We start from the raw sequence: 115,343 nt of genomic DNA, 5'->3' as shown, positions 1-115,343 counted from the left end.
TAAAAACATTTTGCGGTAAAATTTGTAATTTATTTTCATTCAATGTAAGTTTTTTCAATTTAGTATTATTTTGAAATACTTCAGGATCTAAATGCTCTAATTTGTTATCATACATACTTAAACGTTCTAAATTAGTTAGATTTGAAAAAATCGTTTTCGGCAATAATTTTATTTTATTCATATCCAAGCTTAATTTTTTAATATTGCTATTATAAATAAATAACTCATTATCTAAAGATTCAATCTTATTTGATAAAAGAGAAAGATAATTTAAATTTATCAATGTTGAAAAAATTTCTTTTGGTAATTCAGATATCTGATTCCCTTCTAAGCTTAATTCTTTCAAATTTATATTATTACTAAAAATATCAGCATCAAGTAAAGTAAATTTATTTTGAGATAGATAAAGCTTTTCCAAGTCTCTTAAATTTTTAAAAGTATTTTTAGGTAAAAAGTATAATTTATTGCCAGAAATATAAAGTTCTTTTAATTTAGAATTATTTTTAAAAATATCTTCGCCTAAATTCTCTAATTCATTCCTATCTAAAATAAGTTCTTGAAGCTCTTGTAAATTAGAAAAAATATTGGTTGGTAATTTATTTAACTTATTATCTGCAAGACTAATACCTCTCAATATTTTATTAGTAGAAAATATAGAATTATCTAAATTTTCAAGATTGTTTGAATAAAGATCTAACCATTCAAGTTGTTTTAATTGCAAAAAAGCATTTACTGGAATGTTATTTATTAAATTATCCCCAAGAAATAATCCTTGAATTGATTTTAATGAAGTAATAGGACTTATATCTTTTATTTTAGAATCAAGATTTTCTCCATCTAAATTTAATAAACGTATTAATTTAACATTACTCGTATTACAGTCACTATCTATTTTTCTAGCTGTTTTTGTTGCTTCTAAACCTGTGTTTAATGAACACCATTTTTTATATGAATAGTTCATTAAAAAACTGACTTTTTTAATGAGTACATCTCCCATTTTAACATTAAAAGAGCAATAGGTTGCAGCATCTATAGAATTTGGCAATTGAGAGATAAAAGCATAGCCCTGCTTTATTGAAAATAAAACTTCATTACATTTAGTATCTTGAGTAGTAGTTGCATCTAATACTATTGTGGGAAAAGCATTTTGTATTCTAGGAATTTGTATTTTATAATCTGAAAGCTTAGAAGTTTCTTCATCTATACCACCTGTTGTTATTTCACCATTAATTTTTGCAACCTTAGCACTCAAATTACCATTCCCATTTTTATTCTCAATAATGTAAATTATTTCATTGTCATCCGCAAAACTTTTTTTGGAAATAGGCTGTTTTGTAGGTTTAGGTTCAATATACATTTCAAAATCATTTTGATTGTTTGCATAGACAGAAATGGAATACAAAAAGGGTATAAGTAAATTAATGTTTAATAATTTTTTTAGCATTTTAACTCCTATTAAAATAATTAGAAAATGTGGTTCTCTGAAATAGTTATCCTTGTTTGCTTTAGTACAAACTATATTTCTTAAATACTAATACTAAATTATAAATGTCAAAAAAATATTTAAATTTATTTATATTAAATATTTAACTTTGCTTAAATTGAACTCAAAATAAAAATAAAAACTTGCAAACAAAAATAAATATATTGAAATTACTAAATATTTTAAAATTATACCTCTTAAAAAAAATTTATAATTTTATAATAAAATGTTCTTTAACATCACTAAAAATTTTTAAAATCTGTTATTTTTGAATATTTTTTAGATATTTAATTTAGAATTATTCATTTTATATTTTCATTTAATAAAGAAATATTAACATAATTTTTAAATTAAATAGAATTTATTTGAAAACAATTTAATAATTATTAATTTATAAAATTCTATCTTAAAATATAACTTTTAATCCTTTTTGAAATTGAGAGCCTTTATATTTTAATAGATAATTTTAAATTTACTTACATATTTATAGAAGACATAATTTAAAGAAAAATATTACTTAATTTTATACTTAAAAAGAAGTTAGTTACAAAAAAATAAAAAAATATGATTTACTTTTAACTAAATAGTACAAATTTAATAAAAACATGCTATTAAGAAAAATAGCTTCAGTATTATTCAATTAAATATGAGGCAAAACAAAAATATATTGAATTAAAAAAATTACTGCTTTATAAGAGGCTTAATCCATTATTGGATTATGTTTTTCAAATTCATATTTTCTTGTTCATAAATTTGAAAACTATTGTACTCCAGGAGAAAATAATGTACAGTTTTATTCCAATAAAAGAAGTTTCAAGAAAAAAAATATTTCACCAATTTTGTGAAAAGATAAGTCCATTAATTAACTACAACAACTTTACTATTGCCATACATGATCAATTTTCCAATAAAGGAGAAATATTAACAAATAATACAAAATGGGATGACTATTTAGAAAAAAATCATCTTCTTAAATTTGATACTTTTTCTTCATGCATTTTGAAAACAAAAAATTCAATAATTATACACGATTTACTAGATGATTTAAACAATTATGGTTTTAATTCTACTATGCAAATGAAACATTCTCTGGGAAAGGGATTTTCATTTAGATTTAAAATGGATAAAAAAATTTTTACATGCAGCTTCCATTCAAGTAAAAAAAATAACTTAAATTTTATTGAATCAGCAAAAAATCATTTAAATTTTATTAACTGCAATAAAAATATGTTAAAAAATATTTGCAAAATATTTTTCTATATTTACTTTAATTCAAATAAAAATATGTTGGAATTTGAAATTATGATAAACAAAAATAATACTGAAATTAATACCAAAGAATTAGCTGATAGAATTCTTCGCATTAGAAAATTTTTAAACTTATCAAGACCTGATTTAGAAAAAAAATACAATATTCCAGAAATTTCTTTAAAAAGTTGGGAAAATGGAATTAGAACAATTAAAGAAACAAATCTTGATATGCTTATAAATATTTATCAAAAATATAATAATGACATCAGTCCAATATGGATTCGTTATGGTATTGGCGAAATGCTTGCTACAAATAATTCTAATGATAAATTTAGTAAAATTACTAATTCATTAAGGCTAGAGCACAATCTTGACAAAGAAATAAATTCAATAGAATTCGACTCAAATGATGAATCTATAGTTCAAGAACTATTGTCTTATATTGATAATAACAAAAATATTGTTTTAGTAAAAATTTCAGGACAGAACATGAAGCCTATTTATAATTGTGGTGATTATGTTGGAGGAAAAATAATACGAGATAGTAATTTATTTAAAAATTATGCGAATACTGATGTAATTGTAAAAACTATTGATGATAAATTATTTGTTCGAAGATTGTCATTACCAATTAATTTTGAAAAAAGTATTTACAATTTGCATGCTGTTAATTTAGAAAATGAAATAGAGCCATGTATTCATAATGTACAGGTCGATTTCATTGCGCCTATAGAGTTCATGCGAAGAAAAATTTAACTAAAGTAAATCGTATGAAATATACTTATTAGATGTAGTTAATAGAATTAGTTTATACTTTCCTAAAGCTTCATTCACATATCTACTAGGTTGCCCATTTTGTGGATAACTTAGTGGCAAGATATTACTTTCTATAAAGTAATCTGCAAAAATTGTGACAGATTTTTTTGGTGAATTTAAAATTTTCTTATTTACTTGGAAATTTGTATTCCTATATCTTTCATTTAGTTCATCAATAAGTAGGTCTTCATCTTCTTCTCTTGACTTATAAAGAAAGTATTCTTTTATATTTTCATCTGCCTTAATTTTTATATTACCCAAATAGTTATAAGTCCCATTATTCCCAACAGCTTTTAATTTATTATCTAATTCAGTTGACTTTATTTCTAAATTATAAACCATTGTATTGCGAACAATAACATTTATTTTTGGTATTTTCTTTTGACTTTCTGAGCTTAAATTTATATTAATGAATAATTCCTCATTATTTTTAGCAGTTATTCTGAAACTATCTATTTCTTGAAAAAATTTTGATATACTTTTGTTATCTTTAAATTCTGTTTTATACTCAATATTTTTTATTTTATCTTTCAATGTAATTTTGCTCAAAGACAAATCACATTCATCATAATTTTTAATAATTAAATTACTTAATGCTGTATATTCGCCCATTCCCAATTTCCAACTTCTTTCAGAAGAATAGGGATTGCAGCTAGGTGAACTGGTTCCTTCAATTAATAAATTGTATTCATTTCTATTTGACACTTGGTTTTGAAACGATAGGGATACATTAGTAGAATTTGAATTTTTATTTGTATCTTTTTTATTTACTTTTCCACAACTGACAATAATTTGTAGAAAAATAAAAACTACCATTTTATTGATACAGATTTTCATTTTATTCTCTTTTATAATGGATTTCTTTTTTTTCTTTATTAAATATACATTAGATATAATGTGCTAAAAATAGCACATTATATTATTTACTTACTGTTAGATTGAAAACTTGGTAACTATAAACTTCTTTAGCATTGATAGTTTTCTTTTCTCTTAAAATAATTTTTGCTGATAAATTATTTAAGTTTACATTAGTCCAATTAGCCGGAATTTTAGCTTTATCATGCACGGTGCTCCCTGAAATTACAAATGAATTATGTATAGAAGAACTTATTTCCCATGAATTAGGAAATTTGAATTTACTAGCTATTTCTTCAAATGTATTTGTTGACTCAGAGCCTGGTATAATAGCAATATCCAATCTTTCAAATACAACATTTTCTTGATTTTTAAATACAAGATTTCCTTGTAAACTAATTGCAGAATCATCTTTATCAACATAAGCTTTAAAATTAGTATTTTCTATTTTAAAATTTGGCCCTTTAAGCATATTTATATTTAAATTATTTTGCTCTACAACAAAGACATCTTTAATACTTGCTAAAGTTGAAACACCACCATCTTTAACGCTTGTGATGTGTATAGATAATGTTGGTTTTGCTGAAAAGTCAGCAGGTGTAATTTTTGCAAAAGTATATAATTTGTCAACATTCCCTTGTCCAGCAGCAAAAACTGCTGCAGTAGTTCCAAAATCTTGGTTTGCAACAAGTCCCGTAGTATTAACATCATTATAACGGGTTAAAGTATTATTTTGAAATAGGCTAAAACCTGTTACATATATACGACAATTTGTATCACCTTTTTTTACGATAAGATTTGATGTAGATAAATTCTGTGATATTTGCCACGTATCGCTTGCAGTTTTATCTCTACAGTTTGAATACTTTCCATAAACAACCAGTTTATTAATCATTTCTTGAGTAATTGTAGCACTAGTTGAAACTTGCATATCAGCTATAAAACTTTTGTCATTATCTTCGGATTGTTTAACAGACTCAGTTTTGCCACAACCTACTATTGAAAAAGCTGATAGTACTAATAATGATAATTTATTTTTCATAATGTTCTCCTTCTAAAAAAATTCTTAACTACATTTTATGAATTACATAAAAAGATACAAAATTGCAATTTTTTTTAATATGTATCTTTTTGTGCAATTAGAATTTTTAACTTTTTGTTTATATTAGAAATTTTTAGTAGAAATAGATGTTTAGATTTTTTAGCCAAAAAAATTATTTTAATGGAAAATAAATCTATGGTTTAAATATCATTTTTACTAGTCCAATCTCAAAATTATTCATTTCATTTTGAGATAGAATTGAAGTTTCATTCTTAGAATAATATTCTAAATAATACTTATTGTTCAATCTACTGATTGAAAGAACTTCTTTCAGTTTTGTCTTTTTATGTCGCACAATGTAATCTGCTGCCGCAAATGAAATTTGAGTTGAATAAATTTTTTCTGCAATAATAATATCGTTTAATTGGTATTTCCCATTAAAAGTACTTTCATTATCTATATGATAAACTTCTATATTACTTAATTCCAAAATATTTTCTAAAACTTCTGAAAAAATATAATTTTGTTTACTAGACTTCATAAAATGCTCAAAATTAAAATCAGAAATATCAATCCCAGAAATTTTCCCTAGAAAATTTAATGTGACAGAATTTAGATTTGAAAATTCCAAAAGAAAAGATATTTTAGATTGTACTTCTTTTGGCAAATTGTAAAAAAATTTTTCATTTTCATATATTGCCTTAAGATCTACAAATTTATAATATAGTTTATTTTGCATGAATGATTCATTATTGTATGAAAGTGCTGACATAAAAATCCTTAATAATTTTAGAAATAAATTAACTACATTTTAAATATATTTATCTAATTCTAAAATTTAATAATTAGTTCAAAATTTTGTTATTTTTATTTAATGATATTTCTTAGTCTATTATTTTGTCTAGAGCGGAGTTCATTTAAATTTGTTATTGCACCTTCATCAACATCTATAGAGTTTATATTCGTTAAATTATCAAAAATATTTGCAGGAAGATTCGTGAGACTATTTAGATGAAGATGTAATGTATATAATTTTACATTATTCCTAAAAATTTCACTATCTATACTTCTTAAAGCCATCCGCCTAATGTCTAAAGTAGATAAATTCACTAGTGTTGAAAATATTCCCTTTGGTAGCAAATAGACTTTATTGTCATCAATGTCTAAGTAAGTTAAATTTGTATTGTACTGAAATACATTTTCCTCAAATTTTGTTATTTTATTTTCCCATAAAACAAGAGATTCTAAGTTTTTTAGTTTTGAAAAAATTCCAGTTGGTAAGTTTTCAATTAAATTGGCTCTAAGATTAAGTTTTTTTAATTTTACCAGTCCTGAAAGTGCACTAATATCTTTAATTTGACCACTTGTTTTTTCAAATACTGTTAAATTTTTTACTGTGTTTGCATCACAGGTACTACTCACTAATCTAGCTGTTTTCGAGGCTTCAGTTCCGGTACTTAAATTGCACCATTTTTTATAAGAGTAATTCAATAAAAAACTTATTTTTTTAATAGTTCTACCATCTGCATTTATATTAAAAGAGCAAAAAATTGCTGTATCTAGTATATTTGGTAATCTTGAGATATAGGCGTAAGAACTTCCAAATGAAAATTGAATTTCACTGCATTTTGAATTTTGTTGAATAGCCTGATCCAAATTAACTGCCAAATTGCTATTCGATGGAGTTGATAGTTTAATTCGATAATCAATTAATTTATCAGCTTCCTCATCCACTCCACCAGTGGTATCAACGCCCTTTATTTTTGCTATCTTGGCCTTTAAATGCCCAGTGCCTTCATCAATAATATAAACAACTTCATTATCTTGAGCATAATTTTTATTTGAAAAATGCGGTGGCGATAATTTTGGAATAAATTCAAGTTCAAAGTCATTCGGTTGAGCATATGATGAAAATGAAATTAAAAATAAGAAAGATAAATTAGCTTTTACAATTTTTTCAAACATTTTAGCTCCTTAATTTTAGGGAAAGTTGTTATGAGTTTTTTCTAAAATAGATTTTTAGTCTATTATAATAAGTAGCAAGATGATAAATAAACTTACTTATTTTTATTTTTATTATATTTTTAAAATTATATAAAAATTTTATAATAAATTTTTATTATTGCTTTTTTTTCATACACTTTAAAAATTAAAACATTTCCTAATTTAAGTGCAAAACTATAAAAAACAACAGGTTACATATGCACTATATTTTAGCAAGTATTGCAGTATAAAAATTTACATGTTGCTAAGTAACAATACTATAAAAAGAGTAAAATAAATATTTTCATATTTTTTTAGGATGTTTAAAATATCTCATAGTAAATAGAGTATATAATATAGATTAGTACAAATCAAAAATTAGTTTCTGTGCAATCAAAAAAATTATCGTTCTTCAACTTTTTTTAAATCACGGGTATTTTTTTGAACTGCTATAGCCGCAAATAACGAAAGCAAGTATGCCATAATATAAAAACCCTTTTCACTTAAAGTCAACTGCGCATTAAATAAACCAACTCCAAGCAATAGAATTGAGATAGAAAATGAAATCCAACAAGTTGCCAAATAGACTTGACTAGAAGGGTATCCTTCCATTTTATCGCGCACAGATTTTTGTAAAGAAACAGCTGAGAATAAACCAAACATTAATATAACAAAAAAATAACCTTTTTCATTAAACTGGATAGTTGCATTTGTTAAGCCAATCATATAGCTACCAAAGCCTACTATTAAGCATCCCCAAGATGCAATTGTAAATGAATTCGTTGATACTTCTTTCTTTTCCATGATACCTCCACATGAATGAAGAATAAAAATCTATACTGCAAATTTAAAAAACTACAAAATTATTATTAAAGCATATTTTTTAGATAATCACTCATTAAAAAATATTTTTTTAGTTACTTTTCATCATTAAAAATACGAGATATTTAGGAACGTGTTTAAATAATAATTATTTTTTAAACAATAAACTCTTAAAGGATTAAAATGATTAATAAAAAGTACGTTTCAAGTTTATTACTTCTTTTCATTGCAAGCTGCGGCTCAAAGGGAAGCAGTAATATGAAAAACAATACTGTAAATAAAAAAAGCCATTCAGCAACCATTGCTAATCATATTCGCTATAAAATTTGGGAAGTTGAAAGTGAAAAAAATAAAAACCCTACTTTTTATTTTTTTAACATCTCTGATTTAAAAACATGCGTTGTAAGCATAAAAGATATTAATATTGTTGAAAAGAAATTTCATAAGTATAAATTTATTGATGAATCTAAAATTCAAGTAAGCTTTTTGAATTATAAAACTCTTATTAACATTGATATGTATCCAAATTTATCCATTGAATTTCTTGACAGCAAACAAAAGTATTACTTAAATGAAATAAAAGATAAAAATTATTCTTCTGAAATAGAAAAAAAATGTGGATTTAATGCATAAATATATTGAGTATGTAAAATGTTTTTTTAGATCAATTTATAATAATTTTATTCCTTTAATTTTTACTTTTTTTCTAAGAATTGGATTAAATAAAATAAATATTATTCTAAAATTCAGAAATACTACTTCTAAATTTTAAAGGAAATTTAGTAAGCTAAAAGTAAAGCTTTTTTATCTTCTTCGCTTAGTTTGTAATTTTTCGTTAACAAACTGCCATCTTTTTTCGACAAAACTGGTTTTTTTGTGTCTTTTGCACAATCATAACTACCATAATGCATTATTGATTGAAAATCGTATTCTCCAAAGCGAGTAGTGTGTTGCTCATTTTTCTTAAAGTTTTTTTTATCATCATCCTCAATATTGGAATCATCTATATTTATAAATTGATCTCTATCAAATCTTGATTGCTCGTGATGAAATCCTAGTGCATGCATCAATTCATGCAAAATAGTACCATGAGTAAGACACGTCTTAGTATTAGAAAAACCAAGAGATAATTCTTGTTTTCCACCTATCATTCCTACATAACTCCAACACCAACCATTTTTTACAATGTGAATGTAATTGGGCTGATTGGCATTTGCATACCCATAACATTTTGGTGGAAAAGAAGAACATCCGTATATTTGGTCTTCACGTGGTTCAAAGCGAATTCTTTCATTAATTGAAGAAATTTCATCCATAGCATGCCGTATTTTTTCTTTATCTTCCATTGTAAATACATCATCAATTATATAGTAAACAATACCACTTGGCCAAAAACTTGTTTGTTCAACTGGAGCTGATTTCTGAATTATGTTTCTTTCCTCTGAATAATATGCATTTCCACTAAAACAAATAATAAAAAAATTAAGTAAGATAAAATATTTAAATATATTCTTCACTAAATACCTCTTTAAAATTAAACAATAATATTAAATTTTATGAAAAAATCTTGCTCAACAAAATATAATTAATGCAAGTAAAATTTCTCTATTTTAAATTATAATAAATTGCAATTAATAAAAGATAAATATTTTATAGATATTTTTAATTCAAAATTATTTTTTTAGGATAGATAAATTTCTAACTATAAGAAATTAAATTTATTAATAAAAATTAAATAAAATTAATCAATAAATTTAAATTATTAGATAATACGTTAGAAATATTCTATTTTTTTTCTACTTTATAAGAAGATACGTAAGAAAAAAATAATTTTTTAGGAACTTGAAATATTTTTATTATAGGATATTAAATAATTTTTTGGAGTAATTATGCATACTTTTTACAAATTTTATATACCTATCCTTTGCTTATTTTTTTGTCCATACACATTATTTTTAAAAAGAAATAAACTAGCCTCTTTAAAAATAAATGAAAAAATAACTGTTATTAATAGTAATGAAAAGTCAAATTCATTAAAATCAAGTAATAATATATTATCTTAGCTTCTAAATTTATTTAATGTAAATAAATTTCAATATTTTTTAGATAATGAGGTCTTTAATTATAATAAAATAGATATTTCAAAAAATGAAATAATCATAGAAATTTTTTTATGAATTAATAAAATTGTAAAATAGGAATTTACGATATAGATTAATAAAGATGTAATAGGAATTATAGTATTTCCTTATTAACTTAATATTTTTTGGGAAGCATATTTTATTTTAGAGGACATTATTAAGTGATTATTAAATATTTAAATTTTGAAGTTAATAAAAAAAATTTTTTATTTTTCTTTTTACCTATTTTTTTTCTAATAATTTTTGCAATAATTATTAAAATTGATATTTTCACAACACTTCATTTAGCTATCACTTTAATGACAACACTATTAATATTTTATCTTTGCTTTTCATTTTTCAATAATTTTGATAAATTTACTGAATCTCATGCTCCAGAAGTTCTTACGACTATTGGTATAGCAGGTTGCTTTATTGGTCTAATTTTTGGTTTCTTTCCAATTGCAAAAATGTCTATACTTGAAAAAGAAAATGCAGATCTTTTTTCTAAAATACCTTCAATCATAACTAGTGTTACTCTTTCCTTTATTTCATCGGCTGTAGGCGTAATTGCAGCATTAGTTATTAAATTTAAGCACAAGAGTATTTCTGAAAAAGAGAAATTAGCAGAAAATAAAAACAACATGAGTGTATTAATAAATGAATTTAAAAATTTAAATGAAAATTTAACTCAAAATAGTAATATTGCTATTGTAGATGAATTAAAATTACTTAGAAATGAAGTTAATCTTTGCTTTTCTAAGCAAAATATTTCCGTTGAACAAAAAATGAATGAAGTTATTAAAAACTTATCTAATTTTTCAGATCAATTAGTTAAAAGCAGTTCAAGTACAATTATTGATGCTCTTAATAAAGTTGTAAAAGATTTTAATACAAATATAACTAGTCAATTTGGAGAAAATTTTAAAGAACTTAATTATGCAGTAAAAGATTTAGTTAGTTGGCAAAATCAATACAAAGATGAACTAGCTATAATGCGTATCTCACAAACACAAATGACTGAAGATATGCAATTGGCATCAAAATATTTTTCTGAAATAGCTACAAATACAAAAATATTGAGCAATATTTCAAACGAATTTAATTCTATGATAGAAAATTTACAGCAAAATTTTCATTCTGCTATGCAAGCTCATAAAAACTTATCAGATGCTATCATACCTATCAGTAATATTGTGCCTGAATTTTCTAAAAAAACGAATGATTTAATATCTAATCTTGACTTAAATATGCAACGAATTTTTTCTACCATAGAGTCGCATGAAAAAACATTAGTTTTAGGTTTACAAAATACGCACAATGAAATGAAGGAAATTCTTACTGAGACGGTAAAAATAAATCAAAAAGAATTATCTTCACATGTGAAACAAATTACAGAAGATATGGCTAATAAAGTAAAAATATTAGATACTGCATTAGAGACAGAACTAAACAAATCTCTTGAAACCCTAGGACGTTTAATGGCATCTTTATCTGAAAAATTCGTTAGTGACTACTCTACTATTAATTCATCTATAACTGATAATTTTAAAAATATTTTACACGCTATCGAAGAAATCAAACCTGAAAATATCAATAGGGTGAATTAATAATGCTATCTGAAAATTCTGAATCTAAACAATCCCATTGGATTCCTTTAAGCGATATGATGACTGGTTTAATGTGTGTGTTTCTCCTTTTATCATTAATTTGTATCATTGAGCTACAATCAAGAGCTAAAGTTGCCATTCAATTAGCCCAAGATTTTCAAGGTGCAAGAACTGATTTGGCAAGTGATTTTAGTAAAAATTTTGCAAATGAATCATCAAAATATGGTGCTATTTATCTAGGAAATACAGATTTTAGATTTCCTGGAAATTCTTTTCATACAGGCAGTCATGAACTGAATGAATCATTCAAAAAATATTTAACTGATTTTTTCCCAAAGTATCTTTCAATATTACTAAAAGAACCTTATAAAAAATATATTTTAGAAATACGAATTGAAGGACATACTTCACCCTATTGGTCAGATGCAAAAAGTGATTTAGATGCTTATATTAAAAATATGGCTTTGTCACAAGCTAGAGCAAGGTCTACACTTGAATTTATTTTATCAATTAATTCTCCTATTATTCAAAATAAAAATAATTTTAAATGGCTTAAAGAGAAACTAACTGCAAATGGACTTTCATCATCAAGACCTATCAAAAAAGAAAGTAACAATGAGATTGATTTTTTAGCTTCGCAAAGAGTAGAATTCAAAACTAACTTACTACCAGATCCTAAAATTGCTTGTGAATTAGAAAGCTTTACAAAAAATCAAGCAAAAAATTGTTTGGAAAAAATAAAATGAGACTTATTGATTTTCACCAATTTCCTCCGTTGCAAAATCTTATTAATAAATTGAACATTTCTGTTCAAGAAGATTTTAAATTTAATTTAAAAAAAAATACGCCAATACAAATTAATTTTTTTAAAAGTAATTTAGAAGATAATATTTTACAAATTGAGAATTTTGACTTAGTTATAAAAAATAATGATAATACTTTAATATATGCAAATAATAAAAGAGTAGTTTTATACATTAGAGAGTATATTAAAAAAGAAAACTATAAGTATCCAAAATATCATATTACAGAATGTGATACTGTTAAAAATTTTCGTCAAAAAAACAAATCAAACCGATTTGTTATTCATACAAGAGAAGATGAAATGTTTCATATAAATGAAATTGAAAACGGGGAGGTGAAAGCTACATTAGTAAATTTGAAAGTATGTACTTATTGCTTAAAGAATATTAATTGGAATGACGGAGAATTTACACTAAAAAAGTTCTATGAAAAATTTCCGAAAGATCTTGTTAAAAGTAAACCTAAATATACATCCGATATGGCTCCTTTGAACTACTACACCTCAAATTGGTCTGAAATAAGCTTTAAGACCAAAAAATCTAAAAATTTTAAGTGTGAAGAATGTAATATTTATTTGGGAGAAAAAGAACATTTAAGTTTTTTGCATGTGCATCATATAAATGGAGAAAGGAATGATAATAGTAAAAGTAATTTACAAACACTCTGCTATGAATGCCATTCCAACAAACCTAGCCATGAACACATGAAAAAAGAAATTATGTATGAAAACTTTCTAAAGTTAAAAAAAAAGTTCAACTAGAAAAATATTACTTTAGCGATAATCTCTTTGCGCTGGCTTACAGTATTCAAACTCTAATTGCTCTGTAATTCTTTCAGGTACTTTATTCTCACCATTTGTTACCCAACAAGCAATATGGCAAAATTCTTTATCATTTCTTTGTGGATCGCCATTTTCTGTTTGAAACTCTTCACGAAAATGAGAACCACATGATTCCTCTCTGGCTAAAGCATCGCGGCACATTAATTCTGCAAGTTCAAAATAGTCTGCTATTCTATTTGCTTTTTCTAACTCTTGATTCAATGTGTTTGCAGTTGCTGGTAATTTTAAATCATTCCAGAAGGCTGCTTTAATTTTTGGAATTTCTTCTAATGCATGCTGTAATTTTTCTTTAGTTCTTGCCATTGAACATGCATTCCACATTAGTTTTCCTAATTGTTCGTGAAAATTATCGGCGAGGGTATTTCCTTTAATTTGCAAAAGTTTTTCTATCCTTTGAGTATTTTCATTAACATAACTACTAACATCAACTTCATTCTGTTTCATAGGTTCAATATTTGTACTGGCTAAGTAATTTCCCAAAGTGACAGGCAAAATAAAGTAACCATCAACTAAGCCTTGCAACAAAGCGTTGGCACCTAAGCGATTCGCTCCATGTTCACTAAAATTTGCTTCGCCTAAGACAAACAAACCAGGAATATTCGACATTAAATTATAATCTACCCATAAACCACCCATAGTATAATGAATAGCAGGATAAATTTTCATAGGTACTTTATAGGGATCATCACCTACAATTTTTTCATACATTTGAAACAAGTTACCATATTTATCTTCTAAAGATTTTTTGCCTTGAGTATGAATTTTATCTTTAAAGTCTAAATAAACAGCTAGTCCTGACTGCCCTATTCCAAAACCATCATCACAAATTCTTTTTACAGCACGAGAAGCGACATCTCTAGGTACTAAGTTTCCAAAATTTGGGTAAATACGTTCTAAAAAATAATCTCTGTCGGTTTCTGCAATTTCTATGGGAGAACGCTTATCATTTGCTAGGCGAGGAACCCATATTCTTCCATCGTTCCTTAATGATTCTGACATCAACGTTAATTTAGATTGTTCGCTACCAGCAATCGGAATGCAAGTTGGATGAATTTGCGTAAAACAAGGGTTTGCAAAACCAGCTCCTCTTTTATACGCACGCCAAATTGCACTTGCATTCGAAGGTTTGGCGTTGGTTGATAAATAAAATAAGTTTGCATAACCACCTGTTGCAAGAACAACAGCATCTGCACAATAACTTTCAATTTCACCTGTTACTAAATCACGCACCACAATACCACGTGCTTTATTATTAACGACTATAAGATCAAGCATTTCTTTGCGATAATGTACTCTTAAATTTTTCTCTGCAACTTGCCGCATCATTCCCTGATAAGCACCAAGTAACAATTGTTGTCCTGTTTGGCCTTTTGCATAAAAGGTGCGTTGTACTTGCGTTCCACCAAAGGAACGATTGTCTAACATTCCTCCATATTCCCTGGCAAAAGGAACTCCAGATGCAACACAATGATCAATTACTTTTCCTGACAATTGCGCAAGCCTATAAACCCCAGCTTCCCGCGCACGATAATCACCACCTTTGACTGTGTCATAAAAAAAGCGATAAACGGAGTCACCATCATTTTTATAATTTTTACTTGCATTAATACCACCCTGTGCGGCAATTGAATGTGCGCGCCTAGGAGAATCTTGTAGACAAAATGCTGTTACTTTATATCCTGCTTCAGCCAAAGATGAGGCTGCAGATGCACCTCCCAATCCAGTACCAACGACAAGTATTGAAAACTTTTTGCGATTGGCAGGATTAACCAATTTGCTTTCAAAAACCTGTTTGTTCCATTTGTCTTCTAAATGTCCATTTGGTACATTATTTTTTAACATCACAAATTCCTATATAATAACAATTTAGTCATTAGCTTAACTATGATTACCATTAAGAAAATGAAACATCATTTTCTTAATTATTATTTATATAATATAATTAAATAAAGCAAACTTGAGAATTATTTTCATTTAAATTCGCAAATCAGTCTAATACTCTATTTTACCTTATATTTATTACTCCTAAAAAATGTTTTGTTACTTAATAATTTTATAATTTATAGATATTTAATTTTTTTACAAAATGTTTGAATTTTATTTTATTATATATTATTTAAAATTAATTTAATTTATTAGATAAATTTTAGTTTATCTAATAGTTTATAACTTGTACGTAAATGAGACCTCCCAATGCCAGAAATTAAAATACCTTCTATTATTAAAATCTTATCATTAACTCTGTCTGCTTTATCAATTGTCAGTTGTGGGAAGAAAACTAAGCCTGAAAATAAATCAAGTGAAAATATAAATTTTTCACTTCAATCTAATTTTAACTCAACAGATTCAAAAATAACTAATGTTAAACTAAAAATTTCACTACAATGCGAAATTTCTAAACTTAAAAAAGAATTAGATATTACAAGCGGTTCTTCTCATCTAGAACTACCAAGTTATGATAATTGTAGTATAAATATAGATAAATTCAATATAAATGAAACTATATACTCTATTGATAATAAACATACAGATAAACAAATATTAGTAGATACAGGTATTAAAAATCAACCCAATATCACGTTGCAGAATGCAAAATATCTCTACCAAAATTTAAAGGACTCAGCGTTTTTAATCATTTCGCAAACTGATAAAAATTTAAGTATTTATATTTCGGAGTTTAAGGGAAGTAACTTAAATGAATATCCATCAGTTTTAACAAATTTAGAAAGTATTAAAATTGACCAGAGCCATCATAAAAAAGAATTAAATTTAAAAGATTTTCTTTCAAAAAATCTTGCTTGGCGCTCAATCAATTCGGCACAAGAGGCTGATTATCGATATGCGGTAGATAAATCTAACACTGAATTTAAAAATAATTGTAAAGTTCATGTCAACAAAAACAATAATTTTAGATTACAAGCACCTTACCGTATTCATAATTTAGAAAAAGTATTTACTGAAAGTGAAATAAATTGCTCTGAATTTCCTTATTTTCTAGATTTTAATACTTTAATAAAAATGAATATAGGTAAAATTAAAATAGATGAAAATACTTTAATAAAATATAACGAATACTTAAATAAAGAAGTTTTTCTAGTTTTTAAAAAACAAGAAGTAGATAGTCTTGTTCCTAATTTTGGATTGATTAAAATAAAAACAAAAGAGCAAATAGACAAAGAAATTAACAACAGTGATTTACAACAACTTCAAGCAATCAATCGTAGTTATGCATTTTTAAATAAAACACCTGAAAATCTAACCCTAGTTGAAAATCAATATAATCATCAAACAAAAATTTTGGAATTCATAAAAAATAGTTACGAAGGAGCAAAAGATTCTAAAATTCATGAGTTTACAAGTGCATTGATTGAAAAATTTGAAGTTCAGTTAACCATACTAAAAAATAAAATGGATGAATTTAAAAACAATTAATTATTTATATTTAATAGCTTGAAAAGGAATTTAATATGAGAAGAAACTCGCTTATTCAAACCAATGCAATAAAGCTAACATGCTTAACGTTGCCATTAATTTTAGTTAGCTGCGGCGTTGCCAAAAAAGAAGAAAAAAATAAATTTACTAAAGGTGAGTTTAAATCTATTTCTTTTAGCTCTAGCAACAGTATTTCCGGAACAGAACAAAAAGGTTTTGATTTTTCTTTTAAAATGAATTGTGACAATGTTAATTATAACCATTCTTTTGAAGTAAAAAATGCCAAAAAAGGGAAAATTGATATTCCTTATAATACTTCTTGCCGCTTAAGCCTTGAAAAATTTAAAATTGGTGAAGATGAATTTACCAAAGATGCTACCTATAATGCGAGTGAAACACAACTTACTTCAAGTAGTTCAAATAAATCTTCAGTCAGCATAACTGCAAGTGAAAAACACTTTTTATACCTACATGCAAAATCTTCTGCCTTTCTTAAAATTGTGAATAACAATAATAATTTAAGCTTTTATATTTCCGAATTTAAAAATGACAATATTTCTGCCCAAACTTCTGTCTTAACGAGCAATGAAAGTATTAAAATTGCTGATATTCAAGTTTCGCAAAAATTGGATATTTCGACCTTAACAACTAATAATTTTAGAAGTGCAAAGAATGAAAATACAGCAGATTACTACTACTATATTGATTTTGAAAATCCTCTTTTTGATAGTCATTGTAAAATTCATATCAATGAAAAAGGGAGCGGAAATTTAATTTTAGGAGAAAGTGTTAATATTGAACAGTTAGAAAAATCTTTTGAAAAAAGTACTCAAAATTGTAAAGGTTTTAAAGAATTTAATGACATAAAAACTCTTGGAAAAAAAGATATTGAAAAAATCCCATACAATCCCCATCTTAATAAAGAAGTATTTTTAGTATTTAAAAAACAAGACCAACTAAAACCTAGCATCGTCCAATTTAATGTTCTTAAAATAAAATCAAAAGAACAATTAGATAATGAAAGTAATATACATTTATATAATACCTTAAGCAAAATTGATAATATTACTGAAAGTAATTTAGAAGAAATTAAAAGTAAATTATCGTTTCGTAATGCTCAATTAGCGTACATGAAAAACTCCTATGCCGGAGCTAAAGATTCTCCTGTACACAAAGATACTCCAGAGTTAATTAAAAAATTTGAAGAAAAACTAAATGAAGTAAAGAAAAAAATAGAAGCTTTTGAAAAACCAACTTCTAGCAATCCTTAAAAACTAAAGAACACAAAATAGTAATTGCAATTTTATTTTGCAATTACTTAGAAAAGTAACAAATTAATTTTATTCAATACTTTTGAAAGGAATTTAATATGAGAAGAAACTCGCACATTCAAACCAGTGCAATAAAATTAACATGCTTAGCTTTGCCATTAATCTTAGTTAGCTGTGGAGTTGGCAAAAAAGATGAAAAAAATAAATTTGCTAAAGGTGAATTTAAATCTATTTCTTTTAGCTCTAGCAATAGTATTTCAGGAACAGAACAAAAAGGTTATGATTTTTCTTTTAAAATGAATTGTGATAATGTTAATTATAACCATTCTTTTGAAGTAAAAAATGCCAAAAAAGGCAATATCGATATTCCTTATAATACTTCTTGCCGCTTAAGCCTTGAAAAATTTAAAATTGGTGAAGATGAATTTACCAAAGATGCTACCTATAATGCGAGTGAAACACAACTTACTTCAAGTAGTTCAAATAAATCTTCAGTCAGCATAACTGCAAGTGAAAAACACTTTTTATACCTACATGCAAAATCTTCTGCCTTTCTTAAAATTGTGAATAACAATAATAATTTAAGCTTTTATATTTCCGAATTTAAAAATGACAATATTTCTGCCCAAACTTCTGTCTTAACGAGCAATGAAAGTATTAAAATTGCTGATATTCAGGTTTCGCAAAAATTAGATATTTCTAAATTTAATCATACGAGTTGGAGAGCAACTGTAGACGAGAGAATGGCTGAATATTGGTATGCAGTTGATAAATCTAATCTTCTCTTTAAAGATCATTGTAAAATACATATCAATGAAAAAGGAACCGAAAAATTAATATTAGGTAAAACAACTACTATTAAAGACTTGGAAAAAATATTTACTGAAAATGGGCTAAATTGCAAAGATTTTCCGAAATTTATTGATTTTAATGAAGCAAATGAAGCAAAAAAATCAAATGAAAAATTCTTAATTAAGTTTTCAAATATAAAATACAATGAGTATTTATACAAAGAAGTATTTTTAGTCTTCAGAAAACTTGATCAAACACAATCAAATCTTCCTTTGTACAATATTATTAAATTAGGTAACAAAGAAAATATTGATGCAGGTGTAAATCCTGGTCGATATAATACGATGAGTAAATATTTTGATGAAATTAAAGAAATAACAGCTGCAAATGTAGCTGACGTAAAAATAGAATTTAATTCTTGGAAAATGCAATTAGAATATATCAAAAACGCATATGCAGGAGCAAAGGAATCAGCAGAACACAAAAATACTCCAGAGTTAATTAAAAAATTTGAAGAAAAATTGAATGAAGTGAAGAAAAAAATAGAAGCTTTTGAAAAACCAACACCTAGCAATCCTTAAAAACTAAAGAACACAAAATAGCAATTGCAGTATTATTTTGCAATTGCTTAGAAAAGTAACAAATTAATTTTATTCAATACTTTTGAAAGGAATTTAACATGAAAAAACACTCGCTTATTCAAACCAATGCAATAAAACTAACGTGCTTAACGTTGCCATTAATTTTAATTAGCTGTGGTGTTGGCAAAAAAGAAGAAAAAAATAAATTTTCTAAAGGTGAATTTAAATCTATTTCTTTTAGCTCTAGCAACAGTATTTCTGGAACAGAACAAAAAGGATATGATTTTTCTTTTAAAATGAATTGTGACAATGTTAATTATAACCATTCTTTTGAAGTAAAAAATGCCAAAAAAGGAAATATCGATATTCCTTATAATACTTCTTGCCGCTTAAGCCTTGAAAAATTTAAAATTGGTGAAGATGAATTTACCAAAGATGCTACCTATAATGCGAGTGAAACACAACTTACTTCAAGTAGTACAAATAAATCTTCAGTCAGCATTACTGCAAATGAAAAACACTTTTTATATCTACATGCAAAATCTTCTGCCTTTCTTAAAATTGTGAATAACAATAATAGTTTAAGCTTTTATATTTCCGAATTTAAAAATGACAATATTTCTACCCAAACTTCTGTCTTAACGAGCAATGAAAGTATTAAAATTGCTGATATTCAAGTTTCGCAAAAATTGGATATTTCGAGTTTTAAATATACGTATTGGAGATCAACTACACCACAGCCAGATAGCACAAGAGACAGATGGTATGCTTTTGATACAAAAAATATTCTCTTTCAAGAACATTGCAAAATACATATCAATGAAAAAGGAAACGGAAATATAATATTAGGTGAAGTAATAAAAATTCAAGAATTAGAGAAAATATTTACTGAAGATAAACAAAATTGTAACAAATTTAATAATTTTGTTGATCTTACTGAAGCTTATGAACTTTATAAAGCAGGAAAAACTTTAAGTAGTATGTTTCCTGATAAAGTATACAATCATAATCTTTATAAAGAAGTATTTTTAGTTTTTAGAAAACTAGATCAAACAAAAAATAATCTTCCACAATACAATGTAATTAAATTAAAAAATAAGGAAGCTTTGGATATTGATTCATTCAAAGAAGATTATACTAGTATGAAAAATTATTTAGATAAAATACTAGAAATAACAGCTGCAAATTTAGCTGACGTAAAAATAGAATTTAATTCTTGGAAAATGCAATTAGAATATATCAAAAACGCATATGCAGGAGCAAAGGAATCAGCAGAACACAAAAATACTCCAGATTTAATTACAAAATTTGAAGAAAAATTGAATGAAGTGAAGAAAAAAATAGATGCTATTGAAAACCCAACTTCTAGCAATCCTTAAAAATGAAAGAACACAAAATAGCAATTGCTTTATTATTTTGCAATTGCTTAGAAAAGTAACACCATAGAAATTGTTTAAATTTCCCTTCGTTTAAAAAATCATAGAAAATTGGGACGTTAAATATTTTTATATTTCACTTCTATTTTTCCCTAAAAAATATGTAATTAAGAACACTTTTTCAAATTTTTTAGATATTTAAAATTTAAAAATTGGATTGTAAATTTTTTTGATATGTATTAATTAATAAAAAGTTAAATATAATGCTTAAATATCAACTTTAATAAGCATTTACATATTTTATGATTTTGCTTTTCAAGGTTACAATTTTTATCAAAGCAAAGAGAATCCATATGCACCATGCCTTTCAATCAAGTAAAAGCAATATAATTATTTCTTGTATTCTTACGCCTTTTGTCACTTCCAGTTGTGGCGTTGCAAAAAAAGAAGACAAAAATAAATCTGCCCTTACAGAATTCAAAAGTGTTGCCATGTCTTCAAGCATTAGTACGAAAGATCTAAAAGCTAGCAATGCTCCTATGACAATCGAAATGTCCTGCAAAACTTTGGGCTATCACGATACATTTACTGTAGGGGGGACTAAACCTTTTAAAATTGATATCCCTTTAGATACCAACTGCAATATCAAAATTATAAGCTTTGAAATTAATTCTATTGCATACACTTATCAAGGTACCAATTGGCAACTTGATACAGAAGCAAGCAAAAATAAAATTTCCTATAAATCCAAGAACGAACAATTTTTATATAAACACAAAAATGCTTCGGCATTTTTAATGTTGAAGGTTGAAAATAATAAAATTAATATACATGTCTCTGAATTTTTTGGGGCTACAAATGCTGGATATGCGTTTGATAATGAAATTCATAAATTAAAATTTGATAAAATAGAGCATGCAAGCAATATTGATCTTTCCAATGTGGGCAGTAGAATAGGTTGGCGAATTATTCGAGAAGACTATGCCGAGTATTGGTATCTTTTAGATTTTAAAAAAATACCAGATCAATCGTGCAAAGTGTATTTTAATACCAAAGCGCTTATTTCTAATTCCGTTCAAATACATGAAATTGATAAGGCATATCATGATACAGACAGTATTCCTTGCGAGAAATATATAATAGATACTGACAGTGGGACAACAACATTTACCAGTGATTCAAGTAAAATAATAAACGATGAATTAGACAAAGATATTTTTCTTATTTTTAAAGATACAAGCAATGTTAATTTACCAAAATATGGCCTAATTAAAAAAGAAAAAGAAGACAAATTCATTGATTCTATTTCTGAAAATACAAAAAATCAACTTATTACTAAAATTAAAGATTTTAAAGAAATTAATTCTTCTAACCTAAGCGAAGCTGAAAGCATAAAACTAGATTACGAATTAAAATACAAATTTTTAGAAAAAAAAGTTGCAAATACAAAATTTCAAAGTTCTAAGTTTATAGATAATATCAAAACAAATATTAAGAATATTGAAGATAATTTAAAAGATTTAAGTACGAAAATTTCAAATTATAAAAATACAATTCCACAAAGCACAGGAGATTAATTATCAATGCATAATTTAAAATTATTTACGTTAACAACTTTGTCAGCACTTGCCGTTTACAGTTGTGGTGTTTCCAAAAAAGAAGGCAAAGACAATGTAAAAAAACCTATCTATGCCAGCTTTAGTACAAAAGGTATTGAAGTTAAAGGTCAATCTAAAAATGAAGATGTTTCTTTTCCTATTTCATTTAACATAGCATGTGATACATATGACTATAAAGATCCAGATTATAAAGTTATTCCAGGTAGTAATGACAAAAGTAAAATCCAATTTCCAATAGATACCAACTGTAAGGCATTAATAAACAATGTAGAAATAGAAAATGAAGTTTATATCCCTAAAACAGAATATAAAATAACTACAAGCAATAATCCAAAAACAAAGAAACTAGATTTAAGTTTACCACCAGAACAAATAGCATTTATTAGTAAAAGCGGTGATAAATCATTATTTTTCATCGGCAAAAGAGTAGAAGATAAAGTTACATTTTACTATTCAGCCAATGCAGTGGCACTCAAAGCAGAAATTGAACAGGGTAGCATTAGTGATCATGAGTTAGGTATTAATAGTGAAAAAATAATTGATGTAAAAAAAGCAGAGCTAAAAGTTATTTACTCGCAAATAAATGGGAAAGACATTTTTACAATTACAAGGAATGCGAATTTTGACCATTGGGAAAAATGTAAGTTTTTTAAATATAGCATTGTTTCTTCAATGCTTGATTTTAATAAACCAACTGTTGATCAATTAAAAGAAACATACGAGAAAGGTACTGGAGAACCATGCGAAAATGGAATTGCTTGGCTTGATAAACCTAAAAATACAAACAAAAGAAATTGGAATCCGGATGCAGATAAGGACAAAAATTTTAGTACTTACGTATACTTCTTTATCTTTGAAGCCGAAGGAAAAAATATAACTGAATATGATGCCATTAGAATTGGTAACGAAGAAGAAATAAAACTAAAATACAAATTAGAAAATATAAAAGAATCATCCACTACAACCATGGCAGAAATTAAAGAAAAAATTATTGCATTTAAAGAATATGTCAAAATGGATAAAGTCAAAGAAGTGATTAAAAACAGAAATTTAACTGATATAATTGAAAATGGGATAAAAGATATAGAAAAATTAGCTATAGATGATAATAATAAGGATAAAATATCTAAAAAGGTTGATGAACTTCTAAATAAAATAAATGAATAAATTAATTCCCACTCAATTCCCAGTATAAAGCAATTGCATCGGGCTCATAAACAGCTAAACGAATGCTGCTCTGGGAAATAACTAATATATTGTCATTAACAGCAACACTTGGGGCAACTTTAACCGAATAAAAAATATAATCATTCTTTAAATTTGTCTCAATATCAGCAAATTCAAATTTTCTTTCGTAACCTAAACTACGTTTTTCAATCATAAAATGGTACTCTGATTTATCACAAACAAGTGAATTTTGCATCCATTCCATAAGTTGGGCATCAGAAATTCTTGCCGATTTTTTAATTGCAACTTTAAATATATTGGAATTTTGTTTAGGCAGTCTTAGATAGAAAAAGTCATCTTTTTTCGTAAAAAATAATAACCGATATTTCTCTGAAATTTCTTTATTTAATATATCTGTCATGTTTTTAAAAACATCATGAAATATTTCTTTGTAATGCAAAATATCAAATTTTGCGACTTCAACCAATGGCAAACTAGGATTTAAAGTTATTACACTACCCATCATTTTATTTAAGGTTAAATGCATTTGAATAGGTAACACTTGGTCTTTATTTGCGATAGATTCAAGATAATTTAAAGAGTCCTTCAAACATTTCACTTTGGTAAGATTTTCTTGATGTTTTTTAGGGTTTAATTCATAGCGATCATTTTCAATTTCGCGTTTTATCATAGCAAATTTATTTTGAATAAGCTCCATAGCATCTTCAAGTTTTTGCATAATATATTGATCACTTTTAATATTTAAAGATGGAGGTTGAAATTGCCCTAAACCTATTCCTTCTGTGGTCAATTGTAACCTTGCTATTGGCAAATACCCGCATTCGGTAGGAGGTTTATCGTCGATTAAAAGACTTACAATTTTCTCAACTGTATAAATTGAAGTATCGCAATTTATGATTTCTTTTTGCGCAGATTGAAAAGAGGGTTCTGCATTTACGACTAAAAGATAAATAAATTTTCCATCATTTTCAAAGGGATCAATATTTTGTAAATTTATTTCAATTGTTTTTCCAATTGCTGAGCGATGGTAGAAAACGCTACCATCAGACAAAATACAATCTATCTCTTTAATTTTAAAAATTTTTTTCCTTAGTGCATTTTTATCAATTTCAAATGCATGTATTCCGTAATTATCTGGATACAAAAAATTATAAAATATATTTCCTTTTAATTCAGCTACTTTAAACAAATTAAAAACATTATTTTTAGATAATATATCATGATTTTCAATTTTTATGTAATTTGGATTTGAATAGTTTTCAATAGTCATAATAACCTCATATTTTGTTGCTAGTTGCTAAACTAACAACAAATTTACTAATTTAATTTCACAATTTAATCAATGCGGTTTGTTTTTTTTAACTTAATTAAATAAGTTTACTATATTCATTCTGCTCATTACTTTGATAATGTGTTTCGATAGTTGGAGGCAAAGGAAACGCTGCTTGTTGCCTATGAATTTCAAAACAATCAATTAAACTTTGAATAACTTGTAAAAGTCTTTTAAATTCAAACTCAGGATTTCTTAGCCAATCAACAGAGTAAACTTTTTCTAAGTTCCAACCTTCTAGAATTAATATTTTATCACGAACAACAAGCTTATCAGTCAAAATTTGTGCTGAGTGAGAGATACATTCATCACATTCTATCCCTAATAAAACTTCATTTTCAGCGCTAGGATGGTAGACTACCAAATCAATATAGATATTGTTATAGCCATACATTTCTGTCACCTTATAGCCAGCTTGAACTAGTTTTTCTTTCACAAACAAAGTAAACTCCGAAGCTTTCATTTGCTCATTAAGTGCGGTTGATTTAAATGATTTTAAAATATGAAATGCTTTTTCATATTGCAAATTAGATAATGCTTTTAAATATTTCAAAAATCGTCCCCAAATACAAAAATTATAGTTATCACTATACGAGGAGTCATTTGTTTCTATTAAATATAAAGGAAACGGATTAAATAGAACAAATTTTTCACCAGTTAGGGACAATATAGAGCTTAATACTTTCTTAATATTAGTTTCTTTGAAAGGTTGAAGCATTGCTTGATAATCTAATTTTCCATTTTGTAAAATATTACCAGGAACAAAGAGGGCATAATGATACTTTGTTGGTTGAAATTCATGAATAGTAATTATTTTAATTCTTTCACGTAAATTTGTTCTAGAAATTTGTTTTTGAATTGCAAAATATAATTTTTCAAAAAAATGTTCTTTATAAAATAATAATTGCTCTAAAGAAACAGTTATAATTACAAATACAGAAGAGTCTTGATCCAATATTTTTTCACTTAACCAATGCACAACATCATTAATTTCAAAAAAATAATCTTCGTGATATTTTCCTACATGATAATGAACTTCAATATATTCAAAACTTTGGCTACTTAGAATAGGAAGAGGTTTGCAAGCTAAAGCTAAATCACCTGAATAAAAAGCATGATTAAGAAATGACCATAAAGGCTCATGTTTTGTTTCAAAATAAGTTAATAATTTCAAGTTTATTTGTTCTTTTAATAAATGAGAATAAGAAAATTTATTAGTAAAATTTTGTTCTGCAAAAGTTTTTTTATTACCTAAAAAATTATATTCTAACCTAGAATCGTAATCTAGTTTTATTAATTTTTTGCCACGAAAAATTGCTGGGATAAATTTATCCATATTTGTTTGATCTTTAATATCAAGAATCACAAGATCAAACATACAATTTTCATAGGGCAAATATTTCGAGACAGAATTTGCTGACAACAACCAACAAGATTTTAAAGATTTAAATAATTTGCTTTCTTCGGGGTTTAAAATAGAAGTGTCTTTCTTAAGTAAATTATATAACATTTGCTTATATAATTTTTGTTCCTTAATATTTATTGTTTGATAATTATCTTGACTTTCATAGTAATGATACAAATTTGCTTTTACGTATTCATTTGCTTCAAGATATTCAAGAGCAAGATTTTCAAGATATTCTCTTCCATATAACTTCAAAGAAGGATTATATGATAAAATATCATTAAACCATCCAATCACAACAGAAGCGTATACTACTTCTTTCCAAGGTACTTGGTAATTAGACAAGCTTTCAATGATTTCGATATCTAAGTTAACTAACTGGTATTTATCCTGTAAATTATTTATTATATTATTATACTGATGAATAAAATCTATATCATCCATTCTATCAATAAGTACATTAATAAAACTTATTTTCTTCTCAATACTTCCTAAATTTACTTTTTCAACTTGAATAAATTGTGAAAGTTTTTGCCATTCTATCTCAATATTTTCATCACATTCTTTTAATTGCTTACTAATTTCATCTAACTCACGAAAGAATTGAATTTTATTTTTATAACTATAATATGATTCTGTTAGTTCTGAGAAATGTTCTTGTGATATACATTCTTTTGCTAAATTAAAAAGTTCATGCATTTTTTCTAACTCAGCACATATTTTTTGAATTTTTTCAAAGCATATTTCCGAATTAAATGGTTCAGAAAACACATTATATTTTATTTTCTGAATGTAGTCTTCTAATTTGCTACAAAGAGCAAGATAGCTTTTATAGTCTTTAAATATTTTTATATTTTCGTCCCAGTTTGGAAATATTTGTTTTGCTTTTCTTTTTAAAGACCAATATTTTTTATTAAACCAATTAGTATATGGGGATAAATCACTAAAAAATTCTATTATTTCATCTACCGTTGCAATATCTGGCTCTTCTTTTGGTTGATCAAAACTGTTTTTTATCAAAATAATTTCTTCTAAAAGCTCTATTATTTCAGTACTAAATTTTCGCAAATCAATTAAAAAATTTACCTTGTTTTCCCATAACAATCGATAGTCATAAGAAATATCGAAATAATCTTTAAAATTTTCTAGAAAAATAAAATATTGCGGCAGTTGTTCTTCCAAAACATGTTGTTTTAAAAATTGATTATATTTATATTCAATATAAGCCTTAGTTCCTTTTAAATTATTAATATTGCTTTTTATTTCTTGCAATTCATCAAATATTTTTTTATTTTTCAACGTTCTAGTTAATTTAAATCGCCATGGGCTATCTAAATTATTATTAAGGCGATTATAAAAATATTGTATACCGTTAATATCATCTAAAATACTTGCTAATTTACTCCATTCTATATAACCAAATTTTTGATAAACATTATTATCAAAAAGCTCTTTTTTAGCAAAAAAAACTTTGTGTAATATTTCAAAATTAGCTAAACCGCTTTTTAAATGTTTTTCTTGAAGAATTTTAGTCAATTCATTAATTTCAAATTTAGTTTTCTTCAAAAAATTTAATGAATCAAGAAATTTATCTTTATTTATTTCACCTCGAATTTCATTAAACTGTTCAAATATAGTATCATATACGTCATATTTATTATCAATTTCAGCTGAAATTTTAGCAAGCCTATTCTTAAATCCTAAATTTGATAGTTGCAAATATATATCATTTAGTGTTTTATTTGATTCTGAAACAAATAAAACGTATTTCCCTTCCAAAATATAGAAAGCAAGAATATTAATTAAATTTTTTTCTACTTCAAGACCATAAATACTTTCAAGTTTTATAATATCATACATTTCTATTTTTTGTAATATTTGCAAAATATTATATTCAGCTTGATATGGGAGAATATTGGAATTAATGTTATCTAAAAATGAGGTTGCTTGAAAATTTTCTATGTTTTGTTCTAATTTTTCTTCAATGCCATCTGCAATTTTTTTAATAAATCTATTTTCACTAAAACTTCTTATGACATTATTAAAATCTTGATGTATAGGTAAAAAATCTTGTTCAAATACATCTAAATAAATAAAGTCGTAAATTGAAAATTGACTTGATAAATGCTCTTCTTCATATTTCACATCATACTTATATTTTAAAAATTGGATATCAATATTACTCATTCGTAATTTTTCTATCAAATAATGTAAAGCATAATTAGCTGATGTAAATGTTTTTTCCTCATTTATTTTAATATTAAAAGTATAATCTAAATAAAATAACAAGACTTTACTAAAGGTAAACGTTTTTTCTTTAACTACAATGATAAATCTATTTTCATTGTCTTTTTTTAAATAAACAGGAATTTTAAAAATAGGTGCATTTGTATTATTTATAGGGCTTTTCCATTCTAAAAATGGTCCCAATAAAAACAATCCAGGGTTATTATCATTTGATTCAGACAAAAAACTAAGATGGCAAAAATAATTTAATCTTTGATACAGATTTATTTTAGTACTAAAATCTTTATCTTTAATTTTTAAAATAGAACTTAAATCAATAGCTTTAGAGCTTAATAACTGATCAAACTCTTTTGAACTCCAACGAAAAACCTGATTTGCAAAAGGATCACTTGCTGTTTGCACTCCACATAATGTTTCTTCTGAAGATAAATTAACACTTCTCTGTTCATTTGGTTCATAAAAAATTGACCTATTCTTTAAAGTAAAACCTTCTAATTCATCTTTACTTTTTAGAAGCTGTCTTTTCATTTGAATTTGATTCAGCATGTTTTTTATCAAGCCCCTCTAGCATAGTCATTTCGGTGGACAGACTAAGGGATAATTGAACATTTTTTTATGAGATACAATCATTTCAGCTTTATTTATTTTTTCTTTGTAAAAAAAGGTCTACCCTAACTTTATGTTGAGGTAGACCTTCTTTTTCTTATAAAATTATTTAAAAACAGCAGCCTGCACTTGTCCAATATGCTTCTTTCTGAGCAAAAACATTGCTAATCTAGACTGTCCAATGCCACCACCAATTGACAACGGCAATTCACCTTTTAACAATTGTGAATGAAAATATAGTGCAGAACGCTCTTGGCAGTCTAAAAGCTTCAATTGTCTTTGTAAGGTTTCAGCATCCACTCGAATTCCCATTGATGAAAGTTCAAAAGTACTTTGTAGCTCTGGATTCCAAACAAGAATATCCCCGTTTAATCCTTGAAAACCTTTTTCTGTAATGGAACTCCAATCGTCGTAGTCTGGTGCTCTGCCATCATGGGGAATTCCGTTCTTTAATTTCCCACCTATTCCAATTAAAAAAACAGCTCCATACTTGCGACAAATTTCAGTTTCTCTTTCTACAGGAGATAAATGCGGATATAGCTCTAGCAATTCTTCAGTATGAATAAATTTAATAGAATCTGGCAAAATAGGTGTAGTTGCAGAGTATTTTTGGGCAAAAACAATTTCAGTTGTTTTTATAGCTGTATAAATTTTTTCGACAAGTTGTTTTAAGTAACTTAAATTTCTTTGTTCTTTACTTATAACACGTTCCCAATCCCACTGATCAACATAAGCAGAATGAGTTGCATCGATTTTATCACAAGGGCGAATTGCTCGCATATCAGTATATAGTCCCTCCCCAATACTGAAATCATATTTTTTCAGCATGATTCGTTTCCATTTTGCTAATGACTGGACTATTTCAATTGACTTGCTTTGACTATATTCAGGAATTTTAAAAGAAACAGGAATTTCAATTCCATTTAAATCATCGTTTATTCCTGTCCCTGCTTCAACAAAAAGTGGTGCTGACACTTTTTGTAGATTTAATGTTTCAGCAAGCTGATCAGCAAAAAATGTTTTTACAAAGTGTAAATGTTTTTCAACTGTTTTTAATTCAGCAGCTGAAGTTGAAGAAATAGAACTCGCAATTGAGCTAAATGACATAAATCACCTCAAATAAATTAGGGTTTGAAAAATTCAGAAAACAAATTAACAAATAATTTTTCTGAAAAATGTATTAAATTTTTATAAAATTGGAATTAATTATTATTTAGATTGGCGTTATTAGAATTGCAATTATTAGAAGAAGAAACAAGTGTTGATAACATTATTTCTTGAGAAGCAAGGTCAAAAGCTTCTCCTATTTTAGTAATAAATAGACTTTCTAATTTCATTGCAATTCACCTTTTATGAAGGGTTACAGATATTCGTAACCTTGTTAGCTTATTTGATCAATAAAAAACTGTCAACGAGAAAGGTTAGATAGTTCTCATTTTAATTATCTTTTCCTTTAAATTTCATGAGAAAGTTAGTATTACTCGATGTGGGATCTAAATATAGATTCCCTCCATTACGTCTAACAAATTGATATGACTGAGTTAATCCCAAGCCTAAGTTCTTAAAATCTTTTGTAGTATAAAAAGGTTCAAATATACTTACCCTTTTATCTATAGGTATAGGTATACCATTATCCATAATTGAGAGAATAATATCCTCATTTCCTTCTTCATATATTGTAATAATTAAAGTTGGTTCAGATATATTTTCTGTAGCTTCAATAGCATTATGGATAAGATTCACAAGAGCCTTTGAAACTTCTTCTTTCTTAATTGTCACCAACTTTTCATTCTCTGGTATCGATAATTTCACCTTAATTTTTGTTGTTTTTAATTCATTTTCACAAAATTTAAGAGCCATATCTACAACTGCAGATAGCCTACAATCAGTTTTAATTAAATCGTTACTTTGTAAGGATAATCCCTTTAATTTAGCAACTATTTGCGATATTTTTAACCCCTTTTTTTTCATTTCCGTTAAAGTATGTAAAATTTTATCTTTACTATTTAAGTGTACTATTTCACTATTATTAATAACAGAATCTATTCCTAAGAAGATGTAAGCTAAAGGGTTATTAATTTCATGCGCAATAGAACCTGCCATTCTTGCTAAACTTTTAATATTATTTTCAAGAAATTTTTCTTCTTGAATGTATTTTGCTTTTGTTTCATCTATTAATGCTCCAATATATCCTTGAAAATATCCATAATTATCAATTTTCTCTATTGCATTAACATTAAACCATATAAATTGCCCATCATTCTTTTCACTTACTAAATCAATATTTTTAAAAGATTTTCTTTTATTCATAACAGCTCTTAAATGAATTTTTAGTTCATTTGGAGCTTTATTTGAGAACAAATCTTCTAGTTTTTTAAACTTAAAATTTTCGTTAGTATTTCCTAATTTTTCATATATTTTTTTTGAAATATAAACTAAATTTCCAAAATTATCAGTTTCCCAAAAGCAGTCAAAAGTTACATCTAATAAATCATGAAATTTAATATCCTGCAAAATAGCTTTTCTTTCTAGTAACTTTATATCATCAGAGTATTTTCTAAGTTTATTAGCCAAGGCAAAAGAGTAATATATTACTTCAATTACAAAAGATGTATATAAAATAAATTTAAAAATATTTTTTGTATGAAGTTCATAATTTAAATTAATTGCATAAATAAAATAAGCCAGCAAAATAAAAATTAATATTTTTAAATAATTTTTTGCAAAAATATTTTCATATCTAAAGGAAAAAAAAGTAATAAATAAAAAAATTACTGGAAAAAAAATAAATAAATATAAAATTAACATTTTTGATAACTGCAAGTTAAAAATAGACAAAAGAACTAGAAAACAAGGATAAGCCATAAAGTATACTAAAAATTTTGCAATTTTTGGTATATTTTTCTTTAATTTTAATGAACTAATTAAAAACAAGGAAAGCGAAATAAAAAGCAAAACATGGCATAAAATAAAGTTTACAGAATAAAATAATTCACTTTTGTCTAAATAAATTTTTTTTGCTACATCGGAAGTTGTTAAAATGAAAAAAATTAACGAAATTAAATAAACATTATAAAGATAATAATTTTTTCGTTTAAAATAAACAGAAAAAACCACTGAATATACTAAAAAAACAAGTAATATTCCAAAAATTAAAATAGCATAAATCCCGAGTAAGTCGCTACTTATCAAGTCATCGTTTAAAATTAAATTTACAAACAAAGGACTTTCTATCAATCCATAATTTCCTTTCAATTACAAATACTTATTATTTTCGTAACCGTATTCAGTTTCTTTATTATTTTTTTAAAAAGTTTAAATTTTAAGTTAATTTCTCCGAAAAAAATGGGAAAGAACTTTAGGATGATTTAAGGGAGCTCTATGCCTTCTATTCTTATTGTTGATGATGAACCTATAATATGCCAATTTTTATCCTTAAAATACAAAAAAGAAGGATTTGATACTCTGACTGCAAAAAATGGAAAAGAAGCTTTGTCTATCTGTAAACAATCATTACCTGATGTTATTTTAACGGATATGCGCATGCCAGTGAGTACTGGTTATCAACTTCTTGAGGAATTAAAAAATTTAGAAGATTACAAACCAGTTATTGTCTGTATGTCAGCTTATTCTGATCTTTCAGCAGAAGAAGCAAATGACCTTGGAGGCACTGCATTATTTAATAAACCATTTGCCATCGATGATATTGTAGGTGCAACAAAAAAATTTCTTGAAGAAAAAGGTATTAAGTCTGCAAACCCATACTCACAAATAGAATATGTTCACGAACAACAACTTTCTTTATTATCAGAAATTTCACCTGGAATTATCCATAATATAAATAATCATATTGCTTTTATTTCAGGTTCTACTTATCTTCTTAAAAAATATCTTGAAGATGAACTAGCAAATCAACCTAAAAATGTAGCATTGCAAAACGCCTTAAAATATTCTGAAAAAATTGTTTCTCACTCTGAGATGATTACCAAAATAATTAAAAGTATTAAAATGCTCGCATACCCAAATACTAAGAGAATTAGTAAAGAAAAATATAATTTATTTGAACTTCTAGAAAATACAAAATATTTGCTTGAAGACAATCTTAAAATTAATGATATAAAAGTTCAGATTAATTGTGACAAAAATATAATCATTCAGTGCTTACCTGAACTGCTCATACAAGTTTTTATAAATTTAATAAAAAATTCATGCGAATCAATTGCTGAGCAAAATCTTGAAGAGAGATGGATCACAATTGATTGCTGGACAGAAAATAAAGCAGTGCAAATTTCTGTAACTGATAGTGGTAAGAGACTTCCAATTGAAATTCAAGAACAACTTATGAAACCATTTTATACGACAAAAAATAGAGAAAAAGGAATTGGTTTAGGCCTCAGTATCAGTAAAAAACTTCTTGAAATACAATATGGAAGTATTTTATATGATTCATTTAGTGAGAATGCAAAATTTATAGTAATACTTCCCCTAATCGAATAATAAGGAATATTTAAAATAAAAATTTAGTTACTTTGCTTTGCATTTACTCTTCATCTTTCTCCCTTAATTTTTCAAGTACTGAAAAATCTTCAAGAGTTGTAGTGTCACCTTTAATTGAACCTGTTGTAGCAAGTTCCCGTAAAAGTCTGCGCATAATTTTACCACTTCGAGTTTTGGGTAACGCTTCTGTAAAACGAATTTCATCAGGTCTTGCAAGACTGCCAATTTCTTTTGTTATAAAATTTGAAATATCGTCTTTTAAATATTTATTTACCGTAACAGCTTTTTTTAAAGTTACAAACGCAACTATCCCTTGCCCTTTAATTTGATCAGGTCTACCAACTACAGCACATTCTGCAATACATGGATGATGCACTGCAGCACTTTCAATTTCCATAGTCCCAAGCCTATGCCCACTCACGTTGATAACATCATCCACTCGTCCCATGATCCAAAAATAACCATCTTTATCCTGATGCGCACCATCACCAGTAAAGTAATGGCCTTCAATTTCCTTCCAATAAGTATTTTTATAGCGCTCATGATCTCCATATATTGTCCGCGCCATGTAAGGCCATGGTTTTTTAATACAAAGATATCCTCCCTCAGATCCTTTTGATTTTGTCCCGTCTTTTTTAAGAATAACAGGTTCAATACCAAAAAAAGGAAGAGTTGCACTTCCAGGTTTAGTTGGTGTTACTCCTGGCAAAGGTGCAATCATAGCGGCTCCGGTTTCTGTCTGCCACCATGTATCTACAATTGGGCATTTTTTCTTTCCAATAATTTCGTAATACCAGATCCAAGCTTCAGGATTGATAGGTTCTCCTACAGTTCCAAGTAATCTCAAACTAGAAAGATCATGTCTTAAAGGATATTCATTTCCAAGACGAATAAAAGCACGAATTGCTGTTGGAGCTGTATATAAAATTGTTAATTTGTGGTTAGAAATCATTTTCCAAAAGCGATCTGGTTCTGGAAATGTAGGAGCGCCTTCATACATAAAAATAGTTGCACCGTTACTTAGTGGTCCATACACAACATAAGAATGTCCTGTAATCCAACCAACATCAGCTGTACACCAATAGACATCTGAATCTTTAATATCAAAAATATATTTTGCTGTTACCGTAGCACCAAGCAAATATCCAGCAGTGGTATGCAAGAGTCCTTTTGGCTTTCCTGTCGTGCCGCTAGTATACAAAATAAAGGCAGGATGTTCAGAACCAACAGCTACTGGCTCACAATAATTTTGTTGCTTTGCCAATAATTCATGCCACCAAACATCTCGCCCTTTTTTCATATTTACATTTTCGTTTGTTCTTTTCACTACAAGAACATTTTGAATACTTGGGGTGTCCTTTAATATTTCATCGGCCATGTCTTTCATTTTTACTGAATTGCCTTTGCGAAAGCCTCCATCGGCTGTAATCAGTAATTTACAATTTGAATCCTGAATTCTATCGCGCAATGAATTACTACTAAACCCACCAAAAACAACAGTATGTACAAGCCCCAAGCGGACACAAGCAAGCATTGCAATTACTGCTTCAGGAATTAATGGCATATAAATTGCTACTTTATCACCAACTTCAAGGCCTAAACTTTTTAATCCATTAGCGCATTTAGAAACTTCCATTAATAATTGTTGGTAAGTTAACGTTTTGACTTCTCCAGGCTCACCTTCCCAAATAATTGCTGCTTTGTTATTTTTGTTACTAAAAACATGTCTGTCTAAACAATTGTAGGAAATATTTAAAGTACCACCAACAAACCATTCGGCATTACAATCTTTCCATCTATGAATAGCTCGCCACTTTTTAAAAAATACTAAATGTTTCGTAGCCATTCCTTCCCAAAATTTTTGTGGGTTTTTTATGGAGGAATTATACATTCTTTTATATGTTGAAAAATCTTTTAAAATATAATCTTCTGCAAAAGATTTAGATGGTAAAAATTTTCTATTTTCTGTTAACAGTGAATCAATAGAAACCTCACCAATCTCTTTTTGAGCCATTATTCCTCCCGATTTACGGTATTCCAAAATAATCTCAGTCTATCAATTGCCTTTTCAAAATCACTTTCTGAAACTGATAATACAAACCGACAATAACTTGGAATGCCTGTCCATTCAGCACCATTAATAAGTAAACCCGTTAAATTAAATAAAACTTCATGCACATTATCACCGGTTATTGTAACATTTTCTGTCTTATTGTTAAGTTTTAAAGAGGCACTTTTTCCAATAAGTTTTGTAGGTTTTGCGATGATAAATAATCCACCCTTTGAATCGAGTGGTTCCCAGCCATGCACAGATAGAATATGGCTTAATTTTTCAGCTCTCTCTTTTAAAAATGCAGCTTGCTCTTGGAAATGATGGGTAACTTCATCAATCTGATTATTTAAACAATAAAAGATTTTTTTAATGGCATATTTAATTGTTGTTGGAATTGGATTTTGCACACTACGGTCAAATGCACTTTTAGCAAGATTAGAATTAGTAAATGCGTAACCAATTCGCAAACCTCCTGCTGATAATTCTTTAGATAGCCCTCCAAAAAGAACAAATTTTAAATTTGGAGCATAATTTTTAATAATAGAAGAAATATCAAATATGGATTCTTTCTTATTAAATTCTAATTGAGAAAAAATGGTATCCAAAACAACTGTTGCCTGATATTTCTCAGCAACTTTAAAAATTTCTATCACTTCTTGTTTTGAATATTTTGCTCCAGTTGGATTTACGATTGGCATATTTAAAAAAACCCAACAATTCTTTTTTTCTGTTGTTAAAATTTCTTTTAACTTTATAGCTTGGATTTTATATTGATGCTCTATTTTAGTTTTTAAATGTAATACATTTACACCAAAATAAAGAGCTGCAGCCTCAAAATAACCATAATTTCCTGTAGGTATAATAATAGAATTTTTATGTGCGGCGCAGAACTCCGCTATACTTGAGAATAAAGCCGACACACCATTTGCCAGATGGAGTGATGTGTTATCTATCTCCACAAAGCCATAACGATTGGAAAGATTTTCTCTGATATCTAGCTCAGGCGATTGTTCAAAATTTGAAATATTTTGTCGCACAAAACTTTCAAAAATTGCTGCTTTTACAAAATTTGCAGTTGGAAAACAATTTTCACCATAATCTAAACGTACTATTTTTGCATCAATATTATGAAAGGACTCTTTAATTGCTGGATGTTTTGCAATATTTTTATAGTTTTTTGAGAATGAAACGAATTTTTTTTCAAACTCTTTGTCTTCTTCAATTGGTAACCGCAGAGAATTGCTTACCCCTCTTTTATTATTCTTGACATGAAAACTAAGTAAATCAACTAAAATTGTATTATAAAATTCTTGTAATACTACAGACGTCCTACTATAAGTTAATTCTGCAGCATTGCACATACCATTAATAAAGGTTTCATTTTCACAAATTGAAAATGTAACTTCTAAATCTGTATAAATTCTATTATGAATTAAGGCACAAATTAATGTTACATGTTTAGGTAATTCTCTATCAAATAAGTATTCAAATATTCCGTTACCTTTAGGATAGCTAGAAAGATCACATCCATTACTAAAATCCACAACTAATCTTGTGCCGTATTTTTCACTTGTTTCTATTAAGCGTTTAAAAGAATCTTGATTTTTTAGTTCAAAATCACTTAGTGAACAAACAACTAACTCAGGATGAATTGTTTCTATTAGTTTACATACAAGTTCACATTGTTTTGGAGACTCTATGACAAAGATTTCTTCTTCAGAATTATGATAATCATTTTGAATCCATTCTTGCGGCAGCTCTTTAGCAATTTCTTTATCTATAATTGCTTTTTTAATTGCATAATTTGAAAAAATATTTCGTACAAATGCAATTCTAGAAGGTGCTATAAGAATACTTTTTGCTGTAATTGGAATTCTCCAATATGTTCTAAAATACTCTGCTAAGTTCCTTCTAAAAGTAATCTCGCCACGTATATCCTCATAATCAAACGCTGATTGCGAACTTAATTTATCTGAAAGTCTTGCCAAAAATGAAAGTTTTTCTTCAACTAAAGAACGATCTGAGTAAGTTAAATCTAAACCACTTCTGGCATCTGAATATTCTTCTTTTTTTAATAATCTCAACACTTTTTTCATTTTATGACTATCACGGATTTCTGCATCTAAGACTTGCAATGAATGGAAAATTTTTCCTCCATTTTGCAGATAAGCATAGGCTGTTCTAGCAGAAATACTGTCTGATGAATTAGGCCCCATATAAAATTCAAAACGATAGGATGAGTTTTTTTCAATATCAACTAAAGGTTTAATTTCTGTGTCACCTGCTTGTTCAATTTTTGTTTGCCAGACAGTTGTTACTTTAAGACCGCGCCGAGTTAACAATCTTTCTAAGACAGCTTTTCCTGGGCGACCTCCTAAATTTAGAACTACTTTTCCAGATAATTTCATGACCTCAATGGATTCTTCTACAGCTCTTGCAATGAGACCTAATCCAAATTGATCTTCAATGTAACCTTGTTTAGAGCAATAATTACTTAATTCATACAATGCTTCATCAGTAGCTTCATCTGGTTTTATAGTCGGAATAAGACTAGAATCTGGTGCAAGAACTTGAGGAATACAGCCTATTACTTTGTCTAATTTAATTTGTTTTTCAATACAATATTCTAACAAATCTGAATGATGAAATGTTACTCTTTCAAGAATTGATTTTCCTTCTGAATCTGTTATAGGATTTCCTTGCATATCTAAAGCATTTAAATATAAATTAATACGTGCACAAATTATTGCTTTTGGATTTATATCTAGTCCATATATCATAGTTGGAGAACATTTTTTTGCTAATGCAATACTTATCCAACCATTTCCACAACCTAATTCAGCTAAAGTACGATGATGAAACTCTGAAATAGGATATCTTGCTAAACCTTCAAAAAATGTAAATGACCAATCTTCAGGTGTAAAAATACTAGGTAGTTGCAATAAAACTAAAGTATTATTACTACTTTCATCTCCATCAGTAATTAATTTATCAAGAGAAAAGTGATAATTTTCAATAAAATCTTCATTAGAGTTTGATTGTGTGAAGTAATAAAATAATTCACTTAATGCACAACGAGCAGCTTTTCTTGTATGAGGGTCATCTAATTTTTCTAACAAAAATTTTAAGTTTTCAAAAGTTTGATTTGATGATTTTTTACAATTATTTAAAAAAGATTTTAAATCAAAGCTCCAATGTTCCCGACTACCCTCTCCAGTTTTTTTCATGTCTTTTTCCTGTATTCTTTTTCTTCTATTATTTTACCTAAATAACCTAATGCAAATATTGGAGGCAATAATGCAAAAAGCATTGGTAATATTGCCCCCCCACAAATAAAATAAAATAATCTTCTTGTTATACTTGTTTCTATAGTATGACAAGAATTGGAATTTGGTATATATTTATCAATTTTTATAAAAAATGACTGAACTATTGCACCACAAATGATCCAATAAAATACAATCATAAATGGGAACACATCATTGGAAAGATTAAGTTGCAAAAAATTATCTAAGGAAAACAGCATACTCAATAATAACCTCCGTGTTAAGCCCGAATATACATTTTTGCTAATATGACACAATCAAATATCATTTTCAAATTAACAAGAAATAAGAACATCCGGTATATTTTGATATCACTATGATTGTTCATTATATAAATTGTTACTCTGAAAAAATACCTGTATAAAGATTTTTTGAAAAGTCTAAAATTGACTTTGAAAGTTGGTTTTATTGTAGTTTGTCGATAGGGGAAAATATGAACAAAGTAAAATTTGCAAAATATGTCAGTTTAATTACATTTTTGGGAAGTACTCAACTTGTCGCATTTGCCCAAAATGATGGAAGACCTGTTTATCAACAAACTCCTGATTATTCTGATGGTATTTCACCTTTTGTAAATACCCGTCCACGTTCATTATCCGCTATGCGTTTATCTCCTTCTTCATTTCCTGATGAAGCGGAAATTTTCTGTAGTTATGAACAATGTGTATTAGGATTAACAAGGGGAATTGTTCTTGGTGGTGATGCATTTGGTATGGCTTACGCCCCTTTTAGACAATATTGGGATCCTAATTGGAAAGGTGGAAGCTTTTATTTAATAGATGCTTTTGGTGGATTTCAAATTCTTCGCGATGTTGACAACAAAATTTATATGAATGCGCAAATTGGTTATCGCAGATTAAATTACGATAATAATGGAACAAGCATTACTAGCCAAGGGATAACTGCTAAAGTTAACTATTCCCAAACTATTACTTCTTTATATTCTCAAGGAATTTCATTTAGTGCATTTTTTTCTGGAAATGCTACAACAAATAATCAAAATTCAATTAGTAAAGATTCTAATTCCCACGGTACTTTTAATGATAATGCTAGTTATTTTTATAGACAATCACAAAAATATCCCACATATCAAGTCTCACTTCCTGCTGATATAGAACTTGTAAATTGGAGCAACCAACAAACTGGATTAAGTGCACCAATTAGACTCTATGCACATTTAGAACCATTTTATTTTCAAAATAATTTAGGCTTTAATTATAATAATGTTTCCTTACAAAAAACGGAACAAAATTTTGGAATTAGAATTGCAGCAACTGGTGGATTTGAATCTGCTGAAGGATCTAAATCAGGACGCTTTAGTTTACTTACAAGTTTAGGATTAGATGTATCCACTAGCACAGTAAATACAACTCAATCTGGTAATTCCGATGCAGATATCCCACAACGCCAATGGATCGCACCATACATCAACCTTGGAGGAAGTTGGCAATTTTAAGAATACCAAACATAAAACTTGAAAGACTCATAGCAATATGACAACCTTGTATATTACAGCATTGTGCAAAATGAAATGAAACATTCCACATATGTATCAATATCCGCACAGTGTTGTTCAGAGGATTTAGAGTACAAGAAAGGGTACCATATATGACAATATCTAATCTCTCCATTCATCGTATTATAGAAGGTAAAACAATATTAATTATTGGAGGGAGTGGATTTATAAGTAAAGTCTGGATATCCATGCTCTTAGAGTATATTCCAAAAATTAAAAAAGTTATTATTCTTGTAAGATCTGAAAAAGGAAAGTGTGGTTACACTCGTTTTGAAGAAATATATGCTAATTCACCAGTTTTTAGCAATTTAAGAAATATTTATGGCAATGAATTAAGTAAACTAAAAAAAATAGAAGTTATAACTGGAAATGTTTGCTGTGAAAATTTTAATTTACCAAATAATATTTTAGAAACTTTACAAAATGATGTTGATTTAGCTGTTAACTTTGCAGCTGATTTAAGATTTTTTGCTCCATTAGATCAAATGTTAAAATCAAATTCAGAAAGTACAAAAATTGTAGCTGATTTTATTTTGTCAACAAAAAAAGCGAAATTACTGCATATTTCTACTTGCTATGTCGCAGGTATGGCTGATGGTATTGTTCCAGAACAAGCTATTAAAGATATTTCTCCTAACGGAACAAAATTTACAGCTGAAGAAGAAATTAAATGGGGTATTCAAGAAGCTCAAGCAATGCGTTCTAGAAACGCCAGTGACAAAGAGCTTGTGAAAATAGGTACAGTAAGAGCTGAACGTCTAGGCTGGCCTAATACTTATACTTATACAAAAGGTTTAGGAGAGGCTGTTTTAAGTAACAAAATTCCTACTGAAAGGCTCAGTATTTTCCGCCCTAGCATAGTTGAGTCTGCTGAAAAATACCCATTTCCTGGTTGGAATGAAGATTTTAATGGAACGGCTCCTTTTATTCAAATGTTTAGCACTAGATATAGACATATTGTAGCTAAACCTAATCATAATTTAGATATTATTCCTGTTGATTATGTTGCAAAAGGATTAACCATTGCAGCATCAGCTTTGCTTGCCGGAAAACATTCTCCTGTTTATCAAAGTTCAACTTCTTCAATCAACCCACTTTCAGTGGCTTTAGCTTCAGAATATGTCTGTAACTACTTTAGGCAGAATCAAAAAAGATCTCTTTCGCAAATTCTTCTCCCTGCTTCAAAACCTAAGTTTATTACTCCGCAACATATTTTATCCGGAACAAATATCAATCGAATAGAAAAAACAGTTTCTTATCTTTTTGATAAAATTAAACTTGAAAAAAACTCTGCAAAAATTATAGCTAAATTTGGCATTGAATCTACTATTTCGACTATTAAAAGAAAAGCAAAAACAATCGATACTATTATGAAAGTATATAAACCATTTATATATGATTATAATTATACTTTTAAGTCGGATAATTTATTAAATCACAGAGTAACAGAAGAGGAATTCTCATACACTCCAACTGATATTAAATGGGAAAAATATTGGAATGATGTTCATATACCAGGATTAAATCAGTGGTGCTTGCCACAATTAAAAGCCCTCACAAGTGGAAAAAAAGGAAACAAAAAAGTTAACAAATGAATTTAAGTTTTTACTGTATTTTATTCATTGCTTTCCATTGTTTCCATGTTCCTTTATAACCACCTTGCATGTCTTTGGCAAACAAATAAAAACTTTTTAAAAATTGATATCTATCTAATTTTAATGTTTTTTTGTTCCCTTTCTTAAAATCCAGTAAATTATAAAATGGTTCTACAGCTGATTGTCTTTTTATGATTTCCTGAAAAGAAACTTGGTTTGCATTTTTTAACATATCATACATTGCTAAAAAGGTAGTAGTTCTTCCTTTTCCTGCACGACAATGAAAATGCACCCATTGCTCATCCTTTAAAGATCTATAAAAATTCAAAAAATCATCTACATTATCATCTGATGGTTTAGAATGATCAGAAACAGTTACTCTATAGTAACCTATTTTATTTTTTTCAGTTATTTCATCTTCACGAGAGATACTTTGAATTTCTAATTTAATAAAATCACTGATTTTAAAATTATTTATTTTATAATTTCTTGCCGTTGGCATTGCAATATGATCTTGAAAAAGAAGTTCATTTAATCTTACGGATTCATCAACTATAATATTATTTTTTAATTCACCTTTATTTGCCCAATTTAAACGCGCTGTCCAAGAAACAGGATTACCATTGATAAAACCATGTGATTCCTGACGAAGATCAACAACAACCAAATTTTCAGAAGTGTTCATTTTTATCCAAGATAATTGGCTTTCAGAAAACTGCGCACTACCAGATGCTTTTAATTTACTTAACCCACGATGATTTATATTGGGAATTTTTTCTAACATACTCATAGTTCGAAAACTTTTTACTTCCCCAGTTGCACCAAAACTATCAATAACTAAAGTTGGTGTTAACTTACTTGAATTAAAATATCCTGGTAAGTTTGCTGCTTCCAAAGATTTACAAATATTTTTTTTCTTTTCAGAGTTTTTTCCTCCAAAATAAATAATTCTATTTTTATAGTAACTATAAATTTTATTATCATTATATGGGTCTAAACCTTTATAGTTTCTAAAATATTCTGCCCAGTGAAGTTCTCCATAATTTTGAAAAGAAGACAATTGTGTATCAAAACAAAACTTTTGTTTATCGTCTCTAATATATGATACTAGTGAAAGATAAGGATCATTTGTCATATCAGAAAAAGATTTTGGCAACTCATTTGGATCTTTAACTTCGCCTTTGTCTTTCAAATAAACAAAATTATCTGCCTGCATTGAATTCCAAAATTCATTGGGTTTTAAATTTGGACTGACAAGGTGATAATTTTTTATAATTTTAGCTGTTATTGTAAAATCTTGGGAAAGCTTGCTACGAAACAATTCAATTATTTTTACACGATGGTGCCCATCAGTTACATAAAATCCAGAATCAGCTTTAGCACCAACCACTACTTCTATTGGGTTCTTACATAAGTAATTTTGATATTCAGCTGGTTTATTGGCAAAATACTTAAAATTGTGCTTTACATAATCCTCAGCAAAATTGAACTGGGTAGGTTTTAAATTTTCTAGTTTTATTTGACAAAATTGATTATCCTCAATTGTATTGCTGCATAGAGGGTAGTTATTCTCTGGTAAGGAAGGTTCCTGCTGACATGAAAAAGTATGAGAAAACGTTTTTACTTTGGGTTGAGAAACACAACTTATTAAAATTAATGAATTAAATGAAAGACCGTAAAAAATCAGTTGTTTATAAATTTTTTTATCCATTTAAAGCAAAACCCTATGCTAGCCAAATTTTTAAGGTAAGATGCACATAACCAACAATCCACAAAATCATATTGTCATTTTAAGATCAAGGCTTAATTTCCCAAATCAAAATCATCTCATTTTTTGGTAATCAAAATGAAATTTAGCTTTAATCTACAATTCTACTTTTTTTTAAATTTACATATTTACTCATATATATAGATCAAATAAAATGGCCATTGCAATAAAAGGAGGACTTTTTAGATGCTAGAAAAAGAAAATTCTAAATCAACAGCTCAAATAATTCAGACCACTGATAAAGAGATTTATAAATCTCCAGCAATAGTTTCGTATTCAGAACAAAGACTTTTTTTCCAAAAGACAATAAGTTTTTTGTTACTAATTCCTTTTTGTTATTCCATTATTTTTATCTTTAAATTTATTATGAAATATAAAATTGAAAATATTAAAAAAATTCGTAAACAATTTAAAGAAATTATCAAAGAAGATAAGCCATTAATTATCTGTGCAAATCATCTTACTTTTATTGATTCATGTTTAATAATTTGGGCACTTGCTCCAAATTATTGGTATCAATTTAATTATAAATATTTTTCATGGAATTTACCAGCCGGAGACTTTTTTGGAAAAAAATGGCACTATCGTACCATAGCTTTTCTGGCAAAGTGTATTTTTATTCATAGAGATGCTTCATCATCACATCACAATGAAATACTTTCTATTTGTAAAAATTTATTGTTAAAAGGAGAAATTATCACTATTTTTCCAGAAGGAAAAAGAAGCAGAACAGGTAGATTTGAAGAAAATCAAATGACTTATGGAGTTGGAAAAATTATTCAAAATGTTCCTAATTGTAGGGTTCTTTGCATTTATGTTAGAGGCGATAAGCAAGAAACTTACTCAAATTATCCTTTAAAAAATTCTAATTTTTATATTGATTTAAAACTAATTGAGCCAAATACTAAATTAGAAGGAAGAGAAGGTTGCGGAGAAATTGTAAGTCAGATAGCAAAACAAATAAAAACGCAAGAAAATGCTTATTTCACAATATATAAATCAGGATTTATCAAATAATATGAATTTTTTTAAAAAGAATATAAGTAACAGTGTCATTGATATAAAAAGAAAAAAATTAGCACTTGTTACAGGTGCCTCTAGTGGAATTGGATTTGCTTTTACGAATTTATTAGCTGAAAAAGGTTATGATATTATTATTGTTGCTAGAGATTTGCAAAAATTATCTGAATTAGAAGATAACTTATCTCAGAAATACGGATCTAAAATTTATCCTCTTGCTCTAGATTTATCAAAACAAAATTGCACAGAAGATATTGCACAGTTTCTAGAAAAACATAATCTATCTGTTGATTTACTAATAAATAATGCTGGATTTGGAATACATGGAGGATTTCATGAAACTAATATCCAAAGAGAAATAAATTTAGTACAACTTCAAATTAATTCTACACTTAGTATTACTAAACTTCTTTTACCAAATATGCAAAAAAATAAGTTTGGATTTATTTTAAATGTAGGTTCAGTATATTCTTTTTCTCCTGTCCCTTATCAATCCGTTTACGGCGCTTGCAAATCATTTATATTATCATTTAGCTCATCCATTGCGCATGAAAATAAATCTTTTGGCATTAAAGTTTGTTGTTTATGCCCAGGTATAACTCAAACTGAATTTCGCGCTCGTTCAAAAATTCAAGAACTTTCTGATAAAAATATAATAGAAAAATCATCGGGCATGTCTGCCCGTGAAGTTGCTGAACAAGGATTAAATTCATTGCTTAATGGAGAGCTTGTTTGTGTTCCAGGATTAACTAATCGTATTTTCGTGCGAATTGCGACTCACCTGCCCAGCTCTCTTTTTAGCTCGGCTCTTACTTTGATTAACCAAGTCAGGGGCGTCAATTCCAAACACTCCTAGTTTCATTTCTTCTTCAACAGGTAATACTTTACCTGGATTACAAATGTTTTTAGGATCTAGAGAATCTTTAATAGCTTTAATTGCCTTCAAGCCTGTTGCGGATACTTCAGCTTCCATCCATGGTGCATGCTCATAACCAACAGCATGATGATGTGTAAGAGTTGCTCCGTTACGTAAAAAAGTATCTGTTACTAATTTTTTGTAACCATAATATTGTTCTAATTCCTTACCTTCTTGTTGTTTTGTTGCATAAGTAAAGTAAAGACAAGCACCTGTTTGATAAGTATGAGAAATATGACAACCGATGTAACCCATATGTTTTCCGTTGTCATCTTCCGCAAAACGTTTTTTTACTTCATCAATAGTTCTTTGATAAACATTAAGAAGCTTTGACCACACAGCGGCTGTCTCTGCAACATCTACCATGACAGCATAATCCATCATGTAGTCACGTAAATATGGAATATTAAATTTATCTTTCGACCAGGTTTTTCCAACACTTTTCCCTAAGGAAAATGCTCTATGTTTCTTTAAAATTTTTACTGCTTCATGAGAAACAATTTGCGTATTTTTAAGATCACCTTCAAAACCAACAATCATAATACAAGGTTTTTGATAGCCAGTAGCAATTAAAAACTTTTTTACTTGTTTTTGAATAATTGCTTCAATTCCTTTTTTTGGAGTCTTCATATTAAAAGCGAGTTGCGATTCAAACTCATCTTGCAAACGAATCATGCTTGGTATCCAATTTTTTTCCAAACATTCACGAATAGCCTCAACTCCCTTTTCAAAAGAAGGGAAAATAAAACCACGATAATCTTTTACCTCAGGTGCTTTATGAACACGCATTGTTGCTTCAGTTATTACACCTAAAATTCCTTCAGAACCAAGAACAAGTCTGTTTAAATCTGGTCCTGCACTAGAAGCAGGAGTTGTTCTTGTAACTACTGTTCCTGTAGGTGTCACCATTTTTAAGGAAACAAGCATATCCTCAATTTTTCCATAGGCATCAGATTGCATACCGGCAGAGCGAGTTGCCAACCAACCACCTAAAGTAGAATACTCAAACGAGTCTGGATAATGTCCCAAAGACCAACCTTTTGCATTCAACTGTTCTTCTAAAATAGGTCCTAAAGCTCCAGCTTGAATTATAGCTGTATTTGATTGCGTATCTATTGAAACCACTTTATTCATTCTTTTCATATCTAAAGAAACAATACAGCGACTGCCTTGACTTGTTACGACTTGGTCACGCGGATCAACTCCCCCAACAATATTTGTCCCTCCACCAAATGGCACAACACAGACATTATGCAAATGAGCCAATTTAATTATGTTTTCAACATCATCATGGCTTTCAGGATAGAGAACAATATCAGGAGCTTTTTTTACGATACCTTTGCGTGCATAAAAAAGATCTGCATATGATTTTCCATAAGAATGCAAAAGTCTTTCATCTTCATCTGTAAAAATTTGCTCTTTTTTCAATATTTGCTGTATTTCTTGAAAAAAATCTTGATGCAGATTTAAAAGAGGTAATTTTACTTGCTCACGATTCACTGGTACTGCTGTTTTCTCATTCTCATCTAAATTCAAAATCCCACAAATCCAATTCCACAAATTTGGCTTATCGTCCATTGGAAAAGTTTTTTGCGGATCTCCCCAACCCCACCATTTCATCATAAAATAAAACCTCATCATCTAAAGAATAAATAAAGTTGAGTATAAAAAATCTCAAACTTCTTAGCTATTGTCAACTCTATTTAATTTGTTTATTTACATCTTATTTATAAAATTTCATATTTTTAATTTAATAAATACTATTTTTATTGACATTTTAAATTTATTTCTTGAATTTTATTTATTACTTTTTGATTTGTAGGTTCTAAAGTCAAAATATATTCGCAAAGTTTTTTAGCTTTATCAAACTTTTTCATTTCTATAAAACAAAGGGCTTTATTAAATAAAACTTTTGTATCAGTTGGATAAGCTTTTATTGCCATGTTATAATATTTCAATGCATCATCATAACGATTTAAATCTTTCAAACAAATACCCATTAAATTAATTAAGCTTCTATTATTTGGATCATTTATTAATGCCTTTTCAAAATATATTGCAGCTTTTTCTAATTTTTTTTGATAAAAAAGTATTTTAGCAAATTGTTCATTTAAATTTGTGTATACTATTCCATTACTAGCAGCAGACTCCATAAATAATTCTGCCTCTTTAAATCTTTGTTTTTCAACTAAAAGCGAAGTTATTCTTTCAAATCGTAGAGGATTACTTGGACTTAAAGTAACTGCTTGCCTGAAAACCTTAATAGACTCTTCTATCTTATTCATAGTGACATATATTTTTCCTAATTCATCATATGCTTGCACGTATACTGGATTTTTTTCTATTGCTTGTCGACACATTGTCTCAGCCTTTTGATAATTTCGCATCATCCTATAACAAATAGCTAGTCCAACACGCGCCCGACAGGAATTTGGTACTTTTTTTAATAATAGTTGATATTTATTGACCGCAATTTCATAATCATATTTTTGGATCATTGATTTAGCTTCTTGAAACTTACTTTCAATACTATTAGTATTATTATAACTTTGCATACAAATTGGTAATTTTTGAGCTAATGCTTGCAAAGTAAAGGGTTTTTTTAAAAATCCATCAATCTCATATTCTGCTAATAACGCAATATTTACTTTCGTAACACTTCCGCTCATCATGAGAAAAGCTATTTTATTTAATTCATTTGAATCCCTTATTTCTTTTAATAAATCAACTCCATTAAGAAGCGGCATTTCTAATTCACAAATCACAAAATCAATTTTTCTATTTTTCAATATCTCACAAGCACTGAGAGAACTTGTTGCTTGTGTAACATATCTAAAACCTAATGCTTTTAATCCTGCAGAAACTGTAGTCCGAATAGCCTCACTTTCATCTACAACTAAAAATGATAAATTTTCAGGAAGCTCAAGAACTAATGTCATAAATTAATTCCTTCAGTAATTAAAATAATTTAATATAAATTTTCATTAATTTTTTTGAAGTAAGAAATTATATTTTCCAAATATTTATTTATTAACTCAGTATTTTTATAAAATATTGCACCTAATATTTTATTTTCAAGATCAAATCTTTTACAAACAGAATTTATTTCTATACTATTATACTCATTTAATTCAAATAGTGCGGGATCTATTGATAAAATAAAATGCTCTTCACTACTCATTTTTATTTTTCCATGTTCAATTCTTACAGCAAATCCAGTCTCTGAAATATCTATTAGAGTGCATTCTAATATTTTAGTTATGTCTTTAGTTTTAATTAACACAGGAATACCACTTTTAAATCTTTCAGAATTTCTTTTTTCAATTTCAACATTTTTTCCCACAAAATTTAAGCCTTATAAAATTTATAGATAGAAAATTTTTCTAAATTAACTATATAAAAAAAAACAGAGCTTTAAAAGCCCTGTTTTTAGCATAGTCAAATAATACTTCTAAAAAATATTACTCACCATCTTTAAGTTTTTCAACCTTGTTAAATTCAAGCTCAACCGGAGTTGCTCTACCAAAAACTGAGATAAGTAAACGTAGTTTCATTTTATCAGGTTTAACTTCATCAATATCACCAATAAAGTTAGTAAACGGACCTTCAATTACTTTTACCTTCTCACCCTTTTCAAAAGCTGTAAGCGGTTTAGCTGGCGCAGCTTTCGTTGCTTCAGCGGCCTTATTAAATATGCGGCTAATTTCTTCATCAGGAACAGGTTTTGGATCTTGATTAGCAGCAGACCCAATAAAGGAGGAAATTTTCGGTGTATCTTTTACACATCCAAACGTAGCTTTGTGATCAGGATCCATTTGGACAAATAGATAGCCTGGCATCATTTTTTGTTCTACTTTTTTCTTTTTTCCGCCTTCATCTATTTTTTCAACTGTCATTGTTGGAATAAGAATTTGACCAAAATAATCAGTCATTTTCAGCTTTTTAATGCGTTCTTCTAAAGTTGCTTTTGCTTTTTTTTCCATGCCAGATTGAGTTAAAACGGCGTACCACTTAAATCTTTCATGCGTAAATGAATTTGTCTTTGCTGTTGCTTCTTGTTCACTCAATTTTGTATCCACCATAAATTAAAATTCCTTGATTTATCAAATTTTCTTAAGCTGCAGTATTCATAATTAAATTAATTGCTTTCAAAAATATCATATCAGCAAAAAACAACACAATGGAAGAAACAATGACAAGCGCAATAACAATAGCTGTTGTTTTTTGAGCTTCTTTTAAAGTTGGCCACGCAACCCTAGAAAGCTCATCACCAACATCAACAATAAATTCCTTTAATTTTTTATGTAAAATTAAACCAATTAATACAGATAAGGTTAGAACCGAAGCTACTATAATATTAACGATATGAAAATTATTATTCTGAATGCTCAATACGCTGGAAACATCTTGAGGAAAATAATTTTTCCCTAAGAAACCCCATAAGGCGTAAAAAATATACCAAAAATAGGCAGCAATAATACCATAAAATAGTGCTGCATAACGATAAGCCACTTGAGAAACTTCATTCATTTGGTTTTTAACTCCTATTGGGCCGAACCCAGTAACATTTCAAAAGCCCATTAAATGAACCTAGAGCTATCACGGTTTACTTATGATGAGCAAGGGAAAAACAAAGCCCCCTATTAGACTTTCTTTTATCTGAAAATTTTCCACTAAAGAGCTGGAAAACAAAGATGAGTCCATTGCCGATGACCTGAATTTGTCTTTTTATGACTTGCTTCACGATAGCTAAAAAGGCATGGATGACTATAAGTATTTTCTCTTAAAATCTCAATATTCTCAATTGGAATGCCAGAAATATAGCCCTCTAAAGCCGCTAAAAGTTGTAAATCTGGAAAAATCTTTCCAGGTATAATGATAGATTGCTGATTTTTAAGCAAATGGCTTTGAACTATATCTGAAAGAAAAGTGTCTTGTTGGACATTGGTCAATAAATGATACAATTCTTGGTAATTGATAGCATTTGAAAATTTAGAAGTTAATAAATTAAAATGCTGCATAAAAGCTGCGGCTACATCTGCTCCGCATTCATATGAAACCCCAAAAATAGCGGGAGCAATATGGATATGCAAACCATTTAACAAATTACTTTTTGAGATCCCAATTGAATTTGCCTCAAGAATTAAACGTTCAATTGTGTTTTGAATAATTCCCTGAGTGAATCCTCTCCAACCCGCATGCGTAATAGCTCCAATAAAATATTCCGCATTTTCAAAAACAAACACAACAGCTAAACAATCGGCCGTTCGAATAGATAAATATTTTTTCCCTTGAAAAATAGGAGTACTATTCCGCAATGGGGCTACGATATAGTGAGCGTCTGCAGCGGGAGAGTTTTCAGCCGCTCTTGCGATAATATTACTGTGAAACGCTTTGACCATAAATGAATGCGTTAGAGCTTCATTTAAAGAATACCGAACTGAGCTTTTACAAGAATTAATTTTTACAGCTATATTCTCTTCACTCTGAAAGGGATTAAATGATATCTTTTCCACACTTGGCTTAAATTCTTTTATAAAAGCATCTGGTATATGCAATGGATAATGATTTGATTCCAAATGGGATAAAAAATGCATAATAACCCTTTAATGACTTAAAGAATGAATAAGAATTCCAGCCGCAACGCTAACATTTAGAGAATCAACCGTACCTTTTCCTCCAGGAATTTGGACGATATAATCACAGTTTTTAAGAACTTCATTGCGCAAGCCTTTTTCTTCATTTCCTAAAACCCCAACCCAAGCTCTATCAATTGGTAAATCTTTTAGGTTACTAGAGTTTTCACCTAAAGCAGTACCTACTATCCACGCCCCAGCTTCCTTAATCTGTTGGAGAGCTCGATTGATGTTTACTGCTGGAATTAAAGAGATAGAAAAGGCTCCTCCAGCAGAAGTTTTTAAAACAAGTGATGAGATGTCTGCTTGTCTATCTGTTCCATAAACTATGAATTTTACACCAAAAAAAGCAGCACTGCGAATAATTGCCCCAAAATTTCTTGGATCTTGAATTTGGTCTAAGACTAATCCTACACAGCCATGTTGAGATTCTGAATTAGCTGATTTTATAACTTCTATAGCTTCTGATATATACTGTATTGGATATTCTGGAATTTTTAAACAAATACGCTGATGATTTAATTCTTCACCAGAATCTGTTAAAGGCCATGTTTCAGTAGACTGATGTGGTACAATTTTAATACCTAATAATTGAGCAGATTCTACAGACGGTTTTAATTGAGATGGCGCTTTATTGGCTTTATCAACAATAATATGTAACGCATATTTAGAATTTTCTATTTCTTTACCCTGCTGATGCAAATTGCTGAGAAACGCTTCAACCGTCCTTCTGCCCCAAATAAAAATTTCTTTTAAAGGCTTCTTAAAAGACTTAAAATTTTGATTTTGTTCGTTTTTTTGCACTATAGGAGCTTTTTCTCCCCCCTCAAATGATTTTCTATCTTTTGAAAATTGAGGCTTTTGTCTTTCACGGCCAGAAGAATACTGTGATTTCTTTTCTTCACGCCCAGCTGAGTAACGAGATTTCTTTTCTTCAAGCAATGAGTCTTCAGACTTATAGCGCGGATTTTTACCTCTACCCTCTGTTTTTACTGGTTTATTTCCTCTACTTCGAGAGTCTCTTTGTTTAAAATTCATGGTTTTATCTTCTCACTTAATTAATAGAAAATGGCTCAAATCCATGAAAAACCTATGCCACAGAAAAAGACAAAATCAAAGCCAGAAAAATCTTAGTTCACAATTTGAACAAGCTCTTAACTTTTCTAGTTTTTGTTTTTTTTACTTTATGCTTGCACTATGATAAGGCTTATGCTAGCAAAATGGTTCCTATGATTTGAGAGGATTTGTGACATGAGTAAAAGAACATTTCAACCAAGTAATAAAGTTCGTAAACGCAAACACGGTTTCCGTGCTCGCATGGCTACAAAAAATGGCCGCAACGTAATCAAACGTCGTCGTTCTAAAGGGCGTACAAGACTCGCTGCAACTGTTTACGTAAAGTAATTTAATAAATTAACTTCTAAAAGGCGCTTCACGCGCCTTTTTTTGTTAAACATAAAGTAATGCAGAAAAAAAAATACCACTACATATTGGCCTTTGGCTCTAATCTGGGAGACAGAGAGGCTAACTTATCAAAATCTTTAAAATTGTTAAAAACCCATGTGACAATTTTAAAACAGAGTAGCTGGAGAAAAACGGCTCCATTAACTCATCCCATCTATAATACTGATAATCATGAATACTATATAAACTTTGTAGCTCTCGTTGAGACAAATCTAAGTCCTATAGAACTTTATCAAATTATTGTAGAGATAGAGGACATTATAGGCCATCCCCGTGAGAGAAGGTGGATGCCCAGAGCTTTAGATATTGATATATTATTCTGCGCCTATTCTAGTAATAATTTACCTTTTAGCTCTTTAAAGCCACATATTTATTATAAATTTCCTGATTTTCATGTACCGCATACAGAATATTTTAAAAGGGACTTTTGGCAAGATATGGTTGAAAATGAAATGCAAATTTCAAGAGAAACCATTTTAAAACATTTTAATCTTTTATAGATAATTTTATTTTTTTAAACGGGCATGTTATTGCTTACTGCATTTGCATTGTTCTCAAGAAGGAAAATTTTTTCCTATTTTTTTTAAAGGTTATTAAATGAGTTTTTTACAAAAAGATAATAGAAAAAAAGTCGTTTTTTTAGGAACACCAAAAATTGCAGCTGAAGCACTTAAAATTCTCTTTCAATATGATCAATTTATAAAAATCATTTTAGTAGTTAGCCAGCCACCTGCAAGATCAACAAGAAATGGAAACGAAACACCTTCACCAGTTCATCAAGCTGCATTAGAAAAAGGAATTCCTGTTTTAACACCAATCAATGCCAAAGATGCAAATTTTATAGAAGATCTAAAATCACTTGAACCAGATTTATGCATTACTGCCGCTTATGGAAACTACTTGCCAAAGGATTTTTTAGAAATCCCTAAATTTGGTACATTAAATATTCATCCAAGTTTGTTACCTTTATATCGAGGAGCCGCTCCTGTTCAAAGAACTATTGAAAATGGTGATAAATTAACAGGAGTCACAATTCTACTATCTGTGGCTGCAATGGATGCTGGACCAATAATAGCACAAGAAGAAATAATCTTAGATTCTGAAATTAAAAGTCCCGATTTACTTGATTTATTGTTCATAAAAGGCGCTCATTTATTAGGAAAAACACTACCAAGTTACTTTGCAGGGAAAATACTAGGAAAAGAACAAAATCACGAATTAGCTTCAAAAGCAGATAAAATAAAACCAGATGAAGGTTTATTGGACTTTTCCTTACCTGCTATCACATTACACAATAAAGTTAGAGCTTTTGCTGGTTGGCCAGGAACTAAAGCAAAGTTTTTAATAAATAGTGATATTATTGAAATTAAAATAATTACAACTAAAGTAAAAGAAAACAATTTAAATTTAAACAAAGGAGATTTAATTTTTTCGCAAAACTCTTTATTTATTTGCTGTGGTGATTTAAATTTATTAGAGGTAATAGAATTACAACTACCAGGAAAAAAAGTTGTCCCAACCAAAGATTTTCAAAATGGTGTAAAAGGCAAGCTTTTTAAATTAAATACTTGAAATTATTTCTTTTATTGATTTAGAGTATTTAACAATTGAGGAACGTTAGAGGTTTTGTTTCTCATGTGATAGAGCGGTTTACCATAAAAGGTGAGGTACAACTCAACTATTCTTATATTTTAAAGGAAATAGCAATGGACAGCAAAATCAATTCCTTCTTGCAAAATTTAAAAAATATAAACTCTGAAAAAATTGTTGAAACTCTAAAAAAGAATCAAGAAAATTTAAACCCAAGTGCCATGCTTGGAATGGCAAAAAAAGCTGTTCATCAAGCACGTTCTTTTTCAAAAGAAGAAATTCAATTTTTACTTGGAAAAGTAAATGACGTTGGTCATAAGACGAATATTGAAATAGAAAAAAATATTTCAAAGCTAGTAAATAAAATACTTGAAGGACAACCAGAAGAAAATATCACAAATGAAATTCGTACAGAAATAATGAGTATGTTGGTTGAACATAACAATGGTAAAAATATTGTACCAATTGTTAAATATGTAAACTCAGTTGTTGTTCATAATGCACCGACAAATATTGAATCCTTTATGAATTTTAGAAAAAATATAGCTCAAACATTAATAAATGATGCAAAAAAAAGAATTTCTGAAAAAAATATAATTGATGCACAAGTAATACAAGAACAACCTGAAAAAAAAATAAGCAGTAAAAAAGAAAAAAATAAGAAAGAAATTTAATATATAGGATTTTATGGAAGACAGCTCAGAACTAAATATTAATAGTAATGAAAATAATTTAAGTAAATCTACTTTTGATCAATTAAAGACAAAAGTAGAGGCAATTTTATTTGTTGCGGATACTCCTCTTGAAGCAGGAGAAATCCGTAATTGGATTGGAGAAGTTTCATTAGCTGATATTCGAATGGCTATACGTGCTTTAGCATTTGAATATGAAGACCGCGCTTTTGAAATATATGAAAAGGATAATAAATATCAAATAAAAACTAGAAATGAACACCTAAATTTAATAAAAAAACAATATGCAGGAAAAGCTCGTTCTTTAAGTAAAAATGCTTTAGAAACATTAGCAATTATTGCATATCGCCAACCAATTACCAGAGCTCAAATCAATGCTTTACGCCAAGTCGACAGTTCATCAATCGTGCAAACTCTAAAAGAAAAAGATTTAATTTATGCTTCTGGAACAAGAAAAGAAGTCGGTAATCCATTAGAATTTAGAACTACTGCAAAATTCCTCGAAGTATTTGGTTTAAACAGCTTAAATGAATTGCCTAGCTTAAGATCTTTGCAAATGAATATTGATGACCAAAAAAAGGCTGCCTTAGCTTTAAGTGCTATTGAAGAAAACTCGAGTGAGAATGATAATAAAGTTGTAAATTCTTCTGATATTGGTTTTTCTTCCCCAGATGACACACAAGGATAATGAATTATTTAACAATAGATGTAATTATCTTAACAGAAGACAAAACTGCTGCTATTATTTTATTTAAACACATTAGCTTCTTTTTGGAAGCAAAGTTGTTTTTTAATTTATTTTGGAGGAATTATGAGTTTTTTTGACAGCTTAGGACGTTTTTTTTCAAGTATTTTTGGTTTAGCACAAGGTAAAACAGAAAGAGCAACAGATAAACTTGTGTCATCTAGTGCCGATGCCATTCGCTCTCAATTTCGTAAAACAAAAGAAGATTGGAGCAAAGATTATCAAGAAATGCGAGAAGCTGTAGCTGAATTAATTCGTATAAGAGAAATGAAATCAGAAGAGGTTAAGAAGATTTCTAAAGAAAGTGAAGAATTGCAACAAAAAATGGCTGGAGCAATTGAACTTTACAAGAAAAACCCTGATGAAAGATATAAAACTGCTTATGCTCAATTAGCAGAAAAATCAGATAAAAATGAGGGTAGAATAAAAGAGCTAGAAAATGAAATTGATGAACAACAACAAGCCATAGAGCGTTATAAAGTTCGCTTAATTGAATTACAAAACCAAATTGATTCTCTTAATAAAGAAGAAGCAGAAACTGTTGCTGATATCATTAGTTCACAAAAAATTAAAGAACTAAATGATAGACTTACAGGATTATCAGTAGATTCTTCTTCAAAAAACTTAGAAGCAATAAGAAACGCAAGACAAAAATCAAAAGCTGTTGCAAAGCTTTCTACTGAATTAACAGGAGCTGAAAAAGTAGATTTAGACAAAGAATTACAAGCGGCTGGTTCTCGCTCAAAACATTTAGCAGCCTTTGATGATGCTATTGGTGGAAAAGTAAATATCAAAAATGATCCTTTTGCTTCATTACCAAATCCTAATTCTAACCAAACAATAGATGTTGAAACTAGAAAAGTAAACTCTGGAGTTTAATATGCAGAAGCTGGTTGATGATAAAGAATTTTCTATTTCTTCTGATAGCAACATTTGCTTTGTTACTTTAAATAGTAGTTCAACAAAAAATGCTATTAGCTTTAGAATGGCTAAATTAATGCAAGATATCTGTTCACCTCTAAGCGGAGGAACAACATATTTTGAAAAATTTATCACCGAACAATCCTGCCAGCTTATTATTTTAAAATCAGAAGTAAAGGGTATTTTTTCAAGTGGCGGGAACTTAATTGAACTAGCCAAATTTTCTTCTGAATATGGAAATTTATACACATCAGCCATTTATAAATTTTGTTCCTTACTGCATCAAACAAACGCAATATCCATTTCTGTCTTAACAGGCCCAGCTTATGGAGGAGGTGCCGAATTAGCTTTAGCTACTGACTTTCGTTGGGGAGTAGGGAAATCTTATGCTCTGCATTTTAGTCAAGCACAGTTTGGTTTACCCACAGGTTGGGGTGGAATGTTACGTTTAGCAGAGTTGTGCCCTAATTTAAATCAAAGAAAAATTGCAGCTTATTTAATAACAAAAACTGTGATGGATAAAAAACAATTATTGCAAAATGGGTTAGTAGATAAAGAATTTACTTCTAAAAAAGCATGTTTTAACGAGATTAAAAATTGGTCTTTAGAATTACAAAATTGTCCAATAAGTTTAAAGCAAGGTTTATTTGAGAGACAAAATATTTTTAATTACGATGCTTTAGAAGAATATGACAAAGAATTTTTTAGTAAACATTTCCTGCAAGAAGATCATAAAAATAAAATAAATTTATTTCTGAAAAATAGAAAAAAAAGAAAATGAAAAATTTAAAAATAATTCTAAGCACAGTATTTTTACTTCAGGCTTGCGGTTTTAAAGCTCCACCAGATGCTTTTTTTGCAACATCACCTAGTAATGTCCAGCAAGAAGTAGAAGCTAGAAAACCGAAAGTAGATCCAAAAGATAAAGAAAAAAAGGATGAAAAACAAACTAGTAGATAAGCTTTTTTCTATATTTTAATTAATTGACATCCCATTTATATTTTTAATAGAATTTATAATCTCTTTTGCGCAGTATTCATCAGCATAACTATTATCTCTTACACCAGATGTAAAAATAGATTTGACATCACTATGTATATGAAAAATTTGGTTGCTAGAAAAAGGATTTGCACTTACATACCAATCAAAATTTATATTATAACTAGCAGAATAGTTTTCTTCACCTGTTTTAAGAGTTTTAAGACCGTTTTTAGAATCAAAAAGATTACCCAGTAGTAATTAAAAAATTAAAAAGCAATCTTTGGGCAACCCTCTTAAAGAACGATAATTCATAATTAGAAAAACTCATTTTTGAGTTTAAAGTTAGTTTTTTTGTAAATCAAATAAATTCATTATATTAGCAAGATAAATTTAAATTGACAAAAAAATATAAATTATATATTTTTGTCTAAATATGTTCTTCTTTGAGCATTGAACTACAAAAAGGCTATAATATTATGAGATTACCTATCTTTAAATTAGAAGAATATCTATCAGAGCGGGAATTTAACTGCGAAATTATGTTTTCAGGATCAGATATGGAAACATATCAAATGCAAGAACTCTTAAATTTAGCATCACCCCAAACAAAACAACTATGGGATTCCTTGAATTTGTCTTATACCCATCCTAAAGGACACCCTATCTTGCTAGAAGAAATTAATAAGCGCTATCAATTGCCTTCTAGCTTTGAAAATATTTGTACATTCAATGGGGCGGAAGAAGCTATATATGCAGCTTTAACTAACATCCTAAACAAGGATGATCATGCAATAGTCTTCTCTCCTTGCTATCAATCACTGAAAGACTTACCAAAACATCTTTGTGAAGTTAGTGAATTACCAATGGACTTTTCTAATGGAATGTGTTCTTTTAATTTAGATATATTACCAACTCTAATCAAAAAAAATACGAAAATAATAATAATTAATTTTCCACATAATCCTACTGGCTACATTTTATCAAATGCAGAACTTAATTTTCTAGTTGATATCGCAAGAAAACATAATCTTTATATTTTCTCTGATGAAGTATATAGGGGGTTAGAAATTACCAAATCTGCTCAGCTCCCTCCATTAGCGAGTAAATATGAAAAAGGAATAAGCTTAGGCGTTCTTTCTAAATCTTATGGCCTTCCTGGTCTAAGAATTGGTTGGTTAGCATCTCAAGACAATGCATTAATGACAAAAGTATCTCAATTTAAACATTATTTAACTATATGCAATGGTGCGCCAAGCGAAATTTTAGCCATTATTGCTCTTCAAAACGAAACCACTATTTACAATAGAAATCAGAAAATTATAGAAAAAAACTTAAATTTGCTAAGAAATTTTTTCTTAAATAGAAATGAAATATTTGAATGGTTTGAACCTAAAGGCGGTTGCATAGCTTATCCAAAATTAAAACTAAATACCTCTGCATATGATTTTTGCGAACAATTCAGCCAGAAGCATAAAGTTCAACTGCTTCCAGGAGATGTTTTTGACCACTATGAAAATCATTTTCGAGTTGGATTTGGCAGAGTAAATATGCCAGAAGCATTAAAAAGATTTGATATTTTTCTTAGTGATTGCAATTTTTAAAGAAAAATTTAACTATGAAAGTTATAACACTAGAAGAAATCAAAGAAAATATTAATATCAACGAAGTACTTTCAGAACTTAAAAAATCATTTATTTATTATTCTGAAAAAAAAATTATTTGTGCACCAATTACTCAAACTCATTTTCCTGAGAAAAATGCTGATATTCATATTAAATCAGGTTATTTAAAAGATGATAAATATTATTATATTAAGATTGCAGCAGGTTTTCCTGAAAATTACTTAAAAAATATATCTCCAAGCCAAGGTGTAATTATTGCATTAAATACAACTACAGGAATTCCAGAAATTTTATTTAATGATAATGGTTTTATCACAGATACAAGAACCGCTTTATCAGCTTCTCTTTGTGCTCAATTTTTTGGAGATAAGGAAATTCAAAGTGTTGGTATTATGGGCTGCGGAATACAAGCTTATTTAAATGCAAAATATCTAAAATTTATTTTTCCTTGTCTAAAAAATTTATTTATTTATGGCAGAAATTATTCTAATCTAGAAAAGAGTTATGAAAAATTTAATGACTTAGGATATACTGTAAACTTAACTGCAAATGCAAATAATGTATTAATGAATAATAAACTGATTATATGTACTACGAGCGCTAAAGTTCCTTATTTATTTCGTGACAATATTATTCCTGGTACCCTAATAATTGCTTTAGGTGCTGATGATGGAATTAAGCAAGAACTTTGCCCATCAGTACTTTTGCAAGCAAAAAACATATTTGTTGACTCTTCACATCAATGTTTACAGTATGGTGAATTAAGTCATGCAGTCAAACTATATCCAAAAATTCAAGATAATATTTTAGAATTAGGCGATATTTTTTCTAAAAATGAAGCTTATATTAGTAGTGAAAGTTACTCCGTGATAGATTTAACTGGACTTGCTGCTCAAGATATTATGCTTTCGCGCTATATTATAAACAAATTATAACTAATAAATTGACTTAATTTTGACACATAAATACCATAGTAAAATCTATCTTAAAAAAATATACTATATTTATAGAAGATAAACTAAAAAGTAAATTACTTTGACTTAAGGTTAAAAAATGTTTCAAAATATCAAAAAATTTTCTAACAATTTTGACTTTCCTATAGCTATTTTTGATATGAAAAAAAATAAATTGAAAATATCAAATTTAGCATTCGATGTTGGAAATCAACAAGAAAGCAAAGAAATTCATAAAATATTTCATAAAATTGATATTTTAAAATTTATTAATGAAAATTTAAGCAAATTTGAGTACGAATGGGTTTTAAATAAAAGAAAAAATATCCCATTTGAATTTTTTATAAACAAAATAAAGTCAAATGAAATATTAATTTATGGAATAAATTTACTTAGAGTAAAAGAACAAGAATATATCATGAAAGCATTTTCAAAAATGCAAAACGAAAATGAGCTTCTAAAAGAAAAAATTGAATTAGAAGCACTTGGAATGGCTACAACAATTCAAAAGTCTTTACTGCCAACAAGCCCAGTTCACAATGCACATTTTTCAATTGCCTCATTTTATAAGTCAGCACTACACGTAGGGGGAGATTGGTTTAATTTCTTTTTAGAAGACAGAACAGCTAATATTTACATTGGCGATATCACTGGACATGGATTTGCACCTGCTCTTCTCACTGCAGTAATTTCTGGAATATTTGAAAAACATTGCATGTTAGCTATTAATGAAAATAAAAAATTCGATTCACCAACTGTCATTTTAAAAGATTTTAATGAAACTCTTCTTAAAATGAGTAAACAATCATTTATGATGACTATGCTTTCATTAGTTATTTCGAAAGATGAAATGAATGTTTATACCTATTCTGCTGCACATAACTTTCCGTTTGTCATAAAAAGAAGTAATTTGCAAAACAATATTCCTCTGACAATAGAAGCTTTACCAAATTCAGGAAAAATTCTTGGAAGTGAGAAGGATCTTTTTTTCAAAGGACAATTAAAAGGTATTCAAAGTGGTGATGTAATATTTGCTTATACTGATGGACTTATCGAAGGTCTCTCAAAAGGGGAGCAAATAGGTACAAAAAAAATTAAAGAAATATTAAAAAAACATTTTTCTGTAGCTTATTTAAATATTAATGATGTCATGCAAAATGTTAAAAATGAGGTTTTAAATATGCTTGACTCAAAGATTTTAGAGGATGATATTTCAGCAATTGCAATAGAAATATTATAAATAAATTAAGTTATATTATATCTTTAATTGATAGTTCCTACATGTTCTAAAAAAGATCTTCCCCAATGATCAGAACTCATTGCTTCTATTCTCGTTCTATTAATTAAACTTGGATATTTTTTTTGAATTATTATTCCAGCAATAAATAAAGATTCCTTATTAGGTTTATAATGACCTGACTGATTTGTTATAGAAATTATATAATTTCTTCCAAAATAGCTTCCTATATTAATTACTCCAGCAGCAATAGTCTTTTGATAATCACAAAGGCCTCCATGCGAACAAATCTCGGTTTTACCATTTTGTGTAAAATTTGTTACTATATTTCTTCTTTCTACTTCTCTGCCAAATCTATCTCGCCAAATTTGTATTTCATTTTTCCTATTATCTTCATAGCCAATTCTAATTTCACCATTTGGTAGAATAACAAAACGATATAAACCAGGTTCTCTAATGTCTTCTAATTTAAAGATTGTAGGAATCATAACATTAAATCCTAATCTTTTTGAATCACCTAATGGTAAATATTCTATTGTTGACCATTTTTGTGCTTTTGCTGCTAAACTAATTGGATCCGAATTATTTATTATTTCATTTATTGTCATATTTTCATAATAAAATCTTGCATTATCAAAATTTGTATTATCTAAATCGCAGTTCCATAAACTTGTTTTATTAAAAATAGTTTGATCAAATTTTGCCCAACTTAATACAGAACCACTCAAATTTACATTTCTTAAAATAGCATGATTAAAATTTGCTCCACTTAAATCGGCATTGGAAAGATCACTGCCATTTAACGTTTGATGGCTAAAATCCCTATTTCTAAAGTCTCTTGCTCTTTTTGCAGGTTCAATTATTGGAGTCGCTGGTGCACTTCGCCCTATTACAGGTGCAGCAGAAACTCCTCCTGCACGACTTGCAGAAACTCCGCTTCCTGTAGCTGTTGTTACTGGAATTGTAGTGGCTAATGGTACAACGGGAGCAGCATGTACACCTCTAGGTCGCTCACCTGCAATCCCACGATTTTGTATTTCACTTTTTACAGAGTACTCTATTCTATGAACTTCATGATCGCTAAGATATTTAGGAATGTTTGTAGCTCGCATAGAAGGACTTCCTGAACCACTTCCACGACAAAAACTACAAAATATTTTTTCGTAGTCTGCATTTTTTGGATCAAAAACAACCTGAAGTAAGTTTGTATTTGACTTCACCATTAGAATATCAGGACATGCAGAAAGGATAAGATCAGAAGGAATTCTATTTGCAACTTTTTGTCTTTCATAGATATTTCTTACTGAATATAAATAAGATTCAAACATTATTAATTTGATAAAATCTTTTCTATCATAGTATTTATCTATATAAAATCCTTTATGATCAGAGACATCACTTAAATTATAATTTACTACATAATTGTCTCGAAAATAAGTTTCTTTTGCAATTGCCCTAGTTTGCGTAATTCTTCGCAAAGTAGAATCACTTTCTGAAACTAAATTGTAGCCGTGATTACTATAAAATGATATTTTTTTATCAGCACGAAACTGCGTTGTTGCAGAATGATAACTTCCATGTGCTGTTATTAATAATTCTTTTGATTTGATTAAATTTCTGTCATTCTTATTATATAAAATATATTTAATATATGTATCAGTTTCTTCTTTATTTATTCCAATTGATTTTAAAATATCCTTATCATTCATAAATCTATTTTCCTAAATTAAGTAATACAAAATAAACATGAGGAACTATTAATACAAGTTTTTTTTTATATATATGATGAATATCACATTACTTAATAGTTAAATTATTCCTTATAAATATTGATTACATTATGTAACAAATTAAATAAAATTTTAGTTAATTTAAAATATTAAAATTTGCACTTTAATAAAAAGTCTATTAAAAAAATTATGTAACTGAAAATGACTTCCTCTTCAGGAGATAATAGAATGAATGAAAATAATATTTGGCCCAAGAATAGAATATGTAATTTATTTAATATTTCTCATCCAATCATCCAAGCGGGTATGGTTTGGGTAAGTGGAGGGAAATTAGCTGCAGCGGCAGCAAATGCTGGTTGCTTAGGATTAATAGGCGCTGGTAGTATGCAGCCAGATGTTCTCAAACAGCATATTCAAAAAGCAAAAAAATTAACAAATCGTTCTATCGGAATAAACATTCCTTTATTATACAATAAAACTCAAAGTCAAATTGAAGTGGCCTTATCGGCAGGAATCAAAATTTTTTTTACAAGTGCTGGTTCCCCTAAGACCTGGACTCCTTTTTTAAAAAAAGAGGGCTGCACAGTTGTTCATGTTGTAAGTAATCCTGATTTAGCTTTAAAATGCCAAAACGCTGGGGTTGATGCTGTAGTTGTCGAAGGTTTTGAAGCAGGTGGTCACAATGGTCGGGATGAGCTAACAACTCTAGTTTTATTGCAACAAATGCGCAAATTGCTAGAAATTCCTATTATTGCAGCTGGCGGAATTGGCTCAGGAGAAGCCGCATTAGCATGCTTTGCACTAGGAGCTGAAGGAGTCCAAATAGGCACCGCATTTGCGGCTACAGAAGAAAGTTCTGCTCATATTAATTTTAAAACTGCAATGTGCCAAGCTAAATTTAATTCAACCTTTTTAAGAATGAAAAAACTTGTTCCAGTTCGACTTTTAGAAAATAGTTTTTCGAAAAAAATTGCTCTAGCTGAAGATGAATGTGCTGATAAAGAAAAATTGGCACAACTACTTGGTAAAGGGAGAGCAAAAGAAGGTATGTTAAATGGAAATTTAGATGAAGGTGAGCTTGAAGTTGGCCAAATTGTTTCAGAAATAAATGAAATTTTAACTTGTAACAATTTAGTGAATAAAATAATAAATGAATATGTTGAAGCAAAAAACAAATTATTTTTAAATTAATATTTTGCAAAAAATTTCAAAAAATAACTTTATTAATAAATAAATAAGTAAATAAGAAATTATATTTCATATATTTTCAAAAAAAAAAAATCTAAAGACTTTAATCATTACATCGATTAATTATCATAATTTTGACACAGTCAAAATAGTTGCAGTAAGTGAAATTAATTTCAAATTACTTGGCAATTGGCAAGGTTCTAGGAGGTTATATTTTATGGGTTTTCGTATTGCTACAAATGTGCAATCTTTAAATGCACAACGTAACTTAACAATTAGTAATGAGATGAATAACCAATCCATGGAAAAGCTGTCCTCAGGTTTTAGAATTAATAAAGCTTCTGATGACGCTGCTGGTCTTGCTATTAGTGATAAATTAAGAGCTGATTATCGCTCACTTGTCATGGCTAGAAGAAATGCCAATGATGGTGTTTCTTTAATCCAAACTGCCGAAGGCGGTTTGAATGAAATTGGAAATATTTTATCTAGACTTCGTGAACTTTCTATTCAAGGAGCAAGTGATACTATAGGTAACACTGAGCGAGGTTTTTTAAACAAAGAATTTGGCCAATTAAAAGATGAAATCAACCGTATTTCTAAAACTACTGAATTTAACGGAACACTTTTGTTAGTTGGAAACCAAGATGATATTGATGAAGAAATTACTAAAAGATCTAATAAATTTCCACTTGAATTACAAGTTGGAAAAAACTATTTTGAATCCGCAGATAGCTTAGATAATATTAATCCAACAAATATCATTAGAATTGATTTTAGTAACGTAAATGCCTCAGTTAATGAAGACGGTTTAAATCTAGGTACATCAGAAGAAGATGAGATAACAAGCGTTTCTTCTAAAGAAATGTCACAAAAATCTATTAGTATAATAGATGATGCTATCACTAAAGTATCATCCTATCGTTCCACTATGGGTGCAATTCAAAGTCGTTTAAATTCTACAATTACCCAATTAAGTATCCAAGCAGAAAACAATGCAGCTACAAATAGCCGTATTCGTGATACAGATTTTGCCGAAGAAACAGCTAAACTTGCACAGTCAAATATTTTAAAACAATCTGGTGTTTCTGTTTTATCTCAATCCAATCAAATTCCAATGCTTGCATTACGTTTATTAGGATAATATTTATAAAATTCATGTATTTATTCTTTTAAATTAATTATCCTGTAAAGTTATAATTAATTTAAAAGAATAATTTTATCCCCAAAACAAAACGTAAAAAGGTTTTTTGTCGTAGGCAAAAAACAATGATATTTTTGGATAACCAAGGACAGCCAATAGATCTTTCGGCTGTCCTTGATGTATTTCAGGAATTCCAATATCAAAACTATATCCTTCATTTTTTAATGCTAATTTTGATTTTCCACAAATTTGGTTACAAATTTCACTTGTCACATCTTTAATATCTGCATCTGAAACTTTTGCATCTTCAGGTGACATAAAAACAGCCTTTGTAATTGCTGTTGCAGATTCTAATTCCATACAAAATGCCATTGTTCCTTTACCAGTATCACGTGAAAGATTCATCCTACCAGCAACAACTATTTTTAAATTTGTATTTTCGCCAACAACTGGTTTTAAAAATGATGGTTCTGTTCTTGTATTCGTTTTAACTATTTCTTTTGTTGATTTAATAAAAGCATTCAATACTTTAACATCAAATATTGCTGCTTCTGTTGCTAGAAAGTCCTTTAAACTCTTAGGTTGCCCACCACTTGCAGGTTTATTTCCATAGGAAGAAGAACTAGATGAGTATGATGAGCTAGATCCTGAGCCTCCTCCTGTTTTTGCAAGTTTTGTTAAATTATCAAGCTTGGCATTAATTTGCTCAAACTCAGTTTTTGTTTCTAAAACATGCTCTTTTAATTTAGCTATATCTTTTTTAAGTTCTTTTTGCTCGCCCAATACATTTTTTTGAGTTTCAATGAGTTCCATTATTTTATCAATAATATCCTCATAATACCTATCAAGCTTTTTTTCCAACGGATTTTGGGCAGACATCCTGTTTTCATTCCCTCATCCTAAGAGAGAGCTAATACAATTAACTGACATCTCTAGCTATCGATAAGACATGTTAAAATCTGTAGAAGCCTTAAGGGGGAAAAATGACACTATCTGTATTTAAAAACATAATAGTTGTTGACGATGATCCTGATGTTCTCTCTCAAATGGAAAAAATTTTCCAAAAAATGGGAAAAATAAATTACAAAGGATTTCTAGGAGCAGAACAAGCATTAAAAGAACTTGAAACAAACTCCACAATTTTCGATATCATTTTTGTAGATGTTAGAATGCCTATATTTTCTGGTATTGCCCTTGTCCAATACATAAAAACTCATGAAAATAAAAAAATCAGAGATTGTTTTTGCGTGCCGATTGTTGGGAGTATAGGAAAAGAAGATAAAGCAATTATATCTGAATTTTATTTTTATGAAACTTTAACAAAACCAGTAGCGGAAAAAGACTTCATTAAAAGATTAGAAGAATTAGAAGAGCAAGAAAAAAATCCAGAAAGTGATAGGAATTTTCAAAAAGAATTTAACAATTCTATGGTTGCTAAAAATTATAAAAAAGCTGAAGAATTGCTATTGCCCAGGTTAAAAAAAGAACCAAATTCACTAAGATTTCTTACTTTATATGCTGAACTCCTGTTAAGAGCGCAGGATATAAAAAAATCCGAAGAATTTTTAAATAAGATTCTAAAAATTGATCCTAACCATATACCAGCATTAAATTTAATTTCAAAAGTTCATATCAAAAATAATAAATTTGATGATGCTATGAAAGCTTTAGAGAAGGCAAAACTTTTAAGTCCACATAACATTGATAGGCTTCTTGTCATTGGTGAATTAAATTTAGGAAATGGTGAAGCAGAAAAAGCAGAAGAAAATTTTAAAAATGTATTAAAACTTAATCCAACAGATGACAGAGCTTCTTTTGGTTTAGGTAGAGCACTTGCAACACAAGGCAGAACTGAAGAAAGTAAAAAAGTATTGGCCAATCTTAAAAAAGGTTCTGAACTCGCTAGCTTTTTTAATAATAAAGGCGTTTTACTAGTCAAAGCTGGTAAATTTAATGAAGGAGTTTCTCTATATAAAAATGCTATAAAAGTTTTAGATATGCCTGATAAAGAATATTTATTACTTTATAATATCGCCTTAGCATATTCAAAATTAGGTGATAAAGTAAAAGCAATAGAGCACGCTAAAAAATCAGTTGAAAAGGCTCCACCAAATTATTTAAAATCAAAAACACTTTTAGAAAAACTTGAAAAAGAGGGTGCTTCACCAGCTGCACCAGCTGCTCAAGCAAAAAGTACAGCTGGTGCTCCCACAGCTAATACAGCAGGAAAAGAAACACCAAAATGTTTACTAACTGGAGATCAAATGTCTTTTATTATGGGCGGTTTTGATGATGGAGCAAAACCAGCACCAGCCACACCAGCTGGTGAAGAAGAATTTATTTCATTCGGATTAAATTGAATATAAAAATATTTCTTAACATCATCATAAATGTTTTGTTGAATATATTTTTCAATTCTGGCATTAGCAAGATCAGCAATTGTACTGATATTTATTTGTTTATTTAACAAAAACTTAATTTTCTCACTTGATTGAACTAATATAAATTTTCTATTACCTTTATCTTCAATATTTTTTTCCAAAACAGCTTGTGCCGTTGTACCAGAACCTGCAAAAAAATCGAGAATAATATCATTAGAATCATGCAAAGTACAAAGACTTATTATTCTTTTTATTAATTCAACTGATTTAGGCATATCAAAATTAATAAAATCAATAATTTTCTTAAAATCTTTTGATCCAGATATTTTTATATCATTCCATAAATCACTCCCCAATATATTATTTTTTTGAGGTATAAAATGTTCTGGTTTTCCTAATTTACTTAAGCGTAAAAGATCAAATTTTGTATTTTCTGCAATATTTTTTCTATACCATTTTCCTATGTCTTCATCAGAAATATTTTCTGAATTTTTCTTTTTTAATTCATTCAAGATTTTCTTATAGTTTTCTATTGCTTGTAAACTTCGCTGTTTTGACCAACGCCATTGACCATTTTTGGGAAGAATGCCAAATAATTCATATCTTAAATTAGGTCTATTTGTCCCTCTCCAATGGTTATTCCAACAACCATAATTTCTATTTTTATTTTTATTCTGAACTTCAAATTTTTTAATTTTTGTTTCTTTTTTTTTACTATAAAATAAAATGTATTCATGCCCTACAGACAAACTTCTTGCAGAATTAAATTGAGCTTGAACATTTTTTACTCCTCTTGGAACTATAATACAATTTCTAAAATTTTCTCGGCCAAAAATTTCATCCATAAGAAATCTTAAATAATGTATCTCATTATCGTCTATACTTATAAAGATAAATCCACTGTCTGAAAGAAGTTTATAAGCAAGTTGTAATCTTGGTTTCATCATTTCACACCAGGAGGTATGATCACCATAATTATCATTATAAATAAATTTTTGTTTCGTATTATAAGGAGGATCTATATATATTAATTTTATTTTGTTACTATATAAAGACAAAAGAGATTCTAGTACTGGAAGGTTATCTCCTTCAATTAAATAATTAGCTTCATTAATGTAACTTGAAAAATGATTTAAAGAAAATTCATTTTTGAGTTTACTCATTTAAATACTCTAAAAGTTTTTCTAATTTATAGACTTCATCATCTAAAACTCTCCCACCTGCTACAAAGGCATGCCCGCCACCGGCAAAATTTTGCGCAAAATAATTTCCTAAATGCTTTGTCGAATTTTTAGGCTTATTCCAAGGATTAATTCCACATGAAATGGATGTACTTCCTTTGTTATAGTTTGGAAATACATGCAGAGCATATTCTGATTCTGGAAACAATAAATAAGGAAGAAACCGAGCCATACCAGAAAACTCTTTTGTACCTAGAAAATTAGAATAAGCTACTTTTGAAATTTGTTGTGTTACTTTTTTATAAATTCTATATTGCTTATAAAATAGTAGTTCTTCATTTTTTATAATAGCATCGTAGATATAATCACTATCAAAAAGATTTTCTACAGAAGGGCTTTTAATAATTTGTCTTACAAGTTTTTTATATAATGCTATTTTATCAATGATTGGATGACTTGGACTGAATAAAGTTTGCAACTTTACTGCTTGTGAAGAGTAATCATGAGCCGCCTCACTTGTAACATACAAAGCACCATCAATTATTTCAGCTAGATCAATAAATTCTTCATATTCTTTTAAAATTTTTATAGGAAATGTTAGCTCGTGATGATGTGTCCGCAGTAGCCCGGGAGTACTAATAGCTTGAGTATCCCACTTTGTGACTACATTGGGAATGATTTCAGAAGTATTTCTTTCATTTAAAAAAGAAAAGCTTGATCCTGTGGGATGATGATCAATCCAATAGCAATCAGGAATTTGTTTTTCATTATTTAGTTTTTTTTCAAGAGTTTGCTTAGCTAAAAAAAACTTATTATTTAAAAAAGAAGGATGTAATGAAAAATCAAGAATAGCACAAGGCCATTTAATTTCCCGAAGATTCCAATCACCTTGCGAAGAGACATGATTCACTGGATGAATATCAATATTCCAACCATATTTGGCAAATTTATCATGAATAAATTTTGAAAATAATGCCGCAGCTATTCCGCCGTCAGCATCAGAATGACTATAAATCGTATAAGTAAGGTCTTTTGACATAATTAACCTTATAACATATTAATAGCACGAAAAAGATTTAAGAATAATTCAAAATAAAAACTTAATAAACCTGACATTATTAATATAATAAAACCAACAGTCATAAACATTGCTTTTTCTTGCACTTTCCGTGAAAGATCATAGGATAAATTATTAATTAAAATATACCACCCAGGTGTACCAGGAACGGGCAAAAGATTTAAAGCTCCAATTATTATATTTAAAAAACAAATATATGATAATATCATTCTTGATAATATTTCAGGGCTAGAATAATCGGCTCCTTGGGGAATTATAATATTTCCCATAATTTTTAAAACTATAGTACATATTAATGCTATTAAAAAGTTAATTAATATTCCAGAAGAATAAACTAAATTTATATCTCTTTTTATTCTCTTAAAATATCTAGTTTCAATATTAAATTGTTTTGGCCATCCAAAAACTATTGGGGAATTCAATAAAATAGTAAAGAAAGGAAATAAAACTGTTCCAAATAATTCAATATGTGGCAAAGGATTTAATGTTGCCATTTGCGACGTTTGCGCAGAAGTATCCCCTTTTTTTCTAGCAACAATAGCAATTGCTGCTTGTGACATAGTTATTGCAATTAAAAAACCTAAATATTTAAGCATTGCAGTGGGAAGAGAAAACTTTGAATCCAGATACAAAAATTCCATTCTAATGTACTTTCATGTTAACTTGTTAATTTTTTATATACTTGTTTTTTCATTAATTTTCTTTTTGATAAACCAAACAATAATTAATGTAACTATTGCTATTCCTAATATAGCAAAAATTCCATACTGCCCTTTTTTCACATAGTGGTCGAGCAAATTCAAATCACTTAATTGACGTTCTCCCCAAAATCCTAGATAAACCCATACTGGAACACTAATGATAGCAGCAAAACCATCGGTCAATAGAAATTTAAGATATGAAACTTGACGAGTTATACCTGTAACTACGAAAATTGGCGAACGTAATCCAGGCATAAATCGCGCTGCAAAGATAAGCCAAAAACCATGTTTTGCAAATTTTTCTTGAATCCACGTATATCTTTTTTCAGTTACTATTTTAGAAAAAAATCTTACTTTTAATAGTCTTTTACCATATATTCTTCCTAAGAAAAACATGGTACTATCACCTATTAATACACCAGCCATAGATATTAGCAGCATAATATGTACTTCATTACAGTCATTTAAGGCTTGTAAAAATGAACCATCAACATTACATGCAACAGAAGAGATAACCCCGCCTGCAACAAGTGTAATATCTTCAGGAATTGGCAAGCCAAAACCGCACAATAGAAGTACTCCAAAAACAGCAATTGAACCGTAAGTTGTAAAAAAATCGATTAAACTATCTAACACAATTACCACTCTCCAAAAGCACTAAAAAAAAGCCTAGTATATTCATTTAGCCGATACTCTAAAAGGCTGCAAATTTTATTCCAATAAACTATCACCTTAAGACATTTTTGCTCTTTAAATTAATTATATTAACTTTTTTAAGCCTTCTTATAATCTTACTCCTCAATTAACATAAACAAATTGACTTGTTTTAAAAAAGGTTAGTTGACACAAGAAAATAGGTGCTTATGTTCCAGGAAAGCAGGGAGTGGAAGCATCCTGATTTCAGGCTCATACATAACAGCCTAAAAACAAAAAGCTTTTCCCTAAGTATTGAAAACAAAAATGATTAATTTTTTATCCCTTTTTTGGAGGTCCTAGTATGAGTAAGATAATTGGAATTGACTTGGGAACAACCAACTCGGTTGTGGCTGTTATGGAAAATGGTCAAGCAAAAGTCATTACAAATCAAGAAGGTGAACGCACAACTCCCTCAGTTGTAGCTTATACACGCGATGGCGAATTTATTGTTGGTCGCGCAGCTCGCAACCAAGCAGTAACAAATCCACGTAATACTATTTACTCAGCAAAACGCTTTATCGGTAGCCATTTCTCTGAACGCTCAGAAGAAGCTACAAAAATGCCTTACCTAGTAAAAAAAGGCGCAAGTGACAAAGTTTTATTTGAAATTGGTGGAAAAGACATGGCTCCACCTGAAATTTCAGCAAAAGTTCTACAAAAATTAAAGGAAGCAGCAGAAAGTTATCTTGGCCAAAGCGTAACTAAAGCTGTTATTACAGTTCCAGCATATTTTAATGACTCCCAACGCCAAGCTACAAAAGATGCAGGTAAAATTGCAGGTCTTGAAGTACTACGTATCATCAACGAACCTACAGCTGCCGCTCTTGCATATGGTTTAGACAAAAAAACTAACCAAAAAATTGCTGTTTACGACTTTGGTGGCGGTACATTCGATGTGTCCGTTCTTGAAGTAGGCGACAACGTTGTTGAAGTTCTTTCCACAAATGGAGACACACACCTTGGTGGTGACAACGTTGATGAACGCTTAATTGAATTTCTAGTTGGCGAGTTCAAAAAGCAAACTTCTATTGATGTCTCTAAAGACCCAATGGCAATGCAACGTTTAAAAGAAGCTGCAGAAAAAGCAAAAATTGAACTTTCTGGACAAACTAAAGTAGACATCAATCTACCATACTTAACAGCAGATCAAACAGGACCAAAGCACCTCGCTGTAAGCTTAATGCGTTCTCAATTTGAACAAATGATCATGGATATCATTGATAGAACAATCGAGCCATGCCGCGCTGCTTTACGTGATGCTAATCTTTCTGTTGAACAAATTGATGAAGTTGTAATGGTTGGTGGTTCTACACGTATTCCTTTAGTTGGCGATAAAGTAAAAGCTTTCTTCAAGAAAGAACCAAACCGCACAGTGAATCCTGACGAAGTTGTTGCTGTTGGTGCAGCGGTTCAAGCAGGCGTTCTTGGCGGTGAAGTAAAAGACGTTCTATTACTCGACGTTACTCCTTTAAGCTTAGGGATTGAAACACTTGGTGGTGTATTTACTAAACTCATTGAACGCAACAGCACTATTCCAAAACGTGCAAGCCAAATTTTCTCAACAGCAGCCGATAACCAAACTAGCGTGGAAATTGGTGTATTCCAAGGTGAACGTGAAATGGCTCGTGACAACCGCCGTCTTGGACAATTTAACTTAACAGAAATTCCTGCTGCACCGCGTGGTGTTCCGCAAATTGAAGTAACATTTGATATTGACGCTAACGGTATTCTAAACGTTTCAGCTAAAGACCTAGGAACCAGTAAAGAACAAAAAATTACTGTTTCTAACTCTGGCGGACTTTCAGAAGCAGAAATCAAGCGCATGATGGAAGAAGCTGAACGCCATGCTGCAGAGGACAAAGCGCGTCGTGAAGCTATTGATACTCGCAATAAATTAGATAGCATTATCTTCCAAACTGAAAAGAATTTAAAAGAAAATGGCGATAAGCTTCCGGCTGATATGAAGGCTTCTCTAGAAACAGAATTAACAAGCGCGCGTTCTGTCCTTGAAACAAAGAGTGAAGACAAAGCAGCTCTAGAAGCGGCAATTGCTTCTCTTGAAGCTAAAGCCCATAAATTGGCAGAAGAAATGTATAAAAATGCCGGTGCACAAGGAGCTCAACCTGGCGCAAACCCTGGAACTGGCACTGGCGGACAACAACAAAGTAACAATCAAAACAATTCTAAAAATAAAGATGGAGTTGTTGATGCTGAGTTTGAATCCAATAATTAATCTGCAATTTTGATACAATAATTTACCCTTTATTTTATTTAAATTTTTAAAATAAAGGGTTTTTTATTTGTTTAAATAAAATTCTTAAAATTAAAATTCGTTAACCTTATAAAATATTAAAATATATTAACCTAATTGATTAGTATAATTTGCTGCATAATTATAAAGATCTAGCCAAAATAAATTAAAAATCTCATAATCTTTATCAATTAAAAACATGATTTCGTAAACACTTCAACATCCAATTGATAATTATTTATATAATTAATATTTGCTTTATAGAGTTCACTAATTGCTCTACCTGATTCCAGTTCAAAATGATGATGACCAAAGTAAACATATTTATTTCCAGTAACTAAACTCAATTCTTCTGTAATAGAAGAAAATGCTTTAAAAAGAATGTTACCATTTCTTTCAACTGATTCTAAAATAATATATTTCTCGATTGGAATAGCATTATAAAGTAAACCAACAAGTTCATAAAAACATTTTCGTGAATTGACATTATTTGAATTCCAAATCGTGGTTAAAGACTCTGAAAATTTTTGGGGAGAGTTACAATCAAAATGTTTAAGATCTCGAAGAAAAAGAGCTGAATGAAGTTCATCTTCATAATTATGTTGATTAACAATTTTTTGAAAAATATCATCAGATTTCAAATCTCTAAAGCAATATTCATTAACATCAGAAAAACTCATCGCAAAGTGGGAAAGTAACGGTATAAAAGATAATTTTCCTAATGGGGGTTTCGTATTATCATTTAAAAAAGAAATGAGGGGATGGTTTCTATAAATGATGTCTAATTATTTAAATTTTTCATTTATACGCTGAATTTTTCCCTCCAAATATAATTATTGCATTAAAATATTATTATATTTATCACTTAAAGTCCTGGAGTCTAAAAAATGTCGCCAAGAATAATAAAATATTAATTAAACCAAGGTGGAGTTTTATCACGAATTTCTTTAATCCATGGCATCTCAGGGAAATGTTTTGGATGATATCCTGTTGCTAAGTATATATTTTTAAAACCCAATTGATAAATTTCTTTTGCTATTTCTTCTCCTTTTTTATTTCCTGATAAGGAAGAATCTATATAAATACTTATATCTTTCCTAAACTTATGCATTTGCACAAAAAAAGATTCGGGTTCTTGAAAACAAACTATACATTTATCTTTTGCTGCTAATTTCCATAAATCATGCATGAAAATATCATCATCAATTAAAACGGCAAAAACTTCTGAATCATTTGTAACATTATAGTCTTTTACTTTATCAGAAAAACTTGAATTTTTAGATATTCCTTTTTCTAAAAAAATAGGTAATAAATAAACTAAACATTTTGGAATTAATTTAATTCCAAATTTTTCACATTCTATTTGTAACGTTGAATCATCAAATTTACTTGAAACTAAGACAGATTGATCAGATATATTTAATTTTCTCAATATTGAAACTCCATTTTCAGATGAATTCATAAATTCATAGTCACATAAAACAAAGATATTTTTATTTAAAGTCTTTTTAATATCATCATACCAAGTAAAAAAAACACTAGGATGAATAAAATGTTGTAATGTAATATTAGCATCAATAAGACTCTTAAATTTTTCTTTCCATGTGCTATGAATTGATTCATCATCATCCACGACAACAACTAAAGAATTTTCAGGAATACTTAATTTGGATAAAAACCAAGCAGGGGATATTGCTTTTGCAAAACTCATTGATATGGTGGTACCATAATTTACTTGTGACTGAATAGAAAAAGATCCGCCCCAATTTTTGATCAATTTATTGGCGTGAGAAAGACCGAGACCCGTTCCACCTTTTTTATTATAAGTATGCCCTTCCTCCATTAATCTTGGAAGAATATTTTCCGGGATCCCTATTCCTGTATCCTTAAGCTTCAAATGAATTTTTCCTTCTAATGCAGATAATGAAAGTATAACTTTTCCTTCATTTTCAATTGCTTCAAAAGAATTGTTTATTAAATTCGATAACATTCTTTTAAATTCATTTGGTTGAACTTTTGCAAATGTATTGTATGCATTTTGATTGTGCTCAAATTCTATTTTAATGCTACTATTAAAGGTATATTGCATTCTTTTTTCTGAGATTAAAGATTCAACTAAACTAGAAATGAGTTGGATACTTTCTTCTTCTTCTGAAAGCGCTTTATTTTCAGACTGAAAAATATTTTGCTGTTTTTTTACTAAATTATTTGCAATATCTTGAATTCGATATATAGCATTGCGTGCTAATATTCTTTTATCTTCAGGTAACTCATTTATTACATTTAAAAAAACATTTAATGCGGCAAGTGGTGAGCGTATATCATGGGCTACTTGAGCTAGTTTCATAAACTCTGCCTGTTGTTTTTCTCTTTCAGCAGTTGCTATTTTTAGTCTTAATTCATCAACTTTTTCAGCTACCTGAAAAATTTCTTCTAGTAAAAATGAACCGTTACTTCTTGATGTTTGGACATATTCAAATAAATTACTAACTGGTTTAATAATATACTTTTTTAAAATTAATCCATTTATATAAAAGGCAATACAAACAAATATAAGTAAGAAAATTAATGCTATTAAAAAAGAATAAAGTAATTGCTCATTTTTATCACGTTTTATTTCATATGGAATAACAAAATTGTTATTTTTAATTATTCTAATACCATTTAAAATAGCTCCATTTTTTATTTCAAATTGATAACAATTACTGCAATGATTCCAACTTGCATCTAAATTACTAATTTTTTTTAGCACAGCTGCAAAATTAAAAAAAACATGCAAATATGCTTTGCATCTACCAATTGTAGGATTAATTGTATTATTCAAATAGCAGAGTTCTAAAATTAAGTATGTATCACTTTCTTTTCCAACTGAAGAAAGAAAATTATTGTTATGATCAAAAAGTTTATAACCAATCAACTCTTTACTAACATACATGTTGAAATTTTTTAGAAGTTCAATTTCTAACAAATTTCTAGAAGTTTCTCCTGCATGTAAGTAACTTAAAAAAGGGCTCGAGTAAGAAAGCAATAAAATTTTTTGAAAAATGTCATTTACATAAGTTCCATATATTTTTTCTTTTTTTTCTTTTAAAAGATTATTATTTGTTTCTTTATACTGAAAATACAAAAGTAGAATAACTCCAGTTAAAATAACAAAAATTATAATAATAATACTTAATGATAGTGCATTGATATAGTTTATAATTCTATTAAAGTTTAATTTTGTATTTCTACTTTTATTTTCTGCCATAATTCCGAAATTTTTTGAAACTCGTTACTACTCGGTCTTCCATGCCACTGTAACTTATCATAAGTTTTATCAAAAAATGAATTATTAACTTGTAAATATAAGGGATCAATTTTTTTCTCAAATTCTCGCAGAGAACCATAAGGTGACATTCTAAAGTCATGCGCAATAATTTTTGTATTCATTTCTTTGTCGGCTAAAATTTTCATTACACAAGAAGTTTTAGGATTTTTATCGAGTGAAGCAATAAGATCTCCACCAATATATGAAACTTTTGGGTGATGCATAAATTTATATTTTGGATTTTTTTTGATAATTTCGTATGAATTTCCTATCCAAGCATGCAGTATTACAATATTTTCATCTTTATAAAAATTTGCAATATCATTACTTAAAATAACATCAACATTTGTAAATATTTTTTTAAACCGCAACACAGCTTCTTCAAACGTAACTTGCTCACCTAATTTAGCAATCAACTTCATTGGTTCTATAGGATTATCTAAAATAATAATTTTTTTATTTTTTAACTTTTGAAAAATAACTTCTAAAGGTAACTCAGGACCAATTGTTAATTTTTCTGAATTATACAAAAAACCAGCGGCCTCAATGGCAAAAATACCTACATTTTTTGGTAAATTTTTAGCAAAACCTGAATTAGATACACCTTCAGCATATTTTTTTCGAATATCCGAGATATCAGTTCCTTTATTTGCAACTTTTTGCGCGACTAAATTATAAGTGCTTTGGGGAAATATAACTATTGAATATTCCTGTTCGTGAAATCTTTTTAAAAATTCATCAATAGAATAAAATTCATCGTAAGATATTTTTGCTCCACATCGTTGCTCTAATTCAGAAACAATTACGGAATTAAAATACCCCCACCAGGATAATATATTTACTGCAAAAGCATTTTTCTGATATGTTGTTAAAGTTAAACTCATTAGAACTACTTTTATTAAAAAAGTGAAAAAAACTTGCATAAAAGATCAATTTTTACTTAACAAATCTAATTTTGTTCTTTCCCATAGTTTTATAATTTTTAAATATTCTTCCTCAGTAGGCCTAGTCGTCCACTGTAAATTTTGAAGCGTATTTTTAAAAAAATAGTTGTTTACTTCTAAATACAAGTCACTCGCAATATTTTTATTTTTTGTTAATATCCCATAGGGAGAAAGACGAAAATCATTAGAAACTATTTTTGTATTGATCTCTTTCCCAGCCAATGCTTTTACTACACACTCTGTTTCTGTTTTTGTATTCAATGCGGCAATAAGATCTGCACCTAAATTTGAAATAGCTGGGTGATGAATAAACTTTAATTTAGGATTGTTTTTAATTTGGGCATAAGCGTTTCCTAGCCAAGCTTGTGCTAATACAATATCTTTATCATTGCTAAAATTAGCCAAATCATTAGAAACAATAATTTCCACATCTGCAAAAAGATCTTGAAACTTAGCATTAATATTGCTTGGAAACTGATAATTAGGAGAAATAAATTTCATTGGCTCAATAGGATTATCAATCACTATTACTTTTTTTCCTTTTGCTTTCCTAAAAATTTCCTGCAAAGAGTCTGTTGGTGAAATACTAATTTTATCTGCATTATATAAAAATCCAGCGGCTTCTATGGCAAAAATAGCAACATTTTTAGGTAAATTTTGATTGAAAATAGACTGAGAAATTAAAGGGTGTTGTGTTTTTTTTATCTCTTCTAAACTGACTCCTTTATTGTTTGCTTTTTTTGCTATAAAGTTATAACCTGTTTGAGCAAAAATTGCGATAGAATATGATTGTTCATTCATTCTTTTTATAAATTCATGCGTTGTGTAATATTCATCATATGATACCTTGGTCTTACATTTATCTTCTAAAAAACTAACCAATTCTTTATTAAAATAACCCCACCAAGCTATGATATTGACAGAAGCTTTAGAGGTATTAGGCAAACCCAAAGACATTACTACACCTATATTATAAATGAGACTTAAAATTTTTATAAACATTGATAATCCGTTAAAATAAAAGTAAATGAGGTCATACCTCACTTAAAAAGCTTTTATTGCAAGGTTTAGCAAACAATTTATAGATTATTAAATATTTTAGATTACCTTTAATATATTTTTTTTCAAAAGAAAACCAATAAGTGGATAGAGCTTATTTTCTTAGTTTGATGAATGAATTGGAATATGAAGAAACACTGTTGTTCCAACATTTTCTTCTGATTGAATAAACAATTTTCCTCCCCATTTTTCAATTGTTAATTTTGCATAATACAACCCTAAACCAAAGCCAGCATGAGTAAATTGTTCTTTTCCAATACTTACACCAAAGTTGCCAATTTTTTTTAAATCTTCTACTCTAATTCCTTTCCCTTGATCCTTAATTTCAATGACATTAAAATTTTCTTCACTTTTGGTAAGATTTATAAAAATTTGAGCATTTTTATTCTGTGAAGCTTCATAAGCATTGTTTATTATATTTGATAAAATTCTTGTTAATTCAATCGGGCACATTTTTGCTGAAGAAAGATTTTCAATTTGAACTGAAAAATTTATTTTTAAATCTTTGTAAATTTTTTCAGTCTTTTCAAAAATAATATCTTCAATTACTTTTTTGGTATTGCAAAAATATTGTTTTGTTATTGTACTGCTTTTGTTAAGGTTCACTGAAATTAGTTCATCTATTATACTTGAAATTCTTTCTATCTGGTTTGCAATTATTTGGGCTTGTGATTGATCGAGTTCTTTTTCAATCTCTTTGAATAATATTCTAAGAATAGTAATTGGCCCCCTAATATCATGGGATAATTTAGAAGAAAGCAAATATTTCACTTTCTCAATTTCGTATTTATTTATTTCTCTTTCTTGCAATATATTAACTTGACAGAGATTTTTTAATTTTTCATTTGCAATGTAATATTCATTCACTATCTCTTCAATTTCAATTAATAAAGGATTTATTTTATTCTGTGTATTACTAGTATAAGTATTAAAATACACTTTTTTTAACGTTTTTGTAAGAAAATTTGAAAACTTTAATGAAATTATATTTAAACTAAAAAATATAAAATAAAAGATTAGTAATTCACGAGAAATTTTAAATATATTTACTTTCCCTAAATCAATTGAGAATAGAAAAAATATATAAATAACCAATGCTGTTAAAACTCCAGAAATTGGCAATAAACACCTTAAACTAAAAAAAGTCGAAAATTGTTCTTTTCTGAAATCTAGTAAATCTTTAACTTTAAAAAAATTTATCGCAATTAAAAAAATTCCTAAACTCCAAGTATATTCATAATAAGTTTGTGGCCCATTTTGATTAAATACTTGTTCGTATCTTATGACTAAATCTCCAAAAGCCATCAGTAATATTCCTGCTAAAAAAATCAAGTGATTTAGTTTTTTAACAAGAAATGAAAGTGAAAGACTTATTGCAACTATTGCAATTTCAATAATAGAAAAAATTGCGCAAAGAATCTGCACTGCTTTATCTGCAGAACTTGAGCTTAAATAAGGAATTAAAACATAATTCAATGAAATAAATCCAAATATTATTGCAAAAATTATTGTAAGCGAATGAATGTAATAACTTTTAATTTTTGCATACATTTTTTTAAGCAGAATGTATAGAATAGCTAAAAATGATATATCGTACATCAAAATAGATAACTTGAATGTTAGTAAACTTTCTTTTTCAGGAAATACTATAGTTATCATATAGATAAAGTCAGCTATCAGCAAAGCTGTGATAAAAAAGATAGTGATAATATAAATACTTGAAGTTTTTCTATCGTCTTTGTAATATTTTTTATACAAAATTAAGACCATTATTATTAATATTGTAAGCTCACTGATAGCTTCATGTATTCCAAATACAATATTTGATGGGGGATTAAAGACTTTAATTATGGCAAAAGGGATAATGCAATAAATAAAAAAGAAAACGAATTTGCTATTATTAATTATATTTTTCATATAAATTCTTTTCTAAATCCAAATTTTTTAAAAATAATTTCTTTATAATTCAAGTACCAAAATTTTAAAGTATGTGTTTTTTCTTTAATTGAATTATCATTTTCAACTGAATCATAAGATACTTCAATATTAATATTAGGATCAGAAAAACCTGATTTTAAAAAAACTCTCTTAAATTTTTCATCTTTATTTTTCAAAGTTTGATCTACATTTTTATTTTCATTCGAACAATTTTCTTGACAAAATACTACTCCTTCAAAGTGATAATCTAAGGAAAAATGTACTAACTTTTTAAATAGTTTTGCCCCATAAATCTCTCCCGCTGAAGATGATCTTACGATTACTTCTCCAATATAAAATAATTTTTGAGGTTCAAACCCTTGCATTCTAAATTTATCTGCCACATTCCCAAAAGAACTGGCAAGATTTGCAAACGATCCTCCTGCAGCAAATCCAAGAATCTGATTTTCTTTCTGTATTGTAATAAAAACCGAATTTGGATCATCTAAATAATTTTGTAGGTAACATAGCTCATATTCAAAACTACCTGCATAAAGATAAGGAAAATCTCGAAAATAAATTATTCTTAAAGCTGCAAAGTAATGCAGCATTTTCTTTTTTTCTTCATACCGATAATGATAGACATATTTATATTCTGGCATACAAGACTCTTTATATTTAATAACTAAAATAAGTCATTTTAAACAGACTCTTCCAAAGAATAACAAAATATCATATTTTATTAATAAGCAAGAATATTAATATATAAATTTTAAATTTATTATAATTACATATATTTATATTTTTTAATGGTTATCTAATTATAAAACAGTAATTTTTTTAACATACTTTTTAGATTTAAATAATTAATAATTTTTATTAATTTAATTTTTTAGCCAAAATAAATTCAACATTATTGTTGATATAAATTACAAGTAACATTTTTTTACAGTTACTTAAGTAATTGCTTAGAATATTTTATTTAGAGATTAAATTCATAAAATAGATTGATTAAAAACAAAATTCAATGTAGTATAAAAAACAAAACAAGGAATAAAAAAATGAAAAAATACATAACATATATAAAGAAGTCATTTACTATAATTTTTATACTTTCAGCAGCAGCGCATGCTCAAAGCTCTGAAGAAAGAGAATCTGCTAAAACAAATATTTTCTGTTCAACTCAAGATGGAAAATGGGAGTGGCTTAAAGAAAATGGAAATTTAATAGAAATTTCTGGCAAATGGGTATCATACTACAAAGATTATGATGGTAGATATTTATTTCTAAAATATTTTGAAGTAGATGAAGGAGCGGAAAAAATATCACAATTACGTAACCAATGTATTGCAAAGTTTGGAAATAATTATTCCTTTGCACAACCTGCTGACAGTAGATTTGACCGGTGGTATCTTTTAGGAACAAAAAATGGGGTCGCAGCACCAGGGCATTTTTATATGAAATATGCATGCAAGTATTGCTTTTATCGGAGTACAGGTAATTTTGAAAGAAATCATTTAGCGTTTAATAATATAGATTTAAAAGAATTCATTGAAAAATATTTCGATAAATATTATTGATTCATTTTCTTTTCTTCTTCTATAGTTTCAAACTCTAAATTAATGACGCTATCTAACCTATTAATATCTTCATTTTTTGTAATATTTTTCTCTAATATTTCAAAAGTAATACCAAAATTTTCAAAACAATTATTTAGCAATTCTCCATTTTTTGCATATATTGAACTATTGCCAGAAAATGTAAGGCCACCATGACTTCCAATAAAATTGGATACTACAACATAACAATCAAATTCTTTTGCCAATAAAGCAAAATGATTTAAGTCGAAACTATAATATCCTCCTTTTATAAAAGCACCTAAAATAAGATAGGCATCTATTTGCAAAAATTTCAATTTTGTCGTTATATCCATTGAATAACAATCATAACTAATGGCAACTCCAAAATACCAATCATGAATTTTAAATACACAGTTTTTTTCACCAAATTTAAAAATTTCCTTTTCTTCAGCATCTAAAAGCTGCTTATCATAAATATGAATAAGTTCACCAAACTCATTTATGATTAAAGCACTATTATATAGTTCTGAACCTTTGCGAATACAGCAACCAACTATTGCTGCAATTTTAAAATTTCTGCAGGCATTAAATAAAAAATTTAAGCCATTTCCATCTTCAGTAAATACTCCTCTTCCTTCATCAATTAATTTCAAATCATAACCACATATTGCCAATTCAGGGAAAAGTACTAACTGGACACTTCTATGAGAAGATTCTTCTAATATAGTACAAATTTTTTTGATATTGTAACCTAAATTTCCTGCTAATGGTGCGAATTGTGCCGTAGCAATATTAATTTTACTTTTCATTTTTATTAGTTCCAATTTAACTACTAAAACCAAAAATTAAAAATCCAAGTCCAACTAATCCAAATCCAATACTTAAGTACCAAAACCTTTTTCTTTTAATAAGTATTGCAAATGCAGTCATTCCAATTGCTACTTGAAATAATGTTACACTTCTAGAGAATGATATATGCTTCAATAAATGTTGTTCCGATAAAACTTCTTTTTCTTTTGCAATTTGTGATATTTCTTTTATTTCGTTTTTATATGATTCTATTTTATTTAAAATCTTCTCATCGCTAAAATGAGGATTAATCGCTTTTAAAATTTCTAATTTTGTTTCTGCTACATTCATTTTAATGCTTTTAGCTTGATAGTATGACCATTGATCTGATGACTTCATTTGCTCAACAATTGATTCATTTGAATGATAACCAGCTAGAAGCGATGCGGTAGCAGCAAATATTGCATAAATGGCAGATGTTATTGCATAAGTCATTATCTGCTTTTCATTTGATTTATGCATAGCTTCGTGCCTGATATGTTCTTTTACAGTTTCTGTATGATCTTCTGGAGACTCCATAAATTATCCTATCTAAGTTTTTTTATAGTATACCTTATTTTTCATAGTATTTAAATTTTTTTAGATAGAACTTTTAGATATTTCTTGCCAAAGCTTGTTTGCAATTTTTTTATTATTTGCATAAAACTTTTTACTAAATATCAAATAGTATTTTTTGTTATTAAAGGATCAGATATTTTTTTATAGTACTTTTAAGTAACTATCATTAAATATCTTAAAATATATTAAACTAATTATATTCACTATATTTTTCATAAATTTTTTTCATTTTATTTTCATTTATATTTATTTTTTTTATATTTTCCCATATTCTATCAATATCTTGTTTAGGAATTTTAGATTCTTTTGAAAATGGGATGAAGTACGATTTCATTACATAAGGAATCTGACTTATTTTTATTTTATTTTTTAAATTTTTTATCTTATTTATTTTATTTTGAAAAGCAATATATGCTACCACAGACCCAATTTTATCTCGAAGCATTTTTTGAACATTAACAACATCACTTTTACCAATATCTAAATTGTCTTTATATATATCTTCAAGTTCTTTAACAACAGAATAACCTCTAGAAACCCTAACAGGAATTGGTAAAGTTTTTTTATTCCCATCAAATTCATACTTTTCATTTATTGATGTAATTACAATATAACCACCACAGTATAATCTAAATTCTGAACTACACGGTTTTTTTTCATTTTTTCCTGACTGTGGTGGGTAATTCAAAAATTCAGCACGTTCATCGGTATACGAAGCATTTATTGTTCCATCATAAATTCCTTTTCTTGCTGAATCTAAGCACCTAGCCCAAGGCATTATGTCAACTATAAGTTTATATTTATTTTTCAAAAGAGGGTCTTTCATTGCTTCATTAATAATATCGATTTCAATTCCTTTTAACGTACCTTCACTTACTATTATAAATGGAACCTGTTCATTTTCATCAGCACAAATTTTAACTATTTCGCCATAAGAAAAATTTGAAAAAACTAAAAGAAAATTTAAAACACTAAATTTGATTGCATGTATAATATTTTTACTTTTCATAAATTTGTATACTTCTTAAAAATTGAATTTAGTATTTTTTTATTTTCATTTACAATTTGTAGATTTTTCCAAATAGATTTCCTTATTTTTTGATCTAAGATTGAATTTTTTGAAAATCCTATATAATAAGATTTTTTTGTGTAACTCTTTTTATGAACTTTTATTAATTTCAAAAGATCAATATTATCTTCAAATTTTACATAATAAAATTTATCCGCATAAGAAGTGTAAGCTATTACTGAACCTGACTTGTCTCGCAACATTTTTTTTATATTTACACTATCACTTTTCCCAATCTCCAAGTTTTCTTTTAATACTGTTTCTAACTCTGTATTAATAGAGTATCCTCTTGCAATTCTTACAGGGTATGGAAGTTCAGTTACTTTCCCAGAATATTGAGGTTTAAAAGACTTTAATGTAATTACCAAATATCCTCCGCAGTAAAACTTAAATTTTGACCCACAAGGTTGTTTTTCCATTTCTCCTGAGTCATCTGGAAACTGAATATATTGCTCTCTTTCAGAATTATAAGATATATTTAGCACAGCATCTACTTGTCCTTTTTTAACCATATCTAAACAACGATTCCAAGGCATTGGTTGAATTTTGAAAGAATAAATTTGCAATTCTTTTGAAAAAATAAAAGCCTGGTTAATTATATCTATCAATATTCCAGTAGGATTTTCTTGATTAGCAATTAAAAAAGGTTGATCATCATTATCATCTGAACAAATTCGAATTTCTTTTTCTAGCGAAAAAATATTAGCAGTATTAAATGCAAAAAAAAACAATATTAAAATTTTAAAAATTTTAATGATAGAAGCCATATCTAACCTTACATCATAGTATTGTAATTCTATGTTATCTTCTAAATTTTATCTAATTTATAGATGTCTAAATTTTGATATGCTAAAAAATAGTGTTTGGGGAAAATTGAATATTACTTCTATCTCCCCATTTTCTTATAAGATTCATTGCTAATTCACTAACTTCATGATTTGAACTCTGCGCTAGTCGAAGAATAATATTAGGAAATATAGGATCAATAGAACCATCAATCACTTCTAAAGCATATATCTGTTCAACTTCATTTTCAGAATTTAAATAACTTAGCAGTCTTTCTTGATTCCAGTTTTTAGGAAAATTTGCTACCAGATCTGCTAATTGATGACAATTTTTTGTACATTCACCTTCAGCAAAAAAAACCCTTTCAATTTTCTCTAATAATTTATCATCATATTTAGAAGGAATAAGAACTTTAGAGTTCATAGAAAAACTATCATTGCTACCTTGTGACCAATCTACTAAATAATTACTCCCTAAAAATGCCTTACTTTCCAATAAATTTTCTGCTAAATTAACTTGTAGATTGTGAATAGGAATACTTAAAGCTAATTCAAATATTTTCAATTTATTATAAGTAGCAAGGCTTATTATAAGAAAAGAGGTTAATATTGGAACAAAGACAAATTTTATTTTTGAAACTCGTTTTTCTGATAGATAGTAATAACTCATAGACAAAGCAAAAATTGTTACCATTAATTCATAAAAAGTTATAAAGGAAAACAAATAGCAAATAATATATAAAAAAATGACCCAACTTAAAAATCCTGACAATGATAAAGCTAAAATTGAGCTTAACGTAAAAATTGAAGATATTCTTAATCCGTCAGCAACACCATTAATGAACTCATAGTCGTCATTTTTTTTAAAAACAGTTAATAAAAATATTATTAAAAAACTAAAACAAAACGGAATAAAAACTTTTACTAAGAATTTTAAACGAAATTTTATAGGTAAAGAATCAAAAAAATACCAAGTTTTTTCTTTTTTGGGTGCGATATTCCATTCATAAAAAAAGAGTAATAAAAATAAGAAAGGAAGAAAATTCCAAATTCCGCCATAAATTATTCCAATACCTGTTCCTAAGAAACAGATTAAAATAAATGCCCAGTATTGTTTGAATAAGAACTTTGTAATGGAGCTCATTTTTTTGCCCCTTCCTTCTCATAGATTCTAATAATTTCCTCAAAGGAAGTTTTATGTTTTTCTTTAACTGTATCTAAGGAATCTTGCAAAATTACTTCACCCATTTGCAATAGAATTATGCTAGTTGCATAACGCTCAATATCTTCTATCATATTTGTTGCGACAACTACTTGAGCTCCCGTATTAAATGAGTATTTATCAAGATTTTTAAAAATTGCTCTTCTTGAATCATTATCAAGATCATTTGTTACTTCATCTAATAAAATAATTTTAGGCGTTCTAGGTAAACAAAGTAATAATCTTAATCTAACTTGTTCACCTCTCGACATCCTCTCAATTTTTTTATCTAAAGGAACTATAAGATCTTTCAAAAGTTCTGCTTCAATATCATGATTCCAAACGGAAGATAATTTTTTTATTAAATTGAGATGATCATTTGCTGTCAAAGATTTATAAAGCTCAATCCCCCATGAAAGTAAATGGATATCAGATTTTATAGCTTCATAATTAGTAAAAGTATTTTTGCCTTCATATAATATGCTTCCAGAACTTGGTTGATCTAAACCTGCAACTAGTTTGAGTAGTGAAGACTTTCCAGCTCCATTATGCCCAACAAGTGCAGTTATACCTGGGGAATTGATGTAAAGTGCTGGAATATTAAGCCTTTTAACTCCATTTCTGCTATATAGGAGTAAATTTTGAACATCAATCATTGTTTTGATTCACCTCAACCCAACATTCTTCAATTAATATGCCAAATCTTTCTTTATCAATACTTAATTCTTTTGCATGATTAACTACATTGACGAGACCTGTTTTTATCAACTCCAATTTTTGTTCTATTGATAAAGAAACAATATTTTCAGAGACAAAAGCTCCAACCCCTCTTCGAATTACGATAAACTTTTCAACTTCTAAAATTTTTAATGCCTTTTGAATAGTAAGAGAATTTACTTCTATCATTTCAGAGATTTCACGTACAGATGGAAGTGGAGTACCTGCAAGTAAAGAGCCTGATAATATTTGATTTCGCATTTGTTCAACGATCTGTGCATACAGGGGAGTTGAAGAATGCGGGTTTACTTGAAGCCTCATTAGTAGGCAAACTCCTCTTAAGTGATATACATCTCTATATAAGTAGATCACATCGGTTCAAAAATCAAGATTATTAAGAAAGAGGAATACGAAAAATAGATGAATTATGTATTATTGTGTATTTTATAAAATTTGTAAATTCATGTTGCTCGAAATAAGCACTTCCATAAGGATAATTAATCGTTAACAATATCTAATAGAATTTTTTCCAAAGGTAAGTTTTCTAAATCATCAAAGGTTTTAGTATCACAAATATCATATTTAGCGCCAACTGATAATAAATCATCATCTAATTTTTTTAAAAACTCTGTAGCTTGTTTATCATTCCCAACTTGAATAAAAGAAACACCTAATTCATTATCGCTTTCTAATTTTTTGGATACATTTACAATTAAATTTGCAAGTGCTTTTTGTCCTTGAATTCCTTCAGAAGGCTCGCCATCAGTAATTACTATTATAGATGTTGGTAATTCAGAATGCACAAAATGTTGATTAAAAACTTCAGTCAAAACTGGGATAAAGTCAGTCCCACCCATTGGGGCATAGTCTGAAAAAATGGAATTAATATTATCAGGTGTTATATTTAAAAATTTTTGAAAAGATCGATTAAAAAGATAAATATCTATACCGTTTTTATCAAGTTCATAACATTTTTTTGCTAGAGCACTAACTGATTCTTTTACATAATCCCATTTACTAGCTAATATTTTAGAACTCACTGAATCAGACATTGATCCTGATCTATCAATAACTAATACATAATTTCTTTGACCTAAATCCTTTTTTTCCATTTAAATACTCCTTATTTAAATAAATGATCAACAGTTTTTTGGGATTGCTTTTTATCCTCTGTTCCAGAACCAAAAAACAAATTTTCAAATGCTAAATTTTCATTCATTTTATCAATATGTTGTTTTTCTTTTCCACATTTTAATAGGCTTTCATTAAAATCATCATTTTTTTCTAAAATATTTTCGGATTTATAAATAGCTAATGAAGTCAAAAATTTTTGATATTCTACTGTTTTCAATCTATCAAACTCATTGCTTATCAAATTAATTTTCTCAAATATTTCAGTTTTAGATATTTCATGAGAATAAGATTGTTTAAAACTATCAAACTCAAGTTGAACACTATTATTTTTTTCAACAAGGATTTGCAATACATCATTATATTCAATAATTTGTTTCTCAATTGTTTGAATTTCATTTTGCAGTTTTTCTAATTCCATAGAATGTTTTATATATTCATTTTTTAAAATATTAGAAGAATTTTTATTATAATTAAACAATAACTCATCCATAATTTTTTGAATATTTTTAGCTTTTCTTTGAATATTTTCCTTATTAAAATTTAATTCTTCTCTTTTTTTATAAATTTCTTGAATATTATTTTCAATTAATTTCAAAATATAGTTCCATTCTTTAGAAATTTTTTCCATATCATTCTTAAAATTATTAATTTGATTTGTATTACTCTTTTTTATCCACTCTGTTTCAGAAAGAGTATCATTTTTTTGAATACTTTTTTTGTTACTTTTTTCGTTACTTTTCAAGAACAATCTTAAAAAAAAGATAAAAAGAATAATCAAAAGTAAGAGTAAAAAAGCAAATTTCAGGTTACAAACTCCAAATAAAGAAAATAACAATACATGTGGACATATTTATACTTTTTTTACAAAGAATGGTCAAATAAACATAACGATTTAAGTTTAAAAATTTTTAGATAATAATCCAACAATTTATAAAAAAATATTAGTCATTTTCAATAAATTCATAGACTCTATCGTCAATCCAATACTTTGGGAGAAAAGGGATCCGGCCTTCAACAAATCCCAAATGTCCACCTTGCGTTGTAATTTCAAGTTTTACAGAATTATTTATTTCATTTTTTTGAGGAATATTTTCTTGCGAAAGAAAGGGATCATCTAATGCATGTACTATCAAAGTTTCTACCGTGATTTTTTTGATAAATTGTCGAGAACTTGATTTTTCATAGTAGTCATAAACATCTTTAAATCCATTTATTTTAGCAGTGATTAGATTATCAAATTCCCAAAAATTATTTATATCTTTTTCTTTATATATAAAATTATTTTCTAATAATATTGATTTTTTTCTTTTTAAACTCTGTTTTAAACATCTTAATAACCACCATTCATATATTTTAGAAAAACCTTTTCCTAAAGCAGCAGCTGAACCTGCTAATTCAAATGGAACAGAAACAGCGATGGCTTTTGAAATAGAATTTGCTAAATCACTTTCAGCAAGCCATTTTAATAATACATTAGCTCCCAAAGAGTATCCTACAATATATAATTTTTGTTCAGCTGTTAATTTAGCCATTATTTTTTTTACAACTGTATTTAAATCACTTGTTTCTCCTGCATGATAAGACTTTAGTTTGATATTTACTTGACCATCACAGCCTCTAAAATTTAGGCAAGCAGCATTATAATTTTTACTTACTGCTTTTTTCATCATTCTTTGAATGTAGGGTGATTTCGATGAACCTTCTAATCCATGCAAAAAGAGAATAATAGGCTTTTTTGGATTATAATTTGGAATCCAATCTAGACTCAAAAAATCTCCATCTTCTAACTCTACTTTTTCTCGTATTAATCTTATTTTTTTACCGCCAGAAAAAAATACAGGATATAGTGTTTGCAAATGTCTATTTTTTAACCACCAAGCGACTTTAAATTTTGGTGCATTCATAATTTTCTTATTCATTCAAAAACTCTCCTAAGAAAAATCTAAGTGAATCGTTGATTATGAAAAAGAATATAAATAAAATTTTTGGTTTTTGGAAAGAAAGGAAACAGTCTTATTAAATTAGTTTGCAACTTGCGAACGCCATACTTGGTCTACAAAATAATATTTTCTTGCTTTTTCATATCCACCATTTTCTTTCCATTGTTTTAGGAAAGAATTAAATTTATTGATTAATATGAGATCATCTTTTTTAGCAGCAATAGAAAAACTTTCAGCTACTACTTTAGTTGGTAGAATAATAAATTTATTTTTATTTCCCTTATCCATTAAATCAACATAAGTTGTATCTGAAACAAAAGCATTAGCACGTCCCTGCATAACTGCTAAAACTAAATCAGCATCTTGATCAAATTTTAAAATTTGTGCTTTTTTTAAGGTTTTAGATAAATAAATATCACTAGTATAACCAGTTTTTACTGCTATTTTTATCCCAGCTTTATCTAAAGAATTAAGATCTTTAAATTCATTCTTATTTTTTTCATTATTTTTAATAGCAATACTTAATCCACTAGTAAAAGTAGAATCACTAAACAGAACCATTGCTTTACGTTCAGTAGTAACTGTCATACCTGCAGCTATAAGATCGCATTTTGCAGAAATAAGTGCCGGTATAATGCCATCAAAACTAATTTGAATCATTTTAAGTTCTACTGAAAGAGTTTTAGCAAATTCTTTCATCATATCAACATCAAAACCTATCCAATCCCCTTTTTGAGTTTTCATTTCAAATGGAAGGAATCCTGCATCGGAACAAACTTTTAAAACTTTTTCTGTTTTGATCTTTTGTAAACTTACATCTTCTTTTTTATTTTCATCAGAATTTGCAGCAAAAGCATTGAAATGAAATGAGGGAATTGTTGAGATTAGAAAAAAAGCGTGCAGAAACAACTTTCTAAAACTTGCGTTCATTTTGAATCCCCTTAGTCAGAAGCTATTGCCAAAATGCCTTAAAACAAAAATGATTTTGTAGTGATAGTCTATCAACAAACGAAAACTTAATACATAAGCTTAGAATTGAGGTCAAGTGAAACCTGCCAATAGATTAAACATAATGATATTTTTGAAAAAATTATCTAATTATTCATCACTATTTTCTATATCATTAAGACTTTCGTCAGAATCTACACCAGATGGAGTTGTATCTTTAACTTGACCCTCTATCTGACTATTATCTTTAAATTTATCTGTACTATCAATTTTTATCTGCTCTTCTTCAGAAGAATTTTGTGCATTCTTATTTTCAGTTGCCTCTGGAGGAGGTACTGGCTCAAATTGCTGTGGTAAATTCTCTTTTTTGTATGAAAAACCTAAATTCATTTGTTTGATATCAATTTTTTCTTTTCTTGAAGCAATATGCATTTCAATAATATTATTTGAAATTTGTCTGTATCTATGTATAAAAAATTGAGTTAATTTTTTCTTTTCTAAACTTTGATTCCATTTTTTTGGAGATGGTAAAATTGCTATTAATGCAACACATTGAGATGGAGATAATTTTTTTGCATCAATTTTAAAATATCTTTGTGCTGCATTTTCTAATCCATATGTATTTGGTCCAAATTCTACTATATTAAGATACCATTCAATTTGTTTATCTTTTGCTATTGTTGCATCTAACAAAATAGCTCCAATTAATTCTCTTGTTTTTCTTATATAACTTCTATCTCTTGAAAGAAATGCATTTTTAACTAATTGTTGAGTAATTGTTGACCCACCCCTTTTTTGTTTAGTTGCTTTACTTTTATCTTTTACAATTTTTTGAATACTTTCAATATCTATTCCATTATGTTGATAAAATTTCCCATCTTCAGAGGCAATCAAAGCTGCTTTACAAGCATTTGGAATTTCTTTTTTATTTACCCATGTTTTTGAAAAAATACCGATAACTGGACCTGTAATTCGAAAAAATCTAGTTAGTCCATCTTCTTTATAAGGAAAATAAATAAGAAATCCTAAATGTAAAACAAAAACCCAAGGAATAAACCAAACAAAAAAGAAGAATATGACTACTAGAGGTAACTGTAAAACCCAAAAATAAAAAGAAAAAATTCTCATAGTTATCCTTGCTAAAAACAAAGAATGATTGCATGATAGCCTTGCGAAATAACAATAACTACTTAAAAATAAAAGGAAGTTTTTATGTTACTGCCACAATTAAAACCACTTCATATTACAAATAACTCACAGCCTAATAATCAAACTCCAGATCTTGCAATTATTATAATTGACGAACAAGATATAGAAAAGGGACAAATAAAGTCCAAAAATATTTTATCACTGGATAATGAAATGAATGGTACCATTTCAAATTTAATTGGGTTAGGTGATTTTGAAGGCAAATGGCTACAAACATCTACTTCACTTGTTTTGAATCAAAAATCAGCAAAAAGAGTATTACTAGTTGGTGCAGGTAATAAATTAAATTATATGCCTGCAAGATCTAGACAAATAGGAATCAAATGTGCTGAAATCTCTTTGTCTTTAAAAGCGAACACAATTTTTTTTCATTGTTCATCACAGCTGTGTAATACAAAAGAATTAATAGCCCAATGCCAAATTGGATTTAATATGGGAATGTATAAATACCCAAATTCTAATATGAAAGAAGAAACTAAATTAGAGCTTGAAAAACCAATTCATTTAAATTTTATCAACACAGTTCAAAACTTTGAGAAATCCTTAGACGAAACAAAACATCTTGAGGACTCCATAAATTTTTGTCGTCTTTTACAAGACTCCCCTCCAAATGTTGCAACACCTAAATTTGTAGCACATCAAGCACTAGAGCAGGCTAAAAAACTTGGATTGAAAGTTGATATTTGGGGTGCAGAAAAACTTCGCGAAAAAGGTTTTAATGCAATGCTTGCTGTATCAAGCGGAAGTGCAAATGAACCACAGTTTGTTGTAATTGAGTATTCTCCAGAAAAATATAATAAATCTATAGCGTTCGTTGGTAAAGGGCTAACAATGGATACCGGCGGTTATTCTGTAAAGACACCATCCACTAGCCAAGAAGGGATGAAATATGACATGTCAGGAGCCGCTGTTACGTTAAGCTCTATTTTAGCAATTGCTAAATTAAAACTTCCAGTTAAAGTTTATGCAATAGCTGCTTTGTGTGAAAACATGATCGATGCCCATTCCTATAGAGTTGGCGATGTCATTACTTCACTTTCTGGTAAAACAATAGAAATCTTAAATACAGATGCAGAGGGCAGAGTCGTTCTTAGCGATGCATTATATTTTGCAGCTAAAGAGCTAAAACCAGACTATATCGTTGAATTTTCAACTTTGACTGGCGCTATGATCACAACATTTGGACATGTTGGAGCCGGTGTTTTCGCATTTCATCCTGAACTTGAAAAAATTATTATGACTGCTGCCGATTCTACTGGCGAAAGAGCTTATCCACTCCCAATTTGGGATGAAATTATAGATGATATTAAAGGTTCAATTTCTGATATCATAAACATTGGGAATACTAGGGGCTCAGCTGGTAGTATGGTTGGTGCTGCTTTTTTAAATGAATTTACTAATAATATTCCTTTTGCGCACATAGATATTGCTGGAGTTGCTAATGACAACCACTCAATTGGCTATATTCGGAAACAGAGCTCAGGCTACGGAGTTCAATTAGTAACAGAAATTGCTCGAATACTAGCAAAATAATTTAACTTGTAGTTCAAAAACAGATTCTATTAAAATTACATATCCATCCTAATAAAAAAACCCCTGCCTGAAGAATGTATTCCCAAGGCAGGGGTTTTCTGTTTTTGAGAAAAATTTCTCTTAACGTTTTGAGAATTGGAAACGTGCACGCGCAGAACGTAAACCATATTTCTTACGCTCTTTGATACGGTCATCGCGAGTGATAAGACTTGCAGGTTTAAGAATTGAACGGAACTCTGGATTTAAGTTTAAAAGAGCATTTGTAATGCCATGGCGAATTGCCCCAGCTTGCCCAGATAACCCACCGCCAATAACTCTTACATTGATATCTACTTTACCTAAAGTCTGAGTTAAGTTTAAAGGTTGTTCAACTACCATACGAGAAGTTGGACGTTTAAAGTAGTCTTCAAGAGAACGGTGATTGATTGTAATGGTACCTTTACCATCTTTAACCAAATAAACACGAGCGATAGATGTCTTACGTTTACCTACGCCAGATATATATTTAACTGCCATTTTAGGCTCCCTCATTTTAATCGCTTATTAGTTTTTAAGTGTACGTTCAGGTAATGCTTGCGGATTTTGAGCCGCATGTGGATGCTCTTTGCCAACATATACTTTAAGATGGCGGTAGCATTCACTGCCCAAACGATTATGTGGAAGCATTCCCTTCACAGCAAGCTCTAATAAACGCTCAGGATTAGTAGCACGTATTTCAGCAGCATTCTGAGTTTTAATACCACCAAAAAAGCCTGTATGACGGTGATAGAGCTTAGTAAGTTCTTTATTTGATGATAAAACAACTTTTTCAGCATTTATAACAATAACATTGTCACCCATATCCATGTGAGGTGTAAATGTTGGTTTATGCTTTCCACGCAAAACATAAGCGATTTGGCTTGCTAAACGTCCTAGGGTTTTGCCTTCAGCATCAACGATATACCATTTCTTCTGAATTTCAGAAGCTTTGGCAGAGTATGTAGTATTCATTTCTAATCTCCACTAACAATTAAGAATTTAAATAATAAATTCAACTAGTTACATTATTTCTGCGAGTATCTTTATGTTGTTTCACTTATCTGTCTTGGGCGTTATCTCAACGCATACAAATATAAAACAATAATTTCAACCGCTTATGCCACCACACAAAAAGGCGTGGAGTTCCTTCAGAAGCAGTGACACAATTTAGCATTAAGAGTAGAATAGTGCTGTATGATTAATAACTTAACACTAGCAGAACTCTTCGCGCAAAAATTTGCCGCAGATTTTGCTTTATAACGGGAAGATTCATCGTGGTCAACAAAGAAAATTCAAATCAATTCATAAATTTCAATCCATACCAGGAATGTGTACAATTTATCGTTAAAACTTCCTATTGCCTGATTGATGGTGGCGAATCTCAATTTATTGATTTTATACATCTTGAACAACTACTCCAAACGCAGAAAGGGGAAATAAACTTCAAAGATATAGTAAAAGAGTTTGATTTTGCTTTGGGAATTCCCCTAGCAAGACAGTACCTTAGTTTTTTAATGTTTAAAGATTTTTATCAGCTGTATTGCTCATTAGTAAAAGAAGTGAAAAAAATTTTAATTCATAATGCAAAAAAGGGAATCAACAATATCAACCAAATACCCTCATCAACTGTAAAATGTTCAAGGGCATTAATGTTTATAGAACAAATAGAAAAGGATATAAATTTAGATTTTAATTTGGATTATATTTTTTTAGAAATCAATAAAATAATATTTTCAAAAATAGCTCTTAGAAAAGAAGATTTATTTGCGCCGCTCACTTATTGGCAAGAAGATACAATTAATGCTGGATTTTATCTCATATTAAATAAATTAGAAACAGTTGCAAATGCTTATTTCTATTTTTTAAACTTAAAAGATGAAAAATTTCGCTTTAATTTAATCTTATTAAAAGAAAATTTGATGAGTTATACAACTGATGAAACTTATGATAAAAGTATTTTCTTAGCAAAACTTTTAAAAGTAATTATTATAAATCATGAAAAAACTAAACAAGAAATTCAGGCAAATGAAAAGTTTTTTGAAAATCAAGTTTTTATTGACAGATTAGGCTATCAATTATCAAGAAAAAACGAAGACTCTTTGAATATTAAAACTCTACAAAAGAAAATGTTTGAACAAAACAGTAACAAAGTTTCATTCAATGATTTAATAGATGAAGAAATTCACAATTTAAATCAATCAATAAGTAAAGAAAATATTACAAGAGCAAGACTAGAAATGCGATTAAATGATACAGAATATCCTTTAAGTGTTGCTTATCGCGAATATGTCAAGTCAACTCTTCAGTTTCTTGAAGAGTAGAAGTATCATCAAAAAACTTTAACCCCTTAGAAATTTCCACATCTGCAAACATTGTTGCTTGGAAAACATTTACGTGATTGGCTTTACATAATTCTAAAAGTGCCATTATTAACACTATTAGTTCATATCTTGAAGAGCATTCAGTGAATAATAATTTTAAAGTTATTGAATCAATTTCAGAAAGTTTCTTTTTAATAAATTCCATTTTTTGTTGAATGGTAATTTTTTGAGCACGAACCACTACTTTTGGCGTAGATTTATTAGAAAACTTTAATAATACTTTTTCAAAAGCAATAATTAAATCAAAAGGATTTCCTTTTATTGGATGTTCAAAAGCAGAAAACTCATCTTCACGTCTTTTATATTCAGCAGTTGGAAAATGATCTTGTGCCACTGAATTTAATTGTTGTAATACTTCTGAGGCCTTCTTATATGCTTCAAATTCAAGTAATTGCTGCACCAAATCTTTTCTAGGATCTTCTTCTGATACTTGTGCTAAATTTTCTGCGTCTGTTTGAGATTTATTTTGCAATACAGGTACTAGTAAATTAGCCTTAATTTCAATCAATTGAGCAGCCATGGCTAAATATTCGCCAGCTGTGAGAAAATCAAGTTCAGGTACTTGCTTCAAAAAGCCTAAATACTGCTCAGTAATCATAACAATTGGAATATTAAAGATGTTTAACTCTTGCGCCTTAATGAGATGCAAAAGGAGATCTAGAGGACCATCAAAACTTTCTAACCGTAGATGCATTTAATTATACCATTTCTTTATATATTTTCATGTTCCTCAAATTGAGATACATGAAGATTGTTGCTAAGGATTAAACCTTTGGCAAAGAAGATGTAAAGTCGTTTAATACATAGTAAATTAAATTTAATGCAAATATCAAATTTGCTCTACTTTTTTGCTAAATAATATAAAGGGAAGGTTTTGCAAAAATACAAATTTCTTTTAATAGGCTTAGGTTTCTTTTGGATTGCGGCTTGGAGTATTTTTGGAAGTATTTTAGCAGTTTTAATTCAACAAATGACTATTAGCCAAATCCCATCTTCTGAATTTATGCAAATACAAAGAGCATTATTAAAATCAGCTCACGCACATATGAATGTTATGGGCTACAGTGCTATACTTCTAGGATTATCACTAAATTTTATTGCACCATATTTTTCCAAGCGTTTAATTAAAAGCAATATTTTAACTTTTCTTTTTTCAATTCCAATCTTTGGAGCTGGCCTTATTTTAGAAGCATTCAATCCAAATGAAATAGGTAAAATATCTTATCCAACAGCAATTTCTGCAATTGGAGGGGGTCTATATATCCTTTCACTATTTCTTTGGTCAGGCTTATTTTTATATAGATTTTTTAAGAAAAATGGAAATTATGAATAAAATTCGGAATTATAATAGAATTGTTTTTTTAACAAGACTAAGTGCCATTGGAGATGTTTTAATTGCAAGCAATAGTGTTTTTTGTTTAATTGAAAATAACTATTATCCAGTATTTATAACTTCTCCGAGCAATAAAGAAATTGCATTAAAAATAAAACACTTGCAAGCATTTATTTGTTTTGAAAAAAACAAAGAAACTTCCTTTTTTTTACACGGCAAAGAAGTTGAAATTAATGAATTTCTTTCATATATTCTTTCTCTTAATACAAAAGATAAGTCATTTTATATCGATTTACAAAATACAAAAAGAAGTAAAAGATTTTTAAAATACTTAAAAAATAAATTACATATTGAAATTGAAAAAAAATATTTCATAAAAAAATATTCTATTTATAGAATATTAATGGTAGTGATTTCCTTTTTTTATTTTAACCAGAAACAAAAATTTTTCTCAAAAAATTTTATGCGAATTAAAGATCTACAGAGAAAACTTCTGCAAAATATAATTTTAAATGATCAAAAAGAATTTAAAGATACATATCATATTTCACCGCTTTTACCTGCAAAAAATTATTTTCCAAAAGAAATGCAATATATTTGCATATTTCCTGGAGCTAGTAGTTTTATCAAAATGTGGCCAAAAGAAAATTTTCGTATCTTAATTGAAAAATTAAAAAAAGAAACTAATTTATATATTATTATTTGCGGATCAAATAATGAACAATTTTTAGGTGAATATCTAGAATACCCAAAGTCAAATAAAGTAATAAATATGGTCAATAAATCAGAATTATGTGAAACCTTAGATATTATTGGAAATGCCAAGTATATAATAACTAATGATTCTTTTGCAGCACATGCAGCAGATAACTTTAATGTACCAAGTACTGTATTTTTTGGATCTACCTCTCCTAAATTTGGCTTTGTTCCATCAAGTAATAATATTCAAATTGAATACTTAAATTTAAATTGTAGTCCATGCAGTCGGCACGGAAAGAACAATGTTTGTAGATTTAAAAATTTAAAATGTTTAAAAGATATTGATCCAATTCGGGTATACAATCAAATTTTATTAAAAACAAATCAATAATTTATAAATATTTCATACAAGTTCCTGATTTTTAATAATGATATATTTTCAATATTTTTGCTAAAATAAAAACAACAAATAATTTATTTTAGAAAATAAAATTGCTTCAAAAGAAAAATATGAGTATCTTTTTTTTAAAGGGGAAGTTTGGTGAAAATCCAACACTGTGCCGCAACGGTGATCATATTATTGAAAGTCCGATTACCTTTAACTATTTTCTCTCGAGCAAGAGGTAAAACATGAATTACTCTGATGAGATTCAAGAAAGAATCCATTTTTCAGAAACAAGAATGATAAAGTGCGTATTTCCTGATACAACTAATCACTATAATACATTATTTGGAGGAACTGCGTTAAATTGGATGGATGAAGTAGCATTTATTACTGCAACTCGTTTTTCCAGAAAAAAAATGGTAACTGTGTCATTAGATAAAACTGATTTTCAAAAACCAATTCCTGCTGGAACTTTTGCAGATATTTATGGTATTGTTACATATGTTGGAACAAAAAGTGTAAAAGTTGAAGTCAAGATATATGTGGAACAAATGTACTCAAATAAACGAGAAGTAGCAGTTAGTGGTATTTTCACAATGGTTGCAATTGATGAAAAAGGAAAAACAACCCAAGTAATTTAGGGTTTCAAATTTTTACAATTTAAATTAAAATTAAGCAGAGAAATTTAATTAATCACTTCTTTGAAGTGAATTTTTTTATAAGAAGAAGGCCATGAATAAAAATTTAAAATATGAATTTTCTTCTGATATTTACAAAAATATTATTGAAGCAAAATACTGTCATGAGAAATTAAATGAAAAAACAAAAAAAATTGAAAAAGAAACTTTTCAAGAAGCAATTGAAAGAGTCGCCCACGAAGTAAACAAATATGACAAAAAATATTATTCAATCATGAAAAGTAAAACAATTGAATATATTTGCAAAAAGGATTTCAGCCCTGCTGGCGGGATATGGCGTGCAGCAGGAAATATCAATCTTAAAATTTCATATGTTAATTGTACAACACAAGAACCTGTAAATGATTCAATTGAAGACATCTTTGGTGAATCTTTAAAAAATTGGAGTAGAATAGCATCATACGGCCAAGGTAATGGAATTGATATTTCTGGTTTAAGACCAAGAGGGGCACAAACCCATAATTGCGCGAAAACAAGCACGGGAGCAGTTAGTTTTCTAACTGTTTACGATTCTGCAATGCAAATTATCGGAGCTGAAAATAGAAGGGGAGCAACAAAACCAGATCTTTGGATTTATCATCCTGATAGTCCAGAGTTTATTTCTTGCAAATCTGATGTAACAAAACTTTCTTCCCAAAATATATCTGTAAAAGTTGATAGTGAGTTTATGCATGCAGTTACTTTAAATAAAAAAATTAATTTATGCTGGGAAAGAAAAGAAGAAAAAATTGTTGTAGGAAAAAGAGTTTTAATAGATTATTCTCCTGGACCAGAATTATCTATTAGAAATTCAGTTTTTGCTAGTGACTTATTTAATCAAATTGCACATCAAGCATGGAAAACAGGTGAACCTGGTATAGAGTTCTGGGATTCAAGCGAATATTGGTCTAATAGTAACTATCACCCAAATAAAAAATTTCATATTGTTTCTACTAATGGATGCTCAGAACAAAAATTAGATCCTTATAATACATGTGTACTATCTTCAATTAATTTTTATAATATGCCTCTCTATAACGAAAATTGGAAAGATTGGTTAATTGAAAGAGTTGAGTTTGGTATTCGATTTTTAGACAATGTTATTATAGCGGAATACAATGAAAATAGATCGCCCCATCCAGTTCAACGTGATAAATTAGTCTCTATGACTAGAATTGGCTTAGGATTCACAGGGCTTTATGATTGGTTTATAAAAAATAAGATAAGATACTGCTCTGATGAAAGTATAAAAATTGTTGCTGATATTATGAGTGTGTTTTCAGAAACTGCTTATAGAACATCAATTAATTTAGGTAAAGAACGTGGAAATTTTACAGAATTTTCTCCAAAGTGGTATTTAAAAAGTCCTTTTATTCAAAGATTAATTAAGTTAACTAATTTGAAAGAAGAGGATTTCAAAACAATGCGGCACGTATGTTGTCTTTCAATAGCTCCCACTGGTACTTTATCAATGGTTGTAAGTGCTGGGGGTAGTGGCTGCGAACCCGCATTTGCTCCTTATCATGAAAGAAAAGAACGTGTTTTAACAGGTGAATATAGATCTCACTTTATTTTTGATAATTGTGTTTTAAATGAATTAAAAAGAAAAAATATTCCTGTAACAAAAGAAAATATTGATGAATTAATAAAAACTGATGAATGGGTTTTTGCAGCATGGGATAAATTACCAGAAAAAAACATTAATTCATTAGATAAAATAAAATTATTAGCCGAAATTTACAAATATATTGATAGTGGTATTTCAGTCACATATAATTTACCAAATACAGCAACTATTGAAGATGTAAAAAATATTTATTTTAATGCTTGGGAAAATAATTTAAAGTCGGTAACAGTTTATAGAGATAAAAGTAGAGAAGGTGTTTTAAATAATATTGAGTTGTCTACAAACATTAAAAAATCTAAATTTGCAACATTTAAAAGACCAGAATTGCTTGATTGCGATATTCACTATATTAAAGTTGCAGCTCAAAATTGGATAGTTCTTATTGGAAAATTTGATAATGTTCCATATGAGGTTTTTTGCGGAATTTATAAGAAAAAAATTATATCACAAGACCATCAAGTAGGAAAAATTTTAAAAAATAAAAAAGGAATTTATTTTTTAAATATAATTGACGAAAATAAAAAATTACAAAAAATTAATATAAAAGAAAATTTTGAAAATAATGGATGTGAAAACGCCATAACACGCCTAGTGTCACTTAACTTAAGACACGGTATTGATATAAAATTTATTGAACAGCAGCTTCAAAAATCTGAGGGTGATTTGACAACATTTGCAAAGGCTATTTGTAGAGTATTAAAAAAATACATTCCAGAAGGAAGCAAATTAGTTAGTGAAAGCTGTCCAAACTGCCAAAAAGATAGTTTAATTCATCAAGCTGGTTGTATTACTTGCAATTCATGTGGCTGGAGCAGATGCTAGCATTTAAGATATAACACGTTAATTTAATCAAACTTAAAGTTTATGGTAAGCAGAAATCTAATTTTCTAAAAATTTTAAAAAAATTCTAATAATAATATTTTAATTTTAAAATTAAAATATTATTGACATTATTTTTTTTTTTACTTAGTTAATTAGAGGTCTTTTTTAACTAGGTGAAAAAATGAAAAATCTTATCTTTAAATTTGTACCTGTTTTGTTTTTAATTTATTTCAATTGTTCTGTATTTGCGTGTATAAATTCGTTAGGCTCATTGGAGTTAAGCAATTCAGAAGTAGAATGCATTGATCATTCTGGAACCGTCAAACTCATTAATATTAAGATAAAAAAGAATTATTTGAATAGCGGTAAAAGCAATTTCCAAAATGTTTTTGTTGAAAGTATAAAGAGTTCAGGCTCATTTAGTGCTGATAATTTAACTGCAGATTTTTATACTGGATCAGGTGCATTTTATGGAGATAAAGTAAATATTAAAAATATTAATAATTCAGGGACATTTGTTGCTAAAAAATTAATATGCGATGATTTTAAAGGAAATGGAAATTTTAAAGGTTATAGTATTTTAGTAAATAATTTTAATAATGATGGAGCAGTTAAGTTTGAAGAAAATTCAACCATAAATGGAAAAATTTATATTAAAGGTAATTTTTTTGCATCAAATTCAACATTTAACAAAGCAATTTTTGTAGAATCTAATAAAGTTAAAATTACCAATAAAACAAAAACTAAAGAAATAATAATAAAAAAATCTAGTTTTAGTTTTTTTAATAAAAAGTATGTTTATATAGATAATAGTACAGTTAATGGTGATATTTTATTTGAAGATGGAAATGGTACAGTTATTATTGAAAATAATGGAAAATTAAATGGAAAAATTTATGGTGGCATCCTAAAAAAAATGTAACCCTTGAATTCTAAATTTATATTTGCTAGTTTTTCAATTTTGGTAGTCTATTCTCCTAAAAGGTGTATCACATGAATATATTAAAACTTTTTTCAATTTCTATAATTTCTTGTTTTTCCATTTCAACATTTGCTGCTGAATTATCTATCAAAAAACTTAAAGATGCAGTCTATGTTGTAGAAGATGATTATTTTTATAAAGAAAACTCCATGTTCTATATAGGTGAGGAACATATCACTGTAGTAGGTGCTACCTGGAGTAATGATACAGCATTATTACTAGCTAATGAAATTAAAAAAATTTCAAACAAACCTATCAAAGAAGTAATTAATACAAATTATCATCCAGATAGAGCTGGTGGTAATTTGTATTGGAAAAGTATTGGTGCAACAATAATTTCAACCCAATTAACATATGATTTAATGCAACAAGATTGGAAAAATGTTATTGATTTTACTAAAAAATCCATTAGTGATTACCCACGATTACCTTTTATTCTACCTACTAAAATAATGCCAAGTGATTTTCAACTACAAAATGGTAAAATTAAATCTATATATTTAGGCCCTTCTCATACAAAAGATGGTATTTTTATCTACTTTCCTAAAGAAGAAATATTGTATGGAAATTGTATTTTGAAAGAAAAACTTGGTAATTTATCCTATGCAGATCTAGATGAATACCCAAAAACTTTACAAAAACTAAAAAATTTAAATTTAAAAATTTCATATATTGTCGCTGGTCACGATTCTCCTATTCATGAAGGTTCAGGACTCATAGATCATTATTTATCCCTCCTTGAAAAAAGAAAAAAATAATTAATAAGAATAATATCGCCAAATTATTGACATAAAATAAAGTATTTTCCAGTTTCATATATATTTAAATAAAAAGGGATATATATGAAACAATTTAAAATTTTAATGATAGCTACATTACTATTTACTTTTCAAAAAAATTCTTTTGCTTTTACCGAAATTCAAGAATGCATTCGCTGGGTACTTGGAAATGAAACTATAAAAAAATTAGATTCTGTAAATTCAAAAGAAAGTAAAAAATTAATTTTAGAAAATGCCAAAAAAGCAAGTCCAGAAGCAACCACAAAAAAGCTTGACGCTTGTCTTACATTATTTAGTGACTATCAAGATCCAAAAGATCCAAATAAATTAAAAGGAAATCCAATGTCAAAGGCTGTTTGCTGTAACTGCACTGGATGGTGTGCTGCAGGATGGATTTTAGTAGCCTATTGTTCTACTTGTGTCTCAATAAGCGGTGGTGAAGAGTGTTGTAGTAGCTGCAAAATGCCAGCAGGTCCAGGTCAAAGTTGTAATTAGTTTAATTTACTTAAACAGAAAGCAATTAAATTTATTTCAATTATTTTTTACTTATATTAAAAATATACACTAATTATTTTTAACGACAATTCTAAAATTACAAATTTAAAATTATTTTTGCGAAATTCAAAAACAATCTAGATCATTAAAAATTTAATTAAATAGCGTAAATTTTTATAATAATTAAAACTATATGAATAAAATTAATTTTAATTAGTAATAAATTAAAATTAATTAAAAATAGTTAACAAGTTTTATTAATTATAATTTATCTTCAATTTCCTCTTTACAAGAAAAAATATTTAAGACATCATTTAATTAAATAAAATCAAAAGAGGTTAATCTTGCAAAAAATAAATAGTAAATTAGAAGGTAGCAACCTTTATCTAATAAATAGTTTTATTGAAAATAATTTAGATTTTGAATCAAATAAATTTGAAAATTTATTTAAAGAAATTCTTAATAGAAAAAACATTTTTTCTAAGTTTTTAATTAATTGCTTTAAAAATCCTGAAAAAAAAGCAATAACTTATAATAATATCAATTACACTTATAGAGATTTTCTTGAATATATATCAAATATTAGAAGTCATTTGAATAAAATAATAGCTTGTAATAAGCAAATAATAGCTGTCTATTTAGAAAACCCTCTTGACATAATTACAAATATTTGGGGAATAATATCATCTGGATCTGCTTATTTACCACTATCTATAGAGTATCCAGATAATAGAATACAATATATGCTTGAAAACAGTAATGTAACAAATATTATAACTACTAAAAATTTATCCAAAAAGATAGATAATTTAGTCACTTCAAAATCAAATATAATTTTGAGTGAATCATTTTCTCAAAAATATTCAGAAAAATTTGAATTAAATCAATTACTAGAACAGAGTATAATAAAGAGTGAAGACTTATGTTATGTCATTTATACCTCCGGTAGTACAGGAAATCCAAAAGGAGTTATGATAAATCATGAGAATATTTTTAATCAGATGGATTGGCTAGAAAAAAATCAAAGCATTAATGATGCTTCAATAATACTGCAAAAAACTCCAATAAGTTTTGATGCTGCGCAATGGGAAATATTATCTTTAGCATGTGGTTCACAAGTTGTCCTCACAGATTCATATAGCTATATGGATCCTACAAAAATAATATCTTACATAAATAAACACAAAGTAAATACACTGCAATGTGTACCAACTCTTCTCCAAGGATTGTTAGATACAAAAGAATTAAAATCTTGTAATACTTTAAAATATTTATTCATAGGTGGAGAAGCGCTAAATAAATCATTGATTTCTAAATCTGCAAAAGAAATTCAAACTTGCAACTTTATAAATCTATATGGTCCAACAGAATGTACCATAAATTCATCAGCACTTAATATAGATATAAAAAAAATAGATATGTATGAAAAAATAATTTCCATAGGCAAGCCTATTTCAAATATGTATTACTATGTATTAAATAAATATTTAGAAATTAATCCAATTGGGGAAATTGGTGAACTTTATATTGCTGGAAAGGGCGTAGGGCAAGGATATTTAAATAACTTAATTACTACTAAAGAAAGATTTTTACCTAATCCTTTTTCAATATCCTCTGACGACAAAATTCTTTATAAAACTGGAGATTTAGTTAAATTATTAGAAGATGGATCTTACTTATATTGTGGAAGAGCTGATAATCAAATAAAGCTACGAGGATATAGAATAGAGCTGGATGAAATTAAAGCTGTAATTGAAATGAATCAATGGATTAAACATGCAGCAGTAATTGTTAAAAATGAAATAGATAATAATAGTGACTATCTTATTGCATTTATTGAATTAAACCCCAATGAAGCAGTTTTAATGGATCAAGGAAAATTTTCTCCACATCACATTAGTAAAGAAAATAAACATCAAGTTTTAATGCAATTGGCAGAAAATGGGATTCATAGTAAAAATGAACTAGAATTAAAAGACTCGTATTCTTTAAACTATAAAGCCCCAAATGAAGAAATGATTCGATTTGCTTTCTCAAGAAAAAGTTATCGCAATTTTGAGGGAAATACAGTAAATAAGGAAAGTATTTTAAATTTAATTTCTAATTTTCAGTTAGATAAAAATTCTTTTAAAAAATTTATTACCGATTTATCATTTGATAACATTAGTGAAATTCTCAGATATTTTGGAAAGTATCAAAGTTCCGAAAGACTTTTACCAAAATATTCATATGCTTCTCCTGGTGCACTTTATGCTACTCAAATGTACTTGGAATGTAGTAATCTAAGTTTTATAAATAATGGATACTACTACTATCATCCTATAGAACATAAACTCTATAATTTTTGTAACATAAACTCTTCTAAAGAAAATTATTTAAGAATTCACTTTATCGGCAAAAAATCTGCAATAGAAAATGTTTATCAGCTTAATGTTTCAGAAGTACTAGAGTTTGAAACAGGACATATATTAGGTGTATTTGATAAAATATTGCCTAAATTTGGTCTTGAAATTACAAATTTTAATTATGATCCTAATTTATTAAATATTTTAAATTTAAAAGAAGACTATATCTATCTAGGATCATATCAAATAACTTCAAATAATAATTTAGATAAATTTCAAGATATTGAAGTTTACTTTCAAAATCAAAATAATTATTTTAAAGATTTAGATTCTGGACTGTATGAAGTAAAACAAAATAATCTAAACAAAGTATCTAGTGATTATGTTTTAGAAAATGAAGTTATAGCAATTAATCAAATTGTTTATCAAAGATCCCATTTTGGAATTAGTTTAATAAACAAAAGCTCTAACTGGCACCAATACATAGATTTAGGCAGGTACTTACAGCATCTTCAAATGAATGATATTAATATTGGATTAGTGTCTTCTGGTTATAGCTCAAAATCAGGACATAGTTTACCAACTGCTCTTAAATTAGAAAAAATATTGGATCTTAATAAAGAAAGTGCTTCTTATTTTTGTATTGGAGGTTCAATAAGCATTGAACAAAAAAAAGATATGGGGATGAAAGAAGACTCAGTACATATGCAGGGTCCAATTGAAATAATTTTAGAAGATCTTAAAAAGAAATTACCTAATTTTATGATTCCAAATAAAGTAATTACTTTAGAAAAAATGCCGTTAACAGCCAATGGTAAAATTGATATTGAGCATTTAAAAACATTAAATGTAGATATAAAATCCACAAGCATAATTAAACCAAGAAATGATCTTGAAAACATTATATATCAAATTTGGATTGACGAACTAAAAATAAAAGATTTTTCGGTAACGGATAATTTTTTCTTACTGGGTGGAAATTCAATTACAATAATTAAAATACTAAAAAGATTAAAAAATGAATTTAAAATTGATATTCCTATCCAATCATTTTTTGAATATAAAAGTATTGATAAATTAACTGAATTTATTAAAAATAGCAATAAGAAAAAATTAAATAGAATTATTAATTTAAATGAAAAAGAAGGTAATGATTCAATATTTTGTTGGCCCGGTCTTGGAGGATTTTGTTTAAATTTAAAAAATTTAAGTAAATCTATTAATTCGGAAACTATATTTTATGGTGTACAATCTTATGGATTGAATGATAATGAAAAACCATATAATTCAATTGAAGAAATGGCTAAACATGATCTTCATTTAATAAAAAAAATAAAACCTACTGGACCGTATAAACTTTGGGGATATTCTTTTGGCGCGCAAGTTGCCTATGAAACTTGTTACTTATTAGAAAAATTAGGAGAAGAAGTTAGTGATGTTATATTAATTGCTCCTGGAATGCCTATTATAAAAAATTCAATACTTGAGTCAAATACATTTGGGGAAATAGCTTCTTTCGACAATAAAAAATTTATTGCAGTATTATTTTCTGTGTTCTTTGGTAAAGTTAATACTCCATTATTAGAAATATGTTTAAATATTTGCTATAATGAAGAACTATTTATTAATTTTATTATAGCTAACAATAATGCTTTTGATTATCAAATATCAAAACGGATAGTTGAATTGGTAAAATCAACATATAATTTTATTTCAACAAATAAATTAACAAATAAAATTATTAAAGCTCCTATCAAAATTTTCTTAACACAAGGTGACAATATTTCTAATTTTGAAAAAGATTTATTACATTTAAAAGATAATATTATTATTAAAAATATACCTTTAGATCATTATTCTATTCTGCAAGAAGAAAATTTTAATTTTTAACTTGAAGAAACAAAAAAAAAATACTACAAATGAACTACAATTAACTAAGAAGATTGGTGAAACATGCCGCACATTATAATAAAACATTTTCCCTCAAGTAGCAAAGAACAGAGAGACAAAATTACTTTAGATATCATTCAAACAATTTCAAGAAATTTAAATTGCTCTGAAAATGTTATTTCAATTTCATTTGAAGAAATAGAAAAAGAAAATTGGTTTAAAGAAGTTTACAAACCGGAAATTATAGAAAAAAAAGATTTACTACACAAACAACCAAATTATTAATGAAAGAGGTAAAATATGTTGAAAATAAAAAAACATCCTTTGCTTAAATACAGCGAAGAAGTCCTTGATGCGTTGCATAATCAAAAGCCAGTTGTTGGAGTCGAATCTACCGTTATTGCGCATGGACTACCTTTTCCAGAAAATTTAATTACTGCTCAAAAAATTGAAACCGTAATTCGTGAATCAGGAAGTATTCCTGCCACTATTAGTCTTAAAAATGGTCATTTTTTAATTGGTATGAATAATGAAGAATTAGAACAATTTGCTTCAACTAAGGGAATTCCAAAAGTTAGTAGTCGAGATATCCCTGTTATTTTAGCAAATAAAAGTCTAGGTGCGACAACAGTTGCTTCTTCATTGGTGGCATGTGACTTAGCTGAAATTCCATTTTTTGCTTCTGCTGGAATAGGCGGAGTCCATAGAGGGGCTGAAACTAGTATGGATATTTCAGCCGATTTAATTCAATTTACACGTTCGAAAGTCGCTGTTGTTTGTGCAGGTGCTAAAAATATTCTAGACTTAAATTTAACTATGGAATACTTAGAAACCCAATGCATTCCAATTATTTCTTATAAGTCAGATGATTTTCCTGCATTTTACTGCATTTCTAGCGGCATAAAAAGTCCACATAGAGTTGATGATGATGAAGTAATTGCAAAAATTATTGAAAAACATTGGGAATTAGGAAATAAAAGTTCTGTATTAATTACAAGTCCAATAAATACTGAAGATGCTATTGCAAGAGAAGAAGTTGAAGAAATAATTAATAAAGCAATGATAGCAGCAGAACATGCTGGAATTAAAGGACCAATGGCTACTCCTTATCTTATGAAAGCTGTTGCTCAAGCGACTGCAGGTAAAACCGTTAAAGCAAATATGTCTGTTTTAATTAGTACTGCAGAATTAGCTGGAAAATTGGCAAAAGCACATATGAATTATTTACAAAATCAAATGTTAAACTAATATTTAACAATTTAAGTGAGAATAAAGTGTATGAAAAATGGAGTTATCTTTGATTTAGATGGAACACTAATAGATACACCTGCTGGAATTGTAGAAGGATTTTTATATTCTTTAAAATGTTTAAATTACAATAATGTAGGTGTTATCGATATCAGAAATACGATAGGACTTCCTCTAGAAAAAGCATTTGCCTCTCTACTAAATGTCGAATTAGAAAATGATCTTATTTTGTTAGCAATTAAAAACTATCACAAAGCATTTAATGAAATAGTTTTACCCAAAGCTAAAAAACTTATTTTTCCTGGTGTTATCGAAGGTCTTACAAACTTAAAAGAACACGGATTTATATTAGCAATTGCTACTAGTAAATATCTAAAGAGTGCAAATAATCTATTATCTGCTGCAGAGCTGCTTAATTATTTTGACTTAATAGTTGGGGCAGATCTTGTTAAACAAGCAAAACCACACCCAGAAATGGGTTTATTTGTTATCGAAAAATTACAATTAGACCCTAAAAATTCTTTTATGATTGGTGATACTACACATGATTTGCTTATGGCAAAAGATGCTGGTTTACGTGGTATAGGTGTAACTTATGGAATTCATGATAAAAGCAAACTAGAAACTGCTGAGCCTGAACTTATTTCTGATAATTTTAATAACGTTATTCAATATATACTAAAACAAAACTAGCGGAAATAAAATGAAAAGTACACTTTCACCATCATGGATTCTTGGACTGCTTGCTGGAGTTGTTCTTACTTTAATGATTAATTTTAATAGTCATTTAGCTAAAACAACTTCGCCTTTATTTGCTTCTTGGAGCGCTCACGGTATAGGAACGCTAACAGCTATTCTTATTATATACTTAAATTCTGTTGTTAATAAAACTAAAAAAGAAACACTAAAAAACATTCCGATCTGGAGTTACTTTGGAGGAATTCCTGGAGCTTTTACAGTAATTTTGGCAGTAATTGCAGTAAATACAACTTTAGGTCTTTCAGGTACTCTATCTTTAATGTTAGTTGGGCAAATTATTTTTGGAATTATTTCAGACCTATTTGGATTATTTGGTACTATGAAAAAATCTGTGAATTTAAAAGATTTTTTAGTTATTTTTCTCATTTTAACTGGAAGTTGGCTCATTATTAATTTTAGGACTTAAGCAATGACATATTTTATATTCCTTGCTATTTTAAATGGTGTCATAATTGGAACTAGTAGATCTATTAATGGAAAACTAAGTTTTTATGTTGGCCCTTTAAAAGCTTCATTATGGAATCATTTAGGTGGTTTTTTATTTTTAAGCTTTCTCCTTTATTTCATAGATAGCTACAAATATATATATACAACCACAATACCTTTAGTATATTTATTAGGCGGTGTTTTCGGAGCCTTATTTGTTACATTAAATAGTTATGTATTTACAAAAATAGGGGCTGTAAAAACCGCTTTACTTGTAATAAGTGGTCAAATGATTTCTAGCGTATTACTAGATTTTAATTTCAAAAATAAAATCTCAATTTTTGCACAAATTCTTGGAATCATATTAATTATAACAGGTGTTTACTTATCTAAATTAGAAAAATTACCTTTTTTAAAGCAAAGTTTAAAAATAAAATAAAAATATAGGAAGTAGCTATGGAAAATATAATTGATAGTAATTTTTATAGAAGTTTAAAATCAGTTCCAGATCTACTTAATGATATCTCAAATCATATTGAATTTAATGGACACTTATCTAATCACAATAAGCATGCAGTTGTTGCTCTTGCAAGACTTTCAGCAGACATTAACTTAATAAATAAATTTTATTTTGAATATATTGAATGTACGACTTATGGTTGTGGATTAGAACCCCCAAAAATCTCAAAATATCATATAACTAAACAAAATTGGAAAGATTATTTAGGAAAAAGGACAAGTTATACTTCTTATTATGAATTTTTTAAATCTGAAATTGAAATAAATGGATTAAATAGAGTTCTTTCCGAATATTTACCGCAATTACTACCTGGTTGGGTTAGCTCATTAACTCATGCGGCTATCCATTTAGGTTGGGGTTTAGATATTAAAAATAAATGTATGATTACTGAAGGATTAGCTTACTTATGCTTTTCATTTATATCGTGTCATCCTGAAAAAGTTTTAAAAGAAGATAATCAAGTTTTTAACTCTCCAATACATTCTTTTTTAAATATCTTAGAAGAAATTGATAAAGATCCTCAACAATTTAAACACTATATTGATTCCATTTTAAAAAAAGAAGAGGAAGAGAATAATTTTAATTTCCATCCAGAATTAAAACGTTCAGGAACCCAATTAAGAATAGCGACAGTTCTTAAATATGGCCATCCATTAATTTATTTAGAACAAGCATGGATAAGTAATTTATCAACGGAAGAATCATGGAATGAATTATTTTATTTAACTACTTTAATTTATCTGCACCATTCATGCAATTTTGTAGTTCTCCATCTCTTAACTTCTCTTCATGCATTAAAAGAAATCGCTTTCTATTTAAATAAAGAAGAAGAGCAAGAGTGTTTAAAAAATTATTGGATTGGTATGAATTGTATACTATTTGCTATGGTGACAATGCCAAACAAAAATGAATTTAATCAATTAATTGATAAATATTACAATAAATTTGATGATTTTAATGATATTAATATTTCTAAATATTGGAAAAATATTATAGAAAGTGCCTTTTTAGAAAAAGAAGAGCATAATCCTAAAATGGTATATGTTTTAAGAAAAATGTGGGAAGAGTCAGGATATAAATCAATATATAGAATTGCAGCAAATCTATTTACAACTACTCCTGGGCTTCCTGAATCTTTCAAACAGATGCCGAATGAAAGCTAATTTTTAACCTAGCAATAATTAATAAAAAAAGCATTCATTTGAAAATACTATATTTGAATTATTATAGTACCAAGAAGATTTTTAATAATTTTATACTATATTTTCACAATTTATTTTTTAAGAATATTGTTAAAAGAGTCTTATAATCATAGTAAATAAGTTGTTCCTAAAGCAATTGCTGTAGAATACATATTTTTATTATTTGATACTGTGTCATTTGAAGAATAGCTTTTATTTTCAAATTCATAGCTATAATTAAAAGATGAAAATAATGTAAATGAATTTTCAATTGCAATATAATCTATCCTTAATTGACCATCTACTGTATAAGATGGATCTGTTTTTGAATAACCATTTGAATTTCCATTATAGAAATAATTATATGTTTTCTTTGCAACATAATAAAATTCCCCTTTTAAGGAAATAGCTAATTTAGGGTTGAAAAATTTTTGCCCTTGGAGAAAAATACTGCCTGAAACAAACGGATCAACTTTTGTATTCCTATTATCGCTACTAGATGATTCATTTTTTGTTTCAGTGTAGTAATTAAGAGAAATCCCACTTTTTATAAAATTAGAATTTTGCATTTTTTTGCTTAAATTAAGTCCAAGAGCAAATAAGTTATTTCCAGAAGCAACTGTCCCAACTGAATCTGTAGAGGCCGATTTTGCAGGAAATATATTAGGTGAAAATTCTACATTGAAATCTAAATTATATGAATCATTATTTAGTTGCTCTTGTAAACGAGTTTGATAGATAAATAATGGATTTTGCAATCCCTTCCATTTGTATGAATTTTTGGAAGTATTTGTCTGATTTGATATTATAGAATACTGGGTACTTGTAGTATCACTTTCTACAGTCGAATATGTCAATAAAAGACCTAAAGTATGATTTTTAGCAAAAGAAAAATGGCTTTGATGCTTGTAAGTAGTCGCAGAACTTTTCCAATTTTGAGAGTTTGATTGATTAGCATAATTATTACTCCCATCAGCATTAGAATTTAAAAATTGAATACTTGTTTCATTATAGAGATCATCTTCTTTAGGAAAAAATGTAATTTCTCCTAAATTATTAGTATTTGTTTCTGATTGTGCGTAAATAAAATGGGAAGGAAAAATTAGTAGAGAAGCAATTACTATTTTCTGTTTACTTTGAAAAATCATATACTGTACCTTTGAAACAAAATAGTAAAAATTTACTATTTTGTTTTTTTATATAAATTCATAATTTTTATAAATCAATGTCCATAATTTTATTTTTTGAATTTTAATTTTTTTTACAATGAATACGAAAGATTGCAATATACATTAAATAAACACTTTGCTAATTAATAAAATATTCTAGGAAAAATTTTGCTTAGTATATTAACAAAAGTTACTGATATATCATTCGTTTATTTAAATTTGTATCTTTTCCAGTATGAAAGGAAACTAAATTTTCCAGAAAATAAAATATGGGAAGAAAAATAATAATTTTAGCTAAGAGAAAAAAGATTGAAAAGCAATCAGATAAAAGTGGGCAAAAAAAAAGCCCTCACGGATGGTGAGGGCAAGAAATGAAAGGCTGCACAGAGCTACTCTTCCACACCTAAGGGTGCAGTACCATTGCCGCAGGCGGGCTTGACTTCGGAGTTCGGAATGGGATCCGGTATTTCCCCGCCGCAATCAGCACAGCCAAAACGAGGC

General features: G+C 28.1%; 101 protein-coding genes, 1 rRNA gene and 1 riboswitch (1 of these 103 running past the window's edge). Of the genes, 49 read left to right on the top strand and 53 right to left on the bottom strand.

Annotation, left to right across the window (positions count from 1 at the left end):
• Positions 1-1,444, bottom strand: the 5' portion of a protein-coding gene (locus GOY08_RS00505) for a leucine-rich repeat domain-containing protein (RefSeq protein ID WP_158996609.1). Its footprint begins 110 nt before the window's first position; the window shows 1,444 of its 1,554 coding nt (coding positions 1-1,444); it begins with the start codon at positions 1,442-1,444; its stop codon lies beyond the left edge, outside the window.
• A gap of 822 nt (positions 1,445-2,266) precedes the next feature.
• On the opposite strand from GOY08_RS00505, the gene GOY08_RS00500 reads away from it, so the two are divergent.
• Positions 2,267-3,490 carry a hypothetical protein gene (locus GOY08_RS00500; protein ID WP_158996608.1) on the top strand — a complete coding sequence of 408 codons (1,224 nt, stop codon included), beginning with the start codon at positions 2,267-2,269 and terminating at the stop codon, positions 3,488-3,490.
• Here GOY08_RS00500 and GOY08_RS00495 read toward each other — a convergent pair whose 3' ends face one another.
• From GOY08_RS00495 to yiaA, 5 genes are all read right to left on the bottom strand, one after another.
• Positions 3,491-4,387 (bottom strand): hypothetical protein, encoded by an 897-nt coding sequence (locus GOY08_RS00495; protein WP_158996607.1) that lies wholly within the window; start codon positions 4,385-4,387, stop codon positions 3,491-3,493. It abuts the gene before it with no gap.
• A gap of 82 nt (positions 4,388-4,469) precedes the next feature.
• On the bottom strand, positions 4,470-5,447 hold the full coding sequence (locus tag GOY08_RS00490; RefSeq protein WP_158996606.1) for a hypothetical protein: 978 nt from the start codon (positions 5,445-5,447) through the stop codon (positions 4,470-4,472).
• Between the two features lie 193 nt (positions 5,448-5,640).
• A complete protein-coding gene (locus GOY08_RS00485) occupies positions 5,641-6,219 on the bottom strand; it encodes a hypothetical protein (protein ID WP_158996605.1) in 579 nt (192 codons plus the stop codon).
• 95 nt (positions 6,220-6,314) lie between these two features.
• Positions 6,315-7,412: a leucine-rich repeat domain-containing protein gene (locus GOY08_RS00480; RefSeq protein WP_158996604.1), complete on the bottom strand. Its 1,098-nt coding sequence runs from the start codon at positions 7,410-7,412 to the stop codon at positions 6,315-6,317.
• Between the two features lie 420 nt (positions 7,413-7,832).
• Entirely contained in the window at positions 7,833-8,234 is a 402-nt protein-coding gene (yiaA, locus tag GOY08_RS00475) for an inner membrane protein YiaA (RefSeq protein WP_158996603.1), read from the bottom strand.
• Between the two features lie 276 nt (positions 8,235-8,510).
• On the opposite strand from yiaA, the gene GOY08_RS00470 reads away from it, so the two are divergent.
• Positions 8,511-8,885, top strand: a complete 375-nt coding sequence (locus GOY08_RS00470) for a hypothetical protein (RefSeq protein WP_158996602.1) — start codon at positions 8,511-8,513, stop codon at positions 8,883-8,885.
• A 146-nt stretch (positions 8,886-9,031) separates the two neighbouring features.
• Here the strand turns inward: GOY08_RS00470 and GOY08_RS00465 are convergent, their stop codons facing one another.
• Positions 9,032-9,769, bottom strand: coding sequence for a M12 family metallopeptidase (locus GOY08_RS00465; protein ID WP_158996601.1), 738 nt, complete (start codon positions 9,767-9,769; stop codon positions 9,032-9,034).
• Between the two features lie 372 nt (positions 9,770-10,141).
• Between GOY08_RS00465 and GOY08_RS00460 the strand changes: the two genes are divergently transcribed.
• From GOY08_RS00460 to GOY08_RS00445, 4 genes are all read left to right on the top strand, one after another.
• Entirely contained in the window at positions 10,142-10,315 is a 174-nt protein-coding gene (locus tag GOY08_RS00460; RefSeq protein ID WP_158996600.1) for a hypothetical protein, read from the top strand.
• Between the two features lie 239 nt (positions 10,316-10,554).
• Positions 10,555-11,982, top strand: coding sequence for a hypothetical protein (locus GOY08_RS00455; protein WP_158996599.1), 1,428 nt, complete (start codon positions 10,555-10,557; stop codon positions 11,980-11,982).
• A gap of 2 nt (positions 11,983-11,984) precedes the next feature.
• On the top strand, positions 11,985-12,728 hold the full coding sequence (locus GOY08_RS00450; RefSeq protein ID WP_158996598.1) for an OmpA family protein: 744 nt from the start codon (positions 11,985-11,987) through the stop codon (positions 12,726-12,728).
• Positions 12,725-13,546: an HNH endonuclease gene (locus GOY08_RS00445; protein WP_158996597.1), complete on the top strand. Its 822-nt coding sequence runs from the start codon at positions 12,725-12,727 to the stop codon at positions 13,544-13,546. The genes GOY08_RS00450 and GOY08_RS00445 overlap by 4 nt, the downstream gene beginning before the upstream one ends.
• A gap of 12 nt (positions 13,547-13,558) precedes the next feature.
• Here the strand turns inward: GOY08_RS00445 and GOY08_RS00440 are convergent, their stop codons facing one another.
• Positions 13,559-15,469: a fumarate reductase/succinate dehydrogenase flavoprotein subunit gene (locus tag GOY08_RS00440; RefSeq protein WP_158996596.1), complete on the bottom strand. Its 1,911-nt coding sequence runs from the start codon at positions 15,467-15,469 to the stop codon at positions 13,559-13,561.
• A 351-nt stretch (positions 15,470-15,820) separates the two neighbouring features.
• Here GOY08_RS00440 and GOY08_RS00435 point away from each other — a divergent pair, with 351 nt between their 5' ends.
• From GOY08_RS00435 to GOY08_RS00410, 6 genes are all read left to right on the top strand, one after another.
• Positions 15,821-17,059: a hypothetical protein gene (locus GOY08_RS00435; protein ID WP_158996595.1), complete on the top strand. Its 1,239-nt coding sequence runs from the start codon at positions 15,821-15,823 to the stop codon at positions 17,057-17,059.
• 35 nt (positions 17,060-17,094) lie between these two features.
• On the top strand, positions 17,095-18,330 hold the full coding sequence (locus GOY08_RS00430) for a hypothetical protein (RefSeq protein WP_158996594.1): 1,236 nt from the start codon (positions 17,095-17,097) through the stop codon (positions 18,328-18,330).
• Positions 18,331-18,428: 98 nt separating this feature from the next.
• Positions 18,429-19,703, top strand: coding sequence for a hypothetical protein (locus GOY08_RS00425; protein ID WP_158996593.1), 1,275 nt, complete (start codon positions 18,429-18,431; stop codon positions 19,701-19,703).
• Between the two features lie 98 nt (positions 19,704-19,801).
• Complete coding sequence (locus tag GOY08_RS00420) at positions 19,802-21,082, top strand: hypothetical protein (protein ID WP_158996592.1); 1,281 nt, start codon at positions 19,802-19,804, stop codon at positions 21,080-21,082.
• 350 nt (positions 21,083-21,432) lie between these two features.
• Positions 21,433-22,656, top strand: a complete 1,224-nt coding sequence (locus GOY08_RS00415) for a hypothetical protein (protein WP_158996591.1) — start codon at positions 21,433-21,435, stop codon at positions 22,654-22,656.
• Between the two features lie 6 nt (positions 22,657-22,662).
• On the top strand, positions 22,663-23,865 hold the full coding sequence (locus tag GOY08_RS00410; protein ID WP_158996590.1) for a hypothetical protein: 1,203 nt from the start codon (positions 22,663-22,665) through the stop codon (positions 23,863-23,865).
• A 1-nt stretch (position 23,866) separates the two neighbouring features.
• Here GOY08_RS00410 and tssK read toward each other — a convergent pair whose 3' ends face one another.
• The 5 genes from tssK to GOY08_RS00390 form a co-directional block, all read right to left on the bottom strand.
• Positions 23,867-25,156 carry a type VI secretion system baseplate subunit TssK gene (tssK, locus tag GOY08_RS00405; protein WP_158996589.1) on the bottom strand — a complete coding sequence of 430 codons (1,290 nt, stop codon included), beginning with the start codon at positions 25,154-25,156 and terminating at the stop codon, positions 23,867-23,869.
• A gap of 97 nt (positions 25,157-25,253) precedes the next feature.
• Positions 25,254-29,414, bottom strand: coding sequence for a hypothetical protein (locus GOY08_RS00400; RefSeq protein ID WP_158996588.1), 4,161 nt, complete (start codon positions 29,412-29,414; stop codon positions 25,254-25,256).
• 165 nt (positions 29,415-29,579) lie between these two features.
• A complete protein-coding gene (gene asnA, locus GOY08_RS00395) occupies positions 29,580-30,581 on the bottom strand; it encodes an aspartate--ammonia ligase (RefSeq protein ID WP_158996587.1) in 1,002 nt (333 codons plus the stop codon).
• Between the two features lie 95 nt (positions 30,582-30,676).
• Positions 30,677-30,811: a hypothetical protein gene (locus GOY08_RS15585; protein ID WP_268892483.1), complete on the bottom strand. Its 135-nt coding sequence runs from the start codon at positions 30,809-30,811 to the stop codon at positions 30,677-30,679.
• A gap of 100 nt (positions 30,812-30,911) precedes the next feature.
• Positions 30,912-32,711, bottom strand: coding sequence for an ATP-binding protein (locus GOY08_RS00390; RefSeq protein ID WP_158996586.1), 1,800 nt, complete (start codon positions 32,709-32,711; stop codon positions 30,912-30,914).
• Between the two features lie 144 nt (positions 32,712-32,855).
• On the opposite strand from GOY08_RS00390, the gene GOY08_RS00385 reads away from it, so the two are divergent.
• Positions 32,856-33,971, top strand: a complete 1,116-nt coding sequence (locus GOY08_RS00385; RefSeq protein WP_158996585.1) for a hybrid sensor histidine kinase/response regulator — start codon at positions 32,856-32,858, stop codon at positions 33,969-33,971.
• Positions 33,972-34,014: 43 nt separating this feature from the next.
• On the opposite strand, the gene acs is transcribed toward GOY08_RS00385, so the two are convergent.
• The 3 genes from acs to GOY08_RS00370 are packed head-to-tail and all read right to left on the bottom strand — an operon-like array spanning position 34,015 to position 39,550.
• Positions 34,015-35,985, bottom strand: coding sequence for an acetate--CoA ligase (gene acs / locus GOY08_RS00380; RefSeq protein ID WP_158996584.1), 1,971 nt, complete (start codon positions 35,983-35,985; stop codon positions 34,015-34,017).
• Entirely contained in the window at positions 35,985-39,251 is a 3,267-nt protein-coding gene (locus tag GOY08_RS00375; RefSeq protein ID WP_158996583.1) for an aminotransferase class I/II-fold pyridoxal phosphate-dependent enzyme, read from the bottom strand. Before GOY08_RS00375 ends, acs begins: the two co-directional genes overlap by 1 nt.
• Positions 39,248-39,550: a hypothetical protein gene (locus GOY08_RS00370; protein ID WP_158996582.1), complete on the bottom strand. Its 303-nt coding sequence runs from the start codon at positions 39,548-39,550 to the stop codon at positions 39,248-39,250. The genes GOY08_RS00375 and GOY08_RS00370 overlap by 4 nt, the downstream gene beginning before the upstream one ends.
• 233 nt (positions 39,551-39,783) lie before the next feature.
• On the opposite strand from GOY08_RS00370, the gene GOY08_RS00365 reads away from it, so the two are divergent.
• Both GOY08_RS00365 and GOY08_RS00360 read left to right on the top strand, forming a co-directional pair.
• Positions 39,784-40,806: a hypothetical protein gene (locus GOY08_RS00365; RefSeq protein ID WP_158996581.1), complete on the top strand. Its 1,023-nt coding sequence runs from the start codon at positions 39,784-39,786 to the stop codon at positions 40,804-40,806.
• Positions 40,807-40,958: 152 nt separating this feature from the next.
• Complete coding sequence (locus tag GOY08_RS00360) at positions 40,959-42,461, top strand: SDR family oxidoreductase (RefSeq protein ID WP_158996580.1); 1,503 nt, start codon at positions 40,959-40,961, stop codon at positions 42,459-42,461.
• Positions 42,462-42,471: 10 nt separating this feature from the next.
• On the opposite strand, the gene GOY08_RS00355 is transcribed toward GOY08_RS00360, so the two are convergent.
• Entirely contained in the window at positions 42,472-44,172 is a 1,701-nt protein-coding gene (locus GOY08_RS00355) for a ParB-like protein (RefSeq protein WP_158996579.1), read from the bottom strand.
• A 243-nt stretch (positions 44,173-44,415) separates the two neighbouring features.
• Between GOY08_RS00355 and GOY08_RS00350 the strand changes: the two genes are divergently transcribed.
• The gene (locus GOY08_RS00350; protein ID WP_158996578.1) at positions 44,416-45,246 is read left to right on the top strand and encodes a lysophospholipid acyltransferase family protein; all 831 of its coding nucleotides are present in this window, start codon (positions 44,416-44,418) and stop codon (positions 45,244-45,246) included.
• Between the two features lies 1 nt (position 45,247).
• A complete protein-coding gene (locus GOY08_RS00345) occupies positions 45,248-46,105 on the top strand; it encodes an SDR family NAD(P)-dependent oxidoreductase (RefSeq protein ID WP_158996577.1) in 858 nt (285 codons plus the stop codon).
• Here GOY08_RS00345 and GOY08_RS00340 read toward each other — a convergent pair.
• The 7 genes from GOY08_RS00340 to rlmB form a co-directional block, all read right to left on the bottom strand.
• Positions 45,995-47,788, bottom strand: a complete 1,794-nt coding sequence (locus GOY08_RS00340; protein WP_158996576.1) for an FAD-binding oxidoreductase — start codon at positions 47,786-47,788, stop codon at positions 45,995-45,997. The two genes, GOY08_RS00345 and GOY08_RS00340, sit on opposite strands and share 111 nt — an antisense overlap.
• 143 nt (positions 47,789-47,931) lie before the next feature.
• Positions 47,932-49,104, bottom strand: a complete 1,173-nt coding sequence (locus GOY08_RS00335; protein ID WP_158996575.1) for a tetratricopeptide repeat protein — start codon at positions 49,102-49,104, stop codon at positions 47,932-47,934.
• Positions 49,105-49,133: 29 nt separating this feature from the next.
• On the bottom strand, positions 49,134-49,508 hold the full coding sequence (locus tag GOY08_RS00330; protein WP_158996574.1) for a PilZ domain-containing protein: 375 nt from the start codon (positions 49,506-49,508) through the stop codon (positions 49,134-49,136).
• 118 nt (positions 49,509-49,626) lie between these two features.
• Positions 49,627-50,247, bottom strand: a complete 621-nt coding sequence (gene nusG / locus GOY08_RS00325; protein ID WP_158996573.1) for a transcription termination/antitermination protein NusG — start codon at positions 50,245-50,247, stop codon at positions 49,627-49,629.
• Between the two features lie 31 nt (positions 50,248-50,278).
• Positions 50,279-50,695 carry a preprotein translocase subunit SecE gene (gene secE / locus GOY08_RS00320; protein ID WP_158996572.1) on the bottom strand — a complete coding sequence of 139 codons (417 nt, stop codon included), beginning with the start codon at positions 50,693-50,695 and terminating at the stop codon, positions 50,279-50,281.
• Between the two features lie 143 nt (positions 50,696-50,838).
• On the bottom strand, positions 50,839-51,762 hold the full coding sequence (locus GOY08_RS00315; protein ID WP_158996571.1) for a laccase domain-containing protein: 924 nt from the start codon (positions 51,760-51,762) through the stop codon (positions 50,839-50,841).
• Positions 51,763-51,771: 9 nt separating this feature from the next.
• Complete coding sequence (gene rlmB, locus GOY08_RS00310) at positions 51,772-52,839, bottom strand: 23S rRNA (guanosine(2251)-2'-O)-methyltransferase RlmB (RefSeq protein ID WP_158996570.1); 1,068 nt, start codon at positions 52,837-52,839, stop codon at positions 51,772-51,774.
• A gap of 213 nt (positions 52,840-53,052) precedes the next feature.
• On the opposite strand from rlmB, the gene rpmH reads away from it, so the two are divergent.
• The 11 genes from rpmH to GOY08_RS00255 all read left to right on the top strand — a co-directional run bounded on the left by rpmH (position 53,053) and on the right by GOY08_RS00255 (position 62,009).
• Positions 53,053-53,205 (top strand): 50S ribosomal protein L34, encoded by a 153-nt coding sequence (gene rpmH, locus GOY08_RS00305; RefSeq protein WP_158996569.1) that lies wholly within the window; start codon positions 53,053-53,055, stop codon positions 53,203-53,205.
• 59 nt (positions 53,206-53,264) lie between these two features.
• A complete protein-coding gene (gene folK, locus GOY08_RS00300) occupies positions 53,265-53,765 on the top strand; it encodes a 2-amino-4-hydroxy-6-hydroxymethyldihydropteridine diphosphokinase (RefSeq protein WP_158996568.1) in 501 nt (166 codons plus the stop codon).
• Positions 53,766-53,862: 97 nt separating this feature from the next.
• Positions 53,863-54,837 (top strand): methionyl-tRNA formyltransferase, encoded by a 975-nt coding sequence (fmt, locus tag GOY08_RS00295; protein ID WP_158996567.1) that lies wholly within the window; start codon positions 53,863-53,865, stop codon positions 54,835-54,837.
• A 134-nt stretch (positions 54,838-54,971) separates the two neighbouring features.
• Positions 54,972-55,529 carry a hypothetical protein gene (locus GOY08_RS00290; RefSeq protein ID WP_158996566.1) on the top strand — a complete coding sequence of 186 codons (558 nt, stop codon included), beginning with the start codon at positions 54,972-54,974 and terminating at the stop codon, positions 55,527-55,529.
• Positions 55,530-55,542: 13 nt separating this feature from the next.
• Complete coding sequence (scpB, locus tag GOY08_RS00285; protein ID WP_158996565.1) at positions 55,543-56,235, top strand: SMC-Scp complex subunit ScpB; 693 nt, start codon at positions 55,543-55,545, stop codon at positions 56,233-56,235.
• 123 nt (positions 56,236-56,358) lie between these two features.
• Positions 56,359-57,171 (top strand): hypothetical protein, encoded by an 813-nt coding sequence (locus GOY08_RS00280; protein WP_158996564.1) that lies wholly within the window; start codon positions 56,359-56,361, stop codon positions 57,169-57,171.
• 1 nt (position 57,172) lies between these two features.
• Entirely contained in the window at positions 57,173-57,994 is an 822-nt protein-coding gene (locus GOY08_RS00275; protein ID WP_158996563.1) for an enoyl-CoA hydratase/isomerase family protein, read from the top strand.
• A complete protein-coding gene (locus GOY08_RS00270; protein WP_158996562.1) occupies positions 57,991-58,173 on the top strand; it encodes a hypothetical protein in 183 nt (60 codons plus the stop codon). Before GOY08_RS00275 ends, GOY08_RS00270 begins: the two co-directional genes overlap by 4 nt.
• Positions 58,174-58,670: 497 nt before the next feature.
• A complete protein-coding gene (locus GOY08_RS00265; RefSeq protein WP_158996561.1) occupies positions 58,671-59,795 on the top strand; it encodes an aminotransferase class I/II-fold pyridoxal phosphate-dependent enzyme in 1,125 nt (374 codons plus the stop codon).
• Between the two features lie 14 nt (positions 59,796-59,809).
• Positions 59,810-60,751 (top strand): Rossmann-fold NAD(P)-binding domain-containing protein, encoded by a 942-nt coding sequence (locus tag GOY08_RS00260; protein ID WP_158996560.1) that lies wholly within the window; start codon positions 59,810-59,812, stop codon positions 60,749-60,751.
• Positions 60,752-60,869: 118 nt separating this feature from the next.
• The gene (locus GOY08_RS00255; RefSeq protein WP_158996559.1) at positions 60,870-62,009 is read left to right on the top strand and encodes a PP2C family protein-serine/threonine phosphatase; all 1,140 of its coding nucleotides are present in this window, start codon (positions 60,870-60,872) and stop codon (positions 62,007-62,009) included.
• Positions 62,010-62,032: 23 nt separating this feature from the next.
• On the opposite strand, the gene GOY08_RS00250 is transcribed toward GOY08_RS00255, so the two are convergent.
• Entirely contained in the window at positions 62,033-63,715 is a 1,683-nt protein-coding gene (locus GOY08_RS00250; RefSeq protein WP_158996558.1) for a pentapeptide repeat-containing protein, read from the bottom strand.
• 249 nt (positions 63,716-63,964) lie between these two features.
• Here GOY08_RS00250 and GOY08_RS00245 point away from each other — a divergent pair, with 249 nt between their 5' ends.
• A complete protein-coding gene (locus GOY08_RS00245) occupies positions 63,965-64,927 on the top strand; it encodes an NAD(P)H-dependent flavin oxidoreductase (protein ID WP_158996556.1) in 963 nt (320 codons plus the stop codon).
• 214 nt (positions 64,928-65,141) lie between these two features.
• Positions 65,142-66,065 carry a flagellin N-terminal helical domain-containing protein gene (locus GOY08_RS00240; RefSeq protein ID WP_158996554.1) on the top strand — a complete coding sequence of 308 codons (924 nt, stop codon included), beginning with the start codon at positions 65,142-65,144 and terminating at the stop codon, positions 66,063-66,065.
• 75 nt (positions 66,066-66,140) lie between these two features.
• Here the strand turns inward: GOY08_RS00240 and GOY08_RS00235 are convergent, their stop codons facing one another.
• Positions 66,141-66,944 (bottom strand): chemotaxis protein CheX, encoded by an 804-nt coding sequence (locus GOY08_RS00235; protein ID WP_158996552.1) that lies wholly within the window; start codon positions 66,942-66,944, stop codon positions 66,141-66,143.
• Between the two features lie 104 nt (positions 66,945-67,048).
• Here GOY08_RS00235 and GOY08_RS00230 point away from each other — a divergent pair, with 104 nt between their 5' ends.
• Positions 67,049-68,425, top strand: a complete 1,377-nt coding sequence (locus tag GOY08_RS00230; RefSeq protein WP_158996550.1) for a response regulator — start codon at positions 67,049-67,051, stop codon at positions 68,423-68,425.
• Here GOY08_RS00230 and GOY08_RS00225 read toward each other — a convergent pair.
• The 4 genes from GOY08_RS00225 to GOY08_RS00210 are packed head-to-tail and all read right to left on the bottom strand — an operon-like array spanning position 68,326 to position 72,042.
• The gene (locus GOY08_RS00225; protein WP_158996548.1) at positions 68,326-69,609 is read right to left on the bottom strand and encodes a site-specific DNA-methyltransferase; all 1,284 of its coding nucleotides are present in this window, start codon (positions 69,607-69,609) and stop codon (positions 68,326-68,328) included. The two genes, GOY08_RS00230 and GOY08_RS00225, sit on opposite strands and share 100 nt — an antisense overlap.
• Entirely contained in the window at positions 69,602-70,666 is a 1,065-nt protein-coding gene (locus tag GOY08_RS00220) for a hypothetical protein (RefSeq protein ID WP_158996546.1), read from the bottom strand. The genes GOY08_RS00225 and GOY08_RS00220 overlap by 8 nt, the downstream gene beginning before the upstream one ends.
• A gap of 8 nt (positions 70,667-70,674) precedes the next feature.
• Complete coding sequence (locus tag GOY08_RS00215; protein ID WP_158996544.1) at positions 70,675-71,346, bottom strand: site-2 protease family protein; 672 nt, start codon at positions 71,344-71,346, stop codon at positions 70,675-70,677.
• Positions 71,347-71,379: 33 nt separating this feature from the next.
• Positions 71,380-72,042: a DedA family protein gene (locus tag GOY08_RS00210; protein WP_158996542.1), complete on the bottom strand. Its 663-nt coding sequence runs from the start codon at positions 72,040-72,042 to the stop codon at positions 71,380-71,382.
• Positions 72,043-72,403: 361 nt separating this feature from the next.
• Here GOY08_RS00210 and dnaK point away from each other — a divergent pair, with 361 nt between their 5' ends.
• Positions 72,404-74,335, top strand: a complete 1,932-nt coding sequence (gene dnaK, locus GOY08_RS00205; RefSeq protein WP_158996540.1) for a molecular chaperone DnaK — start codon at positions 72,404-72,406, stop codon at positions 74,333-74,335.
• 209 nt (positions 74,336-74,544) lie between these two features.
• Here the strand turns inward: dnaK and GOY08_RS00200 are convergent, their stop codons facing one another.
• From GOY08_RS00200 to GOY08_RS00175, 6 genes are all read right to left on the bottom strand, one after another.
• The gene (locus GOY08_RS00200) at positions 74,545-75,033 is read right to left on the bottom strand and encodes a hypothetical protein (RefSeq protein WP_158996538.1); all 489 of its coding nucleotides are present in this window, start codon (positions 75,031-75,033) and stop codon (positions 74,545-74,547) included.
• Between the two features lie 230 nt (positions 75,034-75,263).
• Complete coding sequence (locus tag GOY08_RS00195; RefSeq protein ID WP_158996536.1) at positions 75,264-77,603, bottom strand: sensor histidine kinase; 2,340 nt, start codon at positions 77,601-77,603, stop codon at positions 75,264-75,266.
• On the bottom strand, positions 77,570-78,547 hold the full coding sequence (locus tag GOY08_RS00190; protein ID WP_158996534.1) for a hypothetical protein: 978 nt from the start codon (positions 78,545-78,547) through the stop codon (positions 77,570-77,572). Before GOY08_RS00190 ends, GOY08_RS00195 begins: the two co-directional genes overlap by 34 nt.
• A gap of 45 nt (positions 78,548-78,592) precedes the next feature.
• Positions 78,593-79,564 carry a type 2 periplasmic-binding domain-containing protein gene (locus tag GOY08_RS00185; RefSeq protein ID WP_158996532.1) on the bottom strand — a complete coding sequence of 324 codons (972 nt, stop codon included), beginning with the start codon at positions 79,562-79,564 and terminating at the stop codon, positions 78,593-78,595.
• 204 nt (positions 79,565-79,768) lie between these two features.
• Positions 79,769-81,583 carry a sensor histidine kinase gene (locus tag GOY08_RS00180; protein WP_158996530.1) on the bottom strand — a complete coding sequence of 605 codons (1,815 nt, stop codon included), beginning with the start codon at positions 81,581-81,583 and terminating at the stop codon, positions 79,769-79,771.
• Positions 81,580-82,245, bottom strand: coding sequence for a GNAT family N-acetyltransferase (locus GOY08_RS00175; protein ID WP_158996528.1), 666 nt, complete (start codon positions 82,243-82,245; stop codon positions 81,580-81,582). The genes GOY08_RS00180 and GOY08_RS00175 overlap by 4 nt, the downstream gene beginning before the upstream one ends.
• Before the next feature lie 399 nt (positions 82,246-82,644).
• On the opposite strand from GOY08_RS00175, the gene GOY08_RS00170 reads away from it, so the two are divergent.
• Positions 82,645-83,163 (top strand): hypothetical protein, encoded by a 519-nt coding sequence (locus tag GOY08_RS00170; protein ID WP_158996526.1) that lies wholly within the window; start codon positions 82,645-82,647, stop codon positions 83,161-83,163.
• Here GOY08_RS00170 and GOY08_RS00165 read toward each other — a convergent pair.
• The 12 genes from GOY08_RS00165 to GOY08_RS00110 all read right to left on the bottom strand — a co-directional run bounded on the left by GOY08_RS00165 (position 83,157) and on the right by GOY08_RS00110 (position 93,492).
• A complete protein-coding gene (locus tag GOY08_RS00165) occupies positions 83,157-83,972 on the bottom strand; it encodes a carbon-nitrogen hydrolase family protein (RefSeq protein ID WP_158996524.1) in 816 nt (271 codons plus the stop codon). The two genes, GOY08_RS00170 and GOY08_RS00165, sit on opposite strands and share 7 nt — an antisense overlap.
• 16 nt (positions 83,973-83,988) lie before the next feature.
• Positions 83,989-84,531, bottom strand: a complete 543-nt coding sequence (locus GOY08_RS00160; protein ID WP_158996522.1) for a DUF4337 domain-containing protein — start codon at positions 84,529-84,531, stop codon at positions 83,989-83,991.
• Between the two features lie 229 nt (positions 84,532-84,760).
• Entirely contained in the window at positions 84,761-85,579 is an 819-nt protein-coding gene (locus tag GOY08_RS00155; protein WP_158996520.1) for a type 2 periplasmic-binding domain-containing protein, read from the bottom strand.
• The gene (locus GOY08_RS00150) at positions 85,576-86,406 is read right to left on the bottom strand and encodes a substrate-binding periplasmic protein (protein WP_158996518.1); all 831 of its coding nucleotides are present in this window, start codon (positions 86,404-86,406) and stop codon (positions 85,576-85,578) included. The genes GOY08_RS00155 and GOY08_RS00150 overlap by 4 nt, the downstream gene beginning before the upstream one ends.
• 82 nt (positions 86,407-86,488) lie before the next feature.
• Positions 86,489-87,568, bottom strand: coding sequence for a hypothetical protein (locus GOY08_RS00145; protein ID WP_158996516.1), 1,080 nt, complete (start codon positions 87,566-87,568; stop codon positions 86,489-86,491).
• A complete protein-coding gene (locus GOY08_RS00140; RefSeq protein WP_158996514.1) occupies positions 87,565-88,281 on the bottom strand; it encodes an ATP-binding cassette domain-containing protein in 717 nt (238 codons plus the stop codon). Before GOY08_RS00140 ends, GOY08_RS00145 begins: the two co-directional genes overlap by 4 nt.
• Positions 88,274-88,663: a GntR family transcriptional regulator gene (locus tag GOY08_RS00135; RefSeq protein ID WP_158996512.1), complete on the bottom strand. Its 390-nt coding sequence runs from the start codon at positions 88,661-88,663 to the stop codon at positions 88,274-88,276. Before GOY08_RS00135 ends, GOY08_RS00140 begins: the two co-directional genes overlap by 8 nt.
• A 176-nt stretch (positions 88,664-88,839) precedes the next feature.
• Positions 88,840-89,454 (bottom strand): VWA domain-containing protein, encoded by a 615-nt coding sequence (locus GOY08_RS00130; protein WP_158996510.1) that lies wholly within the window; start codon positions 89,452-89,454, stop codon positions 88,840-88,842.
• An 11-nt stretch (positions 89,455-89,465) separates the two neighbouring features.
• On the bottom strand, positions 89,466-90,218 hold the full coding sequence (locus GOY08_RS00125; RefSeq protein WP_158996508.1) for a hypothetical protein: 753 nt from the start codon (positions 90,216-90,218) through the stop codon (positions 89,466-89,468).
• A gap of 199 nt (positions 90,219-90,417) precedes the next feature.
• The gene (locus GOY08_RS00120) at positions 90,418-91,395 is read right to left on the bottom strand and encodes a YheT family hydrolase (protein WP_158996506.1); all 978 of its coding nucleotides are present in this window, start codon (positions 91,393-91,395) and stop codon (positions 90,418-90,420) included.
• A gap of 102 nt (positions 91,396-91,497) precedes the next feature.
• Positions 91,498-92,346: a transporter substrate-binding domain-containing protein gene (locus GOY08_RS00115; RefSeq protein ID WP_158996504.1), complete on the bottom strand. Its 849-nt coding sequence runs from the start codon at positions 92,344-92,346 to the stop codon at positions 91,498-91,500.
• Between the two features lie 168 nt (positions 92,347-92,514).
• Positions 92,515-93,492 carry a biosynthetic peptidoglycan transglycosylase gene (locus tag GOY08_RS00110; protein WP_158996502.1) on the bottom strand — a complete coding sequence of 326 codons (978 nt, stop codon included), beginning with the start codon at positions 93,490-93,492 and terminating at the stop codon, positions 92,515-92,517.
• 84 nt (positions 93,493-93,576) lie between these two features.
• Between GOY08_RS00110 and GOY08_RS00105 the strand changes: the two genes are divergently transcribed.
• Positions 93,577-95,106 (top strand): leucyl aminopeptidase family protein, encoded by a 1,530-nt coding sequence (locus tag GOY08_RS00105; RefSeq protein ID WP_158996500.1) that lies wholly within the window; start codon positions 93,577-93,579, stop codon positions 95,104-95,106.
• Between the two features lie 120 nt (positions 95,107-95,226).
• On the opposite strand, the gene rpsI is transcribed toward GOY08_RS00105, so the two are convergent.
• Together rpsI and rplM are read right to left on the bottom strand one after the other, a co-directional pair.
• Positions 95,227-95,622, bottom strand: a complete 396-nt coding sequence (gene rpsI / locus GOY08_RS00100) for a 30S ribosomal protein S9 (protein WP_158996498.1) — start codon at positions 95,620-95,622, stop codon at positions 95,227-95,229.
• Positions 95,623-95,649: 27 nt separating this feature from the next.
• Positions 95,650-96,096, bottom strand: a complete 447-nt coding sequence (gene rplM / locus GOY08_RS00095; RefSeq protein WP_158996496.1) for a 50S ribosomal protein L13 — start codon at positions 96,094-96,096, stop codon at positions 95,650-95,652.
• A 302-nt stretch (positions 96,097-96,398) separates the two neighbouring features.
• Between rplM and GOY08_RS00090 the strand changes: the two genes are divergently transcribed.
• The gene (locus GOY08_RS00090) at positions 96,399-97,445 is read left to right on the top strand and encodes a hypothetical protein (protein ID WP_158996494.1); all 1,047 of its coding nucleotides are present in this window, start codon (positions 96,399-96,401) and stop codon (positions 97,443-97,445) included.
• Here GOY08_RS00090 and GOY08_RS00085 read toward each other — a convergent pair.
• Entirely contained in the window at positions 97,414-98,199 is a 786-nt protein-coding gene (locus GOY08_RS00085) for a segregation and condensation protein A (protein ID WP_158996492.1), read from the bottom strand. The genes GOY08_RS00090 and GOY08_RS00085 overlap by 32 nt on opposite strands.
• Before the next feature lie 180 nt (positions 98,200-98,379).
• Here GOY08_RS00085 and GOY08_RS00080 point away from each other — a divergent pair, with 180 nt between their 5' ends.
• The 14 genes from GOY08_RS00080 (at position 98,380) to GOY08_RS00015 (ending at position 113,655) form a co-directional block, all read left to right on the top strand.
• On the top strand, positions 98,380-98,838 hold the full coding sequence (locus tag GOY08_RS00080) for a hypothetical protein (protein ID WP_158996490.1): 459 nt from the start codon (positions 98,380-98,382) through the stop codon (positions 98,836-98,838).
• Positions 98,831-99,928, top strand: a complete 1,098-nt coding sequence (locus GOY08_RS00075) for a glycosyltransferase family 9 protein (RefSeq protein ID WP_158996488.1) — start codon at positions 98,831-98,833, stop codon at positions 99,926-99,928. Before GOY08_RS00080 ends, GOY08_RS00075 begins: the two co-directional genes overlap by 8 nt.
• 123 nt (positions 99,929-100,051) lie before the next feature.
• A riboswitch (adenosylcobalamin-variant (AdoCbl-variant) riboswitch) is annotated at positions 100,052-100,143 on the top strand.
• A gap of 24 nt (positions 100,144-100,167) precedes the next feature.
• Positions 100,168-100,563: an acyl-CoA thioesterase gene (locus GOY08_RS00070; protein WP_158996486.1), complete on the top strand. Its 396-nt coding sequence runs from the start codon at positions 100,168-100,170 to the stop codon at positions 100,561-100,563.
• Between the two features lie 91 nt (positions 100,564-100,654).
• Positions 100,655-103,048 (top strand): TSCPD domain-containing protein, encoded by a 2,394-nt coding sequence (locus GOY08_RS00065; protein WP_158996484.1) that lies wholly within the window; start codon positions 100,655-100,657, stop codon positions 103,046-103,048.
• 181 nt (positions 103,049-103,229) lie between these two features.
• Complete coding sequence (locus tag GOY08_RS00060; RefSeq protein ID WP_158996482.1) at positions 103,230-103,970, top strand: hypothetical protein; 741 nt, start codon at positions 103,230-103,232, stop codon at positions 103,968-103,970.
• A gap of 71 nt (positions 103,971-104,041) precedes the next feature.
• A complete protein-coding gene (gene bla / locus GOY08_RS00055) occupies positions 104,042-104,788 on the top strand; it encodes a subclass B2 metallo-beta-lactamase (protein ID WP_158996480.1) in 747 nt (248 codons plus the stop codon).
• A gap of 84 nt (positions 104,789-104,872) precedes the next feature.
• Positions 104,873-105,304, top strand: coding sequence for a hypothetical protein (locus GOY08_RS00050; protein ID WP_158996478.1), 432 nt, complete (start codon positions 104,873-104,875; stop codon positions 105,302-105,304).
• Between the two features lie 344 nt (positions 105,305-105,648).
• On the top strand, positions 105,649-109,539 hold the full coding sequence (locus GOY08_RS00045) for an amino acid adenylation domain-containing protein (protein ID WP_158996476.1): 3,891 nt from the start codon (positions 105,649-105,651) through the stop codon (positions 109,537-109,539).
• A gap of 63 nt (positions 109,540-109,602) precedes the next feature.
• A complete protein-coding gene (locus tag GOY08_RS00040) occupies positions 109,603-109,824 on the top strand; it encodes a tautomerase family protein (RefSeq protein WP_158996474.1) in 222 nt (73 codons plus the stop codon).
• Positions 109,825-109,839: 15 nt separating this feature from the next.
• The gene (locus tag GOY08_RS00035; protein ID WP_158996472.1) at positions 109,840-110,787 is read left to right on the top strand and encodes a pseudouridine-5'-phosphate glycosidase; all 948 of its coding nucleotides are present in this window, start codon (positions 109,840-109,842) and stop codon (positions 110,785-110,787) included.
• Positions 110,788-110,817: 30 nt separating this feature from the next.
• Positions 110,818-111,480 carry an HAD family hydrolase gene (locus GOY08_RS00030; RefSeq protein ID WP_158996470.1) on the top strand — a complete coding sequence of 221 codons (663 nt, stop codon included), beginning with the start codon at positions 110,818-110,820 and terminating at the stop codon, positions 111,478-111,480.
• A gap of 10 nt (positions 111,481-111,490) precedes the next feature.
• Complete coding sequence (locus tag GOY08_RS00025) at positions 111,491-111,952, top strand: DMT family transporter (protein WP_158996468.1); 462 nt, start codon at positions 111,491-111,493, stop codon at positions 111,950-111,952.
• 3 nt (positions 111,953-111,955) lie between these two features.
• Positions 111,956-112,411: a DMT family transporter gene (locus GOY08_RS00020; protein ID WP_158996466.1), complete on the top strand. Its 456-nt coding sequence runs from the start codon at positions 111,956-111,958 to the stop codon at positions 112,409-112,411.
• Positions 112,412-112,428: 17 nt separating this feature from the next.
• Entirely contained in the window at positions 112,429-113,655 is a 1,227-nt protein-coding gene (locus GOY08_RS00015) for a questin oxidase family protein (protein ID WP_158996464.1), read from the top strand.
• A gap of 146 nt (positions 113,656-113,801) precedes the next feature.
• Here the strand turns inward: GOY08_RS00015 and GOY08_RS00010 are convergent, their stop codons facing one another.
• Both GOY08_RS00010 and rrf read right to left on the bottom strand, forming a co-directional pair.
• Complete coding sequence (locus tag GOY08_RS00010; protein WP_158996462.1) at positions 113,802-114,821, bottom strand: hypothetical protein; 1,020 nt, start codon at positions 114,819-114,821, stop codon at positions 113,802-113,804.
• A 397-nt stretch (positions 114,822-115,218) separates the two neighbouring features.
• Positions 115,219-115,333, bottom strand: a 5S ribosomal RNA gene (rrf, locus tag GOY08_RS00005).
• Between the last annotated feature and the right edge of the window lie 10 nt (positions 115,334-115,343).

It is taken from the genome of Pigmentibacter ruber (assembly GCF_009792895.1).
Taxonomy (GTDB): Bacteria; Bdellovibrionota_B; Oligoflexia; order Silvanigrellales; family Silvanigrellaceae; genus Silvanigrella; species Silvanigrella rubra.
This window is presented reverse-complemented; position numbering and strand designations above follow the sequence as displayed.

What these genes read in the sequence shown, in the direction of transcription:
- GOY08_RS00500 (WP_158996608.1), top strand. Translation starts at nt 2,267, where the DNA reads ATGTACAGTTTTATTCCAATAAAAGAAGTTTCAAGAAAAAAAATATTT.
- GOY08_RS00495 (WP_158996607.1), bottom strand. Translation starts at nt 4,387, where the DNA reads ATGAAAATCTGTATCAATAAAATGGTAGTTTTTATTTTTCTACAAATT.
- GOY08_RS00490 (WP_158996606.1), bottom strand. Translation starts at nt 5,447, where the DNA reads ATGAAAAATAAATTATCATTATTAGTACTATCAGCTTTTTCAATAGTA.
- GOY08_RS00485 (WP_158996605.1), bottom strand. Translation starts at nt 6,219, where the DNA reads ATGTCAGCACTTTCATACAATAATGAATCATTCATGCAAAATAAACTA.
- GOY08_RS00480 (WP_158996604.1), bottom strand. Translation starts at nt 7,412, where the DNA reads ATGTTTGAAAAAATTGTAAAAGCTAATTTATCTTTCTTATTTTTAATT.
- yiaA (WP_158996603.1), bottom strand. Translation starts at nt 8,234, where the DNA reads ATGGAAAAGAAAGAAGTATCAACGAATTCATTTACAATTGCATCTTGG.
- GOY08_RS00470 (WP_158996602.1), top strand. Translation starts at nt 8,511, where the DNA reads ATGAAAAACAATACTGTAAATAAAAAAAGCCATTCAGCAACCATTGCT.
- GOY08_RS00460 (WP_158996600.1), top strand. Translation starts at nt 10,142, where the DNA reads ATGCATACTTTTTACAAATTTTATATACCTATCCTTTGCTTATTTTTT.
- GOY08_RS00450 (WP_158996598.1), top strand. Translation starts at nt 11,985, where the DNA reads ATGCTATCTGAAAATTCTGAATCTAAACAATCCCATTGGATTCCTTTA.
- GOY08_RS00445 (WP_158996597.1), top strand. Translation starts at nt 12,725, where the DNA reads ATGAGACTTATTGATTTTCACCAATTTCCTCCGTTGCAAAATCTTATT.
- GOY08_RS00440 (WP_158996596.1), bottom strand. Translation starts at nt 15,469, where the DNA reads ATGTTAAAAAATAATGTACCAAATGGACATTTAGAAGACAAATGGAAC.
- GOY08_RS00435 (WP_158996595.1), top strand. Translation starts at nt 15,821, where the DNA reads ATGCCAGAAATTAAAATACCTTCTATTATTAAAATCTTATCATTAACT.
- GOY08_RS00430 (WP_158996594.1), top strand. Translation starts at nt 17,095, where the DNA reads ATGAGAAGAAACTCGCTTATTCAAACCAATGCAATAAAGCTAACATGC.
- GOY08_RS00425 (WP_158996593.1), top strand. Translation starts at nt 18,429, where the DNA reads ATGAGAAGAAACTCGCACATTCAAACCAGTGCAATAAAATTAACATGC.
- GOY08_RS00420 (WP_158996592.1), top strand. Translation starts at nt 19,802, where the DNA reads ATGAAAAAACACTCGCTTATTCAAACCAATGCAATAAAACTAACGTGC.
- GOY08_RS00415 (WP_158996591.1), top strand. Translation starts at nt 21,433, where the DNA reads ATGCACCATGCCTTTCAATCAAGTAAAAGCAATATAATTATTTCTTGT.
- GOY08_RS00410 (WP_158996590.1), top strand. Translation starts at nt 22,663, where the DNA reads ATGCATAATTTAAAATTATTTACGTTAACAACTTTGTCAGCACTTGCC.
- tssK (WP_158996589.1), bottom strand. Translation starts at nt 25,156, where the DNA reads ATGACTATTGAAAACTATTCAAATCCAAATTACATAAAAATTGAAAAT.
- GOY08_RS00400 (WP_158996588.1), bottom strand. Translation starts at nt 29,414, where the DNA reads ATGCTGAATCAAATTCAAATGAAAAGACAGCTTCTAAAAAGTAAAGAT.
- asnA (WP_158996587.1), bottom strand. Translation starts at nt 30,581, where the DNA reads ATGTCATTTAGCTCAATTGCGAGTTCTATTTCTTCAACTTCAGCTGCT.
- GOY08_RS15585 (WP_268892483.1), bottom strand. Translation starts at nt 30,811, where the DNA reads ATGAAATTAGAAAGTCTATTTATTACTAAAATAGGAGAAGCTTTTGAC.
- GOY08_RS00385 (WP_158996585.1), top strand. Translation starts at nt 32,856, where the DNA reads ATGCCTTCTATTCTTATTGTTGATGATGAACCTATAATATGCCAATTT.
- acs (WP_158996584.1), bottom strand. Translation starts at nt 35,985, where the DNA reads ATGGCTCAAAAAGAGATTGGTGAGGTTTCTATTGATTCACTGTTAACA.
- GOY08_RS00375 (WP_158996583.1), bottom strand. Translation starts at nt 39,251, where the DNA reads ATGAAAAAAACTGGAGAGGGTAGTCGGGAACATTGGAGCTTTGATTTA.
- GOY08_RS00370 (WP_158996582.1), bottom strand. Translation starts at nt 39,550, where the DNA reads ATGCTGTTTTCCTTAGATAATTTTTTGCAACTTAATCTTTCCAATGAT.
- GOY08_RS00365 (WP_158996581.1), top strand. Translation starts at nt 39,784, where the DNA reads ATGAACAAAGTAAAATTTGCAAAATATGTCAGTTTAATTACATTTTTG.
- GOY08_RS00360 (WP_158996580.1), top strand. Translation starts at nt 40,959, where the DNA reads ATGACAATATCTAATCTCTCCATTCATCGTATTATAGAAGGTAAAACA.
- GOY08_RS00355 (WP_158996579.1), bottom strand. Translation starts at nt 44,172, where the DNA reads ATGGATAAAAAAATTTATAAACAACTGATTTTTTACGGTCTTTCATTT.
- GOY08_RS00350 (WP_158996578.1), top strand. Translation starts at nt 44,416, where the DNA reads ATGCTAGAAAAAGAAAATTCTAAATCAACAGCTCAAATAATTCAGACC.
- GOY08_RS00345 (WP_158996577.1), top strand. Translation starts at nt 45,248, where the DNA reads ATGAATTTTTTTAAAAAGAATATAAGTAACAGTGTCATTGATATAAAA.
- GOY08_RS00340 (WP_158996576.1), bottom strand. Translation starts at nt 47,788, where the DNA reads ATGATGAAATGGTGGGGTTGGGGAGATCCGCAAAAAACTTTTCCAATG.
- GOY08_RS00335 (WP_158996575.1), bottom strand. Translation starts at nt 49,104, where the DNA reads ATGACATTAGTTCTTGAGCTTCCTGAAAATTTATCATTTTTAGTTGTA.
- nusG (WP_158996573.1), bottom strand. Translation starts at nt 50,247, where the DNA reads ATGGTGGATACAAAATTGAGTGAACAAGAAGCAACAGCAAAGACAAAT.
- secE (WP_158996572.1), bottom strand. Translation starts at nt 50,695, where the DNA reads ATGAATGAAGTTTCTCAAGTGGCTTATCGTTATGCAGCACTATTTTAT.
- GOY08_RS00315 (WP_158996571.1), bottom strand. Translation starts at nt 51,762, where the DNA reads ATGCATTTTTTATCCCATTTGGAATCAAATCATTATCCATTGCATATA.
- rlmB (WP_158996570.1), bottom strand. Translation starts at nt 52,839, where the DNA reads ATGAATTTTAAACAAAGAGACTCTCGAAGTAGAGGAAATAAACCAGTA.
- rpmH (WP_158996569.1), top strand. Translation starts at nt 53,053, where the DNA reads ATGAGTAAAAGAACATTTCAACCAAGTAATAAAGTTCGTAAACGCAAA.
- folK (WP_158996568.1), top strand. Translation starts at nt 53,265, where the DNA reads ATGCAGAAAAAAAAATACCACTACATATTGGCCTTTGGCTCTAATCTG.
- fmt (WP_158996567.1), top strand. Translation starts at nt 53,863, where the DNA reads ATGAGTTTTTTACAAAAAGATAATAGAAAAAAAGTCGTTTTTTTAGGA.
- GOY08_RS00290 (WP_158996566.1), top strand. Translation starts at nt 54,972, where the DNA reads ATGGACAGCAAAATCAATTCCTTCTTGCAAAATTTAAAAAATATAAAC.
- scpB (WP_158996565.1), top strand. Translation starts at nt 55,543, where the DNA reads ATGGAAGACAGCTCAGAACTAAATATTAATAGTAATGAAAATAATTTA.
- GOY08_RS00280 (WP_158996564.1), top strand. Translation starts at nt 56,359, where the DNA reads ATGAGTTTTTTTGACAGCTTAGGACGTTTTTTTTCAAGTATTTTTGGT.
- GOY08_RS00275 (WP_158996563.1), top strand. Translation starts at nt 57,173, where the DNA reads ATGCAGAAGCTGGTTGATGATAAAGAATTTTCTATTTCTTCTGATAGC.
- GOY08_RS00270 (WP_158996562.1), top strand. Translation starts at nt 57,991, where the DNA reads ATGAAAAATTTAAAAATAATTCTAAGCACAGTATTTTTACTTCAGGCT.
- GOY08_RS00265 (WP_158996561.1), top strand. Translation starts at nt 58,671, where the DNA reads ATGAGATTACCTATCTTTAAATTAGAAGAATATCTATCAGAGCGGGAA.
- GOY08_RS00260 (WP_158996560.1), top strand. Translation starts at nt 59,810, where the DNA reads ATGAAAGTTATAACACTAGAAGAAATCAAAGAAAATATTAATATCAAC.
- GOY08_RS00255 (WP_158996559.1), top strand. Translation starts at nt 60,870, where the DNA reads ATGTTTCAAAATATCAAAAAATTTTCTAACAATTTTGACTTTCCTATA.
- GOY08_RS00250 (WP_158996558.1), bottom strand. Translation starts at nt 63,715, where the DNA reads ATGAATGATAAGGATATTTTAAAATCAATTGGAATAAATAAAGAAGAA.
- GOY08_RS00245 (WP_158996556.1), top strand. Translation starts at nt 63,965, where the DNA reads ATGAATGAAAATAATATTTGGCCCAAGAATAGAATATGTAATTTATTT.
- GOY08_RS00240 (WP_158996554.1), top strand. Translation starts at nt 65,142, where the DNA reads ATGGGTTTTCGTATTGCTACAAATGTGCAATCTTTAAATGCACAACGT.
- GOY08_RS00235 (WP_158996552.1), bottom strand. Translation starts at nt 66,944, where the DNA reads ATGTCTGCCCAAAATCCGTTGGAAAAAAAGCTTGATAGGTATTATGAG.
- GOY08_RS00230 (WP_158996550.1), top strand. Translation starts at nt 67,049, where the DNA reads ATGACACTATCTGTATTTAAAAACATAATAGTTGTTGACGATGATCCT.
- GOY08_RS00225 (WP_158996548.1), bottom strand. Translation starts at nt 69,609, where the DNA reads ATGAGTAAACTCAAAAATGAATTTTCTTTAAATCATTTTTCAAGTTAC.
- GOY08_RS00220 (WP_158996546.1), bottom strand. Translation starts at nt 70,666, where the DNA reads ATGTCAAAAGACCTTACTTATACGATTTATAGTCATTCTGATGCTGAC.
- GOY08_RS00215 (WP_158996544.1), bottom strand. Translation starts at nt 71,346, where the DNA reads ATGGAATTTTTGTATCTGGATTCAAAGTTTTCTCTTCCCACTGCAATG.
- dnaK (WP_158996540.1), top strand. Translation starts at nt 72,404, where the DNA reads ATGAGTAAGATAATTGGAATTGACTTGGGAACAACCAACTCGGTTGTG.
- GOY08_RS00200 (WP_158996538.1), bottom strand. Translation starts at nt 75,033, where the DNA reads ATGAGTTTTTCTGATGTTAATGAATATTGCTTTAGAGATTTGAAATCT.
- GOY08_RS00195 (WP_158996536.1), bottom strand. Translation starts at nt 77,603, where the DNA reads ATGGCAGAAAATAAAAGTAGAAATACAAAATTAAACTTTAATAGAATT.
- GOY08_RS00190 (WP_158996534.1), bottom strand. Translation starts at nt 78,547, where the DNA reads ATGAGTTTAACTTTAACAACATATCAGAAAAATGCTTTTGCAGTAAAT.
- GOY08_RS00185 (WP_158996532.1), bottom strand. Translation starts at nt 79,564, where the DNA reads ATGTCTTTGGGTTTGCCTAATACCTCTAAAGCTTCTGTCAATATCATA.
- GOY08_RS00180 (WP_158996530.1), bottom strand. Translation starts at nt 81,583, where the DNA reads ATGAAAAATATAATTAATAATAGCAAATTCGTTTTCTTTTTTATTTAT.
- GOY08_RS00175 (WP_158996528.1), bottom strand. Translation starts at nt 82,245, where the DNA reads ATGCCAGAATATAAATATGTCTATCATTATCGGTATGAAGAAAAAAAG.
- GOY08_RS00170 (WP_158996526.1), top strand. Translation starts at nt 82,645, where the DNA reads ATGAAAAAATACATAACATATATAAAGAAGTCATTTACTATAATTTTT.
- GOY08_RS00165 (WP_158996524.1), bottom strand. Translation starts at nt 83,972, where the DNA reads ATGAAAAGTAAAATTAATATTGCTACGGCACAATTCGCACCATTAGCA.
- GOY08_RS00160 (WP_158996522.1), bottom strand. Translation starts at nt 84,531, where the DNA reads ATGGAGTCTCCAGAAGATCATACAGAAACTGTAAAAGAACATATCAGG.
- GOY08_RS00155 (WP_158996520.1), bottom strand. Translation starts at nt 85,579, where the DNA reads ATGAAAAGTAAAAATATTATACATGCAATCAAATTTAGTGTTTTAAAT.
- GOY08_RS00150 (WP_158996518.1), bottom strand. Translation starts at nt 86,406, where the DNA reads ATGGCTTCTATCATTAAAATTTTTAAAATTTTAATATTGTTTTTTTTT.
- GOY08_RS00145 (WP_158996516.1), bottom strand. Translation starts at nt 87,568, where the DNA reads ATGAGCTCCATTACAAAGTTCTTATTCAAACAATACTGGGCATTTATT.
- GOY08_RS00140 (WP_158996514.1), bottom strand. Translation starts at nt 88,281, where the DNA reads ATGATTGATGTTCAAAATTTACTCCTATATAGCAGAAATGGAGTTAAA.
- GOY08_RS00135 (WP_158996512.1), bottom strand. Translation starts at nt 88,663, where the DNA reads ATGAGGCTTCAAGTAAACCCGCATTCTTCAACTCCCCTGTATGCACAG.
- GOY08_RS00130 (WP_158996510.1), bottom strand. Translation starts at nt 89,454, where the DNA reads ATGGAAAAAAAGGATTTAGGTCAAAGAAATTATGTATTAGTTATTGAT.
- GOY08_RS00120 (WP_158996506.1), bottom strand. Translation starts at nt 91,395, where the DNA reads ATGAATAAGAAAATTATGAATGCACCAAAATTTAAAGTCGCTTGGTGG.
- GOY08_RS00115 (WP_158996504.1), bottom strand. Translation starts at nt 92,346, where the DNA reads ATGAACGCAAGTTTTAGAAAGTTGTTTCTGCACGCTTTTTTTCTAATC.
- GOY08_RS00110 (WP_158996502.1), bottom strand. Translation starts at nt 93,492, where the DNA reads ATGAGAATTTTTTCTTTTTATTTTTGGGTTTTACAGTTACCTCTAGTA.
- GOY08_RS00105 (WP_158996500.1), top strand. Translation starts at nt 93,577, where the DNA reads ATGTTACTGCCACAATTAAAACCACTTCATATTACAAATAACTCACAG.
- rpsI (WP_158996498.1), bottom strand. Translation starts at nt 95,622, where the DNA reads ATGGCAGTTAAATATATATCTGGCGTAGGTAAACGTAAGACATCTATC.
- rplM (WP_158996496.1), bottom strand. Translation starts at nt 96,096, where the DNA reads ATGAATACTACATACTCTGCCAAAGCTTCTGAAATTCAGAAGAAATGG.
- GOY08_RS00085 (WP_158996492.1), bottom strand. Translation starts at nt 98,199, where the DNA reads ATGCATCTACGGTTAGAAAGTTTTGATGGTCCTCTAGATCTCCTTTTG.
- GOY08_RS00075 (WP_158996488.1), top strand. Translation starts at nt 98,831, where the DNA reads ATGAATAAAATTCGGAATTATAATAGAATTGTTTTTTTAACAAGACTA.
- GOY08_RS00070 (WP_158996486.1), top strand. Translation starts at nt 100,168, where the DNA reads ATGAATTACTCTGATGAGATTCAAGAAAGAATCCATTTTTCAGAAACA.
- GOY08_RS00065 (WP_158996484.1), top strand. Translation starts at nt 100,655, where the DNA reads ATGAATAAAAATTTAAAATATGAATTTTCTTCTGATATTTACAAAAAT.
- GOY08_RS00060 (WP_158996482.1), top strand. Translation starts at nt 103,230, where the DNA reads ATGAAAAATCTTATCTTTAAATTTGTACCTGTTTTGTTTTTAATTTAT.
- bla (WP_158996480.1), top strand. Translation starts at nt 104,042, where the DNA reads ATGAATATATTAAAACTTTTTTCAATTTCTATAATTTCTTGTTTTTCC.
- GOY08_RS00050 (WP_158996478.1), top strand. Translation starts at nt 104,873, where the DNA reads ATGAAACAATTTAAAATTTTAATGATAGCTACATTACTATTTACTTTT.
- GOY08_RS00040 (WP_158996474.1), top strand. Translation starts at nt 109,603, where the DNA reads ATGCCGCACATTATAATAAAACATTTTCCCTCAAGTAGCAAAGAACAG.
- GOY08_RS00035 (WP_158996472.1), top strand. Translation starts at nt 109,840, where the DNA reads ATGTTGAAAATAAAAAAACATCCTTTGCTTAAATACAGCGAAGAAGTC.
- GOY08_RS00030 (WP_158996470.1), top strand. Translation starts at nt 110,818, where the DNA reads ATGAAAAATGGAGTTATCTTTGATTTAGATGGAACACTAATAGATACA.
- GOY08_RS00025 (WP_158996468.1), top strand. Translation starts at nt 111,491, where the DNA reads ATGAAAAGTACACTTTCACCATCATGGATTCTTGGACTGCTTGCTGGA.
- GOY08_RS00020 (WP_158996466.1), top strand. Translation starts at nt 111,956, where the DNA reads ATGACATATTTTATATTCCTTGCTATTTTAAATGGTGTCATAATTGGA.
- GOY08_RS00015 (WP_158996464.1), top strand. Translation starts at nt 112,429, where the DNA reads ATGGAAAATATAATTGATAGTAATTTTTATAGAAGTTTAAAATCAGTT.
- GOY08_RS00010 (WP_158996462.1), bottom strand. Translation starts at nt 114,821, where the DNA reads ATGATTTTTCAAAGTAAACAGAAAATAGTAATTGCTTCTCTACTAATT.